Annotated in this window: 100 protein-coding genes (1 of these 100 only partly in view); 61 read left to right on the plus strand and 39 right to left on the minus strand. The window is 61.5% G+C overall.

The window, feature by feature from the left end:
• Positions 1–6: 6 nt before the first annotated feature.
• The 5 genes from EV679_RS09145 to EV679_RS09165 all read right to left on the minus strand — a co-directional run bounded on the left by EV679_RS09145 (position 7) and on the right by EV679_RS09165 (position 3593).
• Positions 7–936 carry a LysR family transcriptional regulator gene (locus EV679_RS09145; RefSeq protein WP_068372513.1) on the minus strand — a complete coding sequence of 310 codons (930 nt, stop codon included), beginning with the start codon at positions 934–936 and terminating at the stop codon, positions 7–9.
• Between the two features lie 250 nt (positions 937–1186).
• The gene (locus EV679_RS09150) at positions 1187–1534 is read right to left on the minus strand and encodes an Rdx family protein (protein WP_083969653.1); all 348 of its coding nucleotides are present in this window, start codon (positions 1532–1534) and stop codon (positions 1187–1189) included.
• Positions 1535–1633: 99 nt separating this feature from the next.
• Positions 1634–2017 (minus strand): SirB2 family protein, encoded by a 384-nt coding sequence (locus tag EV679_RS09155; protein WP_068372510.1) that lies wholly within the window; start codon positions 2015–2017, stop codon positions 1634–1636.
• 29 nt (positions 2018–2046) lie between these two features.
• Positions 2047–2820, minus strand: a complete 774-nt coding sequence (gene yaaA, locus EV679_RS09160; protein WP_068372507.1) for a peroxide stress protein YaaA — start codon at positions 2818–2820, stop codon at positions 2047–2049.
• A 197-nt stretch (positions 2821–3017) separates the two neighbouring features.
• Positions 3018–3593 (minus strand): NADPH-dependent FMN reductase, encoded by a 576-nt coding sequence (locus tag EV679_RS09165; protein ID WP_068372504.1) that lies wholly within the window; start codon positions 3591–3593, stop codon positions 3018–3020.
• A gap of 473 nt (positions 3594–4066) precedes the next feature.
• Between EV679_RS09165 and gloA the strand changes: the two genes are divergently transcribed.
• The 3 genes from gloA (at position 4067) to EV679_RS17965 (ending at position 8542) form a co-directional block, all read left to right on the plus strand.
• Complete coding sequence (gene gloA, locus EV679_RS09170; RefSeq protein WP_130487013.1) at positions 4067–4597, plus strand: lactoylglutathione lyase; 531 nt, start codon at positions 4067–4069, stop codon at positions 4595–4597.
• A 145-nt stretch (positions 4598–4742) separates the two neighbouring features.
• Positions 4743–5900: a metallophosphoesterase family protein gene (locus EV679_RS09175; RefSeq protein ID WP_068372495.1), complete on the plus strand. Its 1158-nt coding sequence runs from the start codon at positions 4743–4745 to the stop codon at positions 5898–5900.
• Entirely contained in the window at positions 5897–8542 is a 2646-nt protein-coding gene (locus EV679_RS17965; RefSeq protein WP_130487014.1) for an AAA family ATPase, read from the plus strand. Before EV679_RS09175 ends, EV679_RS17965 begins: the two co-directional genes overlap by 4 nt.
• A 179-nt stretch (positions 8543–8721) precedes the next feature.
• Here the strand turns inward: EV679_RS17965 and EV679_RS09185 are convergent, their stop codons facing one another.
• Entirely contained in the window at positions 8722–9315 is a 594-nt protein-coding gene (locus tag EV679_RS09185) for an HdeD family acid-resistance protein (protein ID WP_130487015.1), read from the minus strand.
• A gap of 169 nt (positions 9316–9484) precedes the next feature.
• Positions 9485–9952, minus strand: a complete 468-nt coding sequence (gene mntR / locus EV679_RS09190; RefSeq protein WP_068372484.1) for a manganese-binding transcriptional regulator MntR — start codon at positions 9950–9952, stop codon at positions 9485–9487.
• A 224-nt stretch (positions 9953–10176) separates the two neighbouring features.
• Between mntR and EV679_RS09195 the strand changes: the two genes are divergently transcribed.
• Genes EV679_RS09195 through EV679_RS09210 form a run of 4 tightly spaced genes read left to right on the plus strand, consistent with a single transcriptional unit; the run spans position 10177 to position 13839 of the window.
• Complete coding sequence (locus EV679_RS09195) at positions 10177–11085, plus strand: metal ABC transporter substrate-binding protein (RefSeq protein ID WP_068372481.1); 909 nt, start codon at positions 10177–10179, stop codon at positions 11083–11085.
• Entirely contained in the window at positions 11082–12113 is a 1032-nt protein-coding gene (locus EV679_RS09200) for a manganese/iron ABC transporter ATP-binding protein (RefSeq protein WP_242611450.1), read from the plus strand. The genes EV679_RS09195 and EV679_RS09200 overlap by 4 nt, the downstream gene beginning before the upstream one ends.
• Positions 12113–12988: a metal ABC transporter permease gene (locus EV679_RS09205; protein WP_165390012.1), complete on the plus strand. Its 876-nt coding sequence runs from the start codon at positions 12113–12115 to the stop codon at positions 12986–12988. Before EV679_RS09200 ends, EV679_RS09205 begins: the two co-directional genes overlap by 1 nt.
• Entirely contained in the window at positions 12985–13839 is an 855-nt protein-coding gene (locus EV679_RS09210; protein WP_068372471.1) for a metal ABC transporter permease, read from the plus strand. Before EV679_RS09205 ends, EV679_RS09210 begins: the two co-directional genes overlap by 4 nt.
• Positions 13840–13890: 51 nt before the next feature.
• Here the strand turns inward: EV679_RS09210 and EV679_RS09215 are convergent, their stop codons facing one another.
• On the minus strand, positions 13891–14652 hold the full coding sequence (locus EV679_RS09215; protein ID WP_130487017.1) for a phosphodiesterase: 762 nt from the start codon (positions 14650–14652) through the stop codon (positions 13891–13893).
• 186 nt (positions 14653–14838) lie between these two features.
• Here EV679_RS09215 and EV679_RS09220 point away from each other — a divergent pair, with 186 nt between their 5' ends.
• The gene (locus EV679_RS09220) at positions 14839–15009 is read left to right on the plus strand and encodes an oxidoreductase-like domain-containing protein (RefSeq protein ID WP_242611458.1); all 171 of its coding nucleotides are present in this window, start codon (positions 14839–14841) and stop codon (positions 15007–15009) included.
• A gap of 92 nt (positions 15010–15101) precedes the next feature.
• On the opposite strand, the gene EV679_RS09225 is transcribed toward EV679_RS09220, so the two are convergent.
• From EV679_RS09225 to EV679_RS09245, 5 genes are all read right to left on the minus strand, one after another.
• Entirely contained in the window at positions 15102–17552 is a 2451-nt protein-coding gene (locus EV679_RS09225; RefSeq protein ID WP_130487018.1) for a DUF3772 domain-containing protein, read from the minus strand.
• Between the two features lie 16 nt (positions 17553–17568).
• The gene (gene ppc, locus EV679_RS09230) at positions 17569–20454 is read right to left on the minus strand and encodes a phosphoenolpyruvate carboxylase (RefSeq protein WP_130487019.1); all 2886 of its coding nucleotides are present in this window, start codon (positions 20452–20454) and stop codon (positions 17569–17571) included.
• A 353-nt stretch (positions 20455–20807) separates the two neighbouring features.
• Entirely contained in the window at positions 20808–21992 is a 1185-nt protein-coding gene (locus EV679_RS09235) for an amino acid aminotransferase (RefSeq protein WP_068372463.1), read from the minus strand.
• Positions 21993–22037: 45 nt separating this feature from the next.
• Positions 22038–23438 (minus strand): amino acid permease, encoded by a 1401-nt coding sequence (locus tag EV679_RS09240; protein WP_130487020.1) that lies wholly within the window; start codon positions 23436–23438, stop codon positions 22038–22040.
• Positions 23439–23580: 142 nt separating this feature from the next.
• Entirely contained in the window at positions 23581–25323 is a 1743-nt protein-coding gene (locus EV679_RS09245) for an alpha-keto acid decarboxylase family protein (protein ID WP_068372456.1), read from the minus strand.
• A gap of 187 nt (positions 25324–25510) precedes the next feature.
• Here EV679_RS09245 and EV679_RS09250 point away from each other — a divergent pair, with 187 nt between their 5' ends.
• Positions 25511–26008, plus strand: a complete 498-nt coding sequence (locus EV679_RS09250) for an Lrp/AsnC family transcriptional regulator (RefSeq protein WP_068372453.1) — start codon at positions 25511–25513, stop codon at positions 26006–26008.
• A 111-nt stretch (positions 26009–26119) separates the two neighbouring features.
• Positions 26120–27370: an MFS transporter gene (locus EV679_RS09255; protein ID WP_130487021.1), complete on the plus strand. Its 1251-nt coding sequence runs from the start codon at positions 26120–26122 to the stop codon at positions 27368–27370.
• Positions 27371–27416: 46 nt separating this feature from the next.
• Here the strand turns inward: EV679_RS09255 and EV679_RS09260 are convergent, their stop codons facing one another.
• The 3 genes from EV679_RS09260 to EV679_RS09270 are packed head-to-tail and all read right to left on the minus strand — an operon-like array spanning position 27417 to position 31042.
• Positions 27417–28394, minus strand: coding sequence for a hypothetical protein (locus tag EV679_RS09260; RefSeq protein WP_068372447.1), 978 nt, complete (start codon positions 28392–28394; stop codon positions 27417–27419).
• Positions 28395–28452: 58 nt separating this feature from the next.
• Positions 28453–29100 (minus strand): response regulator transcription factor, encoded by a 648-nt coding sequence (locus EV679_RS09265; protein WP_068372444.1) that lies wholly within the window; start codon positions 29098–29100, stop codon positions 28453–28455.
• Between the two features lie 13 nt (positions 29101–29113).
• Entirely contained in the window at positions 29114–31042 is a 1929-nt protein-coding gene (locus EV679_RS09270) for a sensor histidine kinase (protein ID WP_130487022.1), read from the minus strand.
• 210 nt (positions 31043–31252) lie between these two features.
• Between EV679_RS09270 and EV679_RS09275 the strand changes: the two genes are divergently transcribed.
• Entirely contained in the window at positions 31253–32881 is a 1629-nt protein-coding gene (locus tag EV679_RS09275; RefSeq protein WP_127774151.1) for an acyl-CoA synthetase, read from the plus strand.
• Positions 32882–33030: 149 nt separating this feature from the next.
• Here EV679_RS09275 and EV679_RS09280 read toward each other — a convergent pair whose 3' ends face one another.
• From EV679_RS09280 to EV679_RS09290, 3 genes are all read right to left on the minus strand, one after another.
• Complete coding sequence (locus EV679_RS09280) at positions 33031–34356, minus strand: TRAP transporter large permease (protein ID WP_130487023.1); 1326 nt, start codon at positions 34354–34356, stop codon at positions 33031–33033.
• Positions 34353–34970, minus strand: coding sequence for a TRAP transporter small permease (locus tag EV679_RS09285; RefSeq protein WP_068372435.1), 618 nt, complete (start codon positions 34968–34970; stop codon positions 34353–34355). The genes EV679_RS09280 and EV679_RS09285 overlap by 4 nt, the downstream gene beginning before the upstream one ends.
• Positions 34971–35065: 95 nt before the next feature.
• Positions 35066–36058 carry a TRAP transporter substrate-binding protein gene (locus EV679_RS09290; protein ID WP_068372433.1) on the minus strand — a complete coding sequence of 331 codons (993 nt, stop codon included), beginning with the start codon at positions 36056–36058 and terminating at the stop codon, positions 35066–35068.
• Positions 36059–36179: 121 nt separating this feature from the next.
• Between EV679_RS09290 and EV679_RS09295 the strand changes: the two genes are divergently transcribed.
• The 4 genes from EV679_RS09295 to EV679_RS09310 all read left to right on the plus strand — a co-directional run bounded on the left by EV679_RS09295 (position 36180) and on the right by EV679_RS09310 (position 40175).
• Positions 36180–38246 carry a sensor histidine kinase gene (locus EV679_RS09295; protein WP_130487024.1) on the plus strand — a complete coding sequence of 689 codons (2067 nt, stop codon included), beginning with the start codon at positions 36180–36182 and terminating at the stop codon, positions 38244–38246.
• Between the two features lie 82 nt (positions 38247–38328).
• A complete protein-coding gene (locus EV679_RS09300) occupies positions 38329–38943 on the plus strand; it encodes a response regulator transcription factor (RefSeq protein ID WP_238591405.1) in 615 nt (204 codons plus the stop codon).
• Positions 38940–39305 carry a pyrimidine dimer DNA glycosylase/endonuclease V gene (locus EV679_RS09305; protein WP_130487025.1) on the plus strand — a complete coding sequence of 122 codons (366 nt, stop codon included), beginning with the start codon at positions 38940–38942 and terminating at the stop codon, positions 39303–39305. Before EV679_RS09300 ends, EV679_RS09305 begins: the two co-directional genes overlap by 4 nt.
• Before the next feature lie 222 nt (positions 39306–39527).
• Positions 39528–40175 (plus strand): YiaD family glycine zipper/OmpA-like lipoprotein, encoded by a 648-nt coding sequence (locus EV679_RS09310; RefSeq protein ID WP_068372424.1) that lies wholly within the window; start codon positions 39528–39530, stop codon positions 40173–40175.
• A gap of 200 nt (positions 40176–40375) precedes the next feature.
• Here EV679_RS09310 and EV679_RS09315 read toward each other — a convergent pair whose 3' ends face one another.
• On the minus strand, positions 40376–40762 hold the full coding sequence (locus tag EV679_RS09315; RefSeq protein ID WP_068372420.1) for a winged helix-turn-helix transcriptional regulator: 387 nt from the start codon (positions 40760–40762) through the stop codon (positions 40376–40378).
• Between the two features lie 115 nt (positions 40763–40877).
• Here EV679_RS09315 and EV679_RS09320 point away from each other — a divergent pair, with 115 nt between their 5' ends.
• Complete coding sequence (locus EV679_RS09320; RefSeq protein ID WP_130487026.1) at positions 40878–41627, plus strand: SDR family oxidoreductase; 750 nt, start codon at positions 40878–40880, stop codon at positions 41625–41627.
• A 65-nt stretch (positions 41628–41692) separates the two neighbouring features.
• Here EV679_RS09320 and EV679_RS09325 read toward each other — a convergent pair whose 3' ends face one another.
• Together EV679_RS09325 and EV679_RS09330 are read right to left on the minus strand one after the other, a co-directional pair.
• The gene (locus EV679_RS09325) at positions 41693–42610 is read right to left on the minus strand and encodes a LysO family transporter (RefSeq protein ID WP_068372414.1); all 918 of its coding nucleotides are present in this window, start codon (positions 42608–42610) and stop codon (positions 41693–41695) included.
• Positions 42611–42986: 376 nt separating this feature from the next.
• Entirely contained in the window at positions 42987–43910 is a 924-nt protein-coding gene (locus EV679_RS09330; RefSeq protein ID WP_130487027.1) for a YicC/YloC family endoribonuclease, read from the minus strand.
• 112 nt (positions 43911–44022) lie between these two features.
• On the opposite strand from EV679_RS09330, the gene rph reads away from it, so the two are divergent.
• From rph to ntrC, 6 genes are all read left to right on the plus strand, one after another.
• The gene (gene rph / locus EV679_RS09335; RefSeq protein ID WP_068372577.1) at positions 44023–44763 is read left to right on the plus strand and encodes a ribonuclease PH; all 741 of its coding nucleotides are present in this window, start codon (positions 44023–44025) and stop codon (positions 44761–44763) included.
• A complete protein-coding gene (rdgB, locus tag EV679_RS09340) occupies positions 44760–45401 on the plus strand; it encodes an RdgB/HAM1 family non-canonical purine NTP pyrophosphatase (protein ID WP_130487028.1) in 642 nt (213 codons plus the stop codon). The genes rph and rdgB overlap by 4 nt, the downstream gene beginning before the upstream one ends.
• 23 nt (positions 45402–45424) lie before the next feature.
• Positions 45425–46645 (plus strand): radical SAM family heme chaperone HemW, encoded by a 1221-nt coding sequence (gene hemW, locus EV679_RS09345; protein ID WP_130487029.1) that lies wholly within the window; start codon positions 45425–45427, stop codon positions 46643–46645.
• A 168-nt stretch (positions 46646–46813) separates the two neighbouring features.
• Positions 46814–48223, plus strand: a complete 1410-nt coding sequence (gene glnA / locus EV679_RS09350; RefSeq protein WP_068372402.1) for a type I glutamate--ammonia ligase — start codon at positions 46814–46816, stop codon at positions 48221–48223.
• Between the two features lie 58 nt (positions 48224–48281).
• Entirely contained in the window at positions 48282–49340 is a 1059-nt protein-coding gene (glnL, locus tag EV679_RS09355; RefSeq protein WP_130487030.1) for a nitrogen regulation protein NR(II), read from the plus strand.
• Positions 49340–50860, plus strand: coding sequence for a nitrogen regulation protein NR(I) (gene ntrC / locus EV679_RS09360; protein WP_130487112.1), 1521 nt, complete (start codon positions 49340–49342; stop codon positions 50858–50860). The genes glnL and ntrC overlap by 1 nt, the downstream gene beginning before the upstream one ends.
• A gap of 118 nt (positions 50861–50978) precedes the next feature.
• Here ntrC and EV679_RS17630 read toward each other — a convergent pair whose 3' ends face one another.
• From EV679_RS17630 to EV679_RS09385, 4 genes are all read right to left on the minus strand, one after another.
• A complete protein-coding gene (locus EV679_RS17630; RefSeq protein WP_165390013.1) occupies positions 50979–53801 on the minus strand; it encodes a TonB-dependent siderophore receptor in 2823 nt (940 codons plus the stop codon).
• 157 nt (positions 53802–53958) lie between these two features.
• Positions 53959–54936, minus strand: coding sequence for a FecR domain-containing protein (locus EV679_RS09375; protein WP_130487031.1), 978 nt, complete (start codon positions 54934–54936; stop codon positions 53959–53961).
• Positions 54937–54954: 18 nt separating this feature from the next.
• Positions 54955–55467 carry a sigma-70 family RNA polymerase sigma factor gene (locus EV679_RS09380; RefSeq protein WP_130487032.1) on the minus strand — a complete coding sequence of 171 codons (513 nt, stop codon included), beginning with the start codon at positions 55465–55467 and terminating at the stop codon, positions 54955–54957.
• 159 nt (positions 55468–55626) lie between these two features.
• A complete protein-coding gene (locus tag EV679_RS09385; protein WP_130487033.1) occupies positions 55627–56088 on the minus strand; it encodes a GatB/YqeY domain-containing protein in 462 nt (153 codons plus the stop codon).
• 213 nt (positions 56089–56301) lie between these two features.
• Between EV679_RS09385 and EV679_RS09390 the strand changes: the two genes are divergently transcribed.
• The 5 genes from EV679_RS09390 (at position 56302) to EV679_RS09410 (ending at position 61567) form a co-directional block, all read left to right on the plus strand.
• Positions 56302–57081: a ferredoxin--NADP reductase gene (locus EV679_RS09390; protein WP_068372394.1), complete on the plus strand. Its 780-nt coding sequence runs from the start codon at positions 56302–56304 to the stop codon at positions 57079–57081.
• Positions 57082–57210: 129 nt separating this feature from the next.
• On the plus strand, positions 57211–57597 hold the full coding sequence (locus EV679_RS09395; protein WP_068372391.1) for a Rid family detoxifying hydrolase: 387 nt from the start codon (positions 57211–57213) through the stop codon (positions 57595–57597).
• 21 nt (positions 57598–57618) lie between these two features.
• The gene (gene recG, locus EV679_RS09400) at positions 57619–59706 is read left to right on the plus strand and encodes an ATP-dependent DNA helicase RecG (protein ID WP_130487034.1); all 2088 of its coding nucleotides are present in this window, start codon (positions 57619–57621) and stop codon (positions 59704–59706) included.
• 254 nt (positions 59707–59960) lie between these two features.
• On the plus strand, positions 59961–60908 hold the full coding sequence (locus EV679_RS09405; protein WP_130487035.1) for a LysR substrate-binding domain-containing protein: 948 nt from the start codon (positions 59961–59963) through the stop codon (positions 60906–60908).
• A 164-nt stretch (positions 60909–61072) separates the two neighbouring features.
• Positions 61073–61567 (plus strand): Dps family protein, encoded by a 495-nt coding sequence (locus EV679_RS09410; RefSeq protein WP_068372381.1) that lies wholly within the window; start codon positions 61073–61075, stop codon positions 61565–61567.
• A gap of 115 nt (positions 61568–61682) precedes the next feature.
• On the opposite strand, the gene cysW is transcribed toward EV679_RS09410, so the two are convergent.
• The 4 genes from cysW to EV679_RS09430 all read right to left on the minus strand — a co-directional run bounded on the left by cysW (position 61683) and on the right by EV679_RS09430 (position 65125).
• Complete coding sequence (gene cysW, locus EV679_RS09415) at positions 61683–62519, minus strand: sulfate ABC transporter permease subunit CysW (protein WP_130487036.1); 837 nt, start codon at positions 62517–62519, stop codon at positions 61683–61685.
• Positions 62520–62522: 3 nt separating this feature from the next.
• Positions 62523–63365, minus strand: a complete 843-nt coding sequence (cysT, locus tag EV679_RS09420) for a sulfate ABC transporter permease subunit CysT (RefSeq protein WP_068372376.1) — start codon at positions 63363–63365, stop codon at positions 62523–62525.
• A gap of 65 nt (positions 63366–63430) precedes the next feature.
• Complete coding sequence (cysP, locus tag EV679_RS09425) at positions 63431–64447, minus strand: thiosulfate ABC transporter substrate-binding protein CysP (protein WP_127774190.1); 1017 nt, start codon at positions 64445–64447, stop codon at positions 63431–63433.
• 78 nt (positions 64448–64525) lie between these two features.
• A complete protein-coding gene (locus EV679_RS09430) occupies positions 64526–65125 on the minus strand; it encodes an RBBP9/YdeN family alpha/beta hydrolase (RefSeq protein ID WP_068372370.1) in 600 nt (199 codons plus the stop codon).
• Positions 65126–65465: 340 nt separating this feature from the next.
• Here EV679_RS09430 and EV679_RS09435 point away from each other — a divergent pair, with 340 nt between their 5' ends.
• A complete protein-coding gene (locus tag EV679_RS09435; RefSeq protein WP_068372366.1) occupies positions 65466–66578 on the plus strand; it encodes a high-affinity branched-chain amino acid ABC transporter substrate-binding protein in 1113 nt (370 codons plus the stop codon).
• A gap of 215 nt (positions 66579–66793) precedes the next feature.
• On the opposite strand, the gene EV679_RS09440 is transcribed toward EV679_RS09435, so the two are convergent.
• Positions 66794–67753, minus strand: coding sequence for an NAD(P)H-dependent flavin oxidoreductase (locus EV679_RS09440; protein WP_130487037.1), 960 nt, complete (start codon positions 67751–67753; stop codon positions 66794–66796).
• A gap of 278 nt (positions 67754–68031) precedes the next feature.
• On the opposite strand from EV679_RS09440, the gene ubiA reads away from it, so the two are divergent.
• The 8 genes from ubiA (at position 68032) to EV679_RS09480 (ending at position 75996) form a co-directional block, all read left to right on the plus strand.
• Positions 68032–68910 (plus strand): 4-hydroxybenzoate octaprenyltransferase, encoded by an 879-nt coding sequence (gene ubiA, locus EV679_RS09445; protein WP_130487038.1) that lies wholly within the window; start codon positions 68032–68034, stop codon positions 68908–68910.
• Positions 68911–68954: 44 nt separating this feature from the next.
• A complete protein-coding gene (gene proC / locus EV679_RS09450) occupies positions 68955–69782 on the plus strand; it encodes a pyrroline-5-carboxylate reductase (RefSeq protein ID WP_130487114.1) in 828 nt (275 codons plus the stop codon).
• Between the two features lie 195 nt (positions 69783–69977).
• On the plus strand, positions 69978–70901 hold the full coding sequence (livH, locus tag EV679_RS09455; RefSeq protein ID WP_068372357.1) for a high-affinity branched-chain amino acid ABC transporter permease LivH: 924 nt from the start codon (positions 69978–69980) through the stop codon (positions 70899–70901).
• Positions 70901–72124: a high-affinity branched-chain amino acid ABC transporter permease LivM gene (locus EV679_RS09460; RefSeq protein ID WP_130487039.1), complete on the plus strand. Its 1224-nt coding sequence runs from the start codon at positions 70901–70903 to the stop codon at positions 72122–72124. The genes livH and EV679_RS09460 overlap by 1 nt, the downstream gene beginning before the upstream one ends.
• A complete protein-coding gene (gene livG, locus EV679_RS09465; protein ID WP_068372351.1) occupies positions 72121–72888 on the plus strand; it encodes a high-affinity branched-chain amino acid ABC transporter ATP-binding protein LivG in 768 nt (255 codons plus the stop codon). The genes EV679_RS09460 and livG overlap by 4 nt, the downstream gene beginning before the upstream one ends.
• Entirely contained in the window at positions 72888–73589 is a 702-nt protein-coding gene (locus EV679_RS09470; protein WP_068372348.1) for an ABC transporter ATP-binding protein, read from the plus strand. Before livG ends, EV679_RS09470 begins: the two co-directional genes overlap by 1 nt.
• Before the next feature lie 213 nt (positions 73590–73802).
• Positions 73803–74777 carry a serine O-acetyltransferase EpsC gene (epsC, locus tag EV679_RS09475; protein WP_068372345.1) on the plus strand — a complete coding sequence of 325 codons (975 nt, stop codon included), beginning with the start codon at positions 73803–73805 and terminating at the stop codon, positions 74775–74777.
• A gap of 166 nt (positions 74778–74943) precedes the next feature.
• On the plus strand, positions 74944–75996 hold the full coding sequence (locus tag EV679_RS09480) for a hemin-degrading factor (RefSeq protein ID WP_130487040.1): 1053 nt from the start codon (positions 74944–74946) through the stop codon (positions 75994–75996).
• Positions 75997–76063: 67 nt separating this feature from the next.
• Here EV679_RS09480 and EV679_RS09485 read toward each other — a convergent pair whose 3' ends face one another.
• Positions 76064–76981 carry an EamA family transporter gene (locus EV679_RS09485; protein WP_130487041.1) on the minus strand — a complete coding sequence of 306 codons (918 nt, stop codon included), beginning with the start codon at positions 76979–76981 and terminating at the stop codon, positions 76064–76066.
• 129 nt (positions 76982–77110) lie between these two features.
• On the opposite strand from EV679_RS09485, the gene EV679_RS09490 reads away from it, so the two are divergent.
• Complete coding sequence (locus EV679_RS09490; protein WP_130487042.1) at positions 77111–77605, plus strand: Lrp/AsnC family transcriptional regulator; 495 nt, start codon at positions 77111–77113, stop codon at positions 77603–77605.
• On the opposite strand, the gene EV679_RS09495 is transcribed toward EV679_RS09490, so the two are convergent.
• From EV679_RS09495 to EV679_RS09505, 3 genes are all read right to left on the minus strand, one after another.
• Positions 77606–78085: a disulfide bond formation protein B gene (locus EV679_RS09495; protein WP_127774204.1), complete on the minus strand. Its 480-nt coding sequence runs from the start codon at positions 78083–78085 to the stop codon at positions 77606–77608.
• Positions 78086–78179: 94 nt separating this feature from the next.
• On the minus strand, positions 78180–80816 hold the full coding sequence (locus EV679_RS09500; protein ID WP_130487043.1) for a [protein-PII] uridylyltransferase: 2637 nt from the start codon (positions 80814–80816) through the stop codon (positions 78180–78182).
• 154 nt (positions 80817–80970) lie between these two features.
• A complete protein-coding gene (locus tag EV679_RS09505; RefSeq protein ID WP_083969648.1) occupies positions 80971–83625 on the minus strand; it encodes a FepA family TonB-dependent siderophore receptor in 2655 nt (884 codons plus the stop codon).
• A 140-nt stretch (positions 83626–83765) separates the two neighbouring features.
• On the opposite strand from EV679_RS09505, the gene EV679_RS09510 reads away from it, so the two are divergent.
• Entirely contained in the window at positions 83766–84182 is a 417-nt protein-coding gene (locus tag EV679_RS09510) for a helix-turn-helix domain-containing protein (protein ID WP_068372330.1), read from the plus strand.
• A 31-nt stretch (positions 84183–84213) separates the two neighbouring features.
• Here the strand turns inward: EV679_RS09510 and EV679_RS09515 are convergent, their stop codons facing one another.
• Positions 84214–84690 carry a hypothetical protein gene (locus EV679_RS09515; protein WP_068372327.1) on the minus strand — a complete coding sequence of 159 codons (477 nt, stop codon included), beginning with the start codon at positions 84688–84690 and terminating at the stop codon, positions 84214–84216.
• Between the two features lie 347 nt (positions 84691–85037).
• Here EV679_RS09515 and EV679_RS09520 point away from each other — a divergent pair, with 347 nt between their 5' ends.
• The 21 genes from EV679_RS09520 (at position 85038) to EV679_RS09620 (ending at position 108894) form a co-directional block, all read left to right on the plus strand.
• Positions 85038–86294, plus strand: a complete 1257-nt coding sequence (locus EV679_RS09520) for a hypothetical protein (protein WP_130487044.1) — start codon at positions 85038–85040, stop codon at positions 86292–86294.
• Between the two features lie 163 nt (positions 86295–86457).
• Positions 86458–89109 carry a hypothetical protein gene (locus EV679_RS09525; protein ID WP_130487045.1) on the plus strand — a complete coding sequence of 884 codons (2652 nt, stop codon included), beginning with the start codon at positions 86458–86460 and terminating at the stop codon, positions 89107–89109.
• Positions 89110–89422: 313 nt separating this feature from the next.
• On the plus strand, positions 89423–90958 hold the full coding sequence (locus EV679_RS09530) for a hypothetical protein (RefSeq protein WP_068372318.1): 1536 nt from the start codon (positions 89423–89425) through the stop codon (positions 90956–90958).
• Between the two features lie 234 nt (positions 90959–91192).
• On the plus strand, positions 91193–92035 hold the full coding sequence (locus tag EV679_RS09535; protein WP_130487046.1) for an RpnC/YadD family protein: 843 nt from the start codon (positions 91193–91195) through the stop codon (positions 92033–92035).
• A 296-nt stretch (positions 92036–92331) separates the two neighbouring features.
• A complete protein-coding gene (gene rpsB, locus EV679_RS09540; protein WP_068372306.1) occupies positions 92332–93093 on the plus strand; it encodes a 30S ribosomal protein S2 in 762 nt (253 codons plus the stop codon).
• Positions 93094–93204: 111 nt separating this feature from the next.
• Positions 93205–94077 carry a translation elongation factor Ts gene (gene tsf, locus EV679_RS09545; RefSeq protein ID WP_130487047.1) on the plus strand — a complete coding sequence of 291 codons (873 nt, stop codon included), beginning with the start codon at positions 93205–93207 and terminating at the stop codon, positions 94075–94077.
• A gap of 237 nt (positions 94078–94314) precedes the next feature.
• A complete protein-coding gene (pyrH, locus tag EV679_RS09550; RefSeq protein ID WP_068372300.1) occupies positions 94315–95031 on the plus strand; it encodes a UMP kinase in 717 nt (238 codons plus the stop codon).
• A 147-nt stretch (positions 95032–95178) separates the two neighbouring features.
• Positions 95179–95739, plus strand: coding sequence for a ribosome recycling factor (gene frr, locus EV679_RS09555; protein ID WP_068372298.1), 561 nt, complete (start codon positions 95179–95181; stop codon positions 95737–95739).
• Positions 95740–95853: 114 nt separating this feature from the next.
• Positions 95854–96618 carry a polyprenyl diphosphate synthase gene (gene uppS / locus EV679_RS09560; protein WP_068372295.1) on the plus strand — a complete coding sequence of 255 codons (765 nt, stop codon included), beginning with the start codon at positions 95854–95856 and terminating at the stop codon, positions 96616–96618.
• A gap of 29 nt (positions 96619–96647) precedes the next feature.
• Positions 96648–97544 carry a phosphatidate cytidylyltransferase gene (locus tag EV679_RS09565; RefSeq protein ID WP_068372292.1) on the plus strand — a complete coding sequence of 299 codons (897 nt, stop codon included), beginning with the start codon at positions 96648–96650 and terminating at the stop codon, positions 97542–97544.
• Between the two features lie 4 nt (positions 97545–97548).
• Positions 97549–98835: a 1-deoxy-D-xylulose-5-phosphate reductoisomerase gene (locus EV679_RS09570; protein WP_242611452.1), complete on the plus strand. Its 1287-nt coding sequence runs from the start codon at positions 97549–97551 to the stop codon at positions 98833–98835.
• A 66-nt stretch (positions 98836–98901) separates the two neighbouring features.
• Entirely contained in the window at positions 98902–100251 is a 1350-nt protein-coding gene (gene rseP, locus EV679_RS09575; RefSeq protein ID WP_068372289.1) for an RIP metalloprotease RseP, read from the plus strand.
• A 52-nt stretch (positions 100252–100303) separates the two neighbouring features.
• Positions 100304–102619 carry an outer membrane protein assembly factor BamA gene (bamA, locus tag EV679_RS09580; RefSeq protein WP_130487048.1) on the plus strand — a complete coding sequence of 772 codons (2316 nt, stop codon included), beginning with the start codon at positions 100304–100306 and terminating at the stop codon, positions 102617–102619.
• Positions 102620–102687: 68 nt separating this feature from the next.
• Positions 102688–103254, plus strand: a complete 567-nt coding sequence (locus EV679_RS09585) for an OmpH/Skp family outer membrane protein (RefSeq protein ID WP_068372283.1) — start codon at positions 102688–102690, stop codon at positions 103252–103254.
• Between the two features lie 9 nt (positions 103255–103263).
• A complete protein-coding gene (gene lpxD, locus EV679_RS09590) occupies positions 103264–104340 on the plus strand; it encodes a UDP-3-O-(3-hydroxymyristoyl)glucosamine N-acyltransferase (RefSeq protein WP_130487049.1) in 1077 nt (358 codons plus the stop codon).
• Positions 104341–104417: 77 nt separating this feature from the next.
• Positions 104418–104879 carry a 3-hydroxyacyl-ACP dehydratase FabZ gene (gene fabZ / locus EV679_RS09595; protein ID WP_068372276.1) on the plus strand — a complete coding sequence of 154 codons (462 nt, stop codon included), beginning with the start codon at positions 104418–104420 and terminating at the stop codon, positions 104877–104879.
• A gap of 2 nt (positions 104880–104881) precedes the next feature.
• The gene (gene lpxA, locus EV679_RS09600) at positions 104882–105676 is read left to right on the plus strand and encodes an acyl-ACP--UDP-N-acetylglucosamine O-acyltransferase (RefSeq protein ID WP_068372274.1); all 795 of its coding nucleotides are present in this window, start codon (positions 104882–104884) and stop codon (positions 105674–105676) included.
• The gene (gene lpxB / locus EV679_RS09605; RefSeq protein ID WP_130487050.1) at positions 105673–106908 is read left to right on the plus strand and encodes a lipid-A-disaccharide synthase; all 1236 of its coding nucleotides are present in this window, start codon (positions 105673–105675) and stop codon (positions 106906–106908) included. Before lpxA ends, lpxB begins: the two co-directional genes overlap by 4 nt.
• Complete coding sequence (gene rnhB / locus EV679_RS09610; RefSeq protein WP_130487051.1) at positions 106895–107503, plus strand: ribonuclease HII; 609 nt, start codon at positions 106895–106897, stop codon at positions 107501–107503. The genes lpxB and rnhB overlap by 14 nt, the downstream gene beginning before the upstream one ends.
• Before the next feature lie 53 nt (positions 107504–107556).
• A complete protein-coding gene (locus EV679_RS09615) occupies positions 107557–108336 on the plus strand; it encodes a TrmH family RNA methyltransferase (RefSeq protein WP_130487052.1) in 780 nt (259 codons plus the stop codon).
• A 93-nt stretch (positions 108337–108429) separates the two neighbouring features.
• The gene (locus EV679_RS09620) at positions 108430–108894 is read left to right on the plus strand and encodes a hypothetical protein (RefSeq protein ID WP_068372261.1); all 465 of its coding nucleotides are present in this window, start codon (positions 108430–108432) and stop codon (positions 108892–108894) included.
• Positions 108895–108934: 40 nt separating this feature from the next.
• On the opposite strand, the gene ppsR is transcribed toward EV679_RS09620, so the two are convergent.
• A complete protein-coding gene (gene ppsR, locus EV679_RS09625) occupies positions 108935–109771 on the minus strand; it encodes a posphoenolpyruvate synthetase regulatory kinase/phosphorylase PpsR (protein ID WP_068372260.1) in 837 nt (278 codons plus the stop codon).
• Between the two features lie 167 nt (positions 109772–109938).
• Here ppsR and ppsA point away from each other — a divergent pair, with 167 nt between their 5' ends.
• On the plus strand, positions 109939–112311 hold the full coding sequence (gene ppsA, locus EV679_RS09630) for a phosphoenolpyruvate synthase (protein ID WP_130487053.1): 2373 nt from the start codon (positions 109939–109941) through the stop codon (positions 112309–112311).
• Positions 112312–112438: 127 nt separating this feature from the next.
• On the opposite strand, the gene EV679_RS09635 is transcribed toward ppsA, so the two are convergent.
• Positions 112439–113662: an arabinose transporter gene (locus EV679_RS09635; protein WP_130487054.1), complete on the minus strand. Its 1224-nt coding sequence runs from the start codon at positions 113660–113662 to the stop codon at positions 112439–112441.
• A gap of 457 nt (positions 113663–114119) precedes the next feature.
• Here EV679_RS09635 and EV679_RS09640 point away from each other — a divergent pair, with 457 nt between their 5' ends.
• Positions 114120–114770 (plus strand): TetR/AcrR family transcriptional regulator, encoded by a 651-nt coding sequence (locus tag EV679_RS09640; RefSeq protein WP_130487055.1) that lies wholly within the window; start codon positions 114120–114122, stop codon positions 114768–114770.
• A 123-nt stretch (positions 114771–114893) separates the two neighbouring features.
• Here EV679_RS09640 and EV679_RS09645 read toward each other — a convergent pair whose 3' ends face one another.
• A protein-coding gene (locus tag EV679_RS09645; RefSeq protein WP_130487056.1) for a YncE family protein crosses the window boundary here: on the minus strand, positions 114894–115048 show its end. Its footprint extends 1231 nt past the window's final position; only the last 155 of its 1386 coding nucleotides appear in the window; its start codon lies beyond the right edge, outside the window; its stop codon occupies positions 114894–114896.

The following is a 115048-nucleotide window of genomic DNA, read 5'->3' on the forward strand; positions in this document are numbered from 1 at the left end:
GCGGGATCAGCTGGCCTGCGCCTGAACCAGGCGAGCATGTTGGTCGGGGGCGTGCAGGACGCAGCCCGGCAGTCCGCCAGCGATCTCGCGCATGGTATCCAGGAGCCCGGTGACCAGGGGCGGCAAGTCCGCGCCTTGCGGGGTCAGGGCGCCGAAATAGAACGGCAGGTGAAGATCCAGGGGCCGGTGGATCAGCCCTTGCAGCGGTGCGCCGAGCACGGTCAGCGGTTCGAGAATGGCAACGCCCAGGCCGGCGCGTACCAGCACCTGGGCATTGGCCGAAGTGGTGGTGGCGATCTCTGGCAGGCGGCCATGCAGGGCCTCATTGAGCCGGTGCTGCAGGCGATGCGGGTTGTCCATGCCGACGAGCGGTCGATCGGCCAAGTCCGCCATGCTCACGACCTGTTTGGCGGCCAGTGGATCATCCTCGCGCAATACGGCGACGCAAGGCGTTTCCGCAATCCAATGCACTTGCACGCCATAGTGGTCTACCGGCAGGCTGCACAGCCCGATAGTGGTAGTGCGGTGCAGGACTTCGTTGACGACACGCTCGGGCGTCATCGTGCGCAAATGTACCTTGCGCGTTGCCAGCTCCGGCTGGAACCGGGCCAGCGCCTGCGGCATCAGGCCCAGCGCCAGCGAGGAAATCGAAGAAATCAGCAGGGGCTGTTCATGCGCCCGGCCTTCGCGCACCTGTTGCTGGATGCGGCGCACGCTGGAAATGATGCGTTCGGCTTCCTCGTACAGATGCGAGGCCAGCAGGGTCGGCTTGATGCGCGGGCCGTTGCGGTGCAGCAGGTCATAGCCAAGCTCCGCCTCCAGATCCTGGATCTGGCGGGTGATCATGGACTGTGAACGGTTCAGTTGCCGGGCGGCGCCGGTAATACTGCCCGCAGCCATGACGGCGGTAAAGGCTTCGAGTTGTCGGAGTTCCATGATTTATGCGTTTTATGCATTATTCGGCCTCCTGTATGCACAATCAAAATAATTGTTTCGTATATGCATATGGGGAATCAGCCTAAGGCGAGTCCGCCAGTGGGGCTGCGAGGGGAGCGAAAAGAGGGGGAACGATGGCTGGCAGGTACACGGACTGCAGGCTGCAGGCGTGCAGGAACTGCCCCCGTTGGACGGGAGCGCAAACTTCAGTGTCTACCTGCCGGGCAGGCGACGGCAATGTCGGGCGGTGTCAGCCGTGGTCGCGGGTACGGTCTATATGTCCGAGATCCCGGGCCGGGTCCAGGCGGTCGCGCACCAATTGCTTGAGTGTCTTGGCTTCGGGGAAGCCCTGGTCGCGCTTGCGGTCCCAGATCAGTTCATTGTTGTAGTAGATCTGGAAGATGCCGCCGGTGCCTGGCTTGAGCGCAACCTCGCCCAGGTCGGTGCCGAAGGTTGACAGCAGTTCCTGCGCCATCCACCCGGCACGCAGCAGCCACAGGCATTGTGTGCAGTAATGGATGACAATGCGCGGTGGCGTAACTGCCGGAGCGGCGGCGGGCGTATCGGAAAGGGAAAGGGGAAGGGTGTCGGTCTGCATGGTAGCGGGACTCGTCGCAATGGCGGGGAGGCGAAGACACAGGGGCAGCGGAGTCGAGGGGGCGTGTGCCTGCCGGGCAGGCAGGCACGAGCGGGCGGATCAGCCGAACAGCGCGTCCTGGGTATGGGCAACGTGTGCGATCAGTATGAAACAGATCAGCGCCGCTGCATAGGCGAGTGCCTTGCCTTGCCGGGTGCGTGCACGCTTGAGGGCCAGGGAACCCAGCACGATATAGAGCACAACCAGCCCGATCTTGAGCGCCAGCCACGGCGTGCTCAAGGGATTGAGCGCCAGCACGGTAGCCAGCGCAATGGCGCTGATCAGCAGAACCGTGTCTATGGCATAGCTGGCGTAGCGCAGCGCTGGCCGCATCATGCCTTGCTTGCCCAGCAGCATGGCGGCGCCTCGCCCCATGAACAGGCAGCCGCTGAGAACCACGGCAGTCAGGTGAACGCCGCGCATGATGACGTAGGCGCTATCCATGGTGCAGTTTCATGTATGGATGCCAGGGGTCAGTCTTCCAACCGGCGGCGGAAGACCAGCTTGGTGGCGCTGGATGCACTTGCGTCGTAGCAATAGCCTTCGCTGTTGAAAGTGCGCAGGTCGTCCAGCGAACGCGCGCGTTGTTCGATGGCATGACGTGCCATCAGCCCGCGTGCGCGCTTGGCATGGAAACTGATGATCTTCCAGACGCCGTTTTTCCAATCCTGGAAGACGCATTGCACGATCTCCGCGCCCAATGCCTTCTGGTCCACGGCTTTGAAATACTCTTCGGAGGCCAGGTTGATGACGGGGCCGTCACTCTCTGCCAGCTGTTCGCGTAGCGCCTGTGCAATCTGCGCGCCCCAATAGGCGTACAAGGTCTTGCCCTTGGCGGTTTCCAGGCGAGTGCCCATTTCCAGCCGGTACGGACGCATCAGGTCCAGCGGACGCAGCACGCCGTACAGGCCGCTCAGGATGGCCAGGTGTTGCTGCGCCCATTCCAGGTCCTTGGGCGCGAGCGTGCGGGCGTCCAGGCCTTCATAGACATCACCATTGAAGGCCAGTATCGCCTGGCGTGAATCCGCTTCGGTGAACCGGGGTTCCCACTGGGCATAACGCTCGTGATTGAGCTGTGCCAGCGCTGGGCTGAGTGACATCAGCGCTGCGATATCGTCGGCGGAGAGCTGTCGCAGAACCTGGATCAGTTCCGTCGATTGCGGCACGAAGCGGGGTTGGGTGTGCGGCAGCGCGGGCAGGGCGCTGTCGTAGTCGAGTTTCTTGGCGGGGGATAGCAGGAAAAGCATGGCGTCTCCGGAAAATTCAGGAGTGAGCGTAGCATAGCCGCCAGGCTTTTCCGCAGATCGGCACAGGCCGCAAGGGGGAAGCTGCGGCAGCAAGGAAAACGCCGGCCCGAAGGCCGGCGTATGAGTGCCGGGAACAGTATGCGCAACAGTCGTGATACTGGCCGGTGCCGGCGGCTGCCGCCGGCATGGATGCGGGCTTACTGCTGACGCAGCGGCGCCAGTGCCTTGGTCCAACGCAGCAGTTCATCCAGGCTGGCCTGGGCGGAAGCCGTGTGCTGTTCGTTGGCGATGAACTCGCCATCTTCGCCCAGATGCTGCGGGAACATCGGCACCATCACCTGTTCGACCAGCGGCACGATCTTGAGCGAGGTCAGCAGGGTCTTGACTTCCTGTACGGCGCGCAGGCCGCCCGAGGCATAGGCGTAGCTGACGAAGCTGGCGGGCTTGTAGTTCCACTCGTTGTAGACATACTGCAGCGCATTGAAGAGCGCAGGCGGTGCCGTGAAGTTGTATTCCGGGGTGACGAACACGAAGGCATCGGCGGCTGCAACGCTGGCTGCCCAGCGGCGCGTATGTTCATGCTGGTAATTCTGCATGCGCGGATGATTGGGCTCGTCGTAGACCGGCAGTTCGAAATCGGCCAGGTCGACCAGATGGGCGTCGAAACCGCCATGTTCCGCGGCGAATTGCTGGAACCAGGCGGCGATTTTCGGACCGACGCGGCCGGGACGGGTACTGGAGACAATGATATGCAGGCGAGGTTTGGCAGACATGATGTGACGCTATGTGAGAGAGGGATCCAGGAGATCCGGACGTTCATGACCGGAAAGGTCATTGGCGTACCGTTGGACTCGATAATAGCGCCGGAATCTATTGCTGTGCACCATCATTTTTCTCGATCTGAGCCTTTTCGGGAAACATGGAAACTGTTTATTCATGCGGGTTTCATGGCGTTTTTTGTTGAGCAAGGCAAGAGTGGTCCATGACTCAGCGTTCTTATTCGTGAACGATGAATGTGTCGTCTCGGCGGTTGGCATGGCGATTGGCGGCCAGTGTCGGCAGATCTGCATGCGGGCTTAGGCAATGATGGGCGTTGTAAACTGCGTGGGGTCAGCCGCCTGCAGGCCCTGTCCCGCTTGGTGGGGCAGACGGCCCTGCCATAGCGGCCCGCCGCACGAATGTGCCGTGCCGCCGGCCGGCCTGTGCTGGCGGCCTTTCAGCCCAGAACCTGATCAGGAGCCGACCCATGTCGATCAAAGACCTCAATTCGCTGCCTGGCGTAACGGCCCATCCCGAAGCCGTGACCCGCGACTACGTTTTCAACCACACCATGCTGCGGGTCAAGGATATCGAGCGTTCGCTGGATTTCTATACCCGTGTGCTGGGATTCTCTATGGTCGAGAAACATGATTTCCCGAAAGCGGGCTTCAGCCTGTATTTTCTCGCGTTGCTGGCAGACCCAGGCGTCATGCCGGATGATCCCGCGGAGCGTCACGAGTGGCGCAAGGCGCAGGCGGGTATGCTGGAGCTGACGCACAACCACGGCACCGAGAACGACCCGGCGTTCCATTATCACGATGGTAATGGCGAGCCGCGCGGCTTCGGCCATCTCTGTATTACGGTGCCGGATATCCGCGCTGCGCAGGCGCGTTTCGAATCCCTGCAGGTGCCGTTCAAGAAACGCCTGGAAGATGGCAGCATGAGGGATATTGCGTTCATCAAGGATCCTGACGGCTACTGGGTGGAAGTTATCCAGTTGACACCGCTGCAGGCCTGATTGGCCCCAGGGCCGGCAGCTCGAGTGCCAGGCTGTGGCCTGGTTGCACCGGGCGCCTGGTGACGAGTACGAAATGAAGTCGATGGCGGAGCAGTGCCGGACCCGATCCGGTGTTGCTCCGCGTTGTTATTGCTGGAGGTCGCGCGTGCTGCGTTTCATTCATACCGCTGATTGGCAGATCGGCAGGGTGTTTTCACAGTTCGAAGAGGATGATGCGGAGGCTTTGGCTGCCGAACGTTTTGCCGTCATCGAGCGCATTGCCGCTCAAGCCACGCAATGGCAGGCGGACGCCGTGCTGGTGGCGGGCGATGTGTTTGATGCGCAAGGCATCCGCGACAAGACCATACACCGGATGTTTCTGGCCATGGCTGGTTTCACGGGGCCGTGGGTCATGATTTCCGGCAACCATGATGCCGCGCTGGCCGAATCGGTCTGGGCGAGGGCGCGCCGCCTGGGCGCCGTGCCGGCGAACGTCACCCTGGCCCTGGCGCCGGAGCCGGTGATCCTGGAAGGCAAGTGCGCCATTCTGCCTGCGCCGCTGACCCAGCGGCATACCTATAACGACCTGACGGATTGGTTCGGGCAGGCGCAGACGCCTGCCGGGCTGCCGCGTATCGGCCTGGCACACGGGAGCGTGCAAGGCGTGCTGGCCGAAGATATCGACGCCACGAACCCCATTGCGGCCGATCGCGTGCAAAGCGGCCGGCTGGATTATCTGGCCATGGGCGATTGGCATGGCATGCGCTGTATAGACGAACGTTGCTGGTATTCGGGAACGCCCGAGCAGGACCGCTTTCGCGACAACGATGCGGGCCATGCCCTGCTGGTGGAAATCACTGCTGCAGGCGCGCGGCCCCAGGTGCAACCCTGGCGCTCGGGCAACTACCGCTGGGTCTCGCTGGACCTGGCCCTGCATGGCGAGTCGGATGCTGATCAGGCGCTGAACGCCATCGGGGCGCTGGGGGCGGAGCACGTCGCGCAAGTCAGCGTGTCGGGGACGGTGGACTTGCTGGGCCACGAGCGCCTGCGGCAGGCCAGCCGTCTGGCCGGTGCCAGGACAAGAGCCCTGCTGTGGGACGATACGGCATTGCGCCTGGAACCTACCGACGAGGACCTGGCCGCCTTGCGCGCCGACGGTTATGTCGGGGAAACACTGCGCCAGTTGCGCGAAGCCCAACTGGCGGCCGACGCCGGGCAAGCGGAACTGGCACGCGGCGCCTTGCTTGAGCTGGCGCGCATTCTGGAAGCAGGGCGGGGGCGCGATGAAGCGCCGCAAGCCGCCCAGCCAGCGAGGGAAGCATGAAATTGACGCGCGTACGCCTGGAATCGTTCAGGCGGTTCCGGCAGCCTTTGGAAATCTCGGGCCTGGCGCCTGGCCTGAATCTGATCGCCGCGCCCAATGAGGCCGGCAAATCCACCGTCGCCGAAGCGATACGGGCGGCATTCCTGGAGCGGCACCGGTCCAGTTCCGTTGCCTATTTGCGCCCCTGGGACGAGCCTTCCGCGACGCCTGTGGTCGAGGTCGATTTTTCCTGGCAACGCCGGGAATATCGTTTATCCAAGGCGTTTCTGGGGCGCAAGCGCTGTCATCTGCTAATTGATGGCAAGGCGCTGGACGGTGCCGAAGCCGAGGATTATCTGGCCGAAATGATGGGTTTCCGCTTTGCGCGCAAGGGCGCCAGCGACCCATCCGACATGGGCGTGCCAGGCCTGTTGTGGATACGCCAGGGGGATGCGCATGACCTGGCGCAGCGTGTGCGTCATGCGGGACAGCAATTGCGCGATGCGCTCAGTGACAGCCTGGGTGAGTTGTCAGCCAGCGACGGCGACGAAGTGCTGGCGCAGGTAAGGGAAGCGCGTGGCGCACTGCTGCACGCGGCGACCGGCAGTCCCAAGGGAGATTATGCATTGGCCTTGAAACAGCGCGATGCGCTGCGCGACGAGGTGCGTACCCTGGAACAGCGGATTGCGCTGTTCCACGAGGACATCGACCGCCTGGCGCGGCTGCGTACGGAACAGGTCCAAGCTCAGCAGCAACGTCCGTGGGAACAGCTGGCGTCGGAGCGCGAACAGGCGCAGATACGCCTGGCCCAGGCGGAGGGCCTGGCCGAGCGCCGCAAAGAGGCGGCTGAGCGCCTGCGCCAATGTCAGGCGCAGGTTGCTGCCCAGCAGCTGCGCGTGGAGCATCTGCGCCAGCAGGAAATCGCGCTTGCCGAACGCCAGGCTGCCCTGGCGGTAGTGCAGCAACGCAGTGCAGCGGCCCGTACGGCGCTGGCGCGCCAGGAACAACTGGCCCAACAGGCCCTGAAGGCACATGGGCAGGCGCAGGCCATGCTGGAAGCGGCGCGCCTGCGCCAGCGCATCGTTGAAGCGGAACGTCAGGCCCAGGTGGCCCAGCGCCAGGTGGAACAGCTGGAAGAACGCCTGCGGCAAGCGGAAGCTGCGCAGGACAATTGCCGTGAGCTGGAAGCCCAGGCGCGCCAGCAGCGCCTGACGGCAGCGGATCTCAAGCGCTTGCAGGCCCTGGAACAATCGGTGCGTCTGGCCCAGGCACGCCTGGAAGCGGCTGCGACGACCGTGGATTATGCATTGCAGTCCGGCGCTACGATTCTTGCCGGCGATGATCGCCTGGACGGTAACGGACGCATTACGCTGGCGGCAGCGACGCTATTCCAGCTGCCAGGCCTGGGTAGTTTGCGCATTCTGCCGGGCGGTGCGGAGCTGGAGGCTCTGCGCGCCAGCCATGAAGGCCTGCAGCAGCAATTGACTGCCTTGCTGATTGATCTGGACGTGGCCGATGTCGGTGCGGCGCAGGCTCGTGCCCGTCAGCACGACCAACTGGTGGCGCAGGCCGAGGCAGCCCGGCAGGTGGCCGCCAGCTATGCGCCCCAGGGTAGTCCAGCCTTGCGTGCGGAACTGGAACAGGCTCGTCAGCAGTGGCAGGAATCCCGGCAATGGCTGGCGCAACGCCAGGCAGTAGGCAGCGCCGGGCCGGAGGCCATTCCGGGACTGGAAGAAGCCAGTGCGGCGGCCGCGCAGGCGCAAGGTCAGCATGAACAGTTGGCGCAGGCTTTGCAGGACAGTCGCCTGCAGGCCGGCGTGGCCGAAGCCGAACTGGCGGCGGCCATGGCCGAGGTGCAGCGCGCCCAGGCGGCGCTCACGGCGCCGGACCGGGAAGCTCAGCAGCGCCTGGCCTTGCTGGAACTGGCCAATGCACGTGGCGATGAAGCACAGGCGCAGGCACGGCTGGAAGCACTGGATGCCGAGCTGCAGGCGCTGGATCTTGATTTCCTGCGCCAGGACGTCAAGCGCCTGGCCGACAGCGAAGGCATACAGCGGCAGCGCTACCAGGAGCGCGAGCGCCAGCTGGCCGAACTGGGGAGCCGCCTGGACATCATGGGCAGCGCCGGCCTGGAAGAAGATCTGGCGGATCGCCGCCTGCAGTTGGAACAGGCCGAGCGCCGTGCGCAAGACCTGGCGCGACGGGCCAGTGCGCTGGACTATCTCTTGCAGGGCCTGGACGCAGCCCGGGGCAAGATGATGCGGCGCCTGCATGCACCGCTGCAAAAGCACCTGGACCGTTATCTGCGGATTCTGTTTCCGGGAGCCAGCGTGGAGCTGGACGACGACCTCGTGCCTGGACAGATCACGCGGGCGGGAAGCCAGGGGCTGGAGAACGGCGCGCTGATGGACTTGAGTCATGGCGCCCGGGAACAGATCGGTGTACTGGCGCGGCTCGCCTATGCCGATCTGCTGCAGGAGGCGGGGCGGCCGGCGCTGGTCATCCTGGATGATGCACTGGTGCATTCCGACGAGGGCAGGCTGGGGCAGATGAAGCGGGTGCTCTACGACGCGGCCAGCCGGCACCAGATTCTGATCTTCACCTGCCATCCGGCAGCCTGGGAAGACCTGGGCGTGCTGCCGCGCAGTCTGAACGAGGCCTGACGGCCGTTCTGGCTGGCACGCCCGCCTGCCACGTCGCTATTGCGGGGCCGGGTTCGAAATCTGGTTTTGGGGCCGGGATCAGGGGCTGGTCCATCGGGACAAAAGCAGACCGCCCGCAATCCATCAGGATGGCGGGCGGTTGTCAGGCAAATGCAAGCGGATGCACTGCCGGGTAGGGCTTACTTGGAAGCGCTGTTGCGCAGGGCCAGGCCCAGGAGCAGCAGGGTCCAGCCCTGGAAGAGCAGGTCCAGTGCCAGCAGCAGGCCCAGAATCCACAGGCTGTTGTCCGGCCAGCCAGCGGCGATCAGGATGCCGGCCAGGAGCGTGACCACACCAGAGGTGGCGATCCATCCCCAGCCTTGCTGGCTGCGATTGTTGAACCATAGCCAGAGGCGCATGGCGCCGCTGGCTATGAGGGTGGCGCCCAGCAGCAGTGTCAGCGCGGCAGCACCGGTGATCGGGTTGACAATGGCAATGATGCCCGCTGCCGTGTAGAGCAGGCCAGCCAGGCTCCACAGCAGGAAACCGGGCCAGCTTTTGATGCGCCATGCCTGGACCAGCTGGCTGACCCCCGCAATGACGATCAGCGTGCCCACGAATACGACGCTGAAGACTGTGGCCGCCAGCACGTGCACGCTGGCAACCAGCCCGAGCACCAGCAGGATGAGCCCGACGGTGATGAACCAGCGCCAACTTGCCTGCAATCCTTGCAGCGCATCGGCAATCGGGGCGGAATATTCAGAGGGAACAACAGGGGGCTTGCGGTCAGACATTGAACGATTCCTCGTAACGGTAACCTTATGCCATTACTTTAAAGGAATTTCACGAATTGCGGCAGGCAGGCCAAAGATATAAAAAGGATTTACTTGATCCAGGCCATGTCTTCGAGTATCAGCGCGGGCGGTCTGACCTTTCCCTGCCACCTGCCGGTCTTCTGGGGGTTCAGTACGAAGAAGGGGAGGACCGGCTGGCGATGAAGCGCGCAAAGGCAGCCAGGGTGGCTTCGCTGACGTGATGTTCTATGCCCTCTGCATCGCGGCGCGCCGAATCCTCGTCGACACCCAGCGCCAACAGCAGCTGTTCGACCAGTTGGTGGCGCTTGCGGCTGACATCGGCCAGTTGTTCCCCGGCGTCGGTCAGGAAAATGCCGCGATAGGGCTTCTGGATCACATAGCCGGCATCCACCAGGCGGCGCAGCATCTTGGCTACGGTGGGTTGGGTCACGCCGATGCGGGCTGCGATATCGACCTGGCGGGCTTCGCCGGTATCACGGATCAGGTCCGAGATCAGTTCCACGTAATCATCCACGCGCTCCTGGCGACGTGCCTCGCGCGCCTGGCGGAAACTCTCTACCTGGAGCGCGGCATCCATCAAGCCCGATGTTTTCGGACGACAGGTCGGGTCGGTCATGGCTGATCTATCCTGCTTTGAATTGCTGGTTTTGTTGCGTGTGTGCATCCCATCCCAGGTTAGCGATGCTTGTCAGCCGCCACTATAGCGCCAAAATATATTATGGTTGATGCTATCAGTTATAGCCTATGCTATATTGCGTCGACGGCAATGACACAAATGCAAATTCGTTGCATCTGCATTCGCAAGCCATTGGGGTAATACGCTAATTTTGGAGCCGGGAAATGCATAGTTCAATCAGACGCAGCCTGCTGGGAGGCGCAGTGGTGTTGGCCTTTGCGCTGGGCGCAGGGCCGGTGGCGGCGCAGTCGCCTGCCAAGCTGAAAGTCGTCACGACTTTCACCGTGATCGCGGACATGGCGCAGAATGTCGCGGGTGATGCCGCCATCGTCGAGTCCATCACCAAGCCCGGCGCCGAAATTCACAACTACCAGGCCACGCCTGGCGACCTGCTCAAGGCGCAGGACGCCCAGCTGGTGCTCTGGAACGGCCTGAACCTGGAACTGTGGTTCGAGAAATTCTTCAAGCGCCTGAAAGGAGTGCCCAGCGTCGTGGTGTCCGATGGCGTCGATCCGATTTCCATCGACGAAGGCCCGTATCAGGGCAAGCCCAATCCCCACGCCTGGATGTCGCCATCCGCTGCGCTGATCTATGTCGACAATATCCGCGATGCGCTGGTGCAGCAGGACCCGGGCAATGCCGATACCTATCGCGCCAACGCGGAGGCCTACAAGGCCAAAATCAATGCCGTGGTCGAACCCATCATCCAGGAACTGGCGCAGATTCCGGAAGACCAGCGATGGCTCGCCACCAGCGAAGGGGCGTTCAGTTATCTGGCACGCGACTTCGGCCTGAAGGAACTGTATTTGTGGCCCATCAATGCCGACCAGCAAGGCACGCCGCAGCAGGTGCGCAAGATGATAGACGCAGTGCGGGAGCATAATGTTCCTGCGGTCTTCAGCGAAAGCACCATTTCGCCGGCACCCGCTCAGCAGGTGGCGCGCGAAACCGGCGCGAACTATGGCGGCGTGCTCTATGTTGATTCGCTGAGCGAGCCTTCTGGCCCGGTGCCAACCTATCTGGATCTGTTGCAGGTCACTTCGGAAACGATTGCCAAAGCACTGAAAAAATGAAGCTAGCATCGACTTCAAGCCCAGGCGCCGGGCTGGCGCTGCCTGGGCAGCCGCAAGGCGCGTATTTACTCATGTCGGCTGCGGCAGCGCCGGGCGGTGGGGGTGGCCCGTCACCTGCGGCAGGTGGCGGCGCCGCGCCGGACCCGCAGCAAGAGGGGGCCGGGCTTGAAGTCAGTGAGGTCACGGTGACCTACCGTAATGGCCACACGGCCTTGCGCGATGCCAGTTTCGCCATCCCCACCGGCACCATCGCTGCGCTGGTGGGGGTCAATGGCAGCGGTAAATCGACACTGTTCAAGTCCATCATGGGTTTTTTGCGCGTGTCGCAGGGGCGCATCCGCATTCTCGGCCAGGACGTCCGGGCTGCAATGCGGCGCAATCTGGTGGCCTATGTGCCTCAGAGCGAAGACGTGGATTGGAATTTTCCCGTCTTGGTCGAGGATGTTGTCATGATGGGCCGCTACGGGCACATGGGCTTCCTGCGCCGGCCGCGCCTGGCGGACCGGGAAGCCGTGACGCAGGCGCTGGAGCGCGTCAACATGCAGCCGTTTCGCCACCGCCAGATCGGCGAGCTGTCGGGGGGGCAGAAGAAGCGGGTGTTTCTGGCACGTGCACTGGCCCAGGACGCCCAGGTCATCCTGCTTGATGAACCCTTCACTGGCGTGGATGTGAAAACCGAGGATGCAATTGTCTCCCTGCTCAAAGGCTTGCGCGACGAAGGCCGAGTGATGCTGGTATCTACCCACAACCTGGGCAGCGTACCGGAATTCTGCGACCGTACCATTCTTATCAATCGTACCGTGCTGGCCTACGGCGCGACCCGGGATGTGTTCACCAGGGAAAATCTGGAAAAAACCTTTGGCGGCGTGCTGCGCCACTTCAACTTGCCAGCCTCCGATGCCGAGGGCGGCGTCATGGGCATCGTGACCGATGACGAGCGCCCGCTGGTCCTGCGCGATGGCCGCTCCACCGTGCGTGGCAAGGACCATGACGTTGCGCCCGGCAGCGTGCCGCCTGGAGAGGCCTGATGGCAGCGCTGCTGATGCCGTTCCAGTATGAATACATGATCAACGCCATGTGGGTGTCGGCGTTGATCGGCGGCGTATGCGCCTTCTTGTCGTGCTATCTCATGCTCAAGGGATGGTCGTTGATCGGCGATGCGCTGTCGCATTCCATCGTGCCCGGCGTAGCGGGCGCCTATATGCTGGGCCTGTCGTTTTCGCTGGGCGCTTTTTTCTCGGGCGCCCTGGCTGCCGGCGCGATGATGTTCCTGAACCAACGCACACGGCTCAAGGAAGATGCCATCATCGGCCTGATCTTTTCCTCGTTCTTCGGCCTGGGGCTGTTCATGGTGTCGCTCTCGCCGGCCTCGGTGAACATTCAGACCATCATCCTGGGCAATGTGCTGGCCATCACGCCAGGGGACACCCTGCAGCTCGCCCTGATTGGCGGTGTCACGCTGCTGGTGCTGCTGCTCAAGTGGAAAGATTTGCTGGTCACTTTCTTCGATGAAAACCACGCGCGCTCCGTCGGCATCCCGACCACCGCGCTGAAGGTGCTCTTTTTCGCCTTGTTGTCGGCCTGCGCCGTGGCGGCAATGCAAACTGTCGGGGCTTTCCTGGTCATTGCCATGATCGTGACGCCGGGGGCTACCGCCTATCTGTTGTCAGACCGTTTCCATCGCGTCATCCTGATTGCGGTCAGTATCGGGGTCGTCAGCAGTTTCATCGGTGCCTATGCCAGCTATTTCCTCGATGGCGCCACTGGCGGAGTGATCGTCGTGCTGCAAACCCTGTTATTCCTGCTGGCTTTCGTTTTCGCACCGCGCCACGGTGTGCTGGCGGCCAGGCGGCGCGGCTGCCGCACGGCAGCGCCAGAAGCTGCCTCTTTGGGAGAGGCATGATGCTGGATGCCCTGATGCTGCCCCTGCAGCTGGATTTCATGCAGTACGCACTGGCGATTGCCGTGCTGGTGGCCATTCCTGCCTCGCTGCTCTCGTGCTTCCTGGTGCTCAAGGGCTGGGCGCTGATCGGAGACGCGATTGCGCATGGCGTTTTTCCTGGCGTCGTGCTGGCCTATATGCTGGGTCTGCCATATGCGGTGGGCGCGTTTTCGGCCGGCATGGTGTGCGCGCTGGCGACAGGCTATATCGCCGATAACAGCCGCATCAAGAAAGACACCGTGATGGGCGTCGTATTTTCCGGAATGTTTGCCATCGGCCTGTTGCTTTACACCAGCATCCGCAGCGATGTGCACCTGGATCACATCCTGTTCGGCGACATTCTCGGTGTGGATGGCGCAGACCTGCGCGGCAGCGGGTTGATCGCGCTGGTAATCGGTGGCTGGGTGCTGATCAAGTGGCGCGAGCTGCTGCTGCACGCGTTTGACCCGATACAGGCCCGTACCATCGGACTGCGCGTCGGCGTGTTGCATTATGGACTGCTGGCGGCGGTGTCGCTGGCGGTGGTGGGGGCTTTGCATGCGGTGGGCATCATCCTGGCGATCTCGCTGTTGATCGCGCCTGGCGCCATCGCCTACCTGTTGACTCGTACCTTCGGCTTCATGCTGCTGGCGTCGGTGCTCATCGGCGTGTGCTGCGCAGTGGGCGGCGTTTACCTGAGCTTTTTCCTGGACAGCGCGCCAGCGCCGACCATCGTGCTGTTGCTCACGGTGCTGTTCGTCGTGGTCCTGCTGTGGTCGATGGCGCGTCAACGCCGCATCGAAGCGGGCACTGCTGCGCCGCGTGAGGCCTAAAAAGGGGCGTGATATTGCGCGGCCAGGATGCTCTGCTGACCCTGGGCGCGGCTATAGGTCGGGAACGTCCTGGTAGTGCACCACCGTGCTTTCGTCACTGATCAGGATTACCCCGTAGCCAGGCGCTTCCCCACTGTGTTCATGCGGGAGCGCCCCCAGGCGCAGCGCAGTCTGGTGGTTGCAGCCCTTGACCGTGCTGAACGGCAGGCCGCGCCAGGTGCCGGAAATGTATCGGTGCACGTGGCCGCAGAACAGATGCCTAACATTGGCATGCCCGGCCAGCAGCGCGTGCAGTGCGTCGGGGTTGTCCAACCGGCAGTTGTCCAGTGGCGCCATCCCCACGTCAAAGGGGGGATGGTGCATGAATAGATAGACCGGGTTGTCGCCGGCGGCCTGCAATTGCGCCGACAGCCATGATAGGCGGCGCTCGCAGAGATGGCCGCTGGCGCTGCCTTCATCCAGCGTATCGAGCAGCAACAGGTGGTAGCGGTCCTGGATGATGACACGTTGCATGAAAGGCTCGGCGCCATCACCGTATTCGGGGAACACCTGGCGGAAGGCGGTGCGCCGGTCATGGTTGCCCAGCATCAGGTGCACCGGCAGGCGCTGGCCGGCCAGCAGCGTGCTCAATTCCAGGTAGGCCTCGGTTTCCCCACGATGCGTCAGGTCGCCACTGATGATGATGCAACAGGCGTCGCCATGATGATCCGTGGCGTGCGCCAGCAGGTAGCGCAAGCGCTCAAGCGGGAGACTGCCGTGGAGCTGACGACCCGGTAAGGCCAGGTGTGAATCACTGAGCTGAATGACTTTCATGCAGATGCCGCAACAGCAGGAAAGTGCTACAAGGTAGCTTCGGAAAATAACAGTTTGATGACCATCCACCCGTTCGCCGGGCTGGAACGCTTGCTTATGCCTGTCTTTGCCTCAGCCGCAGCCCATGCGGGACATTTGAATGCGATACCTGCCACCGGTCTTTGTGGCGGCCACCCTGGTGCAGGCCTGGCTGCCGTGGCCGATGATCCCAGGCCCGAGCCGCCTGAAGCACCGGGGCCCAACGAATGCTGTGAAAGCGGTTGTGTGCCCTGTGTCTATGACCTTTATGCCGAGGCCATGCAGGAATACCGCGAGGCCCTGGCAACCTGGGAGCAGCGTCAGGCTGGCCGATGCTGAAATGAGCCAGGCTGCCAGCCGGGGCCAGCGGCTTGACCCTGGCCCGGACGACTGGAATGAGCGGGGCCGCCCGGAACGACCCGAATCAAGCCTCAGGGCTGGGCAGGCGGCGCGGGCTGTGATGGCGGCTGTTGCGTGCCGGGCATGATGCCCGCAGGGGCCAGCAGCATGGTGGAAGGCGAGCTCATGGCAATGCCGGCTTCCCGCAGGCGCCGCAGGCTGTCGAACAGTACCCGGCTGCGCGCTGCATAGGCAGCACGCGGCGAAGACACATAAGCCACGGCGTTGAAGAGCAGCGAACTCGATGAAATATCGTCCAGGTAGACTTCCGGCGCTGGTGTTTTCAGGATGGCTGGTTCTTGAGCCAGCGCTTCCAGCAGAATGGCCCTGGCTTTGGTCGTGTCGGTGTCCACCGGCAACGGCAGCTTGATCTGGACCCGGCCGAGTGCATTGAGCGGGGTCACGTTGCGGACAATTTTGGTGATGAACTCGGAATTGGGCACGACAATCCGGGAGCGATCGCTCATCTGGATTTCCGTGGCGCGCACATTGATGCGGCGGATATCGCCTTCCACGCCGCTGAGTGACACCCAGTCTCCGACCTTGACGGGGCGCTCCGTCAGCAGGATCAGCCCCGAGACGAAGTTCTGCACGATGGCCTGCAGGCCGAAACCGATACCCACCGACAGTGCGCTGGCGATCCAAGTGACGCGCTCCAGGCCGACGCCGCTGGCCGATAGTGCGGTGGCGACCACAACCACATAACCGAGATAGCCAGCCAGGGTACTGGTCGAGGCCTGCATGCCTCGTTCCATGCGCGTCGCGGGCAGCAGGTGATGGGCCAGCCAGTGTTGCATGGCTTTAACGGCGGCGACGCCCAGCAACAGAAGCAACAGTCCCTGGATGATGGCCGCCGGCCGCAGGTGGATGTCGCCGATGGAGAGGCTGCCGCGCAAGCGTTCCAGGTGTTCGTAGATGTCCAGTGGCCCCTGGCCGTAGGGCGCGAACAGGAGGAGCAGGGCGCATAGTGCAATGCTCATTTGCACGATGCCGGCCAGCAGCACCATCCAGGGGCGCAGCGGTGTATCGCCCCGGTTGCCGGCATCATCGTCTTCTTGCGGCCCGGTACGCTGCCACAGCGGCAGCTGGGAAAGGTCTGTAGCGGTAATGGAGACCAGGAAGGCCGTGCCGAGCACGACACTGCTCCAGATGATCTGCTTCAGGATGAAAGTGGCCAGCGCAACATAACCGACCAGCAGGCTGCCCAGGCTGAACACCAGCGCCAGCCAGGCCGCCGCCAGCACCAGGCCGCGCCTGCGCACGATCAGTCGTGTGAGCCATGGGGCTTCACTCAGTGCCTTGCCATCGGGCATGTTGCGTTGCAACTGGGAAAGCTTCTTCAGTACGCCGCCCAGCACCAGGATCAGTGCCAGGCCGGCGACGCTGTGGATCAGGACGATGATGGACAGGCGCACGCTGGCGAGCGCCGCCAGGTTTTCCGCGAGCCAGGTCAGGCAGATGAACAAGGCTGCGCAGAACGGCAGGTGACGCAGCGCCTGGGCCGTTTCATCCTGCATGGAAAGTAGACGCCAGGACGAATGACGTGGCATCAGCAGCCCTTGTCCCAGGCCGATGATGTAACCGCAGAAGCCTACCGTGCCTATCATGCCGGTGATGAAATCTCGGGCAGGCGCGGAGGGCGGGGACACCCAGCTCAGCCCGAGGCTGAAGCCTTCTAGCAGTAAGGTGGGCACCGCGACTGCCAAAAAAACGCGGGTCCAGCCGTGCACGGCGCGCCGCAACCGGCCCGGTGGCACCTGGGTGGCGCTGTAATGCCAGAAGCGGCGCTGCAGGATGGAGCCGGCAGCCAGCATGAAGACCAGCCAGGCGGCGGCGCCAGCCCATTGCCAGACGCTCAGGCCAGCCAGGGTGCTGCCTGTTTCCGCCAGCAGGCCGCGTGAACGCATGGTGTCCAGCGGCGTCGTACTGGCCAGGTCGGACCAGAACGCGCCGGAAAGAACGGTGTAGCTGCGTTGCCCCAGCCGTGCGTTGAAGAGCTCGCGGCGCTGGGCGCCTATGCTTTCCAGCGCCTGGGTGGCATCCAGCGCGATCAGGTTGGCCAGCCGCGCCTGGGCTTCCAGGCTACCGGCTTCGTTATCCAGGCGTTTGCGTTCTTCGGCCAGTACCGCAGCCTCGGTGGCGCCATCCGGGGCGTTGCCCAGCTCGCGCTGGCGTTCCTGCAGGTTCGCCAGTGTCGGGGTGATTTCCTGGATGGCGTCGCTGGCCTGGCGGTAGGCCTGCAGGGCCTCCAGCCGCAAGGCCTGCAAGTGTTCGTCCTCCGGCGTTGCCTGGACTTGCGTCTTGATGTTGTCTATGCGGCTCCTGGCATCTGCCAGTTGTGCGCTCCATGGGAAATCCGGCGTGGCGGCAGGCCGCGCGGCAGCAGCCGGAGGGAGCACGGTGCCCAGCCACAGGGCCAGGCAGAGCAGCAGGAACAACACCGGGCGCAAACCCGGGGAAACGGGGAAACGAAGCCTATGCATGAACGGTCCTTTGCGGTCAGCCGGAGTTGCGCAGGCCGGAAGCGATGCCGTTGATGGTCATGTGGATAGCGCGCTGGTTGCGTTCCAGCGCCTTGCCGCCATGCTTGCCGCCGGCGCCTGCACGCAGGCGCCGCAGCAGTTCGACCTGCAGGTGGTTCAGCGGGTCGATATAGGCGAAGCGTGCAGCCAGCGAAGCCTCCAGGTCGGGTGCCGTTGCCAGCAACTGGCGGCCTGTGACCTTCTCGAACATCTGCAGGGTCAGTTCGTATTCACGTGCGATCTGGCCGAAGATCGCGTCGCGCAGTTTGCGGTCCTCGACCAGTTCGGCATAGCGCCGGGCGATATCCAGGTCGGTCTTGGCCAGAACCTGCTCCATGTTCGAGAGCAAGGTGGCGAAGAATGGCCAGGTTTGCGCCATGTCGCGCAACTGGGCCAGGCGCGCCGCAGCGGTCGCGGGACTGCCTTGCGCGCCGCGCTCCACGTAGTCGTGCAGCGCGCTGCCGACGCCATACCAGCCGGTCAGCGGCAGCCGGCACTGCGCCCAGGAAAAGCTCCAGGGAATCGCACGCAGGTCTTCAATACGCTGGGTCGCCTTGCGCGAGGATGGCCGTGAACCGATATTCAGGCCGGGGATTTCGCGGATCGGTGTGGCGGTGAAAAAGTAATCGCCAAAGCCGGGCGTGTCGTAGACCAGTTCGCGGTAGCTGCGTTCTGCGACGGCGGACAGGGCTTCCATGGCGGCACCGTGGCGGGCCACCAATTCGTCTTCCACCTGGGTGGCTGCCTTGGCCGGGCGCAGGCTGTTTTGCAGGGTGGCGCCGATGATCTGTTCCAGGTGGCGGCGGCCGACTTCCGGATTCTTGTACTTGGCCTGGATGACTTCGCCCTGTTCGGTCAGGCGCATGCGTCCGCCTATGGTGCCCGGAGGCTGCGCCAGGATGGCGTCGCGCGTGGAACCGCCGCCACGGCCGACCGAACCGCCGCGCCCATGGAACAGGCGCAGGTGCACGCGGCGTTTGTCGAAAACGCGCACCAGCTCGCGCTCCGCCAGGTACAGCGACCAGTTGGAGGTCAGGTAGCCGCCATCCTTGTTGCTGTCGGAATAGCCCAGCATGACTTCCTGTACGCCATCCTGTACCAGGCGCACACGTTCCGCGACCTCGGGGATGTCCAGCCAGCCCGCCATGATGTCCGGGCCGCGCTGCAAGTCAGGAATGGTCTCAAACAGCGGCACCACCATCAGTCCGCCGCTGTCGCCGCTGTCTGCCGCCAGTGCCGGTGAAACCAGTCCGGCTTCCTGTTGCAGCACCAGGACTTCCAGCAGGTCGCTGAGTGATTCGGTATGCGACACGATGGCCTGCATGACGGCCCGCTTGCCAAAGCGCGCGCGGCAGCTTGCCGCCATGCGCAGGATGGCGAGTTCCTTGCGGGTTTCTTCGGAGTATTCTATCCAGGGCGATACCAGCGGCCGCGCCTGGCGCAGTTCCGTGCGCAGCACGGCGATCTTGGCTTCTTCGTCGAGGCGGTGGTATTGCAGCGGCTGGCCGTCGTGCAATACGCCAGCGGCCGTGAACAGTTCCGTCAGCACGCGTTCATGCACGTCCGAACTTTGGCGCAGGTCGACCGATGCCAGGTGAAAACCGAAGATTTCAACCGCTTGTTCGAGTGCGCCCAGGCGGCCTTGCGCCACCAGCGCACCATGATCGTCCTCCAGTGAGGCTCCGATGCAACGCAGGTCGGCGGCGAATTCGGCGGCGTCGGCATACGGAGCGACGGCGTAGCTGGGGCGTTCGGCCAGCGCCCGGCCGGTCAGGTGCCTGGCGGTGGCCGCCAGGCGCGCATAAACATGGATGCAGGCGCGCCGGTAGGGTTCATCTTCGCGGTGCGAGGACGGGTCCTGGCTGGCTGCGGACAACGCCAGTAATGCGGCACTGGGCTGGCACAGGGACTGCGCCTGCGACAATTCCATGCCCAGGTGGCGCACTTCGTCCAGATAGTGGCGCAGCACCAGCGTGGACTGGCGCAACAGCGCTTGTTCCAGGGTATCGGCATCGACATTTGGATTGCCGTCGCGGTCACCTCCTATCCAGCTGCCCATGCGCAGGAATGCCGGCAGCAGCGGCAGCGGGCGTCCCAGCCGGCCGGGCTTGCCGCCGGCCAGCTGGCGTGCGACGTCCTGGTGCAGGCGCGGCACGACCTTCAGGAAGGTACGGTCGTAATAGACCAGCGCGTTGTCGATTTCGTCGAGCACCGTCAGTTTCTGCCGGCGCAGCATGCGGGTTTGCCAAAGGGTGACGATCTGCGCGATCAGGCGTTCCTCGACCTCGCTGTCGCCGTATTCTGGCGAAGCCAGCAGGTGGGCAATCTCATGGTGCAGGTCCAGGGTGCTTTTGCGTTGCACTTCCGTCGGGTGGGCGGTCAACACCGGCACGATATCGGCCTGTTCCAGGTAGCGCAGCAACTGGCGCCGAGTCTGGCCGTTGTCGAGCAGCGTGGCCAGGGTATGCGCCAGGCTGCCAGGAACGGCCCCTTCGCGGGCCTGTTCGCGCTGCATCTGGTTCTGTTCCTTGTCTTCCGCAATATTGGACAATTGCAGGAAGTAGCTGAAGGCGCGGGCGACGGCCGTGGCCTGTTCGCCCTTGAGCGCCCCGATGCGCTCTTCCAGGATGTCGCGTTCGCGCTTGCTGCCTTCACGGCGGAACTTCACCGCGGCGCGGCGCAAGGTCTCGACCAGGTCGTAAACGGGTTTGCCTTCGCATTCCCTGATGGTTTCGCCCAGCAGGCGGCCCAGCAGGCGGATATCCTGGCGTGCGGAAGAACCGGCAGGCGGTTCGAAGCTTGTCGCGTGGTGTGGCTTCACTCTTAGGGTCTCTCCGGATGGTGTGGGGATGTCCGGTGCCATGGCGCGGCACCGGGCAAGCTGCCCGTCGGCTCCTGGTGAGAGAGCCGCAGGCCAGCAGCGTGTTTTTTATTGTGTTACGCCACTGTTTCCGGAAATGGTAACAGTTCCGGCCGCTTCGGTGAGAGATTTTGTGCGTTGCCGCATAGTGCGCAAAAAATAGGATTCCTGAACGCTGACGGCCATCTTTCGCGTGCCGCGAGGCCATGCCAGGATTGGCCGGTACCCCTGTCAAGCAACAAGCCCCGGCCGGTTGCGGCAGGGGCTTGTTTGTGGTGCGCCGCCCGGTGTGAGGGCAGCGCCGCTGATCCGGCGGCAGCGTTGCCTGCTTCTATGGCAGGCAACGCTGGGCAGGTTCAGGGGTGGCGCATGACATGTGCCACGGCATCGGCGACGCGGCCGACATTCGACTGGTTCAGGCCTGCCACGCACATGCGGCCAGAGCGCAGGATATAGACACCGTGGTCATGGCGCAGGCGATCCACCTGGTCGGCGCTCAGGCCGGTATAGGTGAACATGCCACGTTGCTGCACATAGCGTTCAAGATGGCCATCGCTGATTTTTTCACTCAGCAGCTGGAACAGCGTGGCGCGCATGGCGAGCATGCGTTCGCGCATGGCGGTCAGCTGGCCTTCCCACTGGGCACGCAGTTCCGGGGTATTGAGTACCTGCGTCACCACGCTGGCGCCGTGCACGGGCGGCGAGCTGTAGTTGGAGCGCACGACGCTGGCCAGCTGGCCCAGGACGCGCTGCGCGGCTTCCTGGTCTTCGCAGATCAGCGACAACCCGCCGCAACGTTCGCCATACAGCGAGAAGTTCTTCGAGAACGAATTGGCGACAAAAGCCGGGATGTGGCGGCGCAGCAATTCACGCACCACAAAGGCATCATTGTCGATGCCGGCGCCAAAGCCCTGGTAGGCCATATCGACGAACGGCAGCAAACCGCGTTCCTGGACGACATCGAGCACCGCCAGCCACTGGGTTTCGTTCAGATCCACGCCCGTCGGGTTGTGGCAGCAGGCATGCAGCAGCACCACGCTCTTGGCGGGCAGCTTGCTGATGGCGGCCAGCATGGCATCGAACTTCAGGCTGCCGGTTTCAGCATCGTAGTAGGGGTAGGTGTTGACCGTGAAGCCAGCGCGCTCGAAGATGAAGCGATGGTTCTCCCAGCTGGGATCGCTGAGCCAGACCTGGGCATCCGGGAAATAGCGGCGAATGAAATCGGCGCCGACTTTCAGTGCACCCGAGCCGCCCAGCGTCTGCGCGGTCGCGACGTGCGGCACCACGCTGCCGAACACCAGTGCCTGCACTGCGCTGGCATAGATGGGGTTACCCGTCATGGGAAGATAGGGCTTGGGCACCGAAGACGTGCCTATGGCTTCCTCGGCGATGCGTACGGCGTCCATGACGGGCAGGCGGCCGTGGTCATCCAGGTAGATACCGATGCTCAGGTTGACTTTGTCCTGGCGCGGGTCCTTTTGGAAGTCCTCGTTGAGAGTCAGAATGGGGTCGCCGGGATAGGACGGAATATGTTCAAACATTGTTATGCATTCCTGACGGATGGGTTAGTTCATTCTTCGTGACCGTCAGCGTACCGGAACGCTGGCGTTTGCGATACTGGCGCCGGGCATGGCGATGGCATCGATACGACGGAAACGATAGCCGATAGCGAGGGCAAGTAGCCAGAACGGGATCAGATAAACGGAAAGCCGCAGGGTGGGAGTCAGATACATCACGACCAGGATGCCCGCCAGGAACAGGATGCAGAAGTAATTCGTCAGCGGGTAGCCGATGCTGCGGAACTCGGTACGTTGGCCGGCGCGCTGTTTGGCGCGGCGAAAGCGCAGGTGGGTGAGGCTGATCATGGCCCAGTTGATGACCAGGGCCGAAACGACCAGGCTCATCAGCAGTTCGAAGGCGCGGCCGGGAATAAAGTAATTGATCAGTACACACAGGGCGGTCGCGGCGGCAGAAGCGCCCAGCGCATAGGTGGGAATGCCACGGCGGTTGATGTGGGTCAGTACCTTGGGCGCATTGCCTTGCAGGGCCAGGCCGTACAGCATGCGGCTATTGCAATAAACGCCACTGTTGTAGACCGACAGTGCAGCGGTGAGGACGACAACATTGAGCACATGGGCCACCAGCTGGCTGTCGAGCTCATGGAAGATCAATACGAAGGGGCTGCCGCCTGTAACGACTTTTTCCCAGGGATAGAGTGACAGTAGGACGGCCAGCGCGCCGATATAGAAGATCAGGATGCGGTAGATCACCTGATTGGTGGCACGCGGGATGGTCTTGCTGGGGTTATCTGCTTCCGCAGCGGTGATGCCTATCAGCTCCAGGCCGCCAAAGGAGAACATGATGCCGGCCATGGCCAGCGCAAGTCCGCTCAGGCCATTGGGCAGGAAACCGTTGTTCCACAGATTGGAAACGCCGGCTTGCGGGCCAGCCTTGCCCGTGCCCAGCAGGTACAGCCCGAAGACGATCATGCTGACAATGGCCGCCACCTTGATGATGGAAAACCAGAATTCGGTTTCGCCGAAGGATTTGACGCTGCTGAGGTTGATGGCATTGATCAGCACGAAAAAGCCCAGCGCAGATACCCAGGTGGGGATGTCAGGGAACCAATAATGAATGTAGAGCCCGGCGGCGGTGAGTTCTGCCATGCCGACGAGGACGTAGAGTACCCAGTAATTCCAGCCGGAAAGATAGCCCATGAAGGGGCTGAAATACTTGTAGGCGAAATGGCTGAAAGAACCGGCAACGGGTTCATCCACCACCATTTCCGACAATTGCCGCAGGATCAGGAAGCCGATGAAGCCTGCGATGGCGTAGCCCAGCAGTACGCCGGGACCGGCGAGCTTGATGGTCTGGGCGATGCCCAGGAATAGTCCGGTGCCGATGGCGCCGCCCAGCGCGATCAGCTGAATGTGGCGGTTGCTCAGGCCGCGTTTTAGGTGTTGTCCTGCTTGCTGCTGTTCATGCATGAAAAGTCTCCTCTTCGCCGTTCCGTGCAGGCACGGCGAAACCCGGCCATTATGATGGACCGTATTGTTTTTATTGCAACTCAGGTACGACTGAATAAGTGTTGCGGCGCGCCCCGTCTGGCCAGGGCGCGCGGGGCGCACCTTACAGGCAGAGCGCGTTCTTGGCTGGCTTGGGCGGCGCCTGACCGTCGCCGGCGGGCTGGGCCGAAGGATTGCGGGGGCCGCATTCGCCGTAGTCGTAGTCCGCAAAAATGCTGGCAAACTTGGGCAGGGCAGGCGGGGCATCCATCATCGGCAGTTTCAGCTCGATGAAGACCATGCGGTCGGCCTGTTCAGCCTGGGCCAGCGCCTGTTCCAGGCCGCCGATATCTTTGACTACCAGTGTCAGCGCGTCGCTGTCCGGTGCAAAGATGTGTGGCAGTCCGGCGTAATTCCAGTCGGCGATATCGTTGTACGACGAGTTCTCGCCGAGGATCAGGCGTTCGATGGTATAGCCGCTGTTGTTGACCAGGAAAATGATGGGCTTGAGCTTGCGGCGCTGGATAGAGGAGAGTTCCTGGGCCGTCAGCTGGAACGAGCCATCGCCAATGAACAGTAGGTGGCGGCGCCAGGGCGTACTGACCTGGGAGCCGAACAGGGCCGGTAGCGTATAGCCAATGGCGCCCCAGACGGGTTGCGAAATATACGCCGCCCCGGCGGGCAGGCGCATGCCGCCCAGCGCAGAATTCGAGGTGCCGGCTTCGCCGATGATGACGTCGCAGGGCTTCAGGAATGCCTGGATGCGCGGCCAGAGCGCGGCATGGCTCAAGGGCGTGTCCGGCGCTGCAGCCGCGGTGGCAGGCGCGGCTGCAGCAACCTGCGCAGCAGCACGGGCCGGTCGTGCTGGCATGTCTTCCAGCACGCGCATCAGGACTTCGCGCAAGGTGACGCCAGGCATTTGCTGGCCAGCGATGCTGAGATCATGGCGGCGCAGGTCGATCAGGGCTTCAGGCGCGATGCGCTGGCTGAACAGCGAGGTGCTGCTGTCGGTAAAGCGCAGGCCGATGCCGATCAGGCAATCGGATTGTTCAATGGCGCGGCGCGTGACTTCGGGCGTCGGCGCGCCGATGTAGGTACCCAGGTAAAGCGGCGTGCTTTCGTCCAGCACTCCCTTGGCGGGCGGCAGCGAGGCGCAGGGTATCCCGTATTTTTCGCTCAGTTCCTGCACGATGTCGGCAACGCCGAACCGGCCGGCGTCGGCATCTACCAGAATGGCAGGGTGGCTGGCCTCCTTGAGGGCGGCGCAGATGCGCGCGGCGGCACGCTCGAGCTGGCCCGGGTCGCTGGCGGGGTCAGACAGCACCAGCGGTTCATCCGGCGTTTCGATGCTCAGGTGCGTGATGTCCGAAGGCAGTTGCAGGTGCACGGGGCGGCGCTCCTGCCAGCAGGCCTTGAGCACGCGGTCGATTTCGCTGACGGCATTGGCCGGCGTGATGCGTGCCTGGGCAACCGTGAATTCCGCCATGCAGCGGCCGATATTGCCATAGGCGCCATCGGCCAGCGTATGGTGCAGCAGCGCACGGCTATTCATCGAGTGCAGGGGCGGCGCACCGGTAATGTGCACCATGGGAACGTTCTCGGAGTAGGCCCCGGCAATGCCGCTGATGGCACCCAGGTCACCCACGCCGAAGGTGGTCAGCAGGGCGCCGATGCCGGCGGTGCGGGCATAGCCGTCAGCCGCGTAGGCCGCATTCAGTTCATTGCAATTGCCGATGAATTCCAGCGTGCCCGATGCTTCGACCTGTTCAAGGAATGAAAGGTTGAAATCCCCGGGCAGACCGAACATGTGGCGTATGCCGGCTTCGTTCAGTCGCCGGATCAGGAACTCCCCGATCTGCATTCTCATGATTTTTCTCCTTGGGGTGTATGGCAATTCAATGGTGGTCCGGCCCGCCGTCGTATTGGCGGTGATAGGCGTAAAATATAGTGCGTGAGAAGCGCATGGTGTGTGCGTCTTATGGCATGAAAACCCTGAAATGCGCATGATTCATGCGTGACCCTGGCAATGTCTTGAAAATTGGGCGGTTTGATACATGGATATCTACGACTGGAAGCTGTTGGGCGTGCTGCAAGCGGATGGCCGCCTGACCAATCAGGAGGTGGGCGAACAGATCGGCCTGTCTGCATCCCAATGTTCGCGGCGCCGCACGGCGCTGGAGAAGGCCGGCATCATCAAGGGTTATGCGGCGCGCCTGGACAGCAAGTCGCTGGGGCTGGATGTGCTGGCCTTCGTCCATGTCAGCCTGCATGCCCATGACAATCAGTCCATCCGCGCTTTCCAGACGCTGGTGGAAACCAATGACGTCATTCTTGAGGCGCATCTGCTCAGTGGCGATGCCGATTACCTGCTCAAGGTTGTGGCTCGCAATCTTGAGCAACTGGCCAGTTTCGTCATGAATACCTTGCTCGCCAACGGTGCGATTTCCCATGTGAAATCGCACGTCGTGCTCAGGCAGATGAAGCAGACCAGCGAGCTGCCCACGCAGTGGCTGGGTCGTGAAACTCGCAAAACACCGCCTGCCGGCGCATGACACGACGCATGACCCTGTGCCCGCAGGGCCGGGCGGCCATGGGTGCCATGGACAGCATGCGGCAAAGGGAAGAGAATGGCAGGGTTGCCAGTCTGCTGTGTTGTTGCATCCATGACGTCCGCCAGCCGCACCCCGCTCGAACCTGATTCCCCCGTTGATGCTGCCGCGCCCGCCCAGAGTTGGGCGGAGCCTGGGTCCACGGCTTACTGGCGCATCTGCATCGGCCTGTTCCTGGCTGGTTTTGCAACCTTTTCGCTGCTTTACAGCGTGCAGCCGCTGCTGCCTGAATTCACCACGGAATTCGGCGTGAGTCCTGCCGTCAGCGCGCTGGCGCTGTCACTCTCCACCGCCACACTGGCGGTTGCCATTCTGTTTGCCGGCGCCTTGTCAGAAGGTTGGGGCAGGCGCGGCCTGATGTTCGCGTCAATGGCGCTGGCCGCGCTGCTGAATATCCTGGCGGCGGTGTCGCCCTCATGGCATGCCTTGCTGGCCGCGCGTACGCTGGTGGGGCTGCTGCTGGGCGGCGTTCCTGCGGTGGCGATGGCCTATCTGGCCGAGGAAACCCATCCGCGCGGCCTGGGCTTTTCCATGGGACTGTATGTGGGCGGCACCGCATTCGGCGGCATGGCGGGCCGGGTCTTCATGAGTTTCCTGACAGACATGTATGGCTGGCGTTCGGCCATGGTGACGGTAGGCGTTCTGGACCTGCTGGCAGCCGTGGGTTTCCTGCTGTTGCTGCCGCGCTCGCGCAATTTCGTGCGCCGCACCGGCACCGGCATGCGTCACCACTTCCGTGCCTGGGGCCGGCATTGGCGCCAGCCCCGGTTGCGCCAGCTGTTCATTGCCAGCTTCTGCCTGATGGGCGTGTTCGTGACGCTCTACAACTATGTCGGCTTTCGCTTGCTGGCTCCGCCATACGATCTGAGCCAGAGCGAGATCGGCCTGATCTTCCTGGCCTATATCTTTGCCATTTTCGTTTCGCCGATGGCAGGCTGGCTGGCAGATCGGCTGGGACGCGGCAAGGTTCTGGCGGGCGGGGTGGGGTTTCTGGCGCTGGGCCTGGCCTGTACCGGGCTGCCATGGCTGGCGGCGATTGTCCTGGGCATCATCCTGCTCACCATTGGTTTTTTCGTGGCGCACTCGACCGCCAGCGGCTGGGTCGGGCGGCTGGCCACCGAAAACAAGGGCCATGCCGCGTCGCTATACCTGCTGGCATACTACCTGGGGTCCAGTGTGGTGGGGGCTTGCGGCGGCTGGTTCTGGGAGCACGGCGGCTGGTGGCCTCTGTTGGCCTTCCTGCTGGCATTGCTGGGCTGGATGGCCTGGGTGATCCGCGACCTGCTGCGCGGGCAGCCTGCCTGAGGCAGGCCCCGGGCAGGCATCGTGGCGTCAGCTGTCTATGCAGTTTCTAGCGCACTTCGCTTTCTACCGCGAAGTATTCCTCGTCTCGCAGCATGGCAATCAGCTGCGGCACTGACAGTCCATTATCCTTGGATTGCAATCGACTGGAAATCGCCGCCAGCATGATCATGAATTCCTTGCATTGTTTGCGCGCCGATTGCAGCTCTGAACTGGTGAAAATCAGTATCTGCGCCAGCAACGCATGTCCGCGCGAGGCTGCGCCGCCGAGCACGCCCAGCATGGCCTGACTGATCAGGTCGGTGCCGGCGTAGTCGCGCTCCTGGATACGTCGAATGAATTCGGCGCGTTCTTCCTGGGGCAGGAAGCTTGCCACCCAATCCGCATAATCGGCGTCCAGGACGATGGAGGCGGCTTGCGACTGGAATGTTTCCACCAGTTCGCCTGTTCCTGCATTGCGGTGCGTAGTGCGGTACTCGGCGATCCCGGAGATCAGTTGCTGCAGTTCGGTCAAGAGGGCCAGACGGCCGCCCGACAAGGTGTTATAGACTTTTCCGATGCGGGTGTAGTCTTCTTTGAAGCGGCTGACGATTTCCTTGCTTTCGGGCAGCGACGAAAGCGCAGGGAACAGTACATAGCGGGAGGAGGCGGCGGATTCGTAGAATTCGGAGATCTGTTCGCGGATGCGGTCCAGGTCAGACAGGATTTTGTTCAGGGGCAGATTGCCGTTTTCCAGGCGCTTGGCCACCGAGTTCTGCCATTTTTCAATGTCGCGGTCCATACCGAAGTCGATGCGGCGTTCCACGGTACTGGCACTGACCACGATCTTGTTGAAGTCGCGCGACAGTTCGCCCAGTACCTGCTGGATGCTTTGCACCGCGACCGCCCGCGCCGCGTCGTTGATGCCGCGCAATCTTTCCTTGCGCGCATCGGCACGGCTTTTGATCAGCCACGAGAGCAATGCGCCAATAATGGTCAGGCCGGTCGCGATATCCGCGCCGATCTGTATCCGGGAAAGCCATTCCATATCCGTCAGGTCCTGGGGGTTTGAAGTGCGGCCATTCTATAACTTCTGCCACCCGGGGTCAGGCCCGCAGATCCAGCGGATCGAGCAGGCCGGCGGCAATGGCCTGGCCGACGATGTCCGGCAGGCAGCGGGCCTGCATGCGCCGCATCACGCGGGCGCGGTACAGATTGACGGTCTTGATGCTGATGTTGAGCTGCCGCGCAATCTCGCCGTTGCTGTAGCCGCGTGCCAGGGGCAGGAATACGTCACGCTCGCGCGGCGTGAGGCTGGCCAGCCGCGCCTGCAGCGCGGTGTGGGCTTCGCTTGCCGCCGGCTCGGCCGCCTGGCGTGGGCGGCGATTGAGCGCCTGCTGTACGCTGTCGAGCAACAGCTGTTCGTTATAGGGTTTTTCTATGAAGTCGAAGGCGCCGGCACGGAAGGCGCGCACGACAATGGGTACATCGGCATGGCCGCTGACGAAAATCACGGGCAGATCCAGGCCGCGCCGTCGCATTTCCTCCTGCACGCCCAGGCCGCCCAGGCCGGGCATACGGACATCAAGCAGTACGCAGGCATCGTCCGTCGCCTGGCAGGCCTGCAGAAAGGCTTGCCCCGAGGTAAAGGGCAAGGTTTTCAGGCCTACCGATTCCAGTAGCCAGACGGTGGAATCCAGCATTCCCTGATCGTCGTCCACGACATAGACAATTTGTGTTGCGGCATCCTGCATGTGGCCAGTCTCCTTATTTTGATTGTGCCGGCGTTTCCTGGCGCAGGGGCAGGCGGCATTCCATGGTCAGGCCGGCGGGGCCATTTTCCACGATATCCAGCTCCCCGCCAAAACCCTCGACAATGTTCCGGCTCATCGACAGGCCCAGCCCCAGGCCGGCCTGCTTGCTGGTATAGAACGGCGTAAAAACCTTGCGTTGCGCCTCCTGATCCAGGCCCGGGCCCTGGTCGCGCACCCGCACGCGCAGGTAGCCGTCCTGGTGGCAGGCCGAGGCATCCACGACGACCCTGGAGGCCTGGCCGGGATGCCGTTCGCGGTTGGCGTCGATGGCATTGCGCAGCAGGTTCAACAGGACTTGCTGCAACAGCACGCGGTCGGCATAAACCGATGGCAGGCCTGCCGTGGGTATGGCGTCTATGATGACCTGATGCTGGTCGGCTTCCCAGGCGCACAGGTGGATGGCTTCCTGCACGACGTCGCCCACGTCCATGGCCTGCACGCGGCGCTGGTCTTTGCGCAGAAAAGCGCGCAGGCGCCGGATGACGGCCGAGGCATGCGCCGCATGTTCACTGATGCGCGCCAGCCCTTGCTGGACGCGATTGGCCGCCTGGGGGTTGCTGCCCAGCCCCCGCAAGTAGTTCTGGCAGGCGCCGGCATAGTTCATGACCGCCGCCAGCGGCTGGTTGATTTCGTGGGCGATGCCAGACGCCAGTTCCCCCAGCGTGATCAGCCTGCTGGTATGGGCCAGCTCGTCTTCCAGGCGGCGCTTGTTGGCTTCCGCCTGAACCCGCGCCGTGATGTCGCGCAATACGCTGATGGTTTCGACGACTGCGCCGGTATAGGTATCGCGGATGGCGCGGCTGGCCGTTTCGAACCAGAGGTAATGGCCGTTGCGGTGGCGCAGCCGGTAAGTCATTGTGTGGTAGCCGTCATCGACCAGGGCAGCCTGGCCCAGATCGAACGGCAGGCCTGCGTCCTGCGGATGCAGCAGTTCCCGCAGGTTGCGGCCGCGCAGTTCTTCTGGCCAATAGCCCAGTAGCGTCCAGGAGGCGGGCGATGCATCCAGGAACGCGCCTTCCGGGTCGTGGCGGGCGATCAGGTCGGTCGTGTTCTCGGTGATGAGGCGGTACAGCCTGCGGGAACGCGCGGCTTCGCGTGCTTCCCGGCGTTCCTGCGTGGCATCCCGGCCGCGCGCCAGCACAAGGCCGTTGGCGCGGTCGGGAATGAAACTCCATAGCAGCAGCCGGTCTCCCATGCTGGCTTCCTGGTGCTCGATGGCGCGGCCTTGTGCCAGGCAGGCGCGCACGATGTGCGCATAGTTGACCGGCAGGCAACGCGCAAAGCCGGACAGGGGGGCCTCGCCCAGCAAGGCCAGCAAGGCCGGGTTCATAGCATGCAATCCTGCATCGCCGTCCAGCAGCAGGGAGGGGCGAGGGTCTGTTGCCAGCAACGGTGGGCCCTGGGGAGTGGCAGGTTCCTGTATCAGTGCCAGCAGGGCGTCATGCATCCAGGCCAGCCAGTCGCTGCGCTCGGTGCCGTCCAGCTCTACCAGCAACAGGCCCGGCGTGCCGGCTTCCAGCGGCAGGCTCAGCGCCAGGCCATGCTCCATGCCTGCGCGGCGCAGCCGGCCCGCCAGCCAGCAGGGCAGTTCGCGCAGCGCGGCCAGCGTCAGGCGCGGCGTGTGCTGCATGGTGGCATGCAGTGTCTGATCGCTCGCCGCCAGGGGGTCGCCCTGGCCGGGGGGGAGATGGTGGTCGCCGATCTGCAGGTAAGTCCGTGATTGCGTCTGCCAGGCCAGGTAGAACACGCGTCCTATGCCGCCGCATTGGCGCAGCGAACGCGCCAGCAGCTCGGCCTTCATGGCCAGCGGCGCCGCCTGCCGCTGCAATTGCAGCCAACTGGACAGATTCACGGCCGAGGAGATATTTGCCGGTGAAGCCATAGGGTGTGTCGCAACAGGGAGTGTCTCCGAATATGGTAGTTCTTCCATATTGTTTTTATTTTTTCAGGTTTATATGGTTATTGTTCTATATGGCGTTGGTACTAATATCATATATCTTTGCAGGGGTATATAAACTTTTCCAGAACTAGCGGCAATGGCAAAACCATGTTGGCGGCAGCCGCCACCCTGTTTTCCCTGGAGGAGTTAAGCATGTCGATTTTCGAGGATGGCCTTGCCCCGCATCCGGTCAACCATATCGCACTCACGCCGCTGAATTTCATCGAACGGACCGCGAGCATCTATCCGGGATACCCGGCTGTCGTGCACGGCGCCATACGCCGGAACTGGGCCGAAACCTATGCGCGTTGCCGACGCCTGGCATCGGCCCTGGCCGGGCGCGGCGTGGGGCAGGGCGATACGGTGGCCGTCATGCTGCCCAACATTCCTGCCATGCTGGAAGCGCATTTCGGCGTGCCGATGATAGGCGCGGTGCTCAATACCCTGAACGTGCGCCTGGACGCGGAGAGCATTGCATTCATGCTGCAACATGGCGAAGCCAGGGTGCTGATTGCGGACCGGGAATACCACGAGGTGGTGCATGCCGCGCTGGGTATGCTGGCACCCGCCCAGCGCCCGCTGGTGATCGATGTGGATGATCCGGAGTATGGCGAAGGCCAGCCGGTCAGCAACCTGGATTATGAAGCGCTGCTTGCCGAGGGCGACCCGGCATTCGAATGGCAGTGGCCGCAGGACGAATGGCAGGCGATCTCGCTTAACTACACCTCTGGTACCACTGGCAACCCCAAGGGCGTGGTCTATCACCACCGGGGGGCCTTCCTCAATGCCATGGGCAACCAGATGACCTGGAGCCTGGGCAACCATCCCGTCTATCTGTGGACCCTGCCGATGTTCCACTGTAACGGCTGGTGCTATCCCTGGACGATCACCGCGCTGGCCGGAACCCACGTGTTTCTGCGTCGCGTGGATCCGCAGAAGATACTGACGCTGATCCGAGACGAACAGGTAAGCCATCTTTGCGGTGCGCCCATTATCCTCAATGCGCTGGTGAACATGCCGGATTCCGCCAAGGCGGCCATCGACCATCCGGTGAAAGCCATGGTGGCGGGTGCTGCGCCCCCGGCCAAAGTCATAGGTGCAGTGGAGGAAATGGGTATCAGCGTGACCCATGTGTACGGGTTGACGGAAGTCTACGGCCCTGTGGTGGTCTGCGCCTGGCACGAGGCCTGGGATGAATTGCCGCTGGAGCAGCGCGCGGTCATCAAGGCGCGCCAGGGCGTGCGCTATCCCACCATGGAAGGCGTCATGGTGGCCGACCCCAAGACTTTGGCGCCCACGCCACGGGATGGCCAGACTATGGGCGAGATTTTCATGCGCGGCAATACCGTGATGAAAGGCTATCTGAAGAATCCGACCGCCACGGCGGAGGCCTTCACCGGCGGCTGGTTCCATACCGGAGACCTGGCGGTCTGGCATCCGGATGGCTACGTGGAAATTCGGGACCGGCTCAAGGACATCATTATTTCCGGCGGCGAGAATATTTCCACTATCGAAGTGGAAGGCGTCCTGTATCGTCATCCGGCCGTGCTGGAAGCTGCAGTCGTAGCGCGGCCGGACGACAAATGGGGAGAAACGCCGTGCGCGTTCGTGACGCTCAAGCCCAATCATGACGGGGTGACGGAAAGCGAACTGATCGCGTTCTGCCGCGAGCACCTGGCCGGCTTCAAGGTACCCCGAACCGTGGTGTTTTCCGAGTTGCCCAAGACATCCACCGGGAAAATACAGAAGTTTGTTCTCAGCGGCCGAGCCAGGACGCTGTAGCACGCCATCCCGCGGATGCCTGGCCTTGTTGCCTGGAAAAAAAAGCATGGCGGTCGCAAGACCGCCATGCTTTTTCGTTGCTTGGGCGTCTTGCCGGCAAGGCAGGGCATGCATGCCCTCTGTGCCGGCAAGACGCCTGCGGCCAGGCGCTACAGCCAGCCTGTCATGCGCGGCAGCCAGAGCGTGATTTCCGGGATGAAGGTGATCATCATCAGGAAGATCAGCCCAGTGACCAACCACGGGAACGTGGCCTTGGTCACGTCCGTCAGGCCCAGCTTGGAAATACTGGACGCCACATACAGATTGAGGCCGACTGGCGGCGTCGCCAGGCCGATTTCCATGTTCACCACCAGGATGATGCCGAAGTGCACCGGGTCGATGCCCAGCTTCATGGCGACGGGGAACAGGATAGGCGCCATGATCAGCACCAGGCCGGAAGGCTCCATCACCATGCCGATGATGAGCAGCAGCACGTTGACGAACAGCAGGAAAGCGACGATACCCAGGCCCTGCTCAACGATCCAGGCCGCAATATTCTGCGGGATCTGTTCCGAGGTCAGGATGAAGGCGAACATCACGGCATTGGTGATGATATAGAGCAGCATCGCGCTCATGCCCGCCGATTCCAGGATGATGCGCTTGAGGTCACGCCATTTGATGTCCTTGTAGACGAACATGGCGATGACGAAGGCATAGACCGCGCTCATGGCGGCGGCTTCGGTCGGGGTGAATACGCCCGTATAAATGCCGCCCATGACGATGACGACCAGCATCAGGCCCCAGATCGAATCGCGGAAAGCAACCCAGCGTTCTTTCCAGCTGGCCTTTTCCTGACGCGGGTACTTGTACTTCCAGGCGCGGTACATGGTCGTGATGCCCAGCATCAGCGCCAGCAACAGGCCGGGAATCACGCCGGCGATGAAGAGCTGGCCGATAGAGGCCGATGCGATGCGCGCGCCGTCCGGACCCTCGACCATCATGCCGCTGGTGGCAACCGCGTACATCACCATCACGATGGAGGGCGGCAGCAGGATGCCCAGGCCGCCGGAAGTGGCAACGATGCCGGTACCGAATTGGGCCGGGAAGCCTTGCTTGACCATGGCCGGCATGATGATGGAGCCGATGGCTGCGACGGTGGCCGGCGACGAGCCGGAGATGGACGCGAACAGGGCGCAGGCCAGCACGGCTGCGAGGCCCAGGCCGCCGGGCAGGTGGCCGACCATGGCGGTGGCGAAGCGTATCATCCGTTTCGCCACCCCGCCGTGCGTCAGGAAACTGCCGGCCAGGATGAAGAACGGGATCGCCATGATCTCGAACTTCTCTATGCCTGTGAACAGCTTGAGCGCAATGCTGTCCATGGGCACGTTGGTCATGGTGAACAGGAAAGTGATCACCGTCAGGCCGAGCGCGATGGACACCGGCATGCCGGTGAGCAGCAGGACGATCAGCAGCGCGAAAATAATGAAGGTGGTCATGCTGCGGCTCCTTCGGGGCTATCTTGCTCGTCGTCGTGGCCAGGCACGTGGTGCGGCAGCTGGCCGGTGCGCAGGTAGTTGTAGAGCGCCTGCAGGAAGCGGAAGCACATCAGCGACGAACCCAGGGGCACGGCGAGGTAAACAATCCACATAGGGACTTCCAGGTCGGCCGAGACCTGATTGGTGTGGCCGATATCCCAGGTGAAGCTGGCGCCGATCCAGGCGACGATGAAAGTGAAGAGCGCGCCCGACAGCAGGGCGATGACGGTCAGCGTCTTGCGCATGGGTTCGGAAACCTTGGTGACCAGCACATCGACGCCCACGTGGATGCCCAGGCGTACGCCGTAGGCAGCGCCGAACTTGGCCATCCAGACGAACAGATAGATGCAGAGCTCCTGGGCCCACAGCAGGTTGATGTTGGTCAGCGAACGGTACAGGGAACGGGCATTGGCCATCAGGGAGGGGTAGTCGTTGACGCGCGCCCAGGCCACGACATCGGCGACCAGGCCGACGGAGTAGCGCTGGCAGACAGCGACGAAGATGATGAGCACGGCGGCCACCATCAGGAACGACACGAAAGTTTCTTCGAAACGGTCGAGTAGACGTAGGAACATGGAAAACTCCCAGGGAACCTGGAATCAAAGCGCCGGGTGTCCCCGGCGCATTCAGATGACGGCTGGCCGGGAGGGCCAGCCTTCCTGAGAAAAAATCAGCGGCCCAGGGCCTTGTAGGTGGCTTCCAGCGTGTCCTTGCCCACGCGCGATTCCATTTCCTTGTGCACCGGCAGCAGAGTGTCGATCCATTGTTGGCGCTCTTCGGCGGTGGGCTCGTAGAACGTGGTTTTGCCGGAGGCCTTCATCGCCGCCAGGGAATCGTCGTTTTCCTTCTGGGCGATATCGTTGGCGTAGGTCGTGGCTTCGCTCATGGCGCGCTCGAGTTGCTCACGCACATCGGCGGGCAGGCCGTCCCAGAATTTCTTGTTGACGATCACCGCATAGCCCAGGTACCCGTGGTCGGACAACGTGGCATGCTTCTGCACTTCGTGCATTTTCTGGGTGTACATGTTCGACGGCGGGTTTTCCGTGCCATCGACCACGCCGGTCTGCAGCGCCTGGTAGACCTCGGAGAAGGCCATGACCTGGGGCACGGCGTCCAACGCCTTCATCTGGGCTTCCAGCACCTTGGAGGACTGGATACGCAGCTTCAGGCCCAGGAAATCGTCCGGCGTGTGAATGGGCGTGTTGGCGCTCATGACCTTGAAGCCGTTATCCCAGTAGGCCAGGCCAGTGATGCCCTTGGGCTCCAATTTGGCCAGCAGGCTCTTGCCGACGTCACCATCGGTGATCTTGCGCAGGTCATCCTTGCTCTGGAAGATGTAGGGCAGATCGAAAATTTCGAATTCGCGCACGCCCAGCGGGCCGAACTTCGCCAGCGAGGGCGCCAGCATCTGCACTGCGCCCAGTTGCAGGGCTTCCAGTTCTTCCTTGTCCTTGTAGAGCTGGGAGTTGGGATAGACTTCGACCTTTACTTTTCCATCCGTGTACTGTTCCGCCAACTCCTTGAAACGTTCCGCGCCCTTGCCCTTGGGCGTGTCGGGCGCCACGACGTGGCTGAACTTGATGGTGATGGGGGCCTGGGCATAAGCCCCGGCGCTGGCGAACATCATAGCGGCGGCGAACGCCATGGAAAGGCGAATTTTCATTGTTTCCTCCTTGGTTATTGTTCCCTGTGACGGGTTTCCCTGAATTTATCTTTTGAAACAAACGGGGATAGTGGGGGAGAATAAAAGGATCATTTCCCGGTCGCTATTGTGGATTTCCGAAGTGTCTAAAGAAGACCCCCTGTTTCCTTCGCAGTCTGGCGGGCTGTGGCGGCGGCCCCTGGACGGGCTGGCGTCGGCGGCGCCGCTGGTTGCCATCCTGATGATCAGCGTGCTGATCGGGCTTTTTCTGTGGATGACGGAAAAAGAACGGCGCCAGGAACTGCATGTGAATCTCTTGCGAGACACTCTGTGGGTAGAGCAGGCGCTGCGGTTCCAGCTGGGCACGCATCAGGATAATCTGCTGCGCCTTGCGGCGGACCTGGCCGTGCAGCCGCAGGCCATCGACAAGGACTCCCTGTCGCGCATGCGTCACCTGGTTGCCAATCACGCGGAACTGCTGCAGATTACCTGGTTCGATGAGCAAGGTGAGGTTCGTGCGGCCGTGCCGCCTCATGGCCTGGCCGATGCCGGGGCGGCCCTGGACCGGCCGCCGCGTGACGCCTGGTCCTTGCTGGGCGTGGCGTCACCGGCCTGGAGTCCGCCCCGCAAGCAGGAGGGCAGGTTGCTGTCTTTCCTGCGCTTGCCGGTCAATCGCGAAGATGGCAGCACTGGGCTGCTTGAAGCCACGCTGGCGCTCGATGAGCTGTTGGCCACGCAAGTGCCCTGGTGGATCGCCGAGCATTATCAGGTATCCCTGACGGGACTGGATGGTGAACCCCTCGTCAAGAAATCCAATGCGGTTGGCGAGCCGACTGGCAGCCAGCAGCATTCGATGTCCTTCGACCCGCCGTTCCATGGCATTTTCCTCACCTTGGCGCCTTACCGGGCGCCCCGCAATCCGCTGCATATGCTGTTGATTGCCGGTATTGTCGGGCTGGCTTTGCTGACAGTCGTGAACCTGGGCTTGCTGGCGCTGCATTTCAAGCGGCGGCGCCAGGCCGAGCAGGCCTTGCGCAATGAACAGCTGTTCCGGCAGGCCATGCAGGACTCTGTGACCGTCGGCCTGCGGGCGCGTGCGCTCGATGGCAAGTTGCTGTTCGCCAACCCGGCGTTTTGCCGCATGGTTGGCTGGCCCGCCGAGGAAATCATAGGCATGATGCCGCCCATGCCTTGGTGGCGTCCGGACATGCTCAATGAAATCCAGCAGCGCCACCTGGCGCAGCACAGCGTGCCCAGGGCGCACAGTTTCGAGACAGTGTTTCAGCGCCGCGACGGCGTGTCCATTCAGGTGATGGTTTATGAAGCCCCCCTGATCGACGACAAAGGAGTGCACGTGGGCTGGATGGCCTCCATCCTTGATATTTCCGACCGGCGTCAGGCGGAGGCCCAGGCCAGCCGCCAGGCGGACCGCCTACAGCAGACCGGCCGCCTGATCACCATGGGTGAAATGGCATCGACGCTGGCGCATGAACTGAACCAGCCGCTGGCGGCCATCGCAAGCTACTGCGCCAGTTGCCAGAACCTGCTGGCCAAGGGAGGGGCTGACCGCCAGGTACTGGCCACTTTGCTGGAAAACCTGGCGGCGCAGAACCGTCGGGCCGGCTTGATCATCCGACGTATCCATGACTTCGTGCGCAAGCGCGAGCCGGTACGCGAACAGGGTGACCTGGCACGGCTGGTCCGCGACACCGTCGGCTTTGCCGAGGCCGATGCCAGGCGCCAGGGCGTGCTGCTGCGCTGCCAGCCGGCGCCGGTGGCGAGCATGCCAGTGCGGGTGGACCCGGTCCTGATCGAGCAGGTGCTGCTGAACCTGATCCGCAATGCAATCGAGGCGACGCTGGAAAACGGCGTGCCGGATGGCGTGGTCGATATTGGCCTGGAGTACCAGGACGACTGTTGTATCGTATCGGTCGCAGACCACGGCGCTGGCGTTGCCCCTGAAATGATGGAAAGAATTTTCACGCCGTTTGCAACAACCAAGAAGGCAGGCATGGGGATGGGGCTGAATATCTGCCGCTCCATCCTGGAACAACATCATGGCCAGCTCTGGTTCGAGGCCCGGGCTGGCGGTGGCGCGGTATTCCTGTTTTCCCTGCCTGCATGGCATGGTGCAGAAGGTGCATCCGCAACACTGGCGGAGCAGGACGCCGGCGGCAACAGCGACACAAGGGACGATAGGGATGAGTGAAGTCAGGGGGCAGGACAAGGGCATGCGGGAAGAGCCAGGCGGCACAACCGTCCCGACACCCCAGCCAGAGGATAAGGACGTGCTGGTACATATCGTGGACGATGATGCGGCCATCAGGGATTCGCTGGCCTGGCTGTTCTATTCGCGCGGCATCGCGACGCAGACATGGAGCTCGGGCGAATCTTTCCTGGAAGCGTGGTCCGCGGCGCTGGAGGGCTGTATCCTGCTGGACATTCGCATGCAGAACATGTCGGGCCTGGAAATGTTTGACCATCTCCAGGCCCGTGGCGCCTTGCAGCCCGTGGTGTTCCTGACCGGCCATGGCGACTTGCCCATGGCCGTGGATGCGCTCAAGCGAGGTGCCGTCGATTTCATCGAAAAGCCGTTCAATGATAACGATCTGGTTGACCGCGTGCTGGACGCCATCAGGCATGGCCGGCGCCAGCGCGAGCAACGCCTGCGCACCCTGGACCGCGACCAGAAGGTCGCTACCTTGTCCATGCGTGAACGGGAAGTGCTGGAGAAAATCCTGGCCGGCCTGCTCAACAAGCAGGTCGCGGATGAGCTGGGCGTCTCCATGCGCACGGTGGAAGTGCATCGCGCCCGCATTCTGGAAAAAATGGGTGCACGCAATGTCGTGGAACTGGCCCGCCTGTTTGGTGCCGACGATTGGCAGGACCGGGAGGCTGGCGCATGACACGTATCAATTGCGTACCGGTGGAAGAACTCAGCCAGCAGCACCTGGTAGCCGAATACCGCGAACTGCCCCGGGTCTTCGGCCTGGCGCGCAAGGCGCGCGAGCGGGGCGACCCACGGCGCCAGGACCAGTATGTACTGGGGACCGGCCATGTGCTGTTCTTCTACCGCCGCCTGGGTTACCTGGCAGATCGCTACGATGCCTTGGTGCGTGAAATGCAGGCGCGTGGCTACAAGCCCAACTTCACTGCCAGCCTGCGTGAGGCGCATGCGGATATTCCCGCCGATTGCTGGGGCAACTGGACCCCCGATGCCGAGGCGCTGGCATTGAATCGTCAGCGTATCAAGGAGCGCGGCGGCTGAGAGCGCGGTTGCCATGGCCAGGCGTCGTACTTGCGGTATCGCGCCTGGCACTGGTCCATATGCGTAGCGGCGTGGCTTTCGCTTTGGCGGAATGTGAAACTTGGTGAATGCTGCTTGCCCCCGAGTGACAGCATCCGTGCATATCAGGTTATCCTTGAACGGCTTATCTGCTGCCGGCGAGCAATCCGCCCGCTGGCCCCACTGGCTAAGGAGATCCACGCTATGAAACAAGGTCATAACGGTAAACTCGCTGCCGCAGCGCTCGCTGCGATCCTGCTGGCTGGCTGCGCGTCACAGCAGCAGAACAATACGCTGCTGGGCAGTGGTGCAGGTGCCGCATTGGGCGCCGGCGTCGGCGCGCTGATCGGCGACAGCAGCAAGGCTGCGCTGATCGGCGCCGGTATCGGTGCCGTGGCAGGCGGCGTGGTGGGCTACAACTGGGGGGGCATCAAGCAGGACGTCGAGCAGTCGGGCGCCACCGGCCTGGGTATTGATGTTACCGAGCAGCCCAATGGCACCTTGAAGGTCAATATTCCCGCCAGCGCCGGCTTTACGTCCAGCAGCGCGGCCCTGCAGCCTGCCTTGCTGCCGGTGCTCGACAGCGTCGCCCGTGCGCTGGTTCAACATCCGGAAGTGCGCGCCAAGGTCATCGGCAATACGGACAACACCGGTTCCGCCGCCTATAACCAGAAGCTGTCGGTGGAACGTGCCCAGAGCGTTTCGACCTATTTGCAGCAACGTGGCGTGGCGCCGGGCGATCTCACCATCGAAGGCCGTGGCTTCAGCGACCCGGTCGCCAGCAATGACACGGCAGAAGGCCGCGCTGCGAACCGCCGCGTGGAAATCTACCTGTACGCCGTGCAGCAATAAATCGGCGCGCTGGCCTGGGCATATTCGGGTTGGCGTGGGAAAATCATGGGAAACGGCCCTTGCAGGGCCGTTTTTTTGCCCGACTTCAAGACAAGAACGTCCCCTTGGGGGGCAGCAAGCCGAAGGCGCAGTGTGGGGGCTCTGTGCTGCGTCGTTCGTGCGTCGCCGGTTGCGCGGCTTTGCCTGTATCACAACAGGCCTTAATCGTGGTGGTCCTGCGCGGCGAGCTTCATGCCGTTTTCGCGCATCCAGCCGGCCAGGGAGTCCAGCGTGGGGCGCAGCGACAGGCCTAGTTCGGTAATGCTGTATTCGACCCGGGGCGGCACTTCGGCATAAATACGACGGCTTACCAGGCCTCGTTGTTCGAACAAGCGCAATTGCCGGGTCAGTTCCTTCTGGGTGATGGGGGCCACGGCTCGTTGCAGTTCGCTGAAGCGGACTGCGCCGCCGATGATGATGAGCCGGTAGAGGATGGGAATGGCCCATTTGCCGGAGACCAGCTTGACGAAACTCACCATGGGGCAGGGAGCTGGCAAGCCATCGCTGGCAGCCTTCGCTGGCGTGCGGATTTCTGGGTTCATGGGCATGGCGAATGTTCCATAAGTAGCTGGTTGGCATTTTAGTATCAAATTGGTGCCTACTATGAAAAGGATACTATAGAAGGAAAAATAGGCCTTCCACTCTTTGAAAAAGGAAGCGCAAATGAATAGGCTGCAAGGGAAATATGCCCTGATCACCGGGGGCAGCAGCGGTATCGGCCTGGAAACGGCAAGACAGTTCATGGCCGAAGGCGCGCAGGTTGCCATTACCGGGCGTAACGCCCAGGCGCTGGCACAGGCGCAGCAGGTGTTGGGAGAAGAGGTGTTGGCGCTGGTTTCCGACGCAGGGGACGTCCGCAGCCAGCAGGCGCTGGCAGGCATCCTGGCGCAGCACTGGCCGCGTCTGGATGTGGTCTACGCCAACGCAGGGGACGTCACTCACCGGCCGCTGGCGGATTGGGATGAGACGGCTTGGGAGCGCCTGATGGCGACCAATCTCAAGGGGCCGTTTTTCCTGATTCAGGCTTTGCTGCCTCTGCTGGCCGATCCGGCTTCCGTCATCCTGTGCGGCTCGACCAGTGCTCATATCGGTTTGCCGCAAAGCAGCGCGTACGCTGCCAGCAAGGCCGGCCTGTTGTCCTTGGCCCGCACGCTTTCGGCGGAGCTGGCGCCGCGCGGTATCCGGGTAAACGGGCTGAGCCCGGGGCCGACGGAAACCCCGGCGCTGGGAAAACTGGGGCTTTCCGCCGAGCAGCAAAGCGCGATGCAGGAAGAGATCCGGCGGCTGGTGCCCATCGGCCGCATGGGCACGCCCTGGGAGTTGGCGCAGGCGGCAGTGTTCCTGGCAGCCGATGAATCGCGCTTTATGGTCGGGACCGAATTGTTGGTCGATGGCGGGGTGGCGAACCTGTAGTCCAGGCAAGCCGGCGATACCGGGCTGTGTCGTCCTCGACCGGCGGCGCCCCGGCTGACATGGGTTCAGTGCGCCAGGAATACCATGATCATGAAGGGCGCAAGCACGGTCAGGATGAAACCGCTCACCAGTGCCAGGGGAACAATATCCGGCGCGCAGGTCTGCTTGACGATGGGCAAGGTGGTGTCCAGGGCGGTAGCGCCCGCGCTGCCGACGGCGGGCAGCGGATAATGCATGCCGGCCATATAGAGGATGACAATGGCCAGCAGCTCACGCAGCAAGTCGGTCATCAGGGCGATGGTGCCGTAGTTCTGGCCCAGGGCCTCGCCAATCATGACGCTGGACAGCGAAAACCAGCCGAAGCCCGACGCCAGCGCAAGCGCGACCTGAAGATTTTCACCGGTCGCCCAGGCGGCAGCGCAGGCGCCCAGCAACGAGCCGAGCACGACCAGCAGCGGGATGGCGAAGGCCTTGAATGACCAAAGCCGGCCTTTCAGGTCGACCTGACCCAGGTCGATGCCGACCAGTACGATCAGAACCAACAGCAGCGTCCAGCTCGATGGCAACGGATGGGCGTGCGCAATGCTGGCGGGCATCCAGGTAAAGGCCAGCCCCCCGAGCACCACCATGGACAAGGCAATGCCGCATTCTTTCACTGGTTGCCAGAACGTGGCGGTATTGGCTTCGCGGCGCGGCGCCGTTGCGCTGCCTCGGGTGCGCCGTATCAGCAGCCAGATCAGCAGGCATGGCACCAGGGTGGTGAACAAGGCCAGTACGCCGGCTGTGTAGAGCGCGCTGCCCAGCGCTTCGGCCGACGAGAGCACGGCGCCGAATTCCATGCCGATCAGAAACAGCAGCAGCCAGACCAGCGGGCCGATCAACCGTATCAGCCAGTGCCGCAGCGTGCGCGGCAAGACATGGCTGGCGGCCCAGCCGCCGGCGAGCGCGCCGACAATCGGCATCAGAGAGGAGAGGGCGGTCATGGCAGGGCCGCCGTGGAAGGGGATGTAGCCATCTGGCCGGTTGTGGCATGCGATAAAGCCGTTGGCTCGGACACGGTAGCGTGTGGGCGGGCAGCAGCAGTCAGGCGGAAGTCGAAAGTCAGTACAGGCAAGGTAGCAGAATGGCGGATAAGGCCAGCGCAAATGTGGCGGGCCATCAAAATAACAGAAGAAAAAGACAGGCGTGAGTACGTCAGGCCTCAGCCAGGCGCAAGCGGTGACAAGCGATGCATGAACGGCGCTCCGGTGCAGGTAAAAAGGCCGGTGCGGCCAGCAATGCAGGCAACGGCGGCGGGCAACAACCGGTGGGGGCATTTTTTAGGGACGCTTGCCGCCGCACCGGTCAGGCAGCGCGGGATTATTCCAGATTGGCGGCCTGTTCGCGCAGTTGTTCGATCAGCAGTTTCAGGTCCATTGCGGCCTGCGTCACGCTGATGTCGCCGGCCTTGGAACCCAGGGTATTGGCTTCGCGGTTCATTTCCTGGAACAGGAAGTCCAGGCGCTTGCCCAGGCTGCCACGCTTGGTGCTGGCATCCTGGCGGCCGGAAAGCATTTCTTCCAGTTCCGCCAGATGGGTTTTCAGGCGGGCAAGTTCTTCGGCCACGTCCACGCGCAGGCTGAACAACGTGGTTTCCTGCGCCAGGCGTTCGCTGAGTTCGGTGCCGCTGATCTGCGCGAAGCCGCCGGGCGCGGCTTGTTCCAGGGTTTCGCGCAGCTTGTCGGCTAGGCGTTGGCGATAGTGCTCGAGGATGGCCGGCATGGCAGCTTCGACCTGCGCGACGCTGGCGCGGATGGCGGCGGCATTCTGCTGCATGATCGCACGCAGGCGTTTGCCTTCGCGCTGGCGGTTCTGGCTCAGTTGGGCCAGGGCGTCGGCCGCAGCGGCCAGCGCGGCGGCAGGCCAGTCCTGTTCGTCCGGGGCGGCGGGCGCCTGCAATTGATTCTGCAGCGCGTACAGATCATTGAGGCCCGGTTCGCGCAGGTTGGGGAAGTATTCCCGCGCCAGCGCCTGCTGGGTTGCTGCCTGGGCCAGGAAATCCGGGTCCAGTGCGCTGCTGCGGCTGGTGCTGCGGCGGGCGTAGGCCACGCGGATTTCGACCTTGCCACGCTGCAATGCCTTGCCTATCTGTTCGCGCAGCGGCGCTTCTATCTGGCGCAATTCGTCCGGCATGCGGAAATGCAGGTCGAGAAAACGGCTGTTGACGCTGCGGAGTTCGACCGACAGGGTGGCGGTGCTGGCTTCGGCGGTAGCGCTGCCGAAGGCGGTCATACTTTGGATCATGCGGGACTACCTTGAAAAAATGCATGGCCTGTCGCACTGGCTGGGTGCCAGTGGCGGCAGGGGCTTCTACAATGTAGGGAATTCTATCTGTTGGAGTGTTCTGGTGTCAGAGATATCGTCTTCCCTGTTGGCGCGCCGTCCTGCTGGCCGCGAGGCAAACAGCCTGCGTCCGGTTTCGGTCGAGCGTGGTTTTTCTCCCTATGCGGAAGGCTCGGCGCTGATACGCATGGGCGGCACGCATGTATTGTGCACCGCCAGCGTCCTGGAAAAAGTGCCGCCCTTCCTGAAAGGGCAGGGGCGCGGCTGGGTGACGGCGGAATATGGCATGCTGCCCCGCGCGACCCATACGCGTGGCGACCGCGAGGCGGCGCGTGGCAAGCAAAGCGGCCGCACGCAGGAAATCCAGCGCCTCATCGGCCGCAGCCTGCGCGCCGTGTTTGATCTCGAAGCGCTGGGCGAACGCACGCTGCACCTGGATTGCGACGTGCTCCAGGCCGATGGCGGCACGCGTTGCGCCAGTATTACCGGTGCCTGGATCGCGGCTGCTGATGCGGTTGATTGGCTGTTGCGCGAAGGGCGTATCACGCGCCAGGCCGTAACCAGCCAGGTTGCTGCCGTTTCCGTCGGCCGGGTGGCGGGAGCCGCCTTGCTGGACCTCGATTATCCCGAAGACTCCGGCTGCGATGCCGATGTCAACGTCGTGATGACAGGCGCAGGCCATCTGGTCGAAGTGCAGGGCACGGCTGAACGCCAGGCGTTTGACCGGCGCGAATTCAACGAATTGCTGGACCTGGCCGAACTGGGTATCGGCCAGTTGTTCGACATCCAGCGCCAGTCGCGGAGCGCGGCATGAGCGCGGGCGCGAGTGAGCTGAATGTCCAGGCCCCGGCCGGGCTGGAACGCATCGTCCTGGCGTCCGGCAATGCCGGCAAGATCCGTGAGTTCCGCCGCTTGTTCGAAGCCTATGGCACGGAACTGGTGCCGCAGGGCGAATTGGGCGTGCCCGAAGCGCCCGAGCCGCATTGCACCTTCATCGAGAACGCCCTGGCCAAAGCGCGCCATGCCAGCAGACTGACCGGCCTGCCGGCGCTGGCGGATGATTCCGGCCTGTGCGTGCCGGCGCTGGATGGCGCGCCTGGCGTCTATTCGGCGCGCTATGCGCAAATGCAGGGTGGCGAGAAAAGCGATGCAGCCAACAATGCCTGCCTGGTTCAGGCATTGGCTGGTAAAGAAGACCGCCGGGCGTTTTACGTGGCTGTCCTGGTCCTGGTCAGGCATGCGGATGATCCGCATCCGCTGGTGGCCGATGGCGTGTGGCACGGCGAGGTCGTGGATAGTCCGCGTGGCGAGCACGGCTTCGGCTACGACCCGCATTTCTTTTTGCCGCAGGAAAACCTGACGGCAGCGGAAATGGCCCCCGAGCTGAAAAACCGTATCAGTCACCGGGCGCTGGCCTGGCAGGCGCTGGCGGCACGCCTGGCGCAGGCCTGAGCGGCAAGGGACTCCGGCTCTCCATGGCTACTGTCATTCCCATCATGCCTGCAGGCCTGTCGCGGCGCGAACTGCGGCAGGCGCAGGCGACCGTCCTGCAGGCCTTGCCGCCGCTGGCGCTCTATATTCACGTGCCGTGGTGCGTGCGCAAATGCCCGTACTGCGATTTCAATTCGCACAATGCTCCCGCCACGCTGCCCGAGGCCGAGTTCCTGGCCGCGCTGCGCAGCGACCTGGAACAGACCCTGCCTCAGGTCTGGGGACGCCAGGTCATTTCCGTATTCATCGGCGGCGGCACTCCCAGCCTGTTGTCGGCCGGCGCCGTCGATGAAATGCTGGGCATGGTGCGTGCCTACCTGAAATTGCTGCCGGATGCTGAAATCACAATGGAAGCGAATCCGGGCACGGTGGAGGCCGGGCGCTTCCAGGCCTATGCACGCAGCGGGGTGAACCGCCTGTCTCTCGGTGTGCAAAGTTTCGATGACGCCTGTTTGCGCGCCCTCGGGCGCATCCACGATGGCAGGCAGGCACGCGACGCGATTGCGCTGGCGCTGGATGCCGTGCCGCGCGTCAATCTGGACCTGATGTTTGCCTTGCCTGGCCAGGACGAAGCCGGTGCGCGCCGCGACATCGATACGGCGCTGTCTTTCGGCACGGGCCATTTGTCCCTGTATCACCTGACACTGGAACCGAATACCGTTTTCGCGAAGTATCCGCCGCCTTTGCCCGACGACGATGCCGCTGCGGCGATCCAGGAAATGCTGCAGCAGCGTGTGGCAGAGGCCGGCTACGAACAATATGAGGTTTCCGCCTATGCGCGGGCCGGGCAGCGTTGCCAGCACAATACCAACTATTGGGAATTCGGCGATTACCTGGGCATAGGGCCCGGCGCTCATGCCAAGATATCCTTCCATGACCGCATCCTGCGGGAAGCACGCACCCGCAGTCCTGAACAGTGGATGCAGCGTGCCCTGGCGGGTGACGGCTCCCATATCGCCAGCAGCGATGTCCTGACGCCTGCGGACCTGCCTTTCGAATTCATGCTCAATGCACTGCGCCTGCGCGCCGGGGTGCCCAGTGCGAGCTTCAGTGCGCGCACCGGTTTGCCCCTGGCGGCCATTCATGCGCAATTGCGGCGCGCCATGAACAAAGGTTTGCTGGATGCAGATCCAGCAGTATTGCGCGCTACCCCCCTGGGATGGCAGTTTTTGAACGATTTACTGGAAATGTTTTTGCCGGAGTGATCCAATCCGGTGCAGTGATCCATATTGGTGCCAGGATGGCACCAATATGGTGCATTAATATCTTACTTTCGTGTCCTGCCAGCCGGGGAAAAGCTGGCACGCTAATTGCTTGATAGGGAACGAACGCGCAGCGTGGCGGCGCGCGGTACTCACCTTACTGGAGATAACATGGCTACGCCTCAAGATGTGCTCAAGACTATTGCGGAAAACGACGTCAAGTTCGTGGACTTCCGCTTCACCGATACGCTGGGCAAGGAACAACACGTTTCGGTGCCGGCGCATCGTGTAGAAGAAGAAACCTTTGAAACCGGCCAGGCTTTCGACGGCTCGTCCATCGCCGGCTGGAAAGGTATCGAAGCCTCCGACATGGTGCTGATCCCGGATGCCTCCACTGCCCACCTCGATCCGTTCACGGAACAGTCGACACTGATCCTGACCTGCGACGTGATCGACCCGGCCGACATGAAGGGCTATGACCGCGACCCGCGTTCGCTGGCTCGCCGCGCCGAGGCCTACCTGAAGTCCAGCGGCCTGGGCGACACCGCCTATTTTGGCCCGGAACCCGAATTCTTCGTATTTGACGGCGTGTCCTGGGATGACGGCCCTTCGGGCGCGTTCTACAAGATCGCTTCCGACGAAGGCGCCTGGTCGCGTGCCAACGACGCCAGCAGCAATTCCGGCCATCGCCCGCGCGTGAAGGGCGGCTATTTCCCGGTTGCCCCGGTGGATTCCTTCAACGACATGCGCGCTGAAATGTGCTTGTTGATGGAAGAGCTGGGCGTGCCTGTCGAAGTGCACCACCATGAAGTGGCAGGCCCTGGCCAGCTGGAAATCGGCACCAAGTTCAGCACGCTGGTGCAGCGCGCCGACTGGACGCAGATCATGAAGTACGTCATTCACAACGTGGCGCACAACTACGGCAAGACGGCCACCTTCATGCCCAAGCCCATCGTTGGCGACAACGGTTCCGGCATGCACGTGCACCAGTCCATCTGGAAAGATGGCCAGAACCTGTTCTCGGGCAATGCCTACGCCGGCCTGTCGGAGTTTGCGCTGTACTACATCGGCGGCATTATCAAGCATGCCCGTGCGCTCAACGCCTTCACCAATCCCGGCACGAACTCGTACAAGCGCCTGGTTCCGCACTTCGAAGCACCGGTCAAACTGGCATATTCGGCCCGCAACCGTTCGGCCTCGATCCGCATTCCGTACGTGGCCAACCCCAAGGGCCGCCGCATCGAAGCGCGCTTCCCGGACCCTCTGGCCAACCCGTACCTGGCGTTTTCGGCACTGATGATGGCTGGCCTGGATGGCGTGCAGAACAAGATTCATCCTGGCGATCCCGCCGACAAGAACCTGTACGATCTGCCGCCGGAAGAAGATGCAAAGATCCCGACGGTGTGTTCGTCGCTGGAGCAAGCGCTGGAATCGCTGGATAACGATCGCGAGTTCCTGACCCGTGGCGGCGTATTCAGCAACGCAATGATCGACGCGTACCTGGGCCTGAAGCAAAACGAGGTCAATCGTCTGCGCATGGTGGCGCACCCGGTCGAATTCGATATGTACTACAGCCTTTAAAACCGGTCAGCGGCGTGCTTGCCACGCCGCTGCGCCACCGCCCCGGGAGCCGTCCATCATGAATCTCGACGCATTGGATCTGTTGGCCTGCTCGGTGCTGCTGGTTGACGAGCAGGGGCGGGTGGCGCACGCCAACAGCGCGGCCGAAGACGTATTCGGCCGTGCCCGCCGGCGCCTGGCAGGGGTTTCCGTTGAACGCCTTTTCGTGGAAGCGGCGGATATCCGTGCTGCCGTGGCTGCATCGCAGGCGGATGGTTTTGCCGACTTGCGCCTGCACCTGCAGGCGCGGCGCGGGCTGTCGGAGACTCCCGCAGTTGCAGTGACGGTCTTGACGCTGACGGCGCAAGCCTGGCCCACGCTTATTGAAGTGCGCGAGGTGACGCAGGCGCAGCTGGCCGACCGCAACAGCCAGATCTATGCCAGCCTGCAAGGGCAGCGCGAGCTGCTGCGCAACCTGGCGCATGAAATCAAGAATCCCCTGGGCGGATTGCGCGGAGCAGCGCAATTGCTGGAATCGGAACTGCCCGATCCTGCGCTCAAGGAATACACGCAAGTCATTATTTCCGAGGCAGACCGCCTGCAGGCGCTGGTCGACCGCCTGGCGGCTTCGCAGCGCATTGCGGCGGTGCGCAGGGCGCCGACCAATATTCACGAGGTCTGTGAACGTGTCTGCGCGCTGATCCGCGCGGAGTTTCGCGATGACGTCGTGCTGCAGCGGGATTACGACGCATCCGTGCCGGAAATCATGGCCGATGCCGAGCGCCTGATCCAGGCCTTGCTCAACGTCATGCGTAACGCAGCCCAGGCGCTGACGCAGCCCACCCGGACGCCCAATGCGCGCATTACCCTGCGCACCCGGGTCATGCGGCGCGTCATTATCGGCGGCAGGCAGGAGCGCATGGCCCTGGCGGTATCCGTCATCGACAACGGTCCTGGGGTACCGGAAGGTATCCAGGATCGCGTTTTCCACCCGTTGGTGACTGGACGCGCCAGCGGCACCGGCCTGGGCCTGAGTCTGGCGCAGGATTTTCTCCAGCAGCATGACGGTGTGATCGAGTTCCGTTCGGAACCTGGCAACACTGAATTCAGCCTGGTACTACCCATGGAGCTCGCTTGATGAAATCGGTTTGGATAGTTGATGATGACCAGGCCATCCGCTGGGTACTGGAAAAGGCGCTGGCGCGCGCCGGCGTTGCCACGCGCAGCTTTCCTGGTCCGGAAAAAGTGCTGCAGGCACTGGAGCAGGAACAGCCCGACGCGCTGGTGTCGGACATTCGTATGCCTGGCGGCGGCGGGCTGGAATTGCTGGGCGAGATCAAGGCACACTATCCGGCCTTGCCGGTGATCGTCATGACGGCCTACGCGGATCTGGAAAGCACGGTATCGGCCTTTCAGCATGGGGCTTTCGATTATCTGGCCAAGCCGTTCGACGTCAACGATGCCGTGGCCTTGATCCAGCGTGCCACCCAGGATGCCAGGCGCACGCCGCCTGCCCATGGCGAGGCCGCCACCATGCCGGTGGACCAGCGCGTCATGATGATGCGTTCCTCGTCCACGGCGATGCAGGAAGTCTTTCGCGCCATCGGCCGCCTGGCGCAATCTCGTGCCACCGTGCTGATCACTGGTGAATCCGGCACAGGCAAGGAGTTGATCGCGCGCGCTTTACACAGCCACGGTTCGCGGGCTTCCGCGCCCTTCATTGCACTGAATGCCGCCGCCATCCCGCGCGACTTGCTGGAAGCGGAATTGTTCGGGCACGAGCGTGGCGCGTTCACGGGTGCCAGCCAGTTGCGGCGCGGCCGTTTCGAGGAAGCAGACGGCGGCACTTTGTTCCTGGATGAAATTGGCGACATGCCGCTGGAGTTGCAGACGCGTCTGCTGCGGGTCCTGGCCGAAGGCAGCTTCTACCGTGTGGGCGGTTCCCAGCCTGTGATGGTGGATGTGCGCATCATCGCCGCCACGCACCAGCCGCTGGAGCAGCAGGTTGCCCAGGGGCGCTTCCGTGAAGATTTGTTCCATCGCCTCAATGTCATTCGCCTGCGCCTGCCGCCCCTGCGCGAGCGGCGGGAAGACATTCCGGCGCTGACCGAGCATTTCCTGGCGCAGAGCGCCCGCACGCTGGGAGTGGCGTCCAAAGCTCTGACGCCAGAGGCCATGCAGGCGTTTTGTCGCTTCGATTTCCCGGGCAATGTGCGCCAGCTGGAGAATTTTTGTCATTGGATTACCGTCATGGCACCTGGCCAGACGGTCGGGCTGAGCGATCTGCCGCCCGAAATCGCTGCGGCGCGGGTTCAGCAGCAGACATCCCCGGCGTCGGCGGGGATGCCAGGGCAGGCCTACGCCGGCGGTGGTAGCATGGCCGTTCCGGTGAGCGTGGTCGAAGGGCACGTGCCGGCGACCGATGAACTGATCCAGAACGAATGGCATGACAATCTGCGCCAGGATGTCAAGCGCAGGCTGGCTCGCGGGGAGTTCGACATCATGACGGTGCTGACGCGTCAGTTTGAAGAAATTCTCCTGCAGGCCGCGCTGGATGCGTGCCGTGGCCGCCGCATAGAAGCTGCTGCGCGGCTAGGCATCGGGCGCAATACGCTGACGCGCAAGCTCAAGGATTGGGAAGAAGACGACGGCGCCTGATGGCCAGCTTGGCTTGTCAGCGCGTCACGGCGGAATCAAATCATGCGGCGCCGCCTAATGGCGCTGCGCTGCGGGCAATGTTGCCGCAGCGCATGCGCCCGTCCTGTCGCGGGTTGCTTCAATACCGGTAGTTTGCCGTCAGCAAGAAGTTGCGCGGTGCACCCGAGATATACGAGCGTTCGTGCTGGTAGTAGACCTTGTCGAACACGTTGTTGACATTCAGCTGCATGCTGAAATTCTTGTTGAGGCGATAGCGCGCCATCAGATCGACAATGTGGTACCCATCCTGCTTCATCATCTGCTGTTCAACCTGGGTTTTGTTCGTGGGAATCCAGGCAGATTGCGTGCTGCTCTGCCAGCGCCAGCCCAGGCCCAGCATCAATCGGTCGAAGCGGTAGGTGGTGAACAGCTTGAAGGATTTTTCCGGCGCTCGATACGAAGCCGTGAAGTCGTCACGTGCGCCCAACAGCACTTCACCCGGGTTCATGGGGACGACTTGCTTTTGCTTGACGAAGCCAGCCGCGATATTCCACTGGGGCGTCACAGCGCCGGCCACGTTGAATTCCCAGCCATAGACGCGCCAGCCATTGTCTGTCGTGCCTGATGTATTGACGTCATAGGTCTGGTAGGGAAAATCCTTTTGCCGCATCTTGAAGTACGACGCAGCGACGTTCAGCCGGTCGTCGAAGAAGGCACCTTTCAGGCCGCCTTCGTAGGTGATGGAGCGTACGGGCGGCAGCCAGTCTCCGGTTGCCAGATTGGTGGTATTGTTCGAGTTGATGTCACGAACATAGGTGGTGGTGTAGCTGGCGTAGGCGTTGATCTGCGGCGTAATTTCATAGATCAGTCCGGCGTAGGGCAGGAACTTGGGTGACAGTTTGTGTTGTGTAGCGGCGCGGCCGTCATAATTCCCATCGCAGTAGGCTTGGTATGTGCCCGCATCCGCGCTGCAACTGAAATAAGGATCATCGTTGCGGTCTTTGGCCCACCGCCCCCCCAGGATCAGGTGCGTGCGCGAGAAAGGCCGCAGATGACTGGCAAAGTAGACCCCGGTTTGGCGGGTCTTGGTGTGGGTGGTAATGCGGCTGTCGAAAAGGGTGTTGCCATTGGCATCAATGGTCGGGGTTTTGTTGCCGCCGCTGGTGTTCCATTCGTCAATCGAGATGCCGGATTTGTATTCACATGCCTCAGTGCGTGTTTGAATTTGCTCATCAAAATGCGCATTGAATGCCTCCATAGACCCCCAAATCAACTCGGCATAGGGTAGATAGGTTTCACGTTGATTGTTGAGGTCGGCAAATGCTTCATCCGAGCATAAACTTTGATGCTGCGGCCCTGAGCCGACCTGCAGCACGCCACTATCAAGCAGGCTCGTATCTTCCGACGCATAGCCCCAATGCAGCTTGCGGTGCACGGCATAGTAGTTTGCGCCGACAACGAAATCTTGCTGCCTTCCGGCCAGTTCGAAGCTGCCTTTCAGGTGCAGGTCTACTGCATTGACTTCATTTTCACGGTTGTCACGGCGGGCGGAATAAGAGGCGCGGTCGGCTGAAGGCACGTAATAAGTCGTCCCGATTTCGCCATAAAGTTTGTCATCCCTGTTGTGGGCATAGTTATAGCTGGCCTTGAGCAGCCAATCGTTCTCGAAGGCGTGTTCCCAGCTGGCAAACAGGTTGGTGTACTTTCGGTCAGTGCGCGACCATGGCGTGGCGTTATTGAAGTTGCGGTCAACCGCCTGCGTCGGTTCCGCATGCAGGCCGGAACCATCGGTATAGTCCTGTACCTCCGAATAGCGAGTAATGCCGTGTGGAGATGCGCCTTTCAGGCGAAAGTCGTAATGCGTCACGCCAAGGCTCAGGCGGTCGCTGCCAGTGACGTCCAGCGCCCCGATCAGGGATAAAGCTTTTCTGTCAGTGCTGGCGCCATCGACCCAATGATCGCCTTGCTGCGCGGCAGTCGCCAGCCGGACACGCAGCCTATCGTTGATGGGAGTGGAAAAATCCAATTCCGCACGTCGGTTATTCCAGCTGCCATATTTGACATTGGCTTCGATATGACGCTCAGCATAAGGATGTTTGCGAACGAAGTTCAGGCTGGCCGAGGCATCGCCCGCGCCGCCAGTCAGGCTGTTGGATCCGCGAATGATATCAATGCGTTCATACAGGAAGGGGTCTTGCATACCGATATCGCCGCTGGCCGAACCCGACAGAATATAGGTGCTGGCCATGACGCCATCCATTTGCACCGAGGTGACGGGGAATGTGCGAGAGTAGATCGGCTGGCTTCCTGCGCCAGCAACGCCTGCCGTCACCAGCGTGATGCCGGGGGTTTGATCCAGGACTTCACCTAGCGACAGCAACCCCTGGTCCTGGATTTGCTGGGCAGTGAAAGTCGTGACACTCTGTGGTGTTTCTTTCAGGGCAAGGTCCAGCTTGGTGGCGCTTGCCGTCGAACCGACGGTGTAGCTGGTGTTTGGGGCTTCTCCTTCCAGGTAGCTTCCAGCGACTGTAATGCTGTCCAGCGCAGCCACATTATCGGCATCACTCCCGCCATCGTCGCGACGCTGCAGAATGTATCGTCCTGCCCCGCGGACGGCTGCTTCGTAGCCGCTACCTTTCAGAATGCGTTGAAAACCTGCCGGGACGGTAAATGAACCTTTCAGTCCGTCTGAATTCAAGCCTGCCAGGCTATCGGCGTCGAAGGAGAGTGTTGCCCCTGTCGCTTGCGCAAATTGGGTCAGAACGAGAGCCAGAGGGCCTGCAGCGATATCCAGATTATGCTGCTCGCCTGAGCGAGGTGTACCTGTCTCTTGAACGCCTGCTGTCTGCGCATAGGCGGGTTGGGACGGGTGGAATGCCATCAAGAGGCAAACCAGTGTCATATTCAGCGTGAAGCAGGCGGCAGGGGCCGTACGGGTGTGAGTGGCAGTGTGCGGAGACATGTCTTGCGATGGTCAGTCGTGGGGGAGCTTGGTAAACGCAGACCCAAAGAGCCTGCTGATGACCGTAAAGACACGCAAGCCAATCTCAACATGCAAATCCGACGAATTTTTTTGTTGGTGCTGTGGCGCTTCAGCACAACGCAAAATGACTTGCCGCTTATCGTGGCATCAGGGTGATCCAGTACTTGGTACGCTGCCTGACGCGTATCGGAAAGGTATCTGTCATTGCGCCGAGGGCCTGCTCAATGTTGTCCAGCGGGAACACACCGGAAATACGCATATCGGCAATCGAAGGGTCGTACCCGAGATGGCCGTGATGGTAGCGGGACAGTGACGCCGCCACCTGGCTCAACGGTGTATCCACGATGCTCAGCATGCCATGCTGCCAGGCGTCGGAGCCAGGCGTGGCAGCTTGTATGGCGTGGGTTCGCTGACTATCAAACAGGGTTTGCTGGCCTGCTGCCAAGCGCAGCGGCGGTGTTGCGCTTTGCATGGGGCGAATGGCGACAGCATGCTCCATGACTTGCACTTGAGTTGTCTGCGGATCCACCTGCACCAGAAAACGCGTTCCCAACGCCTGTATGCTGCCATGCGGCGTTTCTACAATGAATGGGCGCTTATTGTTGAAGGCGCGGTCAGGATGGGTCTGTACCAGAATTTCGCCTTCGCGCAGCTGGATGCGGCGAAATAGGGCATCGAACGCAATAGAGACATCGGTGGCTGCATTCAGGAAAATTTCCGAACCATCGTCCAGCTGGAATTGGCGGCGTTCTGCTGTGCCTGTACGCAGTTGATCAGGATGTGCCAGAATGTCGGGCAAATAGCGGTAGGCGCCCGCTGCCAGCAGGCCACCGGCGGCAAGCGGCAGGCCCAGGCTGCGCAGGACTTCACGACGCCGGTTGCGACCCAGCACTGTGCTGGCAATGTCTCCTGGAATCTGCCCGAAGCGCGAACGTACATCCTGCAGGCGGTTCCATGCCTGTTGGTGGGCAGGGCTGGATGCGAGCCAGCTTTGCCAATCATGTTGATCCCGAGGGGTCGCGGTTTCTGCAAGCAGTCGTGCATACCAATCAGCGGCTTCGCGGATGGCCTGTGTTTCAGCCGCACTATAGCGGGATGGATGCTGCGTGTGCATGGGTGAGCAGGCCGATATTCAGGGCAGCATCAGGCAGCAATGCGCCATGGCGCGGGCCACATAGGTGGAGACGCTGCGTAAGGAAATGTTCAGCCTGGCAGCAATTTCCACATAAGGCAGGCCCTGGAATTGAGCCATGATAAAGGCTTGTTTTACCTTTGAGCCCAGACCATCCAGCATGCTATCGAATTCGAACAGAGATTCCCGCATCAGCGCCTGGGTTTCCAGGCTGGGTTGGGATTGGGGTGGCAGGGCAGCCAGTACTTCGAGATAGGCCCGTTCAATGGATTGGCGTCGATAAAAATTGGAGACCAGACGGCCTGCCACCGTTACCAGGTAGGCACGGGGCTCGCGCAGTTCGTCCTGTTGGCGCAAATGGGCGCACAGCACCCGGACAAAGGTGTCCTGCGCCAGTTCATCGGCGTCTTCCGGGCGGCCAACCTTGGCGCGCAGCCAGTTGCGCAGCCAACCATGATGTTCTCGATACCAGACGCCAACTTCAGCCGTCGGGGAAGCCGGGCAGTTTTTCATTGGACAATAGCGGAAGATGATGGAAATGTTTCTTATTATTGTATCTTTTTTTTGTCTCTCTGCGAATCCATGGCTGCCACGACAAGATGAAAACGGCAAAGGCGACCGGAGTCGCCTTTGCCGCATGCCTGTCGCCGGCCACTGCCGACGGGGCTCAAATCATGAGGCCAGCTTGCTTTTCACCAATGCCGAGAGTTGCGACATATCGGCGCGTCCGGCCAGCTTGGCTTTCAATGTGCCCATAATCTTCCCCATGGCAGCCGGGCCGCTGGCGCCTTGCGCCAAGGCTTCCTTGACGGCGGCATCGACGGCCGCTTCGATTTCGGCGGCATCGGCCTGCTGCGGCAGGAATTCCTGCAGGATGACCAATTCGGCTTCTTCCTGGGCGGCGGTTTCGGTGCGGCCCGCCTGGGCGAATGCCGTGATGGACTCACGGCGCTGCTTCACCTGCTTTTCCACGATGCGCTGTATCGCAGCGTCGTCCAGTTCTTCGCGGGTGTCGATTTCAACCTGTTTGATGGCGGCCTGCAGGAAACGCAGGGTGCCGAGGCGGGCGCTATCCTTCGCGCGCATGGCCGCCTTGATTTCATCCATGATCCGGGCTTTGAGCGATGCTGACATGATGATCTTTGTCGTGTCTGTGTTGATTACAGCCAGCATCATACTACTGGCGCCCGCCGTGCTGCGGCAGCCCGGTGCCGCAATGTCATTAGATGGAACGGGTATATGCTTATTGCGCACCATTCTTATTCCCAACCGGGCACGCGTAAGTTGATAAAATGCCCGCACTTTCATCAATCCGCTGTATGGCAGCAAAGGTCATTCGTCAACAACATGGCAGCCTTCTACAACGAGCGTGTGCTCAGCGTGCATCACTGGAACGACACCCTGTTTTCCTTCAGGACCACCCGCGACCCCGCCTTGCGTTTCCATAACGGCCACTTCGTCATGATCGGCCTGGAAGTCGAAGGCAAGCCGCTGCTGCGTGCCTACAGTATTGCCAGCGCGAACTACGAGGAACACCTGGAGTTCTTCAGCATCAAGGTGCAGAACGGTCCGCTGACTTCCCGCCTGCAGCACCTGCAGCCCGGTGACACCCTGCTGGTCAGCAAGAAACCCGTGGGCACGCTGGTGGCCGATGATCTGCGCCCCAATGGCCGCAATCTCTACCTGTTCGGCACAGGCACCGGCCTGGCGCCGTTCATGAGCATCATCAAGGACCCGGAAGTGTACGAACGCTTCGAGAAGGTCGTGTTGCTGCACGGCGTGCGCTGGGTCAGTGAACTGGCCTATGCCGACTATATCCAGAAGGAACTGCCGGAAAATGAATTTTTCGGCGATATCGTCCGTGAAAAGCTGATTTACTACCCGACGGTGACGCGCGAGCCTTTCCGCAACCAGGGCCGGGTGACCGAAGTCGTCGAGAACGGCAAGCTGTTCGAAACGATCGGCCTGCCGCCGCTGGACCCGGCCGTGGATCGCGCCATGATTTGCGGCAGTCCTTCCATGCTGCAGGACGTCAGCGCCATGCTGGACAGCCGGGGGTTCGTGATTTCCCCGGGGGTAGGCCAGCCTGGCGATTACGTCGTGGAACGGGCCTTTGTCGAGAAATAAGCCCGCCTGCCCGCTTGCGCGCTGGCCCTTGCGCCGGTCTTATATATAATCGTTACGCCGCCGGGGTGCCCGGCGGCGTCCAATCTGTCAGGCTCCCGGGGGGAGACTGCGGCCAAGCGAGAGAACAACATGAGCAAGCAAATCATTCATACCGATGCCGCCCCGGCAGCGGTCGGTCCGTATTCCCAGGCTGTTGCCGCCAGTGGCGCGCGCACAGTGTTCCTTTCCGGCCAGATCGGCCTGGAACCCGGTACCGGTGAACTGGTGTCGGAAAACTTCGAAGCCCAGGTGCGCCAGGCGTTTGCCAATATGGCGGCGGTTATCGAAGCAGCCGGCGGCACGCTGGACAACGTCGTCAAACTGACCTTGTACCTGACGGATCTCAGCCGTTTCGCGGCAGCCAACGCCATCATGGCGGAACTGATCCCGCAACCGTTCCCGGCACGTTCCACGATCGGCGTGGCCAGCCTGCCCAAGGGCGCACAGTTCGAAGTCGAGGCCATTCTCGTCATCTGAGCGGGAGTCGCCGCCTCTTTCATGCAGACAGAAGCACCGTCTGGCAAAAAAGGCCGTCAAGGCGCCCGCGGGCGCCCGTCGGCGGCGACTGTTGCCGCACGGCTGGAACGCCTGGGCCTGCGCCGCCCGGAAGACTTCGCGCTGCATTTACCGCTGCGCTACGAAGACGAAACCCAGGTCGTTCCCATTGCCCAGGCACGTCCTGGTAGCGTGGCGCAAGTGTCCGGCCATGTGACGCGCAATGAGGTGCTGTTGCGGCCGCGCCGCCAATTGAGCGTGACGCTGGCTGACGACAGCGGCACCATGACCTTGCGCTGGCTGAACTTCTATCCGAATCAGCGCAAACAGGTTGAAGAGGGTGCGGAAATCCGCGCCATCGGGGAAGTCCGGGGCAACCTGTTCGGCAAGGAAATCATCCATCCGCGCATCGTGCCGGCGGGTCGCGACTTGCCGCAGGCGCTGACACCGGTTTACCCCACCACGGAAGGCTTGTCGCAGCCAGTGCTGCGCAAGGCGATTGCAGATGCGCTGCCGCGCGCGCACCTGGACGACATCCTGCCGGCGCCGCTGCGCGAACGGCTGGGCCTGATGGACTTGCATGAAGCCGTCATGTTTCTGCATGCCCCTGAGCCAGGAACGCCGCTGCACACTCTGGAATTTCGCACGCATCCGGCCTGGCGGCGCGTCATGTTCGACGAAATGCTGGCGCACCAGCTGTCCATGGCGGCAGCCAGGGCTGCCCGGTTGGCCAAGCGCGCCCGCCCGTTGGCGCTGCGTACTGATGAAGACTCCCTGACCAAGCGTTTGCTGGCACGCCTGCCATTCGCGCTGACCGGCGCGCAGCAGCGCGTGGTTGCTGAAATCTCTGCAGACCTGGGCCGGGCCCACCCCATGCACCGCCTGCTGCAGGGCGATGTCGGCAGCGGCAAGACGGTGGTGGCAGCGCTGGCAGCGGCCCAGGCGATAGATGCCGGCGCACAGGTGGCGTTGATGGCGCCAACCGAACTGCTGGCCGAACAGCACTTTCGCAAGCTGGTGGACTGGCTGGAGCCGCTGGGCGTGCCGGTTGCCTGGTTGAGCGGCAGCCAGAAGGCCAAGGCCCGCCGCGAGGCCTTGCAGGCCGTGGCGCAGGGGCAGGCGCCGCTGGTGGTGGGCACCCAGGCCTTGGTGCAGGACCATGTGGATTTTGATTGCCTGGGGCTGGTCATTGTCGATGAGCAGCACCGTTTCGGCGTGGGCCAACGCCTGGCATTGAGCCGCAAAGGGGAAGACGACGCTGCTGCGGAAGTGCCACACTTGCTCAATATGAGCGCGACGCCGATTCCCCGCACGCTGGCCATGACGCATTTTGCCGATCTCGATGTCTCGGTGATCGACGAACTGCCGCCGGGACGCACGCCCGTGCGCACCAAACTGGTGGAAGAAGGACGCCGCAAGGAGGTCATCGCGCTGGTGGCCCAGGCCGTGCGCGAAGGGCGGCAGGCCTACTGGGTCTGTCCGCTGGTGGAAGAAAGCGAGGCGCTGGCCTTGCAGACGGCGGTCGATACCCATGCTGCCTTGAGCAGCGCCTTGCCCGATCTGGCGCTCGGGCTCGTGCATGGACGCTTGAACGCCACGGAAAAGGCGGTTGTCATGGATGCCTTCCGTGCCGGTGAAATAGACCTGCTGGTGGCAACCACCGTCATCGAGGTCGGGGTGGATGTGCCCAACGCCTCCCTGATGGTGATAGAGCATGCCGAACGCTTCGGCCTGGCGCAGTTGCATCAATTGCGCGGACGCGTAGGGCGGGGCGCCGCGCAGTCGGTTTGCGTCCTGCTGTACCAGGGCCCGCTGTCGGCTCATGCCCGCGACCGTCTCAAGGCCATGTACGAAACCAATGATGGTTTTGAAATTGCCCGGCGCGACCTGGCGCAACGCGGCCCGGGCGAATTCCTGGGAACACGTCAATCCGGCATGGCCATGTTGCGCTATGGCGACCCGGAACAGTTCCCCGAACTGGCCGAGCAAGCGCGTGATGCCGCGCGGCAACTGCTGCGCGATGCGCCAGCAGTTGCAAGCGACCACCTGGACCGCTGGATGGCCGGCCGGGAAGATTTCCTGAGAACGTGACACCCATGTAAACGAAACATCAATCATGCGGCGGGGCGTGCCAGATGCCATATCATGTACTCAGGCTTTGGGTATTCCAGGCGCGCTCATGGGGCAGCGCAGGGCTGTCGGCATGGCGCAGCCGGGCCTTTGCCCGTCAGGGTGTGCTGGCGTAGTGGTATTCACTGGGGGCCGGGGGCTCTCAGAAAACGTGGTAAAGACACGGCAGCATTCAGGCTGCCGGTTTTCCAAGAAAAAAATAGCGGAATTCTTTAATGACTTTGACCGAGTTGAAGTACATCGTCGCAGTTGCCAGGGAGCGTCATTTCGGGCGGGCTGCCGAGGCGTGCTTCGTCAGCCAGCCGACGCTGTCCGTCGCCATACGCAAGCTGGAAGATGAGCTGGGCGTGGCGATTTTCGAACGCGGCAGTTCAGAGGTCGGCGTCACGGCCCTGGGTGAACGCATCGTGGCGCAGGCGCAGAAGGTTCTGGAAGAAAGCGCCTACCTGAAGGAAATCGCCCAGCAAGGCCACGACCCCTTGTCCGGGCCATTGCGTGTGGGCGTCATTCACACCATCGGGCCGTACCTGCTGCCTTACCTTGTGCCGCGCCACATCGCCAGCATCCCTCAGATGCCACTGCTGCTGCAGGAGAATTTCACGGTGCGCCTGGTCGAACTGCTGCGCCAGGGGGAAATCGACTGCGCCATCATGGCCTTGCCGCTGCCGGAAACCGGTTTGATGACCCGTCCCCTGTACGACGAACCGTTCGTGGTCGCCGTGCCGGTCAATCATCCCTGGGCCAGCCTGGAAGCCATTGACGCCAATGACCTGAAACAGGAAACCATGCTGCTGCTCGGGCATGGCCACTGCTTCCGCGACCAGGTACTCGGGGTCTGTCCGGAAATGTCGCGGTTTTCCGCCGCCGCCGATGGTATCCAGCGTTCGTTCGAGGGGTCTTCGCTGGAAACCATCCGGCACATGGTGGCGTCGGGGATAGGCATCACCGTGCTGCCGATCACATCCGTACCCAAGGATGCGTCCAGCACGCCGCTGCTGCGCTACATTCCGTTCCGCTCGCCCGTCCCGGACCGCCGGGTGGTTCTGGCCTGGCGTCGCAGCTTTCCGCGCCAGGCTGCCGTCGATGCGCTGGCGCATACCGTGTATGAGTGCGGCATGCCCAATGTGAAAATGCTCGAAGAAAGCGAGATCGAACAGGTCTGAACGCCGCCTGCCCAGGACACCGCCAGGCAGATCCGGCAGTCAGGCTGCGAGCAAGCCTTACGGGCTTTCTGCTATGCTATCCCAGTCATCAGAGCGCCTGGCTGGCAGTCTGCCGGGCAGGCGCCCAACGGCGGGGAACCCGCCATCTGAACCAGGAGAAACGTATGTCCAGTTCCAAGAAAGTCGCTGCGCCCAGCATTGATATCGGCATCTCTGAAAAAAACCGTCTGGAAGTTGCCCAGGAATTGTCCAAGGTGCTGGCCGATGCCCACGCGCTGTACCTGATGACGCACAATTTCCACTGGAACGTGACCGGTCCCTTGTTCAATACGCTGCACGCGATGTTCATGGACCAGTACACCGAGCAGTGGAATGCGCTGGACGATATCGCCGAACGCATCCGCGCACTGGGTGTTTACGCGCCCGGTACCTATCGCGAGTTCTCCAAACTGGCCTCCATCGCCGAGCCGGAAGACGTGCCGGAAGCGCTGGAAATGGTGCGCTTGCTGGTCAAGGGCAATGAATCCGTCGCCAAGACGGCGCGCAAGGCTTTCAGCGTGGCCGACGAGGCCAATGACCAGCCCACCGCCGATCTGCTGACCCAGCGCCTGGATATCCACGAAAAGAACGCGTGGATGCTGCGCAGCCTCTTGCAATAAACCTGAGCCGCTGGCATCGCTTGCCCGCAGGGTGCGACTGCCGGTGCCACGCAAAACGCCCTGGGTGAGGGGAAGTTCCCGCGCCCAGGGCGTTTTTTCTTGCCTGTCTCTGTGTCTATTTGCTGCCCGGGCTGCGGGCTTGCAACAGTACGTCTTTGCGTTCCATGACGATCTTTGCCGCCAGCGTTACCAGGGCAATCGTCGTCAGCAATGCCGCGGCGGTGAAGGCGGCCACGGCCTTGTTGTCGTCATTGAGCTGCTGGATCAAAAGCGGCAGCGTCAGGGTTTTGCCGCGAATGACGCCGGATACGACCGATACGGCGCCGAACTCGCCCACGGCGCGGGCATTGGTGATGGCCACGCCGTAAAGCAGTCCCCACTTGATTTTAGGCAGCGTGATGCGGCGGAAAATCTGCCACCCGCTGGCACCCAGCGTCAAGGCTGCATGTTCTTCGTCATTGCCCTGCGCCTGCATCAGCGGAATCAGGATGCGCGCCACGAAGGGCGCGGTGACGAACATGGTGGCCATGACCATGCCGGGCCAGGCGAATATCAGCTGGATGTCGTGTTCGTACAGCCACTCTCCGAACAGGCCTTCCAGCCCGTATACCAGCAGATAGCACAGACCGGCCACTACGGGAGAAATGGCATAGGGAATGTCGGTCAGCGTAATGAGGAACTGGCGGCCGCGGAAACGGTACTGCGTCACGCACCAGGCCAGCATGATGCCGAACACGAGGTTCACGGGCACGGTGATCGCGGCTATCAGCAGCGTCAGCTTGATGGCATGCACGGTGTCGGGAGCAAGAACATTGCTGACGAATGTGTTCCAGCCCAGTGACAAGGCCTGCGTAAAAATCAGCAGCAGGGGCAGTACCAGCAGCAGCACTGCGCCGGTGACGCCCAGGGCGATCAGTGTCCAGGCCTTCCAGCCTTGTTGCTTGTGTTGCATGGCTCAAACCTCCGTCCGGTACCAGGGCAGCAGCCACTTCTGCGCCATGCGCAGGCCGAACAGCAACAGCAGCGAAGCGAACAGAACGACCGTTGCGATGGCGGCTGCGGCAGGGTAGTTGTTTTCTGCCTGCCGCATGAAAATCATCAACGAGGTTATCTCGGTGCGGAAGGGCAGATTGCCGGCAATCATCACCACCGCGCCGAATTCGCCCAGGCTGCGGATGAATGCCTGGGACGCGCCTGTCATGACCGCAGGCAGCAGTGCCGGCAGAATGACACGCAACAGGATCTGCCCGTCCCGGGCGCCCAGGGTCCTGGCGGCTTCTTCATATTCTGGCCCGACATCAGCCAGCACCGGCTGAACCGAGCGCACCACGAATGGCAGGCTGGTAAAGACCATGGCTATGACAAGGCCCGGAAAAGCATAGGCCACCTTGATGCCCCATGCCGAAAAATACTGTCCCAGCCAGCCCGGCGGCGACAACAGCAGCGCCAGCGTCAGCCCGGCGACGGCGGTCGGCAGCGCGAAGGGCAGGTCAACCAGGGCGTCCAGCACGCGCTTGCCGGGAAACTCGTAGCGCACGATGATCCAGCTGAGCAGCAAACCCAGGATGGTCGCGAAAACCGTGGAGAGGAAGGCACCGTAGAGCGTGACGCGGTAGCTGGCAACGACACGCGGGTCACTGATGGCGCGCCAGTATTCCGCCCAGCTCATGCCGGAGGCATAGATCAGCAGGCCCGCGATGGGCAGCAGGATGATCAGGGACAGGTAGAGGACACTGATGCCGAAGCTCAGGCCGAAGCCTGGCAGCGAGGGCGGGCGGTTGAAGAATTTTGGCAGCATGTAAGGCGCAAAGGCGCCGCATGACGCGGCGCCTTGTGAGTATCAGCTTTCAGACGGTGAGGCGATCAGCGTTGGCTGGCTGCCTTGGCGAGCAATTCATCGAGCACGCCGCCAGAAGCGAAATGCTTGGCCTGGATGCTGTCCCAGTCACCCAGCACGTCCTGCGGATTGAGCAGGCGGACGTTCGGGAAACGTTCGGCATTGGCCTTGATGACTTCCGGGTCATGCACGCGGTAATTGTAGCTTGCCAGCAGGGCCTGGATTTCCGGACTGTACTGGAATTGCAGGAACTCGCGGGCGACGTCTTCGGTCTTTTCACGCTTGGCAACACGCTCCACCACCGCTACCGGGAATTCGGCCAGGACGCTGACGGGCGGTACTACGATTTCAAAGCCCTTGTCCTTGAATTCATCTGCCTTCGCGATATTGTTCACTTCGGATTCGAAGGTCAGCAGCACATCGCCCTGTTCATTGGCGAAGGCCGTGGTGGCGCCGCGGCCGCCCGTGGGGAAAGTTTCGACGTTGCCCAGGAGCTTGGTAACGAAGTCGCGGGTCTTGGCTTCATCGCCGCCGAATTTCTCATTGGCGTAGAGCCAGGCGCCCAGGTAGGTATAGCGAGCATTGCCGGAGGTCTTGGGGTTGGGGAAGACCAGCTTGACGTCTTCGCGGACCAGGTCATCCCAGTTCTTGATGTTCTTCGGGTTGTCCTTGCGCACCAGGAAGGCAATGGTGCTGTAGTAGGGCGAACTGTTGTTGGCAAATTGCTGCTGCCAGTTCTTGGCAACGAAACCGCGGTTGGCCAGCAGGTTGATGTCCGTGACCTGGTTGAAGCTGACGGCGCTGATCGCCAACCCCTGCAGAATGGCGTTGGCCTGGGCGGTGGTGCCGCCAAAAGACGGTTCGATGGTCAGGTCTTCGCCCTTGGCTTCTTTCCAGTGCGCCACGAACAGCGGATTGATCGCGCCGAAGAGCTCACGGGAAATATCATAGGAAGCCGTGCCCAGTTTGGTCTGGGCACCGGCGGCGGCCGTTGCGCCCAGCAGGGCGATGGCAAGGCTGCGGGTCAGGAATCGTTTCAGCATGTTGTGTGTCCTGTCTGGAAGGCGGATTCAAAAAATCAGGTAGGGGTAACTGCCAAGGCCATTGCCGGGAAAAGTGGCTCAGGTACGGACGGTGCGTTCCGGCACCGGAGGAATGCGGGGCGCAGGCGGTACCAGGCGCCAACTGGCGCGGCGCCGCAGCGCAGTGAGGATCTTCAGGCCTTGTGGCCAGGCACCGAACCCCGAGGCGCTGTTGATATGACCTGCCTCGGAAAGGATGTTCAGGCGGCTGCCCCAGGCATCGGCGAAAAGCCGGGCGCGGTCCAGCGCGCAATACGGGTCGTTGTCGCTGGCCACTACCACGCTTTGAAAGGGCAGCGGGTTCAACGGGATCGGACCGAAACTGCGCAGGGCCTCATGAGCGCCGGGCCGTTCGATGTCGGCGGGCGCCACCAGCAGCGCCCCTGCAACACGGCGTTGCAGGCTGGCGGGCAGGTGGGCCACGGTAACGCAGCCCAGGCTATGGGCCACCAGCAGCGCGGGCGTCGGCGACTCGCTGATGGCGCGCGCCAGCGTATCCACCCAGGCGGCCGGTGAGGGCGTGTCCCAGTCTTCCTGCTGCAAGCGCACGACGTTCGAAAGTCGGCTTTCCCAGAGGCTTTGCCAGTGGCCGGCGTCGGAGTTGCGCCAGCCGGGGATGATGATGGTCTGAAGTCGCATGGCGCTCATGATGCAGGCCGGCGAACGCAACTCAAACGAATAATTCGCCCTTTGTATATTCTTCAAAGAAATATGAAGACGGGTTGTGCATAGCTAAATCCGTGGGTTTTCTGTGGCAGTTGTGAGGCATGCTCCGGTCCTCTCCACCGTAGGAAAAGCAGTGCTGCGTGAACATTGATTCACATGAAAGGGACAGTATTAGGGTTAGGCCGGACGCCCGCATGGGTATTGCATCGTGTATGCTCAAGGAATAAGGCCGGACGCCGCATGGCGAGCTTTTCCGTGATGGCGGCCAGCTCCGTTCATTGCATCTATATCGCGTCACAAGAGGAACCGTTACATGAAAGCTGTATTCAAACTGGCCCCGATTGCGTTCTCCCTGCTTGGCCTGGCGGCTGCCGCGAATGCGGACACGCTGAAAATCGCCGTTGTCGGCCCGGTAACCGGAGCCGTGACGCAGTATGGCGATATGGTACGCGAAGGCGTCTTCACGGCTGTCGAACAATACAACGCCAAGGGCGGCGTCAACGGCAAGCAGGTGGAACTGCAGGTGATAGACGATGCATGCGAGCCCAAGCAAGGCCCGGTGGCAGCCAATAATGTCGTCAATGCCGGTATCGGCTTCGTCGTCGGTCATGTCTGCTCGGGCGCAACCATCGCTGCCGCGGATATCTATGACAGCGAAGGCGTAGTGATGATTTCTCCCTCGGCCACGGCGCCCGCACTGACCGACGGCAAGGATTACGAGTTCATCTTCCGCACCATTGGCCGTGACGACCAGCAAGGCCCGGCAGCCGGCAAGTTCATTGTGGAAACCCTCAAGCCGGCCAAGGTGGCCGTGCTGCACGACAAGCAATCCTATGGCCAGGGCATCGCCACGGCCGTGCGCGATACGGTCAAGGCCGGCGGTATCGACGTCGCTGTCTTCGAAGGCATCAATGCCGGAGATACCGATTATTCCGCCGTGATCACCAAGCTGAAGTCGGCCGGCGTCGATTTCGTCTATTTCGGCGGCTACCACCCCGAACTGGGCCTGTTGCTGCGCCAGGCGGCGGAGCAGGGCCTGAAAGCTCGCTTCATGGGCCCGGAAGGCGCAGGTAATCCTGACATCAACGCCATTGCCGGTCCCGCGGTCGAAGGTATGCTGCTGACCCTGCCGGCCGATTTCAGCTCTGACCCCGCCAATGCGGAAGTGGTGCGTCTCTTCAAGGAAAAGGGCCGCAACGCCAGCGGCGCCTTCCAGTTGCAGGCCTATGCGGCAACGCAGGTGCTGTTCGACGCGATCAATGCCACGAAGAGCGAAGACCCGGAAGTGATCGCCGAATACCTGCATGCCAACAGCTTCAAGACGCCGATTGGCGAAATTTCCTGGAACAAGCAGGGCGACCTGAACGACTTCAAGTTCTCGGTCTATTCCTGGCATGCCGATGGCAGCCAGAAACTGGTGCAGTAAGCCCCTGTTCAACCCAGCCGGCAGGCAAGGCGCCACCGGCTGATGGTTAGTGATGGATAGTGGCAGGCGTGGCTTCTGCCCATGGCCATCCTTGGCGGGCTGGCGCCCAGCCTGTCTGTCCAAAGCCCTGGCACCTTTCGCGGTGCCAGGGCTTGTTTCTTTCTTGTCCGGTTGCGGCCGACAGCGGCCGGCCGCAACCGGACAAGCGTGGGGGCCTAGTCCAGCATCAGCCGGCGGCGTGCCGCCGCGTATTGCTGCGCCAGCTGCTCGATGTAATCGGCGGCAGCTTGCACCTGGCCGACGGCGCCTATGCCTTGGCCGCAGCCCCAGATGTCTTTCCAGGCCTTGGCGGCGCGGTCCCCGCCGAAATTCATCTGCGTCGGATCACTGACCGGCAGGTTGTCCGGGTCCAGGCCGGCCGCCACGATGGATGGCTTGAGATAGTTGCCGTGGATGCCGGTAAAGAAGTTGGTATAGACGATATCGTCGGAGCTGCCGTCCACGATGGCCTGCTTGTAGGCAGCCGAAGCACGGGCTTCTTCCGTGGCGATGAAGGCAGACCCGATGTAGGCGAAATCTGCGCCTATGGCCTGGGCGGCAAGAATGCCGTTGCCGGTGGCAATGGCGCCCGACAAGGCCAGCGGCCCGTCGAACCAGGCGCGGATTTCCTGCACCAGGGCGAAGGGATGTTTGGTGCCGGCATGTCCGCCCGCACCGCTGGCGACTGCAATCAGGCCGTCCGCGCCTTTGGCGATGGCCTTGCGGGCAAAGGTGTCGTTGATGACGTCATGCAACACAATGCCGCCATATTCGTGGGCAGCCTGGTTGATCTCGGGCTGTGCCCCGAGCGAAGTAATGATGATCGGCACTTTGTACTTGGCGCACAGCGCCATATCGTGTTCCAGGCGCTGGTTGCTGCGATGGACGATCTGATTGATGGCGAAGGGGGCCGCTGGACGGTCCGGGTGCGCCCGGTTATGGGCCGCGAGGCTCTCGGTGATCTCAGCCAGCCAGTCTTCCAGCTGTTCCGCCGGGCGGGCATTGAGCGCGGGCATGGAGCCGACGATGCCGGCCTTGCATTGCGCGATGACGAGACTGGGCGTGCTGACGATGAACATCGGCGAGGCAATCACGGGCAGGCGCAACTGCGTGAGGATTCGGGGCAGTTTGGACATCTATCTCTCTCCTTGTTATGGGCCGGGCGCCACGTTATGTTGCGGCGGCGCCTGGCCTGTCATCCGGTCTGGGGCCTGCCAGCGATTATGAAGCAAGAAGCCGGGAGGGCCAGGGATTGCCCCCGGGGCCGGCATGACTGCCGTCGCGTCAATTTGTTGTCGCGCTGATCGATCGCCGGGCAGCCGCTACAATGTTCGCTTCGCCAATGCGGGCCGCAGCGGACAGCGTTTGACCGATGCGGGCCGAGGTGTGCCGAAGGGGATTTGATTCGATGACCATGGAAGCCTTGAAGCCTGATTTGTTCCAGCGCCTGGGACTGTATGCCCGCCTGACGCGGCTGGACAAGCCTATTGGTTCACTGTTGCTGCTGTGGCCCACGCTCTGGGCGCTCTGGGCCGCGACCGGCGGCTGGCCGTCCTGGTACATCCTGATTGTCTTCATCATAGGCACAGTGCTGATGCGTTCGGCCGGGTGTGCGATCAACGACTATTTCGATCGCGACTTCGATCGGCACGTAGACCGGACCCAGGCCCGCGTCCTGACGACCGGCCAGATCAGTGGCAAGGAAGCGCTGCTGGTTGCGGCGGCGCTGGCCCTGGTGTCGCTGCTGCTGATCTTGCCGCTCAACCAGCTGACGCTGTGGCTATCGCTGCCCGCTATCTTCCTGGCCATTACTTATCCGCTGATGAAGCGCTTTTTTGCGATCCCGCAAGCCTATCTGGGCATTGCTTTCGGCTTCGGCATTCCGATGGGCTACGCTGCGGTCCAGAATGCACTGCCGCTGGAAGCCTGGATCATGCTGGCCGCCAACATCTGCTGGGCCATTGCGTACGACACCGAATATGCCATGGTGGACCGTGAAGACGACATCAAGCTCGGGCTCAAGACTTCGGCAGTCACCTTCGGCTCATGGGATGTGACGATGGTGGCATTCTTCTATGCCGCGACGCTGTCGCTGCTGGCTGTTTTTGGCGGCATGAAGGGCTACCAAAGCTGGTTCTGGGTCGGGCTGGCCGTTGCCGCCATCATCGCCCTGCGCCATTTGCTATGGATACGCGAACGGGACCGCGCAGCATGTTTCCGTGCGTTTCTCAATAACACCTGGTTCGGTTTTTCCGTTTTTGCCGGGATTTTCCTGGAAACCATGCTGGGATAACACCGGCACCTGCCCGGGGGCAGGAGAGAGGGGGAGTGTCTGAGATGTCTAAGGATTTGCGAATTGCCTTTATCGGCGGCGGCAATATGGCCGCAGCGCTGGGCGCAGGCCTGTCGGGCAAACTGTGTCCGGCAGGAAACATACACGTCGTTGATATCAATGAGGATATCCGGGCGCGCTGGCAAGGGCAGGGCAGTACGGTGGCGGCCAGCGCAGACGAGGCGCTGCGCGCCTGCAACGTCTGGATCTACGCCGTCAAGCCGCAGGTCATGGACCAGGTCGTGCAGGCCACCCGCCCGTGGATGGCGCCAGGCACGCTGGTTATCAGCATCGCCGCCGGCATCACGCTGGCGCGTTTCGAGGAATGGCTGGCGGGCGCAGAATCGCCGCGCCTGGTGCGCTGCATGCCCAATACCCCGGCGCTGGTCGGCGCGGGTGCCTCGGGCCTGTATGCCGCAGCCGAGGTGCCGCAGGAACAGCGCGAACTGGCTGCTTCCATTCTGGCGGCAGTGGGCACGGTCACTTGGGTCGAACGCGAAGAGCAGCTTGATGCTGTGACGGCGCTGTCGGGCAGCGGTCCTGCATATATCTTCCTGCTGATCGAAGCCCTGACCGCCGGTGGCGAGCAATTGGGGCTGGCACAGGCAGATGCGCAGACGCTGGCGATCCAGACCGTGCTGGGGGCCGCACAACTGGCCGCAAACTCCACGGAATCCCCGGCTGTCCTGCGCCAGCGGGTGACGTCCCCTGGCGGCACGACTGCCGCCGCGCTGCAGGTTTTCGAGCAGCGCGAATGGGCGGCCATCGTTGGCGAAGCGATGCAGGCTGCCGCCCGACGTGCCGCCGAACTCAGCCAGGGCACCGGCTCATAGCGCTTCAGGAACGTTTGTTTAAGGGTTTCTACTAAACCTGCTGCCCAGCTGTGTCCTGAAAGACGGCAACGGCAGTAGGGGAATGTAGAATTGCCGTTTTGGCATCGCGGCCAGCGTTGCCTTCAACCGTTTCCACCCGCACGCAAGCCGCCCGCCGCATGGCGTGGATGGCTTGCGCAGGCTGAGTGTTTTCCTATGTCCGACCTTCTTCCACAAATTGTCCAGCAGCTGTTCAACGGCTTGTCGCTGGGCGCGATCTACGCATTGATCGCCATTGGCTATACCATGGTCTACGGCATCATTGGCATGATCAATTTCGCCCATGGCGAAATCTACATGATCGGTGCCTATGTCGGCCTGGTCACATTGACGGCCATCGGCACGCAGACCGGCATGCCGCTGTACATGATCATCGCCATCATGCTCATCGTCTCGGTGGCGGTCACCGGCGCCTACGGTTTTGCGGTCGAACGCATCGCATACCGGCCGGTACGCGGCGGCCCGCGCCTGGTTGCCCTGATCTCCGCGATCGGTATGTCCATTTTTCTGCAGAACTGGGTGGCGCTGGGCCAGGGCTCACGCGACATGGCTGTGCCGTCGTTGATTTCCGGCGGTTTACAGTTCCATCTGTCGGGCTTCGACGTCATGCTGCCGTATTCCCGCATCCTGATCATCTTCGTGACGGTGGTGATGATGGTGGGGCTCACGCTGTTCATCCGGCATTCGCGCATGGGCCGCGCGTCGCGCGCCTGCTCTCAGGACATGCGCATGGCCAATCTGCTGGGCATTGATACCAATCGCGTCATTTCCTTCACCTTCGTGCTTGGCGCCATGCTGGCTGCGGTCGGCGGCGTGCTGATCGCCATCACCATCGGCAAGCTCAATCCCTACATCGGCTTCATCGCCGGCATCAAGGCCTTTACGGCTGCCGTGCTGGGGGGCATAGGCAGCATCCCCGGCGCGATGCTGGGGGGTGTGATCCTGGGGCTGGCGGAAACCTTCGCGGCGGCATTCCTGTCCTCCCAATACAAGGACATCGTGGCTTTCGGGCTGCTGGTGTTGGTGCTGCTGTTCCGGCCTACCGGACTGCTGGGTAAACCGGAAGTGGAAAAAGTCTGATGGCAAACTCCTTCAAGAACGCAATCATCGCGGCGTTGATGACGGCGGTGATCATCACGCCCGTCTTTGGCCTGAAACTGGTGCGCCAGGGCTCCTCCATGACGCTGGACCCGCAATGGGACCTGGTATTGCTGGGCTGCGGCATCGTCTTCGTTTTCCACCTGTTCAAGCCGCTGCTGGGCCGCTTGTTCGGTGGCGTCAAGACGCCCAGCATGCCGGCGTTGCCGGCCAACGGCCAACGCTGGCTGGGCATCCTGCTGATCCTCCTGGCCATCGTCTGGCCATTCTTCGGCAACCGCAGCCAGGTGGATATCGGCACCGTCGTCATGATCTATATCATGCTCGGCCTGGGGCTGAATATCGTCGTCGGCTTTGCCGGCCTGCTGGACCTGGGTTTCGTCGGCTTCTATGCCGTAGGCGCCTATACCTACGCCTTGCTGTATCACTTCTATGGCTGGGGTTTCTGGGAAGCGCTGCCGCTGTCCGGGGTGATGGCGGCCCTGTTCGGTTTCGTCCTCGGGTTCCCGGTGCTGCGCCTGCGTGGCGATTACCTTGCCATCGTCACCCTGGGCTTCGGTGAAATCATCCGCCTGTTGCTGGTCAACATGACCACGCTGACTGGCGGCCCTGACGGCATTTCCGGCATACCCAAGCCTACGGTGTTCGGTTACGAGATGGCGCGCCGCATCAAGGGCGAAGGACAGACCTTTCACCAGATGATGGGTTGGGACTTCGATTCCCAGCACATGATGATCTATCTGTACCTGATGGCGCTGGTACTGGCGTTGATCACCCTGTATGTGTCCAACCGTCTGGTGCGCATGCCGGTGGGACGCGCATGGGAAGCGCTGCGGGAAGACGAGATCGCTTGCCGCTCGCTGGGCCTTAACCCCACCCGTATCAAATTGTCCGCCTTTACGCTGGGTGCGGCGTTTGCCGGTTTCGGCGGTGCTTTCTATGCCGCGCGGCAGGGCATGGTCAATCCCGAGTCCTTCACCTTCATTGAATCGGCGCTGATCCTCGCGGTGGTGGTGCTGGGTGGCATGGGCTCGCAGATCGGCGTCATTCTGGCCGCCATCATCCTGACCATCCTGCCAGAAATCGCCCGCGAGTTCGCCGAGTACCGCATGTTGCTGTTCGGTCTGGTCATGGTTCTGATGATGGTCTGGCGCCCGCAGGGACTGCTGCCGGTGAAACGTCCGCACGTGGAGTTGCAGAAATGAGCACGCCCCTGTTGAGTGTCCAGAACCTGAGCATGCGTTTTGGCGGTCTGCTGGCCGTGGATTCCGTGGCCTTCGATGTCCAGCCCGACGAAGTTTTCGCCATCATCGGCCCCAACGGCGCCGGCAAGACGACTGTATTCAATTGCGTTGGCGGCTTCTACCGGCCGTCCGGCGGCAGCGTGCGCATGCTGGGCCAGGAAATCGCTGGCCTGCCCAGCCACAAGGTGGCCCGCCACGGGCTGGTGCGCACGTTCCAGAACGTCCGCCTGTTCAAGCAGCTGACCGTGCTGGAAAACCTGCTGGTGGCCCAGCATACACAGGTTGAAAACGGCTTGCTGCGCGGCCTGCTCAAGCTGCCATCCTACCGCCGGGCCGAGCAGCAGGCGCAGGAACGTGCTGTGTACTGGCTGGAATTCATGGGCTTGCTGCAGTATGCCAACCGTGAAGCCGGCAACCTGGCCTATGGCCATCAGCGCCGCCTGGAGATTGCTCGCTGCATGATTACGCGGCCGCGCCTGCTGATGCTCGACGAGCCTGCCGCGGGGCTGAATCCCCAGGAAAAGGTGGAATTGCAAGGCCTGGTGGACCGCTTGCGGCGTGAGTTCAATGTGGCGGTGCTGCTGATCGAACACGACATGAAGCTGGTGATGGGCGTATCCGACCGGATTCTGGTCATGGAACACGGCAAGCCCATCATCACGGGCCTGCCCGACGAAGTGCGCAACGATCCGCGCGTCATCAAGGCTTACCTGGGCGAGGAATAATGCTCAAGCTCGAAAATATTCATACCCATTACGGTGCCATACAGGCGCTGGACGGTGTCAGCGTGGAAGTGGCCAAAGGGGAAATCGTCACCCTGATCGGCAGCAACGGCGCCGGCAAGACCACGCTGCTGATGACGATCTGCGGCACGCCCCGGGCGACATCAGGCAAGGTGCTGTTCGAGGGACGGGACATCAGCAAGGAACCCACGCATCGCATCATGCGCGGCGGTATTGCGATTTCGCCGGAGGGCCGGCGGGTGTTTCCTGACCTGACGGTACTCGATAACCTGAAGATGGGCGGGTTCTTCTCGAACCGCGATGAAATGCTTGAAGGCATAGAACATGCTTTCAAACTCTTCCCGCGCTTGAAAGAACGGGCCTCCCAGCGCGCGGGGACCATGTCCGGCGGCGAGCAGCAGATGCTGGCGATCGGCCGGGCACTGATGTCGCGGCCCAGGCTGTTGCTGCTCGACGAGCCCACGCTGGGCCTGGCGCCGTTGATCATTGCGCAGATATTCGACATTATTCGTACCATACGGGATGAGGGCATTACCGTGTTCCTGGTCGAGCAGAATGCCAATAAGGCGCTGCAGGTGGCCGACCGTGGCTACGTGCTGGAGAATGGGCGCATTGTCCTGGCCGATACTGGCGCGAACCTGCTGGCCAACGACGAAGTCCGCAAGGCCTATCTTGGCGCGTGATGCGCCTGTGGCCAGGCCAGTCTGATTCCGCTGTGTTTGCCCTTGCCCGCGGCAGGGTTTCAGCCCTTGCGGGGCAGGCTTGTCATTACGATGGGTATTTTGTCCGTCCGGCCCGGTTAGGCTGGAGGGGTAATGTTCAATCATGGCCGACATGGCCAACACGACCACGACGGCCGCATGGCCGGAAGGGCAGAAAGGGAGTGCGATATACCCATGAGTGTATCGACTGACAAACAGGAAATCCGGCAATCGCCATGCCTGGAAGAATCGGGCTGGGACTTGCAGGGCATCGTTTCCAGCCTGCGCGATGCGCGCCGCGATTGGCGCAGCCGTAGCGGACGCCTGCGCGAAGCGGGCGGGGCGCGTGAGTTCCCCTCGGTGGAAGAAATTCGCGGCATCGTCAACATGCTGTGCGGCGCCTTGTTCCCTATGCGCCTGGGTCCGTTGGACCTGCATGAAGACAACGAGGACGCCTACGTTCAACTGACCTTGGCCAATGCCATGCGCCAGCTGGAACGCCAGGTCTTTCTTGAGTTGAGCTATCTGGCTCGGCAGCGCAACGCACCCTGTGAAGAGCTCGCCCACCGAGCCCATCACGTGGCGCGTGAATTCGCGGCCAGCCTGCCGAATGTGCGGCGCATGATAGACACCGATGTCATCGCCGCGTTCCAGGGTGACCCGGCCGCACGCAGCGTGGACGAAGTATTGCTGAGTTACCCCGGCGTCAAGGCCATCATCCATCATCGCCTGGCACATGTGCTCTATGTACTGGATGCGCCTCTGGTGGCCCGCATCATTGCCGAAATCGCCCATGCCGATACCGGTATAGACATCCATCCCGGCGCCCGTATCGGCGGCAGCTTCTTCATCGACCATGGCACGGGCGTGGTCATCGGCGAAACGACGATCATCGGTGAACGTGTCCGGCTCTACCAGACGGTTACGCTGGGTGCCAAACGCTTCCCGGCAACGCCGGACGGCGCTCTGAAGAAAGGCCTGCCGCGCCATCCCATCCTCGAGGACGACGTGGTGGTCTATGCCGGCGCGACCGTGCTGGGACGCATTACCGTGGGGCGGGCGTCCATCATCGGCGGCAATGTCTGGCTGACGCACAGCGTGCCGCCCGGCAGCAACATTACCCAAGCCAGCGCGATCAACGCAGAAGCGGAAAACGCGCGCAAGGAATGAAACTTGATGCTGCCGACATCCCGTCACCGGGCCGCCGGCAGCGATTACTTGGGTAGAATGCTGCCATTCCATCTGACGGGCAGGGCTGGCATGCCAGCTTGCCCATTGCTAGACCGGGGTAGGCACATTCCGGGCCATCCCAGCCATGTTTGTTTCAGGAAATCCTATGACCAATACTGATTTTTCCTCTCGCGCGCAGGCTCTGCGCGCCCGTTACGACGAACTCAAGCAGGCGCGTCCGCAACTCCGCGCCCGCGACATGGCGGCAGAACTTGGCGTGACCGAAGTTGAGCTGGTGGCGGCTGGTGCCGGCGGCGTCGAAAGCACCATGCTGTCCTACGAACGTCCCCAGGATGTGTTCCGTGAACTGGGCAGCCTGGGCCGTGTGATGGCGCTGACGCGCAACGATTGGTGCGTGCACGAGCGCAAGGGCAGCTATCTGGACGTCAAGGCCGAAGGCCCGGTTGGTCTGGTGCTCGGACCGGACATCGACCTGCGCGTGTTCTTCAAGGACTGGGCCTCGGCCTGGGACGTCAAGCAGGGCGAGTTGCGCAGCCTGCAGTTCTTCGACCGCGCCGGCGTCGCCGTGCATAAAGTCTACCTGCAGCCGCAAAGCGACGTTCAGGCCTATGAGGCACTGGTTGCCAAGTTCCGCGCCGCCGAGCCGGTCTGGCCTGCGATTTCCACCATCGAAAAGCCGGTGGAACCGGAAACCGTGAGCGATCCCGCTGCCCTGCGCACCGACTGGCTGGCAATGAAGGACACGCACGAATTCTTCCCGCTGCTCAAGCGCTTCAAGGTCAGCCGCCTGGGCGCGCTGCGTGCAGCGGGCAAGGACCTGGCCCAGGAAGTGCCGGCCGACACGTTGCAACGCGTGCTGGAAGGTTCGGCCGCAGCGGGTACGGAAATCATGTGCTTCGTTGGCAACCATGGCATGATCCAGATCCACAGCGGTCCGGTGAAAAACCTGAAGGCCATGGGCGACTGGTACAACGTGCTGGACCCTGACTTCAACCTGCACCTGAAGACCTCGGCGATTGCCTCGGCATGGATCGTCAACAAGCCCACCAGCGACGGCTGGGTGACCTCACTGGAGCTCTATGCCGACAACGGCGAGATCATTGCCCAGTTCTTCGGCGCCCGCAAACCAGGCAAGCCTGAGCTGGCCGCCTGGCGCGATTTGCTGGTGTCCCTGGCGCCTGAACCCCTGGCTGCCTGATGGTTGTCCGCCCGCTTCGGGCGGTTGCTGGCTGAACCTGGAAGGCCTGTCGGGCTTTCCAGGTTTTTTATTTGTCGGGCGCGGCCGGTAGCGGCGTCGCCATGTGATCGGCCGGGTGCAGCTTGCGCCGTTGCTGATGCGCGGAATAGGCGCTGCCCATGGAGGCCGCCATGATCATGCTGATGGCCAACCATTGGGCGGGGCTCAGGTATTCATCCAGCAGCACCAAAGCCAGCAGCGCAGCGACAGCGGGCTCCATGCTGATCATGATGCCGAAAGCCTGGGGTGGCAGCCGTTTGAGCGCAACCATCTCCAGCATCATGGGTATGGCGCTGGATACCAGTGCCACGCCCAGCCCGACCAGCAGCACCCAGGGCGACAGCAGCGCGCTGCCAGCATGCGCGACGCCGACCGGCACAACCAGCAGGGTAGCAACCGCCAGGCCGAACGGCACGGATAAGCCGGCATGTAGATGGCCCACGCGCTTGCCGAACAAGATATAGGTGGCCCAGAAAAGGGCGGCAGCCAGTGCGAACATCACCCCGGTCGGGTCCAGCCCACTGACATCATGGCCCAGCGGCAGCAATAACCAGAGCCCACCTACCGCCAGCGCCACCCACAGAAAATCCTGCAAGCGCCGCGAAGCCAGCAAGGCAATGGACAAAGGCCCGGAAAACTCGATGGCCACGGCAATGCCGAAGGGAATGGTGCGCAAGGCCATGTAGAAGCAAAGATTCATCGCACCCAGCGCAAGGCCATAGAACACGATGGCCTGGGCATCGCGGCGCGTGATCTGCCAACGCCAGGGGCGCCAGAACAAAAGCAGCAACAAAGCGGCAAACCCGACGCGCACGGCTGTCGTGCCCTGGGCCCCGACCAGGGGAAACAGCAGGCGCTTGGCGAACGACGTGCCTATGGCGAGGCAGGCGACGGAACCGAGAATGGCCAGCAATGGCAGGAACGAGGCATAGCGTGAGCGTGACATGCCGCAATTTTATTGCGCCGTGCTGGAAATATCGGCTCTAATTAATGTCCATTGACGCAACTTCCACTCGATATGAGCGCCACTGATTCCATCCCAAAAAATGCCATGCCCGGCAGGGCTGTACCTGTTATGTCCAGCCCGCTGCACAGTCCTGCGGCCGCAGCGCTGGATGACTTCGACCTGGCGATTCTCGACATCCTGCAACGCGACAACACCATTTCCCAGCGTGAAATCGCGCAGGCCGTGCACTTGTCTGCACCCGCGGTGCAACGGCGCATCAGGCGTTTGCGAGAAAGCGGGATCATCCTGGCCGAGACCGCCGTTCTGGACGCCAGCCGGCTGGGGCGTCCGTTGACCATCATGGTGGAAGTGCATGTGCATGACGAGCAGCCGGCCCGCACGGCAGGCCTGCGCGCGCGCATTCAGGCGGAGCCTGCGGTACAGCAGTGCTACAGCATTACCGGCGAAGCCGACTACCTGCTGGTGCTGACCGCCGCGACCATGGCGGATTTCGAAGCCATCACCGAGCGCCTGTTTGGTGGCGACGATAACGTGCGCCGCTTCCGGACATCAGTTGCGCTGGGGTGCCTGAAGCTGGGACTGCAGGTACCGCTGGCACGCTGATCAATGGCGTTTGAATATCGACCAAACCAGCGCAAGCGTCATCAGGGCAAACAGCACCAGGCTCCAGATCGCATACTCGATGCCAAAGATGTAGGCAGTCGCGTCCATGCATGACGCGTAGATGCCGAAGAGCCAGGTAATGCCTTCTTCCAGGCCGGAATCAACCATCAGGCGGTCGGCAAACGTTCTGTCGCAAGAGAACATTTGCGCCGCGACGGAATGCTGGTACCAGGCTGCGATAACGCCCGCAATACCCAGCAACGCGGCAATGGCCGCGGCAATACGACGCGACACGCCCTGGCCAGGCATCAGCGCGCCGACCAGCGCGAATGCACCCAGCACCAGGTAAATCAGGCGCTGCATGGAGCACCAGGCGCAGGGCTGCAGGCCGAAGGCATACTGTGAGATCAAGGCGACGCCAACGGCGGCGAACGACAGGAATGCCACGAGAAGCAGGAGACAGCGGGAGGTCGGTTTCATATCAAGCAAGAAGGTGGATGAATCAGTGGTGCGGGAAACGAGTGGCCTGGAGAACTGTCCCAAGGCTCAAGACGGGAGGGCCCATGATGGTATGTCAGACCGCCACGGGCAGGCTTTCCGAACTGTCCTGCCTGGGCGGCTGGGACCGTCCTCCCAGCATGTCCAGCAAATCTCGCTCGAAACGCATTTGGCTGCGAGGGCTTTCCAGCGCAGGCCCATCAATGACAAAAATATCTTCCACGCGTTCCCCCAGCGTCATGATTTTCGCAGTCTGAAGGTTGATTTCATGTCGGCTGAATACCTGGGCCAGGTCATGCAGCAGGCCGGGACGGTCGGTTGCGACCAGGCTCAGGCGCCAGGACTGGCTGCGCTCGTCGGGTTGCAGTTCGATATGCGGGCGTAGCGGGAATGCCTGCGAACGGCGCGATTGCCGCAGGTTGCCCCGCAACGCGCATGACGGCGCGGCCAAGTCCTCGTGGCGGCGTCGGGATAGCCAGGCCGTCAGTTCTTTCTCGACATGACGAGCCTGGGCCTGCAGATCGTGTTCCGGAAAGGCGGACAGGACGATGAAGCTATCCAGCGCCCACCCCTGGCGTGTGGTATGGATGCGAGCATCCTGGATGCTGAAGTTGCTGGCGTCGAAATAGGCGCAAAGCGCCATGAACAGATCATTGCTGTCCGGTGTGTAGACCAGTATCTGCAAGCCTTCGTCCCCGGTAGCGGGGCGTGCACGCACAATGCTTTGGGCGTCGGCGATATGGTCATGCAACTGGATGGCATGCCAGGCGATTTCATCGGCATCGTGACGCAGGAAATAGGCCACGTCCAGTTGTTTCCAGAAATTCTCCCTGGCTTCTTCTGCCAGACCGGCCGCCTGCGTCATGGAGATCGCCGCTTGGCGCCGGCGGGCCAGCGCGGCATCTATATCTCCCGGGTCCTTGCCGCCCAGCGCTTCGCGGGTACGGTAGTACAAGTCTTCAAGCAACTTGCCTTTCCAGGCGTTCCAGACTTTGGGGCTGGTGCCCCGGATATCTGCCACCGTCAGCAGGTACAAGGCCTTCAGGCGCCGGACAGTACCGACTTGCTGCGCAAAATCGCGGATGACGTCAGGATCTGACAGGTCGCGCTTCTGGGCGACGGTGGACATCAGCAAATGCTGCCGGACCAGGAATTCGACCAGGTCGGCATCTTCGGCGTCCAGGCCGTGCTCGATGGCAAACCGCCTGACGTCACGTGCGCCCAATTCTGAGTGGTCGCCACCGCGCCCTTTGGCAATGTCATGGAAGAGCGCGGCAACATACAGCAGCCAATGACGGTCCAGGGTGGCGATCAGTTGGCTGGCCAACGGATATTCCTGGGCATGTTCTGCCATCGTAAAGCGCCGCAGATATCGGATGACAGCCAACGTATGCTGATCGACGGTATAGACGTGAAACAGGTCATGCTGCATCTGCCCGACGATACGCCGGAACACCGGCAGGTATCGCGGCAAGATGTTCAGCATGGTCATGGCTCGCAAGGCATGCACGATGCCCCTGGGCTGCTGCAGGATTTGCAGGAACAGGCGCCGATTCACGGGATTGCGGCGGTACTGGGCGTCTATGCGGTCCCGGTTGTGCCAGATGGCGCGCAGGGTAGCGGCCGTCATGCCGTTGAGCTCAGGGTGCTGCTGCAGGCACAGAAAGGCGCGCAGCAGCAGAGCCGGCTTGCGCTCGAAGGCATCGTGGCGGTGGATAGCCAGGCGGCCATTCTCGTTGTCGAAGTCCTCGTCGATGGGCACGGAGACATGCGAGGCGGGCGGAAACAGCCGCTGCTCGATATTCAGCACCAGGATGGTGTTGAGCTGCGTCACCAGGCGCGCTGCCCAGTAATAACGCTGCATCAGGACTTCGCTGCCGCGCCGCATGCCATTGGGCCCGATGCTATAGACTTCCGCCAGCCTGGCCTGGTAATCGAACAGCACCCGGTCTTCACGGCGCCCTGCGATCAGGTGCAGTTCGATGCGTAGTTCCTTGAAGGCGAGCTCGGCGCGGCGCAGGTCGCGGGCTTCTGTGTCCGTCAACAAGCCGTTGCGGGCAATGGCGCGCCAGTTGTCGCCGAAGCCGCCGGCCTTGGCCATCCAGAGAATGACTTGCAGATCACGCAGGCCGCCAGGGGATTCCTTGCAATTCGGTTCCAGCGCGTAGGGCGTGTCCTGATAACGGCTGTGGCGCTGCTCCATTTCTAGCTGTTTGTCCTGGAAAAAGCGGCGCGGGTCCAGTTGCTGCTGAATGGCTTCTTCAAAGCGCCGCATCAGGCTGCGGTTGCCCAAAAGAAAACGGGACTCCAGCAGAGAGGTTTCGATCGTGATGTCGCTGGCGGCTTCCTTGCAGCATTCTTCCACGGTGCGCACGCTGTGCCCGGGTTCGAGGCCAATGTCCCAGAGTGCAGCCACCCAGTGCGACAGTTTTTCCTCGTCTTCAGCGCTTGCCGCATGGGGCAGCAGCAACAGCAGGTCGACATCGGAAAACGGGTAAAGCTCGCCGCGGCCGTAACCGCCGACGGCAGCCAGAGCGGCATCGGCGGGCAGGGGGCAAATCTTTGCGAGTTGCCGCAAGCCTTGGTCCACGATACGCCGCAGTTCGTGCAGCAAGTCATCAGGACGGCGGTGTTCACGATAGGACGCGATGGCGGCGGCGCGGCGCGTGAGCAGCCGCTCCTTGATCTGGGAAAGGTCTGGCTGGGCTGGCATGATGGCAGGTTCCGGGCGCGACATGACTGCCATCATAAAGCAGTGTGGTGGCTAGCGCCGATCCTCGGCAGGCCTTATTTGGCGCGGGCGTGACAAATTGTCAGGTCCATGGGCGCTATCCACGGACCTTCACCAATACGGTGCACGCGTTGTCTCAAAATTGTGCATTCAGGCCCAGATAGAAGGCGCGTCCCGGTTCATTATAGGTATTGGCGCCAGCCCCCCGGACGGCTGCGGTGTTGTAGCTGGTGGCATTGCCGAGACGATACAGGCGTCGGTCCAGCACATTCTTGATGCCCGCGGAGAGAGTGATGTGCCGGTTCCATTCAAATGAGCTGGCGAAATCCAGGATCATGTAGGCCTTGCGCTCGTCGCTGACCAGATCGCGGGCATAAAAACCTTCCGATATGTTGTGCTCATTGAGTTGCGCTGGCTTTTGCGTGCCGTAGAAACTGCCGGTCAGGGACAGCATCAGCGCCGGTGTAGCCTGCCAGTTCAGATTGCTGACCAATGTATAGCGGGGCAACACGGCAATCAGGTCGGCGGCACGCGCCGCGTTGATGGTGTTATCCAGCGCGGCCGTGTAGTAGGCGTTGCTCAGGTCCTTGTCGTAGGTTTCGAAGCGATGCATGTAGCTGAAGGCATTGGTCCATTGCAGGCTGTCGGTGATGTCCCATTGCACGGAACCTTCCAGGCCTTCAAGCAGTGTCTTGCGGACATTGACCCAGCGATAGATATCAATGCTCAGTAGATCCAGCAGGCCGTCCTGCGTATAGGTATTTTCGGAATGGCGCCGGTTGGTACCGGCTTCGATGCGGTTACGGTAATCATTGCGGAAATAGGTCAAGGTGCCGGACAGGCGTTCCCCCTGATATTCGATCCCTAGTTCCATGTTGATGCTGGCCTCTGGCTTGAGCCTGTCATTGCCTTGAAGGAAGCAGGGTGAACGGAATACCTGCTCCTGACCGGAATACGAGCGGCGCTGCAAGTGGAAGCAGCCATTGCCATTGCTATACAGCAGGTAATTGGGATTGAGCTGGTACAGGTTGGGCGCCTTGTATGTCTGGCCGATGCCGGCATGCAGCGTCATGCCGCCGCCAACCGCCTGTTGCAGGTTCAGGGAAGGGCTGATGGCGCTTTCTATCAGGCTGTGGTGGTCGTAACGAATGGCAGGCGTAATCAGCATGCCGGCCCAGGGTTCGATTTCATCGGCAAGAAAGACCGACCATATCGATGCCGAGGTCTGCGGGCTGCGTTCGATATCGGGGTCAAACCCCGGGACATTGAAACTGAACTTCAGGTTCGCCAGGCTCTGGGACATGGATTCCGGGTCGTTGAGGCGGCTATGCTGATATTCAACGCCGGCTGTCAGAAAATGCCCAGTACCCAATAGGGAAAACGGCAGTGCCCATTCGCTTTTCAGTGTCGTGGTGCGCAAGTTGCTGCGGGTTCTGGAGGTCATTGCCTTCTGACTGATGCTGGTCGTGCTGGAAAGCAGAGAACCGGCGCCACCGCCGGCCAGGCCTTCGACAAGCCGGTTGATATCGGTTTCTTCCACTTGCAGGAAGCTGCGCACGCTGGCGCGCTCCCACTGGAGATCGTGGCTCAGGGCATAGGCTTTGCGTGTCGTGCTGTTTGTGGTCGTACCCAGCAGTTCGGATACGTCCGTGCCCATGTAATAGACCTGCTTGCCGCCGTACTGGCTGTAGCGCGGGTCCTTGAAGCCGTCGATGACAATCTGTCCGTTCTGGATATTGTTGTAGGCGGCTTCCCCCGAGTAGAGGTTGTCCTGCCGGCCGTAGCTGAATCCGGCGCTGAGCGTCTGGCGCGCGGACGGACGCCAGCTCAACAGGATGTCGCCATCCTTGTTGACCAGGCCTTCGCGCCCGGCGGTAAAGGTTTTCACGTAGGAGTAATAGCCCGTGCGGCAGTGGTTGCCGTAAACATCGCAATGCGTTCCGTTGAGCAGCTCGCTGCGCTCGCCTTCGTGTTCGCGGTTGATGTCCCAGGCATCTTCCTCAATGCGGTTGTAATTGCCATAAAGACGCAGGGACAGGGAGTCGGTAAGGGGGCCCATCAAGCTGAAGTTGTAGCGCTGTCCATCGCCTTCCTTGCCATCCTGTGGTCGTGTCTGGGTCGTGGAAAGCGCGGTACTCCAGGTTTCGCCGGCTTTCTTTGTAATGATGTTCACCACACCGCCGGCGGCACCATTGCCGTAGATGGCGGCGGCAGGCCCGCGTATCACGCGTATGGAGTCCACCATCTCTGCCGGTATCCAATTGGTGTCGCCACGCGTATTGCGGTCCCCGCGCCAGCCCATGCGGACGGCGTTGCGGCTCAGGACCGGGCGTCCGTCGATCAGGATCAGGGTATTTTCAGGCCCCATGCCGCGCAGCGATATCTGCCGCTTGTTGCCGTACTGGCCTGAGGTGGAAGCGGTTGTCAGCGCCGCCCCGGGTTGCTTGCGGATGATTTCGGCCAGGTCGTTGGTCACCGGCATTTTGCGTATGTCCTGCGCGGATATGACCGATTGCCCGGTAGTCTGACGTCGTTCGTACAGGCCTTCCACGGTAACGCTTTCAAGCTCGCTAACCGGGCTGCCGTTGGCGGGCGAGGTTCTGGTCGCGGCGTCAGCCGGTCTGGTGTCTGCATTCGGCAGGAGGGCAGGGCTGGCGTTTCCATGTGTACCGGTTGTGGGCTGAGCCCGTACCGGAGGCGCACTCCCAATCATCGCGGTAACGGCAGCCAGCGCGGCGAAGGACTTGAACAGAGGAAGGGCAGTAGGGAGCGAAGGCGTGGTGGATGGCATGATGGACCGGAACGTTTCTCAACTGGATTGCGTTCTTCATGCTATCGGAATAATGATTATCATCCAATCGCCATTGCGGCTTTTGTTCCTATCAGAATCCCGATATCAATGATTTCGGAAATTTCGATCAGGATTCCGATATGACCAAGTTTGGACAACGCCTGCGCGACGCCAGGCTGGAAGCGGGCTATTCGCAAAAGCAGGCAGCTGACCGGGCTGGCATGGCGCAATCCACGTTGTCTGCGCTGGAGACTGGCGAACAGCCGACATCCACTTTCATTCCTCGTCTGGCGGAGTTGTACCGGGTCCCGATCCGCTGGCTGCTGCACGGCGTGAAGCATGAGGAAGCCAGCGCCAGCAGCCGGTTCCCGTTGACGCCTGAGCAAGATGATCTGCTGGATCATTACGACAGCGCCAGTGAAGCGCAGCGCAAGCTGGCGCAACTGGTATTGCGGCGCTCAAAAGAACCGTTGCCGGAATGGGCGGGTTCACTGGCCGGGATTGTGGACGGCCTGGTGGCGGCAGTCGCAAGCGCGACCACCGATAAAAACAGCTAGGCCAGCCCGGCAAGCGGAAGTGCCAGGCGTGCTATCCGATGCTCGAATCTGGCGGCGGCTGACGATAAAACGCCATCCCGGGGTGCACGGCTTCGCCCAGTGAGGGCAGTTCGAAGGGCAGGGCAAGCTGGCCATCGGCGGCCAGTATGCCGCCTACCGCCCACTGCGCCATGCGGTTGAAGAAACCTTCCGCGTGGCCAAAATTCATATAAGGCAGCAACAAAGGGCCAGCCATGCGCAACGCTGTGTAGGCTTCCTCCGGGTCATGGCGCGCCAGTTGCACGACCTCGTCGAACCAGCTTTCCCCTATGCCATAGTGCACATGCCATTCCCCGGCACGTTGCGGCACCATCCAGTTGACCAGGCGGCCGCTGGCATCCCGGCGGGTAAACGAGAGGTCATCACGGCTGCGTATGCAAGAACTTGCGGACAAATGGCGGCGATGGGCGGCAGGCGATACCCTTTGCCGGGAGCGGCGAGGTTTGACTGACGGCAGCGGCTTGATCATGGCGGCCTCTTTGCCTGTAGGTTTTGGGGCAGGGTGATAGCGGTTGCATGGAGCGGTTGCATGGGCGGCAAGAACAGCCAGCGGCTGGTGCGAAGATGTTGTGCCCCGCTCAGGGTGCTGTAATTTCGTACAGTATATTTTTTCTTCCGCGGTTTGCGGGCACTCCGTGCGCATGCCTGGAGTTTTCCTAGTGGGTAACCGGGCAACATCGAAAGAGTTTTCCCTTTTTCCTGCCGCTATCGGTTTTACGATTTCAATATTCAATCGTAATAATGATAATACGTTTCGTTGTGACGCCATGAGCGCTGGATGCGCTGTGGCTGAAACCCCTACCGGAGAAACTCGAAATGTCTTATCTCACTCGATTGGCAGCGACCAGTGTTGCCGCATTGGCGCTGCACGGATGTGGCGGTGGTGGAGAAGGAGAGACCGCTAATCCCATTGAACCTGGCCAGGAAGAACCGGCAGCACCGGTCAGCGTCGGCGCTTGTCAGGCTGTTGCTGGCGATTGTGTCGAGCAATTGGGCGTGGGGGATATCAGCAAGCTGGGAGATTGGAAGCTGGAGTCTTATATTGATCCGCCGAAGATTGTGATGTGCGAGGAAGATTGTATTCCCGCGGAGTTAAGCACCCGCAGCTTTGTTTATCTTGATGGATATTATGCAATGCCATATCCTGCTTTAAAGGCAGCAGGTGCCTCCTTTTTTTATGAAACACGTGAATCCGCATTGAAGCTTGATGAATTAGGGCGTGCCTTCGTCGCAGATTACGGTGCCATACTAGTGGGCTATCCACGTGTTCAAAGAAAACGAAATGAATCCGAAGGGGTGAATGAAATTCACCTGAATTTGCCTTTCATTATCCTGTCGCAAGATGTAAGGCAAATATCACGGAGTCCTAGTGTATATCGGGACGGCTGGGCAATTGATGAGGCTGTTTTATTCAAAACCGATACATCTGAGAATTTACGTGGAGGCTATTCTTTAAGTGGGCGCTACTTTACTCAGGGCGACTGGAGTACCAATTATTATGGCAGCAATGGAAGTAGTTTCGATCTGGGGGATTCTGTTTACACGGGCTTCATGATTTACGATTCGGACGTATTGATGAAAATAAACGAAACTTACCCTTTGATGTGTCAGAATCGTTTTTCCATTGCGAAGAAAGGTAGCAAGGTGCCCAATGTGCGTACTGAAAGTATGCAATGTCTGGTTCAGTGGAAGGAAAATGATTGGTTTGTTATCAATGTGCCAACTGATACAACAATTAACAATCCCAGCCTGACGGAAGGCCTGGCCTTTCTAAATGAATATATTGAGAATGCTGCGCAAGACCCGAACACCGATCACTATATTTCATTAGTGGCAAAAAAATATACGGATATACAGGAAAAATGGGCGGCCGATGAGGCGGCGGACGTTTCGAATCTATCCAGTCTGGCAACTTATACAAAAAATGCCGTCTGGTCCTATACCGGGAGAAGCAATTCGATGACATTCGGCTCTGCCAGGCACTGGATGCAATCCGTGACCAATGAATTGAACAAGCGTTATGACCCTACGCTGAGCCTGGAGCAAGGCAGGCTGGTGCCACGGGCGCACTAAGCAGACGCAGGCCGGAAGGCATCGGCTTTTCGGCGTCAGCGCGCCGTTTGCCAAGGTGGTTCCAGCGGCGATGCACGGAGAATACAAAATGGTTCATCTTTCCCTGCCGGGGCGTGTGCGGTCGCGTGCCCGGCGGCTTGGCACGCCTGTATGGCTTTCCCCCATGCCTTGTATGAGCGACAAGGCCCGCTTGCGGCCAAATTTCAAACGATCCATGGGCATGCTGCTGGTCTGCAGCATGTTGGCGGCTTGCAGTGTCAGCGATCCAGAGAATAATGATCTGGCCATTGAAAGTTCGCAATATGAGGGCTGGCACAGTGTCTTTGAGCCCAGGGATCTCTACGATGCCCAGGGTGTGGCGCGCTCTTATGAACTCAGCTTCGACGAAGAAGATCCAGGGCGTCCAATCGAATTTTTAAAGGTTGGCAGCGGCAAGGTGGAAGGCGTCCGGGAATATGCCGGGCTGTCGGGATTGATCTATACCCTGTGCGGATCCAGTACACGCGTCAACTCGGCGACGGCCAAGCAGAATGCCATACTGGCCTATGGTCCGCCGATTGCCGCAGGCGACTTGCCGCCGGACTTTATCTTGGCCGACCCTTTGCTGGTCAGTTGCGACGATGCCGCGGCCTTAAGCACCGAAGACAGCGGTTACCTTGGCCGCCGCATTACCAGTGTTGCTGGTGTATTGAAATTCGGCAGTTATGCCATAGACGCGAATGGCCGTTATTCAGGCAGCTACGGCTATGAAAACCGCGGCCAGAATAGCGGTCATGTACAGTTCTACCGCCATCCACAAAGCGGCCAGCTGGCAGCAGTCATCTCTATGCATTATCTGGATAGGGGCAGTAGCAAATTCGGGCGTGTCGTGCTGTTCGACCAAGGGCAGGGCGCGCAGAGCACCGGTGTCAGTAATCGCTATAGCAGTGGCTATCAGTCCTGGAATGCGCAGTTGAAACGCACCTTGCTGGATTATCACCCGGTGCTGGATGCTGACCGGCAGCCATTGGGCTATATGCTGGAACACGCCATGGAACCCTTGTCGCCCACGCTGTTGCCCGTAGGGAGCGATGCCAGCTATGCCCAGGGAATTGCTGATATCGCGTATGTTGTCTGCAGCCAGCCGGCCAATCATTTGGTGGCGGACCCTGGCCAGCCTGCGCTGGCGGATAACCAGGTGTTCTATCTGCGCCATGCTCAGGCATTGGCGCCACAAGCGGCGGCTGTCGCTGATGCAAATCTGGCGCGTGCGCTGGACGGTTGCCAGCCCGGCAATGAGATGGCATTGCAGGTGAAGGTAAGCAACCAGCGTACTCAAGTCATCATCGCCCAGCAAAAAAGCTATGACGTTGCTGAGGATGGCAGCTTCGGGGATGCCACTGCGTCTGGCAAAGTGCGCCTTTTCCATAACCGGCAAGGCCATTTGCTGGCTCTATACCGCTACCGTGATGCTTCAGGCAGCCATGTGGGGCTGCGTACCAATGCACCCGGTGAAATCGTGTCCACCGATTTCACCCGGACGCCTCATTGGCATTCCGTGGAGGCAGACGGCAGCAGCAAGCCTTACGCGGCGGCACGGCGCTTCAACAAGCTGGCCTGGTTCCGGCCCCAGGATGAGACAGGTCAGTTCCGCCGGGTGACACGCAGCGTGGCCTACAAGGATGTGGCTTTCGCTGTATGCGACATGGACACCATGATGAGTGACTGGCCGCTTGAAATGGACGGCCTGCTGGATGCCAATACAACCTTTCTGTTGCACGATAGCTTGCGTAAACTGGATGCGGCCGGGCGGCTAGGACGTAGCACCAAGGACGTCCGGCATGTGATGAATACCTGCAATCGGATAACGACCAACCTGGATTTGACCTTCGAGGTTGCAGATGGCGCTGTATATGCCGTGCTGAGCGGCATAGGCACACCGCTGAAAAGTCCGCTGGATGCCCAGGGCAATTTCAATCGAAATGGACTCTCGGGCCACGCAGATTTCTATCTGGATGCAGATAACCGCCTGGTGATCGCCTATGCCTTTCATCTGAATGACAAGGTAGGCGGCAAATCCGGCAGGGGCATCGCCCTGGAGAGCGCACCGGCCGCCCATGGGCAACAGAATGCCGTCTGGCAGCAGGCAGATGGCCCATGGGCCAGGACGTTTACGTCTGGAAATAGTTATGTCGCTCTTGCACACGCCAATAATGCTGCGCCGATGAAAACCCGTACCGGATGGCCAACGCGCATCAACCGATATGCGTATTTGCCGCGAGACATCATGGCCTGGCAAGGTGTTGCAGGGCAGGCTTACTTCCTATGCGAAGACTATTTCTATGTAGATGGGGTGTACCGCAATAGGGAAACCGGAGATTTTCTGCCTGGTTACAACATGGATAACGCCGCTGAGTTTCGTCGCGAGATGCCGCATCTGATTGTGCGCGGGTTGATCGTAACCGGCGAAGCCACGGGCTACAGATTCACCAATCTGACATTCAACGATTTTGCGTTGACGCACTCAGTGCAAACCTGCCGGCATAGTGACAACCCGACTGGGACTGCGGGCGTTCAAGCCTACGGCTATGAAAACGGTGCGTTTTATGCTCGTAACCATCAGGGGGTTCAAGCGGGCGGCAATCGCGGTTTTTCTTTCACCAGCGGCTGGGGAGAGGGCGGGCATGCCGACTCCGCCTTGTTCCTGACCGACACCAACGAAGCCGTCATGGCGTATCGCTATTACTTGGATTCGAACGATGAATCAAAGGGTATCGCGTATGGCCTGATGTTCGGCTCTGATGCCAGGGATACGCCTGTGGTGGGATCCGACTGACCTCTTATTGGACGTTCCAGCCAACCTTGGGGTGCATGGAAAGCAGGCTTGAGGCCGCCAAGCCTGCTTCTGGCTGCAAGGCTGGTTTATTAAAGTAAATTCTTCAATAACCTGCCCTGTATCAGTGCCTTCGAATGTTTCAGGTTTATAAGATGATAAAAATACGACTCATTGTTATTTTTATCTATATCGGCATCCCCCCGCCTGACGGATATCAGTCGGATGCCATGGCAGCAGCCGCAGTCCCGTCGGCGGACGGAGTCAGGCCCGCCTGTTTCCCGACATGGTGTTTTCTCTCTCTGGAGCAGTCATCATGAAGGTCATGAATTACAAGGCAGTGGTGCTTTCTGTGTTGGCGGGCTTGCTGGCGGCGGGTGGCGCCCAGGCAGGCATCACCAAGGTAGGCAAGGTCTATTCCGGCGCCAAGCCGGCTGACAAGCCTTACCAAATGGTGCACGTGGGCAGCGAAGTCGGGAATGGCATGGGGAATGCTGTTTATGTCGCGTTTTTTGCGACGCGCACGGATGATCCGGGGAATACGGCTCCGCGGCTGGACCAGAACAATGTTCTTGAGCCAGCACCGAATACGGAAGAGGGCTTTGCCTATGACATTACCGGCTATCCCGCCTTCTTGCGCATTCCGGACGGCGCCAACGATGCCAGCCAGACGCAAGTATGGGCATTTCCGGCATGCGCGCCATATGCATTGCCGACTGCCAGCGAGCGTCGGATCTTCCTGGATCGAGTGGAAATTTTGGAGGAGTTTGGTCCCCAACCTCGTCCTGTTAATTCGGCTCGCCCCGATTGGGATGCCAGCACTTGGACAGCCTTCCTCCAGCCGCTGCATGGCATGGACTATTCCGCCAGCCGCGGCGAACTGGTTGGCGGCCTGACGTTCCTGGGCAAGATTTTGCGCTGGAACCTGAATGTGCCGGGAACGATGGCCAACGCCAGCGGCGTGTGCAACCCGGATTCCCTGGCCGTGGGGCAGATCACCCGCAGCAGGCTGATCAAATATAGCCCGGACAGCGGCAAGGTCATTGCTGCCTTGCGTGGCAATGAAGAGGATATCAATGACGCTAACGCGCTACTTCAATTAAGAAAATTCAGCCCCGATTCGGTGGATGGGGCAACGAATCTGTTGAATCCCGGCGTTGCTCCGCTCATTGCCAATGCGACGACCGGCCACGCGATCTATGTCACCCCTCATGCGACCTACACGGGCGGCAGTGGCTTCCGGCGCATTACGCTGAATAACGGCACGCCAGACGATGTCGTGGACTTCAGTTTCGCCACAGGCAGCGCGCCGACCAAACCCGTCAGTTTCCTGAATATGGTGGTACAGGAAAATGCCAGCGGTGAGCCGACGCGCATCTATGCCTTGAATAGCCGCGACTGGGACCCGGACGAGCTGATGACGGTGCCGGCCGCGCCTGATGCGGCGACGCTGGCGGCCTATAAGAGCGCCTTCGCCACGGCGGCAAGCGCATTCGGCGCGGGTTTGTATATTTATGATGTCAGCGCCTATGACCCTATCAACGAGGAATATGTCCTGACCAAAGTGACGGACATCCCTGCGGTGCAGCCGGTAGAGCTGGTGCTTGATGGCAACCGCCTGTTCTTCAATGACCGTATCGGCCAGGAATTGGTGGAAGTGGATGTCTCGTTGGCGCTTCCCGCCAAGGTCGGCACGCTGGCAACGGAGTGCCTGAGCAGCAATCTGATCAAGGGGGCCGGTAAAACGCTGTACCTGACGTCGATCTGGTCGGAGCAGCTGTATAGCGTGGGCGCTACCCTCAGCGGCGCGGCATGCAATGCGGTGGAGAAATACAACTACACCAGCAACTAGTCCGCCGCTTGAAAAGGCCCGGCATTGAGCCGTGCTGACAGCGGCACGCGGCTGCGTTTGATACCCGCCGCGTGCCGTTGCGATTTGCTGGCGCCCGGTGGTCCTTGCCGTCGCCAGCGATGAATGCCTCAGGTTCTGATGGCTGGCTGGCGGTCTGGGCGCAGTAAAGTGTGCCGATTTGATCACTGCGGGGATAGCCAGCGTTGTGCTGTGTAGCTAGGCTGACTAGGTTCCGTGTTTCTGGGTTTGCCATGCAAGCAGCCGCAATATCCGACCCCGCGTTTTTTGGCCGCGCGAGAGGCGGATGGCCCGGCTAGCCGCCAGTTGCTGCCCGTCATGCCTGCCAGGCGCAGAACTGATGCGGATGGCCGCTGGAAGGATGCGCTGGACGTCTATTTCCAGCCATGCCTGCAACTGTTCTGGCCATCATTGCATGCTTTGATAGATTGGCGTCAGCCGCCGCAATTTCTGGATAAAGCGTTGCAGGCGCTGACCTTGTCGAAAGGCCGCAATCGGCGCTATGTCGATAAGCTGGCATCGGTGCAACTGCTTCAGGGCGAGCGGATATGCCTGCTCGTGCATATGGAAGTCCAGGCTCGCCTGCAGGCCGGTTTCGCCGGCCGCATGTTTGAGTACTTTGTGCGTCTGCGCGAAACATACCCGGACCAGCCTATTGTGCAATTGGCTATCGTCACGCGCGGCCGGCCAGATCAAGACAGGCTGGCCTATTGTTATGAGCCATTGGGGAAGAATTTTCTGAGCCTGAATTTTTCTCTGCCAATGTTAAATTTGCAGGGCTGGCGCGACCGTGACGCCGAGCTGGCGGCGCTGGCCGCGCACAATCCATTTGCATTGCTTGTTCAGGCGGAATTGGCCGCGGCCAGGCAGGGGGATCCAACATGCCATACATTACCAGCATCGAAAGAGTCGCTATCGGCCGGGGCCGTCTGGAAGGGAAGGCCGAAGGCATGCGTGACGCCTTGCGCTGCTTGCTGGAACAGCGCTTTGGCCGTTTGCCGGAAACAGCCAGGGAGCGCTTGCAGCAAGCGGGCCAGGAAGACTTGCAGCACGGCCTGAGCCAGGTGTTGAAGGCCCATTCACTGGATGAAGTGTTGCCGCGGCAATAATTTCACATGGTATTGACAGTTTTCCGCCATTTTCGTCTTGAAGCAAGGCCCTGAAAAATAGTAGAATAGCGGGCTTGCCCAATTTTTCCATCAGAACGGGCGGCGGTGTTTGCCAGGCAAATACCGCAAAGTGTTCTGAAATCGCGTGTCGTACCACCAGGGTGCTGCGCAGTCCTCATTTCGGCGGATTCCGCCACGGGGCGCGTGGTGCAGGTGCGGCGCCAGTCCAAACCCTAGGAGATTCATATGTCCATCAGCATGCGCGATATGCTCGAAGCCGGTGTCCACTTCGGCCACCAGACCCGTTACTGGAACCCCAAGATGGCTCCGTACATCTTCGGTCATCGTAACAAGATTCACATCATCAACCTGGAAAAGACGGTCGAAAAGTTCCAGGAAGCCGAAAAGTTCGTGCGTCAGCTGTCCGCCAAGGGCGGCACGCTGCTGTTCGTCGGCACCAAGCGCGCTGCTCGTGAGCTGGTGGCTGAAGCCGCCGAGCGCAGCGGTTCGCCCTTCGTCGATAGCCGCTGGTTGGGCGGCATGCTGACGAACTTCAAGACCGTCAAGACCTCGATCAAGCGCCTGAAGGAAATGGAAGCCCTGGCAGCCGATGGCGGCCTGGAGCGCCTGAGCAAGAAGGAAGGCCTGCTGTTCCAACGCGAACTGGACAAGCTGAACAAGTCCATCGGCGGCATCAAGGATATGGGCGGCCTGCCTGACGCTCTGTTTGTCATCGACGTTGGCTATCATAAGATTGCCATCGCCGAAGCACGCGCCCTGGGCATCCCGGTGGTGGCCGTGGTCGATACCAACCACTCGCCGGACGGTGTGGATTACGTCATTCCTGGCAACGACGACTCCGCCCGCGCCATCGCCCTGTACTCGCAAGTCATCGCCGACGCCGTGCTGGCCGGCCGTGAACAGCGCCTGAGCGGCCTGGTTGAAGAAGTGGCTCAAGCTGACGAAGAATTCGTCGAAGTGCAGGAAGAAGGCTCGGAAGAGGCCTAATTGCTGTCACGCCGCCTCCCTTGTTCTGAGGGAGGCGGGCCGCCGGCCTGACGGGCAGGGCTGGCGCCGGTTCCGCGAGAGCCGGATCAATCAATCGAATCTGGAGTAGAAATGGCTGAAATTACCGCTGCGATGGTCAAAGAGTTGCGTGAAAAGACCGACGCCCCGATGATGGAATGCAAGAAGGCGCTGACGGAAGCGGCTGGCGACATGGCTCGCGCCGAAGAAATTCTGCGCGTCAAGTTGGGTAGCAAGGCTGGCAAGGCTGCGTCGCGCGTGACCGCCGAAGGCCTGCTGGGCTTGAACATCTCGGCTGATGCCAAGCGCGGTGCGCTGGTGGAAGTCAACTGCGAAACCGACTTCGTGGCCAAGAATGACGATTTCGTCGCCTTCGTTGCCAAGGTTGCCGAACTGGTTGCCGACAAGAACCCTGCCGACGTCGAGGCGCTGTCCGCGCTGGAACTGAACGGCGAAACGGTTGATAGCGTGCGTACTGCCCTGATCGGCAAGATCGGCGAGAACATCACCATTCGCCGTTTCATCCGCAAAGAAACCCCGAACAAGCTGGCCAGCTATGTGCACAGCGGCCGTATCGGCGTTCTGGTTGAGTTCGACGGTGCCGATGAAGTGGGCAAGGACGTTGCCATGCACATCGCCGCTACCCGCCCCCAAGCGCTGGATGCCGATGGCGTACCCGCCGAGCTGGTTGCCAAGGAACGTGCCGTGGCCGAGCAGAAGGCTGCCGAATCCGGCAAGCCGGCTGAAATCGTTGCCAAGATGGTTGAAGGCTCGATCCAGAAGTACCTGAAGGAAGTTGCGCTGCTGTCGCAAGTTTTCGTCAAGAACGACAAGCAGACCGTTGCTCAGATGCTGAAAGAAAAGAACGCTGCTGTGAACAGCTTCACGCTGTTCATCGTCGGTGAAGGCATCGAGAAGAAGACGACTGACTTCGCCGCTGAAGTTGCCGCTGCCCGTCAGGGCTAAGTGTGCTGACAGGCTGTCGCTCCGGTGCTCGCGCGCCGGGCGACAGCCTGTTTTCTTGGTATGTTGCCAAGCCTGGGCCGGACGGCGGTTCCAGTGAATCACCAGGCACATTCAGCGCGCTGCCTCTGCCGCTGCGCTCGAATTTGTCGCCAGCCGTAAAATTCCACGCTGCCCCAGGGCAGCGTTTGCACAAACAAAGCTAAAATTCCGCCGAGCCGCTTCCAGGGAGTCATAGTGATGAGCAGTACAGCATATAAACGGGTTCTTCTTAAGCTTTCCGGCGAAGCCTTGATGGGCGAAGACGCCTACGGCATCAATCGCGCCACCATTGTTCGCATGACCGAGGAAATCGCCGAACTGGTTTCCATGGGGGTCGAGCTGGCGATCGTGATCGGTGGCGGCAATATTTTCCGCGGCGTGGCGCCGGGCGCCCAAGGCATGGATCGTGCAACTGCCGATTACATGGGCATGATGGCCACGCTGATCAATGCATTGGCCCTGCAGGATGCCATCAAGAACCGTGGCATCGACGCCCGCGTGCAATCCGCGCTGCGCATCGACCAAATCGTCGAGCCGTACATTCGTCCCAAGGCGCTGCGCTACCTTGAGGAAGGCAAGGTCGTCATTTTCGCGGCCGGTACGGGCAACCCATTCTTTACGACCGATACCGCCGCCGCCTTGCGCGGCGCCGAAATCGGAGCAGAAGCCGTGCTCAAGGCCACCAAGGTCGACGGCATCTACACGGCAGACCCCAACAAGGACCCGAACGCCACTCGCTATGCGACGATCAGCTTCGACGAAGCGATCGTCCGGCGCCTGGAGGTGATGGACGCGACGGCTTTCGCGCTGTGCCGCGACCAGAAGCTGCCCATCAAGGTGTTCTCCATCAACAAGCCGGGCGCCCTGAAGCGCGCTGTCAGCGGCGCGGACGAAGGTACCCTGGTACACGTCTGATCACCGGCCTGGCGCGGCGCTGCTCCTGCAGAGGAGGGCGCTGCCACCAGGCCGATTTCAATACTGGAGCCCATCAAGCTCAGCTGCCGGATGCGGTGATGCCGCGACTGGCCATGAGCAGGCGCTCTTCAATAGAGGAATAAAGACATGAGTGTTTCCGAGATTCGCAAATCTGCCGATACTCGCATGCAGAAGTCCATTGAGGCTTTGAAGACCAATCTGTCCAAGATCCGTACCGGCCGCGCCACTGCAGCCATTCTGGATCACGTGCAGGTGGAGTACTACGGTTCGATGGTTCCCGTCAGCCAGGTTGCAAACGTCACGGTTGTCGATGCGCGCAACCTGAATGTGCAGGTCTGGGAAAAAAGCATGGTTTCCGTGGTGGAAAAGGCCATTCGCGAGTCGGACCTGGGTCTTAACCCCCAGACGCTGGGCGAAGGCATGCGCGTGCCGATGCCGGCGCTGACCGAAGAACGTCGCCGCGACCTGGCCAAGGTCGTCAAGGGCGAATCGGAAGACGCCAAGGTTGCCATCCGCAACCTGCGCCGCGAAGCCAACGAAGCGCTCAAGCGTCTGGTCAAGGATAAGGAAATTTCCGAAGACGACGAGCGTCGCGCCCAGGATGATATCCAAAAGCTGACGGACCGCTTTGTCGCTGAAGTCGATAAACTGGTCAGCCAGAAAGAAGCGGAAATCATGACAGTCTGAAGTTCCGCCCGCGAGCGCGCAGCCTGCCGCGCTGCCTATGGCATGCTGCGCATCGGCTTTGCCATTTTTTCATAAGCCAGGGACGCGCTCGCAGGGCGCTGTTAAGATTCCGTCATGACGATTAGTACTACCAAGGCCATACCTGTTGTCGGTGCCATTCCCCGGCACGTTGCCATCATCATGGACGGCAATGGGCGCTGGGCCACCAAGCGCCATTTGCCCCGCACTGCTGGCCACGCCAAGGGCGTGCGTGCCGTGCGCAGGGCGGTGGAAGCCTGCGGGCAGGCGGGGGTAGAGTACCTCACGCTGTTTGCATTCAGCTCCGAAAACTGGCGCCGCCCGGCCGAAGAGGTCTCGTTGTTGATGCGCCTGTTCATGCAGGCCCTGGAGCGCGAGGTCGACAAACTGCAGGAGCAGGGCGTCCGGCTACGCATCGTCGGCGATATTTCTCCGTTCGACCCCAAGCTGCGCGCCCTGATCGACGCAGCCCAGGCACGCACCGCCCATAATGACAAACTCACGCTGACCGTAGCGGCGAATTATGGCGGACGCTGGGATATCCTCCAGGCGACCCAGAAGCTGTTGGCGGAATCCGGGCGTAATCCGGCACAGCCTTTGTCCGAAGACGACATTTCCAGGCATCTCTGCATGGCATGGGCCCCCGAGCCCGACCTGTTCATCCGCACCGGCGGAGAACAGCGTATCTCGAATTTCCTCATCTGGCAGCTCGCCTACACAGAGCTGTATTTCACCGATCAGTATTGGCCCGATTTTGACCGGGCATCCCTGGAACAGGCGTTCCACTGGTATGCCACCCGGGAACGGCGCTTTGGCCGCACGAGTGCCCAGCTTGCCGAGACAGGGGCCAAGCAGCCATAACCGCCGCCTAGGCGACAGGAGAAGCACCCATGCTGGGAACCCGTATCGTCACTGCAGTTGCTTTGCTGATCGTGCTGGGAGGTGCGCTGGCCTTGGGTACGCCGTGGCCGTTCATGCTGCTGCTGTCCGTGCTGACAGGCCTGGGCTTGTGGGAATGGTTGCGCCTGACCAGCCCCGTTCCGGCGGCTGCGGGTGCATCTCTGGGCGACACCCCGAAAACGGCTGGTGGCCCGATGGTTGCGGGCATTGCCGCCGGCGCGCTGACCATCATGCTGACCTGGCTCTGGCTGTCCAATAACGCGGCCAGCATAGGCCCCGTTGCCGTCACCTACGAAATCGCCACACGCGTAGTCATTCCACTGGCTGTGGCGCTGTGGGTGCTGATCGGCACCTATCAGGTCGTGCGCGGCGACGTGCATGCGCCAGCGGCAAACCCTTTCATGAGTCTCTTTGGCATCCTGGCGCTGATTGCCGCCTGGGCCTCGCTTGCGCTCATGTTCATGATGGGGCGCGGGCTGCTGCTGAGCTTCCTGGCAATCATCTGGTGCGCCGATATCGGTGCCTATTTTGCCGGCCGTGCGGTGGGCAAGCGCAAGCTGGCGCCGCGTGTCAGTCCCGGGAAATCCTGGGAGGGCGCTATCGCAGGCGTGGTCGCAGCGGTAGTGTGGGGCGCCGCCACCATGAACTGGGAAGGCAGTTTTGCGAACCATATGTTCCGTCTCTGGTCATATGCGGCATTGCCCTGGATTGCATTCCTGGCCATGCTCTCCATTGTCGGCGATTTGTTCGAATCATTGCTCAAGCGCCGCGCCGGAATGAAGGATTCCAGCGGGCTGCTGCCTGGCCATGGCGGTGTGCTCGATCGCATTGATGCTATCCTGCCGACTGCTCCGCTGGCCTTATTGCTGCTAATTTTTGGAGTCTGATGCTGTGACTATGTCCCCTAATGCAGGCCGTGCGGTTCGCGGCGAAACGGAATCGGTTCCGGACCGTGAAGGCCTGCCTGCCGCCGGTGCGTCGCCACAACGGGAAACCGTGATCATTCTTGGCGCGACGGGATCGGTAGGGGAAAGCACGCTCGATGTCCTGGGCCGGCACGCCGGGCGCTTCCAGGTGTATGCGCTGAGTGCGCGCACACGCATGGAACGTCTCGCTGCGCAGGCGCGCCAGCACCGTGCCCATGTCGTGGTGGTGCCGGACGATGCCGCGCGCGAACGCTTCGAGCGCGCCTACGGCACCGACCTGCCATTGCCTGAAATCAGGGTAGGGGATACTGCATTGGCGGAAACAGCCGCCGACCCCGGCGGCCATACTGTTGTGGCTGCCATTGTCGGCGCCGCAGGCTTGCCGGCGGCATTGGCCGCGGCCAATGCCGGTAAACGCATCCTGCTGGCCAACAAGGAGGCCCTGGTGGCTGCCGGCGGCCTGTTCATGAGCGCGGCCCGCAACCACGGTGCCCAGTTGCTGCCCATAGACAGCGAGCACAATGCCATTTTCCAGTGCTTGCCTGTCAAGACGGATGCGGCGACCGCCTGCGCAGCATCCGGCGTCCGCCGCCTGGTGCTGACCGCCTCTGGCGGCCCATTCCGGCGTTGCCACTGGAAAGACCTGGAAGCCGTCACGCCGGCGCAGGCATGCGCGCATCCCAACTGGAGCATGGGGCGCAAGATTTCCGTAGATTCTGCGACGATGGTCAATAAGGGCCTGGAGGTCATCGAAGCCTACTGGCTATTCGGTATGTCGCCGGAACGGATAGAAGTCCTGGTGCATCCCCAGAGCATTATTCACTCCCTGGTCGAATACGAGGATGGTTCCATGCTGGCGCAGTTGGGCCAGCCCGATATGCGCATTCCCATTGCACACGCGCTGGGCTTTCCCGATCGTCTCGCCAACGGCGTGGGTCCGCTGGATCTGGCACGCCACGGCCGCCTGGATTTCGAACCGCCTGACTATGAGCGCTTTCCCTGCCTGGCGCTGGCCTATGCTGCCCTGCGTGATGGCCAGGGCGCCTGTATCGCGCTCAATGCCGCCAATGAGGTGGCAGTGGCCGCGTTCCTGGAGGGGCGCCTGCCTTACACCTGGATATCCCGGGTAATCGAGGCGGCCCTTGAATGGCATGGCGGACAGGCAGAACAGGCTCTCGATAGCCTGGATGCCGTACTCGATTATGATTTGCGTGCACGCCGCTATGTCGCCAACCTGGGACTGGCTGCCTGACGCTGGGCCGATTGCGGCACAGGCCTGCGGTTCCGCCAGTTTTTGCTGGCATGCAATGGAATTTATGTGCTTTATACCTTAATCACTTTTCTTGTCGCGCTGGGTATCCTGGTCACCATCCACGAACTGGGCCACTATAGCGTTGCGCGTTTTTTCAACGTCCGCATCCTCCGTTTTTCGGTGGGTTTCGGCCGCGTACTCTGGCAAAAACGTGATGCCCGGGGTACCGAGTGGGCGGTCTCCATGATTCCGCTGGGCGGCTATGTCAAGATGGCAGATGACGGCCTGGGCGGCGATGTTGGCATCGGTTCCGGCAAGGGCGTGCCGTTCAATCGGTTGAACGTCTATCGGCGCATTGCCGTTGTGCTCGCCGGCCCGGTTTGCAATCTTTTGCTGGCGGCGGTGCTCTACGCCATTCTGGGCATGATGGGCAGCCGCGAACCGCAGCCCGTGCTGGCCGATCCGCAGGAAGGCAGCGCGGCCGCGCTGGCGGGTGTAGCCAGCGGCGACAGGATCCAGGCCATAGATGGCCGCAAGGTCGAAACCTGGAGCGATGCGCGCTGGCTGCTGCTCGACAAGCTGACAGCGGGCGGTACCTTGCGCATGGACGTTACCGACCGCGCCGGGCAGCCGCGCCAGCGCCTGTTGGTTTTGCAGGGCGACAGACTGGAGCATGACGCCGATCCGCTGGTCGGCGCGGGCCTGGCCTTGCAGGCGGCCAATCCGTATATCCGCAGCGTGATCAGTGGCGGGGCGGGCGAGGCGGCGGGCCTGAAAGATGGTGACAAGGTGTTGCGCGCGGGCAGCCAGGAATCTCCCGATGTGCCGCGTTTGCTGGCCGAGATCCAGGCGCACGGTGGACAGCCGCTGGAACTGCGTGTGCGGCGTGGCAATACCGAGCTGGACCTGACTCTGGTGCCTGCTGAGGCGCGCCTGGAAGATGGCCGGGTAGTCGGGCGCATTGGTGCCCAGCTGGCAGCCGATCTTCCCATGGTGGATCGCCGTTACGGCCCGCTGGAAGCCATTTCCCATGGCGTCGTGCGTACCTGGGAGACCTCCTTGTTCACTTTGCGCATGATGGGCCGCATGCTGACCGGCACGGTTTCCTGGCGCAATATCAATGGCCCGGTCGCCATTGCTGACTATGCCGGGCAGAGCGCACGCGTCGGCCTGGATGCCTATATCGGCTTCCTGGCGCTGCTGAGCGTGAGTCTTGGCGTACTGAATCTTCTTCCTATCCCCACACTTGATGGCGGTCATCTGCTGTACTATTTCGCAGAAATCGTCCGCGGTCGCCCGTTGCCGGACAATTGGCTGGAAATCGGCCAGCGTTTTGGCATGATATTGCTGGCGGCGCTGATGGGATTGGCCCTGTTCAACGATATCGGGCGTATTGTCACCCGTCTTTTCAGCTAATTGCGTGTCATTTAAAATCCTTCGCCATTTGTCCGATCAAGGATCGTCCAGGATGTCTGTTTCTCGGAGTTTTCAGCGCAGCGGCCTCAAGCTCAAGCGCCTTGTTCTGCCCGGCTTGCTGGCCGCCTTGATCTGGCCGTCCGCCGCTAGTGCTTTCGATCCCTTCGTCGTGCGCGATATCCGCGTGGATGGCCTGCAACGCACCGACGCCGGCACCGTGTTCGGCTACCTGCCGGTGAAAGTCGGGGAAACATTCACGGAAAGCGATGCCTCGGCCGCGATCCGCCGGCTGTACGCCACCGGCTACTTCAATGATGTGCGCATCGAAACCGACAACAATGTCGTGGTCGTAGTCGTGCAGGAACGCCCGACCATCGCTGCCATCAACTTCAATGGCATGCGTGAATTCGACGCCGACGCCATCAAGAAGTCCCTGCGCGAAGTCGGCTTCGGTGAAGGCCGGATCTTCGACCGTTCCATGCTGGAGCAGGCGGAGTTCGAGCTCAAGCAGCAATACTTGGCCAAGGGCAAGTACGGCGTCGAGATCACCGCCACTATCACGCCGCTGCCGCGCAACCGCGTGGGCATCAACTTCGAGGTATTCGAAGGGCAGGTGGCCCGCATCCGCGACATTCACATCGTGGGCAACGAAGCGTTCTCCAGCAGCACGCTGCAGGATGAAATGCAGCTGACGACGCCGGGCTGGATGACCTGGTACACCGGTACGGACAAATACTCGCGCGAAAAGCTGGAAGGCGATATCGAAGCGCTGCGTTCGTACTACATGGATCGCGGCTATCTCGAATTCTCCGTCGAGCCGCCCCAGGTCACGATCTCCCCCGACCGCAAGGACATCTTCATCACCATCACTGTGCATGAAGGCAAGCCGTACAAGGTTTCCAATGTGAAACTGGCGGGCGACCTGCTGGGCCTGGACGACCAGTTGCAGAAACTCGTCACGGTCAAGGCCGGCGATACGTTCTCTGCCAGTGAAACCAACGCGACGGCGAAAGCCATCACTGATTACCTGGGCGACCTTGGCTATGCGTTTGCCAACGTCAACCCGAACCCGATCCTGAACCGCGAAACCGGTGAAACCGAGCTGACGTTCTATGTCGACCCGAGCCGCCGCGTATACGTGCGCCGCATCGAGATCGGCGGCAACACACGTACCCGTGATGCCGTGATCCGCCGCGAACTGCGCCAGCAGGAAGCGGCCTGGTACGACGCCAGCAATATCCGTATGTCGCGCGACCGCGTGGACCGCCTGGGCTACTTCAATGAGGTCAACGTCAACACGCATCCGGTGCCGGGCACCATCGACCAGGTCGATGTCTCGGTCGACGTGAAGGAAAAACCCACCGGCATGATCAACCTCGGTATCGGCTACGGCTCCACTGAGAAGGCGATCCTGTCGGCGGGCATCAGCGAAGACAACGTTTTCGGCAGCGGTACCAACCTGACTTTCAACGTCAATACCAGCCGTTCCAACCGGTCGGCCGTTCTGTCGCACACTGACCCCTACTGGACGCGCGACGGCATCAGCCGCTCCACGTCGCTCTACTACCGCTCGATCAAGCCGTTCTACAACAACGACGGTGACTATCGCGTGCGCGCCATGGGCCTGGGCCTGAACTTCGGCGTTCCCATTTCGGAACTCGACCGGATTTTCCTGGGCGTCAACTACGAACGCAACGAACTGTCGCTCTACGACAATTCACCGCTGGCCTATGAAGAGTTCGTGCAAGACTACGGCTCCAAGACCAATGCCCTGATCTTCTCCATAGGCTGGGCCAAGGACAGCCGCGACAGCGCCCTGGCACCCAATTCGGGCAGCTATACGCGCCTGAAGGCCGATTTCTCGACGCTGGACCTGAAGTACTACATGCTCAGTGCACAGCACCAATACTTCATCCCCCTTAACCGCAGCTTCACGTTGGCCTTCAACGGCATGGTGGACTACGGCAAGGGCTACGGCGGCAAGGGTTATCCGCTTATCAAGAACATCTATGCGGGTGGCCTCGGCACCGTGCGCGGCTACGAAGGCTCGTCGCTCGGCCCGAAGGATACCCGTACCGGCAACTACCTGGGCGGCTCCAAGCGCGTGGTCGGCAACGTGCAGCTGTATCTGCCGTTCCCCGGTGCGCAGCGTGACCGCAGCCTGCGCTGGTTCCTGTTTGGTGATGCGGGTCAAATCTACAGCGATAACCAGGATATCGACTTCGGCGATCTGCGTTATTCTGTCGGTGTTGGCCTGTCGTGGAACTCGCCGATGGGTCCGCTGCAAATTTCCTATGGCCGGGCGCTCCGTGACAAGCCGGGTGACGAAAAGCAAAGCTTCCAGTTCCAGATCGGAACCGCTTTCTGATTTCCCGGTCTATGATGCTGGTGGCACAATAACCTTTTGCTAAAATTTCCTTTCATTCAGGGATTTCTATGACGTCTGTTTCCGCGATCAAACCGTTTGCCTCGGCTCGCAGCAAGTATGCGAGCGTAGCTCGGCGTGTTTCCCTCGGTCTGTCGGCGTGCCTGGTTGCCGGCATGATGGCTGCTCCGGTGCAGGCTCAAGCCCAGGGCTCCAAGGTTGGTTTCGTCAACCTGGATCGCATCCTGCGTGATTCGGCGCCTGCCAAGGCTGCGCAAATCAAGCTTGAATCCGAATTCAAGTCGCGCGACGACGAAATCCAACGCCTGGCGAATGCCCTGCGTAGCGAGTACCAGAAGCTCGACAAGGACGGCCCCGTGCTGTCCGAGAGCGACCGCGTCAAGCGCGAGCGCAACATCTCCAACATGGATGTCGACCTGCAGCGCAAGCAGCGCGAGTTCCAGGAAGACCTGAACCGCCGCCGCAACGAAGAGTTCGGTGCGATCATCGACAACACCAATGCTGCCATTCAGCGTATCGCCGAACAGCAAAACTACGACCTGGTCCTGCAAAATGCAGTCACGGTCAATCCGCGCGTCGACATCACCGACCAGGTGATCCAGGCCATGGGCAAGTAAGGTTGCCTCATGCCTTTGTTGCTGGATGAGGCCAGGGCTCCGTCCCTGTCCGCACTGTTTGCGGAAGTCGATGCGCATGGCCTGCCTTGGCGCCTGGAAACCGGTGGTGCGGAAGAACCCCGCATCGCCGGCCTGGCGCCGTTGACGCATGCTGGCGCCAACGAACTATCCTTTCTTTCCAATCATCGCTATCTGGAACAGCTGTCGCAGAGCGGGGCAGGGGCGGTCATCCTGCCAGCTGCAGCTGCGGCCGGCCTTCCGGCCAGCGTGCCTTTCGCCCGTGTCATCTGCGAACAGCCGTACCTGCTGTATGCGCGGGTGGCGCAGTGGTTCGATCGTGCCCGTCGCGCAGGCAATGTGCCGCGCGTGCATCCTTCCGCAATTGTGGCCGAGGACGCCATCATTGAAGCCGATGTCGATCTGGGCCCGTTCTGCGTGGTCGAGAGTGGCGCGGTCGTGAAGCGCGGCAGCATCATCGGTGCTGGCTGCGTCATCGGCGCCCGTAGCGTCGTGGGCGAGGATTCCCTGCTGTATCCGCGTGTCGTGCTCTATAGCGAAGTGCGCCTGGGCGCACGCGCCATCGTGCATAGCGGTGCGGTGCTGGGCGCTGATGGCTTCGGCTTTGCGCCCGATCCCACGCGTGGCGGCTGGAGCAAGATTCCCCAATTCGGCGGCGTGGTGGTGGGCAATGATGTCGAAATCGGCGCGAACACCACCATAGACCGTGGGGCGCTGGACGATACCGTCATCGCCGATGGCGTGAAACTGGACAACCAGATCATGGTTGCCCATAACGTCCATATCGGCATGCACACCGCCATTGCTGCCTGCGTCGGTATCGCTGGCTCCACCCACATCGGTGCGCGCTGCACCATTGGTGGCGCCTCGATGATCTCCGGCCATCTGGTGCTGGGAGACGACGTACATGTCTCCGGCGGTACGGCAGTGACATCCAGCATCACCAAGCCTGGCCGTTACACCGGTGTCTATCCCTATGCCGAGCATGGGGAGTGGCAGCGCAATGCTGCCGTGATACAGCAGTTGGGCTCCCTGCGCCGTCGCGTGCGCGCTCTGGAAAAAGATTAATCGCCACTCCGGCGCCGGCGGCAGCACGCAGAACAGCCCTGCAGGCCGGCGACCGTCATGACTTAGGTACTGCATTTATGGAATTGGATATCAAGGGAATTCTGGATCGGCTGCCGCATCGCTATCCCATGCTGCTGATTGACCGCGTGATCGAAATGACGCCGGGCAAATCCATCGTCGCGATCAAGAATGTCAGTATCAACGAGCCGTATTTCACCGGGCATTTCCCTGATCTGCCGGTCATGCCTGGCGTGCTGATCCTGGAAGCAATGGCCCAGGCTGCCGCGCTGTTCTCGTTCTCGAATGATTCCGGTGATGATTCCGGCATCGGCGCCAGCAATGGCAATGTCTACTACTACGTCGGCATCGACAATGCGCGCTTCCGCCGCCCCGTCGTGCCAGGCGACCAGCTGCGCATCGAAGTTGAGGCCGTGCGCCTGAGCCGCGTCATCTGTAAGTACAAGGGACGCAGCCTGGTTGATGGCAACGTGGCTGCCGAAGCTGAATTCATGTGCGCCATTCGCCAACGGAACAGCTGAACATGAGCGTAGAAATCCATCCCACCGCGCAGGTAGACAGCCGTGCGGAACTTGCTGACGGTGTCAGCATCGGTGCTTTCAGCATCATCGGCCCCAATGTGCGCATTGGGGAAGGAACCTCCGTCGGCCCTCACTGCGTCGTGGATGGGTTGACGACCATCGGCCGCAACAACCGTTTTTACCGGTTTTGCTCCATTGGCGGCGAGCCTCAGGACAAAAAGTATGCCAACGAACCGACCCGCCTGGAAATTGGCGATGGCAACACGGTGCGCGAATATGTGACCTTCAATACCGGTACGGTACAGGACAACGGTGTTACGCGCATCGGCAGTGACAACTGGATCATGGCGTACGTTCACGTCGCGCATGACTGCATCATTGGCGATCACACCATCCTCGCCAACGGCGTGCAGCTCGGCGGCCACGTGCACATCGGCGACTGGGCCATCCTGGGCGGGCTGAGCGGCGTGCACCAGTTCAGCAAGATTGGCGCGCACGCCATGATAGGCGGCAACAGCTCGCTGATGCAGGATGCGCCGCCCTATGTGCTGGCAGCGGGCAACCCCTGCAAGCCGCATGGCGTCAATACCGAAGGCCTGCGTCGCCGTGGTTTCGATGCGGAGTCCATCTCTGCACTGCGCGAAGCCTATAAGCTGGTTTATCGCCGCGGCCTGACGCTGGACCAGGCAGTGGCAGCCATCGCAGCACTGGCCGTTGAGCGTCCGGCTGCCGCTGCGGCACTGGCCGTCATGCAGGAGTTCCTTTCGGGCGTCACGCGCGGGGTTATCCGTTCATGATTTCAGGTGTGGGACTGGCCAGGAACGCGGGCGAGCCTGTGATCGGCATGGTCGCCGGGGAACCCTCGGGCGACCTGATCGCCGCACGCGTCCTGGCAGGTTTGCAGCAGCAGGTACCAAACCTGCGTTGCCAGGGCATAGGCGGCCCGCGCCTGCAGGCGCAAGGCCAGGAAATCTGGCACCCCATGCATGCGCTGACCGTCTTCGGTTATGTCGATGCGCTCAAGCGGCTGCCTTCGCTGCTGCGTACCTACGGCGACGTCAAGCGTCGCTGGCTGGCGCAGCCGCCCGGCGTCTTTGTGGGCATCGATGCGCCTGACTTCAATCTCAAGCTGGAACTGGCCTTGCGCCAGGCCGGCATCCCCACCGTGCATTTCGTCGGCCCATCCATTTGGGCCTGGCGCTATGAACGTATCCACAAAATACGTGAAGCTGTCTCGCACATGCTGGTGCTGTTCCCCTTCGAAGAGGAGCTGTATCGCAAGGAAGGCGTACCGGTGACCTATGTCGGCCATCCCTTGGCCGGCAATATCCCTATGCAACCCGATCGCGCGGCGGCGCGCAGGCGCCTGGGCCTGTCGGGCAATGAACGTATCCTGGCAGTCCTGCCGGGCAGCCGGCGTTCCGAAATCGAATTGATGGCGCCGCGCTTTTTGCAGGCTGCACAACAACTGTGCCGGGACGAGCCTGGACTGGTTTGCCTGGTGCCCATGGTCAATGCCGAGCGCAAGGCTCAGTTCGAAGCCGTGCTGCGGCAACACCCTGTGCCAGGATTGCGCTGCGTCACCCAGGAAGATATTGCGCTGGAAGGGCAGGAGCGTGACAACTGGCCTGTAGCCTGGCATGTCATGGAAGCCTGCGATACGGCTCTGGTAACCAGCGGTACCGCTACGCTGGAAACGGCGCTGTTCAAGCGCCCGATGGTGATCTCCTATGTGCTGTCGCCCTGGATGCGGCGCCTGATGTCCTGGAAATCAGGCCAGCAACGTCCCTATGTACCCTGGGTCGGCCTTCCCAATGTCCTGTTGCGCGATTTCGCTGTGCCGGAATTGTTGCAGGAAGACGCCACGCCCGAGAAATTGGCTCAAGCCGTCAGGGCGCAATGGAATGATGCACCCGGGACGGCCCGCATCGAAGAACGGTTTGCCGAAATGCATGCTGTCCTGCGGCAGGACACGGCTCGGCTGGCCGCCGATGCCATACTGGAGACTGCCGAGCATGGAGCAGGCTGATCTATTCGCGATTGCTGCGCCGTCGGTCGTGGAGATCGCTGGCGTTGACGAAGCGGGCAGGGGACCGCTGGCCGGGGCCGTCTATGCTGCTGCGGTCATCCTGCCGGAACGGCATGACATTGCCGGCCTGGCAGATTCCAAAGTCTTGTCTGCCAGACAGCGCGACAAACTGGCACTGCAGATTCGCGAGCAAGCCCTGGCCTGGCATATCGCCTGTGCTACCGTCGCGGAAATCGACACCTTGAATATCCTGCACGCGACCATGCTGGCCATGCGCCGTGCGGTTGAGGGACTGGGCGTGCATCCTGCGCTGGCGCTGATAGACGGCAATCGCGTGCCGCCCGGGCTGCCGTGCCAGGCGCGCGCCATCGTCAAGGGCGATGCGACCGAGCCCGCCATTTCTGCGGCCTCCATTCTCGCAAAGACGGCGCGCGACGCTGAATTGCTGGTCTTGCACGAACGCTATCCCCTATACGGTTTCGACCAGCACAAAGGTTATGGTACGGCGCAACACCTGGAAGCCCTGCGCGCCCATGGCCCATGTCCGGAACACCGCCGCAGCTTCGCGCCGGTACGCAAAAGCCTCGAGTCCTGAGCCCGGCCCGGCAGGGGCTTGCATGGCCAGTATTGAAACAGAATTTATACGACATGAAGCACATCGCATCCCGGGACAACCCGCTGTACCGCCAATTGCGTGCCTTGGCAGGTGGTAGCCGCAAGGGTGGGCAGTTGCTGATCGAAGGCCCGCATCTTTGCCAGGCCTGGCTGGACACTTACGGTTTGCCAGCCATTGCGGTCTTTGATGAAGCCCGCCTTGCGCGCCCGGAATTGGCATCCCTGGCCGATGCCGTGCGCGGCCTGGCGCCAGCCGCGCGCATTGCGCTGGCATCCGGCATGATGGACGCGCTGGAAGATGCCGAGCATGGCCAGGGCGTCATGTTCGTGGTCGAACCGCCGGCGCTGCCCAGCCCCCGTGGCGATGTGGCCGCGCTCTGGCTGGACCGGGTGCAGGATCCGGGCAATGTAGGCACCTTGCTGCGCCTGGCTGCGGCTGCTGGTTTGCAACAGGTCGTTCTGTCCAACGGTTGCGCTCATGCCTGGTCGCCCAAGGTGTTGCGCAGCGCCCAGGGCGCCCATTTTTCCTTGCAGATTATCGAAAAGGCCGACTTGGCGGCCTTGCGGCCGACATTAAGCGTTCCCTTGCTGGCGACCGCGCTGGATGGCTCGGAAGACTTGTTCGACACCGAATTGCCACGCACATGCGTCTGGCTGTTCGGCCATGAAGGCCGTGGCGTCTGCGAAGAACTGTTGCAGCTGGCAGATAAACGCGTGCGCGTTGCACATGCGCCGGCCGTAGAATCCCTGAATGTCGCTGCGGCTGCGGCCATCTGTCTGTTCGAGCAGCGGCGCCGCTTCCGTTGCGCCTGATACCGTGCTGGTCGCGTCGCTGCAGGCCCGTCGCAGGACGTAGGTTCCTGCGCCGGCTAGGGGCGCGACCCCAGTTTTTCAAAAGGTGACGTTTTGAAGAATCCCATTGCGGTATTCATGGTGATGGTGTCGCTGGGCCTGGGCGCGCCCGCTGTTGCGGCGGACGCCGTGCCCATGGACAGGGTATATCAAGGCTCCATCCGGCTACCGGATTTTTCCGGGCGGGACCGCGCCTATGCGAATTACCGTACCCGCATCACCAATGAAATGCGTAGTGGCCCCAACTTCGCGGGGCACTATGCCATCGTGGAAATCGGTTGCGGAACCAGCTGCCGCTTTGCATTCGTCGCTGATGTCGCCACCGGGCAGGTATTCGGATTCCCGTATGGCGGTGAAAACTATTACTCGTTGCAGCTGAATTACAGTGTCAAAAGCAACCATGTATCCATGAAGTGGATAGAAGGCGACGACTGCCTGCACAACTCCCTCGAATGGACGGGCAGCGATTTCAAGGCCGGCAGCCCGACGATCATGGGCCCCAGTGAAGTGTGCGGATAAGCAAAAAAAAACCAGTTCACAATGAACTGGTTTTTTTGGCTCAATAGGAGCGGGTGCTCAGCCCGACTTCCTCCATGATGGTGGTTGAGATCTCCTCGATCGACTTGGTCGTGGTGGAAAGCCAGGAAATCCCTTCGCGGCGCATCATGCGCTCGGCAGCCGCAACTTCATCACGGCATTGTTCCAGCGAAGCATATTGGCTGCCGGGCCGGCGCTCATTGCGGACTTCGGACAGGCGCTCGGGCTGGATGGTCAGGCCGAACAGCTTTTTGCGGTAGGGTTGCAGCGTGGCCGGCAGTTGGCCACGATCGAAATCTTCCGGGATCAGCGGGAAATTGGCGGCCTTGATGGCATATTGCATGGCCAGGTACAGGCTGGTGGGCGTCTTGCCGCAACGCGAAACGCCTACGAGGATTACATCGGCCTGTTCAAGCCCATGGACAAATTGTCCGTCGTCGTGCGCCAGGCTGAAGTTGATCGCATTGATGCGGCGCAGATACTGTTCTGACGTGGCACCCATGTGCGAACGGCCAATGGAATGGCTGGATTTCACCCCCAGCGCTTGCTCCACCGGCGAGACGAATGCGCCGAAAAGGTCTAGGAATACGCAAGGCGCATTGCTGACGCGGGCCTTGATGGCGGGGTCCACCAGCGTGCTGAAAACGATGGGCTGCAGCCCCTTTTGCTCGGCGAAGGATTGCTCGATCCGGGCGATGGCCTGATCGGCTTTCTCCAGTGTATTGATGAACGGGATACGCGTACTATTGAACTTTACGGTCTCGAACTGGGACAAAACGGAATGGCTGAATGTTTCGGCGGTAATACCGGTGCCATCCGAGACGATAAAGACGGTACGTTCAAGTTGTTGATTAGTCATATTTTTTCGTTTTAAGCGCCAAAACGGCGGCAGGGGCGGTACAATTCCGAGCCTTCAGAAGTCACACGATCAGGCCTGTCAGGCTGGTTGGGTCAGGGCACCTGCGGTACAGCCGCATGCAGGTACGTTGACCCAACTCGCTTTCTATCCATTGTAAAGGTGACTTCATGTCTTATGTCGTTTCGTTCGAGCAGCTCCGCATGACGGATGTGGACTCGGTAGGAGGAAAAAACGCATCGCTAGGGGAAATGATCAGCCAGCTGTCCAGCGCCGGTGTCCGGGTGCCTGGCGGCTTTGCCACGACCGCTGAAGCGTTCCGCGATTTCCTCAAGCTTTCGGGCCTGGGTGACCGTATCGCCGAGCGCCTGTCGACGCTGAATCCGGAAGATGTGCGCGAGCTGGCTGATGCCGGCGCGCAGATCCGCCAGTGGATCATCGACACGCCGCTGCCCGAGCAGCTGGAAAGCGCGATCCGTACGGCCTTCGCCGAACTGGATGCGGATGGCAAGGGCTCCTTCGCCGTGCGTTCGTCGGCCACCGCCGAAGACTTGCCCGACGCTTCGTTCGCTGGGCAGCAGGAAACCTACCTGAACGTGGTCGGTATCGACGACGTGCTCGAAAAAATCCATCACGTGTTCGCGTCGCTGTACAACGACCGCGCCATCTCCTATCGCGTGCACAAGGGCTATGCCCACGCTGACGTGGCACTGTCGGCCGGCGTGCAGCGCATGGTGCGTTCCGACAAGGGCAGCGCTGGCGTCATGTTCACCATCGACACCGAATCCGGTTTCCAGGAAGTGGTGTTCATCACCTCGTCCTACGGCCTGGGCGAAACGGTGGTGCAGGGCGCCGTCAACCCTGACGAGTTCTACGTCTTCAAGCCCGCGCTGGCCGCTGGCAAATATCCCATCATCAGCCGCCGCATCGGTTCCAAGCTGATCAAGATGGAATTCAACCCCGAGCGTACCGACGGCCATGCCGTGCGTACCGTTGACGTGCCGGTTTCCGAACGCAACCGCTACTCGCTGACCGACGAAGAAGTGATCGAGCTGGCGCGCTATGCCGTTATCATCGAAAAGCACTACGGCCGTCCGATGGATATCGAGTGGGGCCGTGACGGTGTCGATGGCAAGCTCTACATCCTCCAGGCTCGCCCGGAAACCGTGAAGTCGCAACAAGGCGAAAACGATGTGCAGCAGCGCTTCCGCCTGAAGGCCACCGGCGACGTGCTGGTGACCGGCCGTGCCATTGGCCAGAAAATCGGCGCCGGCCCCGTGCGTATCGTGGCTGACATCGCTGAAATGGATAAGGTCCAGCCTGGCGACGTGCTGGTGACCGACATGACCGACCCCAACTGGGAACCGGTGATGAAGCGTGCTTCGGCTATCGTGACCAACCGTGGCGGCCGTACCTGCCACGCGGCCATCATTGCCCGCGAACTGGGTATCCCGGCTGTCGTGGGTTGCGGCGAAGCCACCGACATCCTGAAGGAAGGCCAGCAAGTGACGGTTTCGTGCGCCGAAGGCGACGAAGGCCGCATCTATGACGGCCTGATCGAGACCGAAGTCGAGGAAGTGCGCCGTGGCGCCATGCCGGAAATCGACGTCAAGATCATGATGAACGTCGGTAACCCGCAACTGGCCTTCGATTTCGCGCAGATCCCGAACGCCGGTGTGGGCCTGGCCCGTCTGGAATTCATCATCAACAACAACATCGGTATCCACCCGAAGGCTGTGCTGGATTATCCGAATGTGGACAGCGAGCTGAAGAAAGCCGTGGAATCGGCCGCCCGTGGCTACGCCAGCCCGCGCGCCTTCTTCGTTGAAAAGCTGGCCGAAGGCATTGCCACCATCGGCGCCGCCTTCTATCCGAAGCCCGTCATCCTGCGCATGTCCGACTTCAAGTCGAACGAGTACCGCAAGCTGGTTGGTGGTTCGCGCTATGAGCCCGAGGAAGAGAACCCCATGCTGGGCTTCCGCGGCGCATCGCGTTATATCGCCGAAGACTTCGCCGAGTGCTTCCGCATGGAATGCGAAGCGCTGAAGAAGGTGCGCGAAGAAATGGGCCTGACCAACGTCGAAATCATGGTGCCTTTCGTGCGTACCGTGAAACAGGCAGAGAAGGTCATCAGCCTGCTGGGCGAGAACGGCCTGGTTCGGGGCGAAAACGGCCTGCGCGTCGTGATGATGTGCGAAGTGCCGTCCAACGCCATTCTGGCCGAGCAGTTCCTGGAGCACTTCGACGGCTTCTCGATCGGTTCCAACGACATGACCCAGCTGACCCTGGGCCTGGATCGCGATTCCGGCATGGAACTGCTGGCTGCCGACTTCGACGAGCGCGACGACGCCATCAAGTTCATGCTGAGCCGCGCCATCCAGGCTTGCCTGAAGGCTGGCAAGTACGTCGGCATCTGCGGCCAGGGCCCCAGCGATCACCTGGATTTCGCCCAATGGCTGAAGGATGAAGGCATCCTGTCGATCTCGCTGAACCCGGATACCGTGGTTGATACCTGGCAGAAGCTGGCTACCACCAGCCGTTGATCCGGTTCTGTTCCCGGCTGCCTGTGAAGGTAGCCGGGGCCTCGAACCCATCAAAAATGCCTCCGGAATTTTTCCGGAGGCATTTTTTCTTTGCCGAAGCGTTGTTTCAATGTGATGTAGGCGACGTTCAGGGTTGCTGCGCTGCCGGACGCGTGCCCAGCAGCGCGAAGGCTACCAGTACCGATGCGCCGACCAGGACAGACGATGCCAGGTAAACCGCCGACATTCCCCAATTGCGTGCAACCAGGCCTGCCAGGGGACTGGTAATGCCCATGGAAATATCCAGGCACGCCACATACGCGCCCATGGCCAGGCTGCGGCTCTGCGGCGGGGCGCGGCGGACAGCTTCCACGCCAAAGCCGGGAAACGCCAGCGAGTAACCGAAGCCGCTCAGCGCCGCGCCGAAATATGCCATTCCTGCGGAATCCGCCATCCAGATCATGATCTGGCCGACCATCTCCACAATGACGCATACCAGGGCCACCCAGGCGCCGCCGATGCGATCCGGCAAGTGCCCGAAGAAGATGCGCGCCACGATGAAGGCGACACCGAAAGCGGTAAATGCCAGCGGAGCATTATCCCAGCCCTTGCTCGCAAACAGCAGCGCGATAAAGGCAGTAATCACGCCGAAACCGATGCTGCACAGCGCCAGCCCCAGGCCGGGCAGCCAGACTGTCCCCAACACCTTGTAGAACGATGCGCGGCGCGTGGCCGAAGGGGGCACCTGCCTCATGCGGGCGATGCAAGCCAGAGCCAGCAGCGGCAGCAGTATGGTCGCCACGCCTATGCCGGTAAACCCCTGGCGGGCATACACCCAGCCGCCTGCGGGCGCGCCCAGCGCATAGGCGGCGAACATGGCCATGCCGGTCCAGGCCATGACCTTGCCGGCGCTACCGGCACCGACCAGGGCAATCCCCCAACCCAGGGCGCCAGTCACGATCAGGCTTTCACCGACGGCCAGCATGACGCGCCCAACCAGGACCAGCAAGGTCGAGGCCACGGGTGCATCGATGCACAGCATGGATAGCAGGTAGGCCACGCCGGAGGCCGAGGCGACCAGGAAGCCCAGGGTGACGGCGCGGCCGGTGCCTTGCACATCGGCATGATTCCCGGCCCACGGCCGGGACAGCAAGGCGCCGACGAACTGCGCCCCCACCACTATGCCTATGACCAGCGGGCCCATGCCCAGGCGGTCGTGCAGGTGCAGCGGCAAAACCGCCAGCTGCATGCCCATATTGAAGAAACTGATGAAGACTGCGAAAGTGATCGGCAGCAGGACAAGGAACACATTGTCAGCCTGGCGGCCACCTGTTGCTGGGGACACTTTGCCCCCAGTATTTTGTTTATGCATGAAAGCAACCTGTATGGAAAAATGGGCCAGTACGCCTAGGGGCGCACGTGGAATGCGACGAAAACACGAATGATTCGTCGCATTCAGAATACGGCCTGGCCTTGGAATTTTCTATTCGCATGCGGGTTCGCATTTTTGGCTTGCGAACAATGTATTGAATGGACGCAAAACCATGGCCAAAAGGTAGCCTTCACGGCATAAATCAGCGCAAATATCCTTTGGCGGCGATTTATTGCATCACTCGGATGCCTTTGATGTTCACATATGTACTCAGAAACCACCTGGCATGGCATACGCCGCACTGCGCCGCATACCGATTGGCAGATTGCGGGAACGCATCATCGCCAGGACGTTGCATGGCGTTGAAACAGCGTCTAGGCGTGCTTGCTGGCAGCCGATAGAATGCGTCCATCTTCTGTCTATCTGCATCGCGCATTGCGCGCTAGGGTGATCTGCCATGGCTTCCAGCCTGCCTCTGAATCCCAGGAAAAAGCCCCGCCAGGCCAGGTCGGAAGGCTTGGTCGCGGCCATTCTGGAGGCGGCAGCCCAGGTTCTGGCCGAAGTGGGCGCCACTCGGTTCACGACTGCCAGGGTCGCCGAGCGTGCGGGCGTCAGCGTGGGTTCGCTCTACCAGTATTTTCCTAACAAGGCGGCCATCCTGTTTCGCCTGCAGGTGGATGAATGGCAGCGTACCAGCAGCATGATGCGAGGAATCGTCGAAGACGCCAGCAAGCTGCCGCATGAACGCATCCGGGAACTGGTGCGTGTTTTCTTCCGCTCCGAGTGTGAAGAGGCCGCAATGCGGGTGGCGCTCAGCGACGCGGCGCCGCTATATCGCGATACCCAGGAAACCAGCAAGTTCCGCCATTCGGGCCGGGAGATCATCCGGCAATATGTAAAGGATGCCTTGCCGGCGAATGTCCCTGCCGAAGCGCAGGATACGGCGGCGGAGATTCTGCGCCTGACACTGACGTCGGCCGGCAAGCGCTATTCCGAATCGCCTCGCAGCCAGGAAGAAACCTTGCGCTATGCGGAGGCCATGGCGGATATGTTCATTGCCTACATGGATGCGCTCGCATCCCGCTACGCAGGCCCGGCCCCGGCATGAAAAATGCCGGGGCGATCTGCCATCAATGTGGCAGGCCACCCCGGCGGACATGGCTAGTGCCAGGCTGCCTTTGGCTTCCGAGAAAGGCTGGCCCGAAGCTTGGGCAGGCCAGCAGGCGGTCACTCAACGCTTGGGCGACACGCGGCGGATGTGATCGCCGTTGGGGTCTTCGGCGCCCTTGGACTTGTTCACGACAAACACATGTCCCTTGCCATCCGTACCCAGGTGGTTGGGATAGGTGCCGCCATCGAGGTTGGCGACGATCTTGCCATCTGCAT

The sequence above is a fragment of the Kerstersia gyiorum genome (genome assembly GCF_004216755.1).
Lineage (GTDB): Bacteria > Pseudomonadota > Gammaproteobacteria > Burkholderiales > Burkholderiaceae_B > Kerstersia > Kerstersia gyiorum.

What these genes read in the sequence shown, in the direction of transcription:
- EV679_RS09155 (WP_068372510.1), bottom strand. Translation starts at nt 2,017, where the DNA reads ATGGATAGCGCCTACGTCATCATGCGCGGCGTTCACCTGACTGCCGTG.
- uppS (WP_068372295.1), top strand. Translation starts at nt 95,854, where the DNA reads ATGACGATTAGTACTACCAAGGCCATACCTGTTGTCGGTGCCATTCCC.
- EV679_RS09525 (WP_130487045.1), top strand. Translation starts at nt 86,458, where the DNA reads ATGCCTTGTATGAGCGACAAGGCCCGCTTGCGGCCAAATTTCAAACGA.
- EV679_RS09325 (WP_068372414.1), bottom strand. Translation starts at nt 42,610, where the DNA reads ATGACCGCCCTCTCCTCTCTGATGCCGATTGTCGGCGCGCTCGCCGGC.
- EV679_RS09520 (WP_130487044.1), top strand. Translation starts at nt 85,038, where the DNA reads ATGTCTTATCTCACTCGATTGGCAGCGACCAGTGTTGCCGCATTGGCG.
- hemW (WP_130487029.1), top strand. Translation starts at nt 45,425, where the DNA reads ATGGCTACTGTCATTCCCATCATGCCTGCAGGCCTGTCGCGGCGCGAA.
- EV679_RS09530 (WP_068372318.1), top strand. Translation starts at nt 89,423, where the DNA reads ATGAAGGTCATGAATTACAAGGCAGTGGTGCTTTCTGTGTTGGCGGGC.
- EV679_RS09270 (WP_130487022.1), bottom strand. Translation starts at nt 31,042, where the DNA reads ATGGCTTCACCGGCAAATATCTCCTCGGCCGTGAATCTGTCCAGTTGG.
- EV679_RS09240 (WP_130487020.1), bottom strand. Translation starts at nt 23,438, where the DNA reads ATGCATGAACAGCAGCAAGCAGGACAACACCTAAAACGCGGCCTGAGC.
- EV679_RS09395 (WP_068372391.1), top strand. Translation starts at nt 57,211, where the DNA reads ATGAGCAAGCAAATCATTCATACCGATGCCGCCCCGGCAGCGGTCGGT.
- cysT (WP_068372376.1), bottom strand. Translation starts at nt 63,365, where the DNA reads ATGCTGCCAAAATTCTTCAACCGCCCGCCCTCGCTGCCAGGCTTCGGC.
- EV679_RS09315 (WP_068372420.1), bottom strand. Translation starts at nt 40,762, where the DNA reads ATGCCCATGAACCCAGAAATCCGCACGCCAGCGAAGGCTGCCAGCGAT.
- EV679_RS09275 (WP_127774151.1), top strand. Translation starts at nt 31,253, where the DNA reads ATGTCGATTTTCGAGGATGGCCTTGCCCCGCATCCGGTCAACCATATC.
- epsC (WP_068372345.1), top strand. Translation starts at nt 73,803, where the DNA reads ATGAGTGTATCGACTGACAAACAGGAAATCCGGCAATCGCCATGCCTG.
- proC (WP_130487114.1), top strand. Translation starts at nt 68,955, where the DNA reads ATGTCTAAGGATTTGCGAATTGCCTTTATCGGCGGCGGCAATATGGCC.
- EV679_RS09510 (WP_068372330.1), top strand. Translation starts at nt 83,766, where the DNA reads ATGACCAAGTTTGGACAACGCCTGCGCGACGCCAGGCTGGAAGCGGGC.
- EV679_RS09500 (WP_130487043.1), bottom strand. Translation starts at nt 80,816, where the DNA reads ATGCCAGCCCAGCCAGACCTTTCCCAGATCAAGGAGCGGCTGCTCACG.
- EV679_RS09200 (WP_242611450.1), top strand. Translation starts at nt 11,082, where the DNA reads ATGAAGCTAGCATCGACTTCAAGCCCAGGCGCCGGGCTGGCGCTGCCT.
- EV679_RS09280 (WP_130487023.1), bottom strand. Translation starts at nt 34,356, where the DNA reads ATGACCACCTTCATTATTTTCGCGCTGCTGATCGTCCTGCTGCTCACC.
- rpsB (WP_068372306.1), top strand. Translation starts at nt 92,332, where the DNA reads ATGTCCATCAGCATGCGCGATATGCTCGAAGCCGGTGTCCACTTCGGC.
- EV679_RS09430 (WP_068372370.1), bottom strand. Translation starts at nt 65,125, where the DNA reads ATGCGACTTCAGACCATCATCATCCCCGGCTGGCGCAACTCCGACGCC.
- ntrC (WP_130487112.1), top strand. Translation starts at nt 49,340, where the DNA reads ATGAAATCGGTTTGGATAGTTGATGATGACCAGGCCATCCGCTGGGTA.
- EV679_RS09330 (WP_130487027.1), bottom strand. Translation starts at nt 43,910, where the DNA reads ATGATCCAAAGTATGACCGCCTTCGGCAGCGCTACCGCCGAAGCCAGC.
- EV679_RS09405 (WP_130487035.1), top strand. Translation starts at nt 59,961, where the DNA reads ATGACTTTGACCGAGTTGAAGTACATCGTCGCAGTTGCCAGGGAGCGT.
- EV679_RS09375 (WP_130487031.1), bottom strand. Translation starts at nt 54,936, where the DNA reads ATGCACACGCAGCATCCATCCCGCTATAGTGCGGCTGAAACACAGGCC.
- pyrH (WP_068372300.1), top strand. Translation starts at nt 94,315, where the DNA reads ATGAGCAGTACAGCATATAAACGGGTTCTTCTTAAGCTTTCCGGCGAA.
- EV679_RS09635 (WP_130487054.1), bottom strand. Translation starts at nt 113,662, where the DNA reads ATGCATAAACAAAATACTGGGGGCAAAGTGTCCCCAGCAACAGGTGGC.
- EV679_RS09460 (WP_130487039.1), top strand. Translation starts at nt 70,901, where the DNA reads ATGGCAAACTCCTTCAAGAACGCAATCATCGCGGCGTTGATGACGGCG.
- ubiA (WP_130487038.1), top strand. Translation starts at nt 68,032, where the DNA reads ATGGAAGCCTTGAAGCCTGATTTGTTCCAGCGCCTGGGACTGTATGCC.
- EV679_RS09255 (WP_130487021.1), top strand. Translation starts at nt 26,120, where the DNA reads ATGACGTCCGCCAGCCGCACCCCGCTCGAACCTGATTCCCCCGTTGAT.
- EV679_RS09440 (WP_130487037.1), bottom strand. Translation starts at nt 67,753, where the DNA reads ATGTCCAAACTGCCCCGAATCCTCACGCAGTTGCGCCTGCCCGTGATT.
- ppc (WP_130487019.1), bottom strand. Translation starts at nt 20,454, where the DNA reads ATGGCACCGGACATCCCCACACCATCCGGAGAGACCCTAAGAGTGAAG.
- EV679_RS09380 (WP_130487032.1), bottom strand. Translation starts at nt 55,467, where the DNA reads ATGAAAAACTGCCCGGCTTCCCCGACGGCTGAAGTTGGCGTCTGGTAT.
- EV679_RS09285 (WP_068372435.1), bottom strand. Translation starts at nt 34,970, where the DNA reads ATGTTCCTACGTCTACTCGACCGTTTCGAAGAAACTTTCGTGTCGTTC.
- EV679_RS09310 (WP_068372424.1), top strand. Translation starts at nt 39,528, where the DNA reads ATGAAACAAGGTCATAACGGTAAACTCGCTGCCGCAGCGCTCGCTGCG.
- EV679_RS09410 (WP_068372381.1), top strand. Translation starts at nt 61,073, where the DNA reads ATGTCCAGTTCCAAGAAAGTCGCTGCGCCCAGCATTGATATCGGCATC.
- EV679_RS09245 (WP_068372456.1), bottom strand. Translation starts at nt 25,323, where the DNA reads ATGAGAATGCAGATCGGGGAGTTCCTGATCCGGCGACTGAACGAAGCC.
- EV679_RS09565 (WP_068372292.1), top strand. Translation starts at nt 96,648, where the DNA reads ATGCTGGGAACCCGTATCGTCACTGCAGTTGCTTTGCTGATCGTGCTG.
- EV679_RS09390 (WP_068372394.1), top strand. Translation starts at nt 56,302, where the DNA reads ATGGCAGCCTTCTACAACGAGCGTGTGCTCAGCGTGCATCACTGGAAC.
- lpxB (WP_130487050.1), top strand. Translation starts at nt 105,673, where the DNA reads ATGATTTCAGGTGTGGGACTGGCCAGGAACGCGGGCGAGCCTGTGATC.
- EV679_RS09615 (WP_130487052.1), top strand. Translation starts at nt 107,557, where the DNA reads ATGAAGCACATCGCATCCCGGGACAACCCGCTGTACCGCCAATTGCGT.
- EV679_RS09515 (WP_068372327.1), bottom strand. Translation starts at nt 84,690, where the DNA reads ATGATCAAGCCGCTGCCGTCAGTCAAACCTCGCCGCTCCCGGCAAAGG.
- EV679_RS09235 (WP_068372463.1), bottom strand. Translation starts at nt 21,992, where the DNA reads ATGTTTGAACATATTCCGTCCTATCCCGGCGACCCCATTCTGACTCTC.
- EV679_RS09185 (WP_130487015.1), bottom strand. Translation starts at nt 9,315, where the DNA reads ATGTCTGACCGCAAGCCCCCTGTTGTTCCCTCTGAATATTCCGCCCCG.
- EV679_RS09505 (WP_083969648.1), bottom strand. Translation starts at nt 83,625, where the DNA reads ATGCCATCCACCACGCCTTCGCTCCCTACTGCCCTTCCTCTGTTCAAG.
- ppsA (WP_130487053.1), top strand. Translation starts at nt 109,939, where the DNA reads ATGTCTTATGTCGTTTCGTTCGAGCAGCTCCGCATGACGGATGTGGAC.
- frr (WP_068372298.1), top strand. Translation starts at nt 95,179, where the DNA reads ATGAGTGTTTCCGAGATTCGCAAATCTGCCGATACTCGCATGCAGAAG.
- yaaA (WP_068372507.1), bottom strand. Translation starts at nt 2,820, where the DNA reads ATGCTTTTCCTGCTATCCCCCGCCAAGAAACTCGACTACGACAGCGCC.
- EV679_RS09385 (WP_130487033.1), bottom strand. Translation starts at nt 56,088, where the DNA reads ATGTCAGCATCGCTCAAAGCCCGGATCATGGATGAAATCAAGGCGGCC.
- EV679_RS09485 (WP_130487041.1), bottom strand. Translation starts at nt 76,981, where the DNA reads ATGTCACGCTCACGCTATGCCTCGTTCCTGCCATTGCTGGCCATTCTC.
- livG (WP_068372351.1), top strand. Translation starts at nt 72,121, where the DNA reads ATGAGCACGCCCCTGTTGAGTGTCCAGAACCTGAGCATGCGTTTTGGC.
- EV679_RS09165 (WP_068372504.1), bottom strand. Translation starts at nt 3,593, where the DNA reads ATGTCTGCCAAACCTCGCCTGCATATCATTGTCTCCAGTACCCGTCCC.
- recG (WP_130487034.1), top strand. Translation starts at nt 57,619, where the DNA reads ATGCAGACAGAAGCACCGTCTGGCAAAAAAGGCCGTCAAGGCGCCCGC.
- EV679_RS17965 (WP_130487014.1), top strand. Translation starts at nt 5,897, where the DNA reads ATGAAATTGACGCGCGTACGCCTGGAATCGTTCAGGCGGTTCCGGCAG.
- glnA (WP_068372402.1), top strand. Translation starts at nt 46,814, where the DNA reads ATGGCTACGCCTCAAGATGTGCTCAAGACTATTGCGGAAAACGACGTC.
- glnL (WP_130487030.1), top strand. Translation starts at nt 48,282, where the DNA reads ATGAATCTCGACGCATTGGATCTGTTGGCCTGCTCGGTGCTGCTGGTT.
- EV679_RS09305 (WP_130487025.1), top strand. Translation starts at nt 38,940, where the DNA reads ATGACACGTATCAATTGCGTACCGGTGGAAGAACTCAGCCAGCAGCAC.
- EV679_RS09150 (WP_083969653.1), bottom strand. Translation starts at nt 1,534, where the DNA reads ATGCAGACCGACACCCTTCCCCTTTCCCTTTCCGATACGCCCGCCGCC.
- cysW (WP_130487036.1), bottom strand. Translation starts at nt 62,519, where the DNA reads ATGCAACACAAGCAACAAGGCTGGAAGGCCTGGACACTGATCGCCCTG.
- EV679_RS09480 (WP_130487040.1), top strand. Translation starts at nt 74,944, where the DNA reads ATGACCAATACTGATTTTTCCTCTCGCGCGCAGGCTCTGCGCGCCCGT.
- EV679_RS09495 (WP_127774204.1), bottom strand. Translation starts at nt 78,085, where the DNA reads ATGAAACCGACCTCCCGCTGTCTCCTGCTTCTCGTGGCATTCCTGTCG.
- cysP (WP_127774190.1), bottom strand. Translation starts at nt 64,447, where the DNA reads ATGCTGAAACGATTCCTGACCCGCAGCCTTGCCATCGCCCTGCTGGGC.
- rdgB (WP_130487028.1), top strand. Translation starts at nt 44,760, where the DNA reads ATGAGCGCGGGCGCGAGTGAGCTGAATGTCCAGGCCCCGGCCGGGCTG.
- rnhB (WP_130487051.1), top strand. Translation starts at nt 106,895, where the DNA reads ATGGAGCAGGCTGATCTATTCGCGATTGCTGCGCCGTCGGTCGTGGAG.
- EV679_RS09435 (WP_068372366.1), top strand. Translation starts at nt 65,466, where the DNA reads ATGAAAGCTGTATTCAAACTGGCCCCGATTGCGTTCTCCCTGCTTGGC.
- EV679_RS09250 (WP_068372453.1), top strand. Translation starts at nt 25,511, where the DNA reads ATGGATATCTACGACTGGAAGCTGTTGGGCGTGCTGCAAGCGGATGGC.
- EV679_RS09195 (WP_068372481.1), top strand. Translation starts at nt 10,177, where the DNA reads ATGCATAGTTCAATCAGACGCAGCCTGCTGGGAGGCGCAGTGGTGTTG.
- gloA (WP_130487013.1), top strand. Translation starts at nt 4,067, where the DNA reads ATGTCGATCAAAGACCTCAATTCGCTGCCTGGCGTAACGGCCCATCCC.
- lpxD (WP_130487049.1), top strand. Translation starts at nt 103,264, where the DNA reads ATGCCTTTGTTGCTGGATGAGGCCAGGGCTCCGTCCCTGTCCGCACTG.
- tsf (WP_130487047.1), top strand. Translation starts at nt 93,205, where the DNA reads ATGGCTGAAATTACCGCTGCGATGGTCAAAGAGTTGCGTGAAAAGACC.
- livH (WP_068372357.1), top strand. Translation starts at nt 69,978, where the DNA reads ATGTCCGACCTTCTTCCACAAATTGTCCAGCAGCTGTTCAACGGCTTG.
- EV679_RS09290 (WP_068372433.1), bottom strand. Translation starts at nt 36,058, where the DNA reads ATGAAAATTCGCCTTTCCATGGCGTTCGCCGCCGCTATGATGTTCGCC.
- EV679_RS09260 (WP_068372447.1), bottom strand. Translation starts at nt 28,394, where the DNA reads ATGGAATGGCTTTCCCGGATACAGATCGGCGCGGATATCGCGACCGGC.
- EV679_RS09225 (WP_130487018.1), bottom strand. Translation starts at nt 17,552, where the DNA reads ATGCATAGGCTTCGTTTCCCCGTTTCCCCGGGTTTGCGCCCGGTGTTG.
- EV679_RS09490 (WP_130487042.1), top strand. Translation starts at nt 77,111, where the DNA reads ATGTCCAGCCCGCTGCACAGTCCTGCGGCCGCAGCGCTGGATGACTTC.
- EV679_RS09265 (WP_068372444.1), bottom strand. Translation starts at nt 29,100, where the DNA reads ATGCAGGATGCCGCAACACAAATTGTCTATGTCGTGGACGACGATCAG.
- EV679_RS09210 (WP_068372471.1), top strand. Translation starts at nt 12,985, where the DNA reads ATGATGCTGGATGCCCTGATGCTGCCCCTGCAGCTGGATTTCATGCAG.
- lpxA (WP_068372274.1), top strand. Translation starts at nt 104,882, where the DNA reads ATGAGCGTAGAAATCCATCCCACCGCGCAGGTAGACAGCCGTGCGGAA.
- mntR (WP_068372484.1), bottom strand. Translation starts at nt 9,952, where the DNA reads ATGACCGACCCGACCTGTCGTCCGAAAACATCGGGCTTGATGGATGCC.
- bamA (WP_130487048.1), top strand. Translation starts at nt 100,304, where the DNA reads ATGTCTGTTTCTCGGAGTTTTCAGCGCAGCGGCCTCAAGCTCAAGCGC.
- EV679_RS09145 (WP_068372513.1), bottom strand. Translation starts at nt 936, where the DNA reads ATGGAACTCCGACAACTCGAAGCCTTTACCGCCGTCATGGCTGCGGGC.
- EV679_RS09470 (WP_068372348.1), top strand. Translation starts at nt 72,888, where the DNA reads ATGCTCAAGCTCGAAAATATTCATACCCATTACGGTGCCATACAGGCG.
- EV679_RS09320 (WP_130487026.1), top strand. Translation starts at nt 40,878, where the DNA reads ATGAATAGGCTGCAAGGGAAATATGCCCTGATCACCGGGGGCAGCAGC.
- EV679_RS09585 (WP_068372283.1), top strand. Translation starts at nt 102,688, where the DNA reads ATGACGTCTGTTTCCGCGATCAAACCGTTTGCCTCGGCTCGCAGCAAG.
- EV679_RS09640 (WP_130487055.1), top strand. Translation starts at nt 114,120, where the DNA reads ATGGCTTCCAGCCTGCCTCTGAATCCCAGGAAAAAGCCCCGCCAGGCC.
- fabZ (WP_068372276.1), top strand. Translation starts at nt 104,418, where the DNA reads ATGGAATTGGATATCAAGGGAATTCTGGATCGGCTGCCGCATCGCTAT.
- EV679_RS09205 (WP_165390012.1), top strand. Translation starts at nt 12,113, where the DNA reads ATGGCAGCGCTGCTGATGCCGTTCCAGTATGAATACATGATCAACGCC.
- ppsR (WP_068372260.1), bottom strand. Translation starts at nt 109,771, where the DNA reads ATGACTAATCAACAACTTGAACGTACCGTCTTTATCGTCTCGGATGGC.
- EV679_RS09215 (WP_130487017.1), bottom strand. Translation starts at nt 14,652, where the DNA reads ATGAAAGTCATTCAGCTCAGTGATTCACACCTGGCCTTACCGGGTCGT.
- EV679_RS17630 (WP_165390013.1), bottom strand. Translation starts at nt 53,801, where the DNA reads ATGTCTCCGCACACTGCCACTCACACCCGTACGGCCCCTGCCGCCTGC.